Genomic DNA, 113,252 nt, shown 5'->3' on the forward strand with positions numbered 1-113,252 from the left:
ACGATCCTCGGCCGTTCGTATGGACCAAGACGGCCGAGGAGATCTTCGAGACCATCGCCGCATATCTTCATCGAATTAACGACTCAGAACACTAGGGCGTGTTCCGTGGATGCTTTCGGTTGGTTCGGCGCTTGCGCCGATCGACGCGAGCGGCCTCCAGGCAATCTCTCGCAAGACGAGGAGCGAAGGTCAGCCCGGGTTTGGCTGTCCGAGCGAAGTCGGCGCGGCGAGAGGCAGCCTGGTGGTCGCGAGCCCGGAATGATCCGCGGAACACGCCCTAGACCAGGTACGACCTGAGTCGGGCGGCGTCGACCTCCCTGCCGACCTCGCGGTACAGGCGCTCGGCCTCCACCAGGTGGTCCCTCCAGTTCCGTTCCCCCGCCAGCTGGGTCACCCCCGCCAGCACCTCCCGGACACGCGCCACCTGCACGGTGTGGCCCCGCGACTCGAACCCGGCCAGGGAGAGCTCCAGCTCGCCCCGGGCCTCCTCGCCACGGCGCTTGCCGTTGAGCGCGCGCCCCCGCTCCAACCGGACCCGGGCCACGTTGACCTCGGCCTCCTCCCCGCCGCTCTCCGGCGCCGTGAACACCTCCAGCGCCGCGTCCAGCCGCTCGAGGGCGTGGTCGAAACGGCCCAGCGTCACCAGGGACCGGCCGCGCAGGAGGTCCAGCACGGCCGCGCCGTGAGGAAGGTCGTCCGTACCCCGCAACGGTTCCACCAGGTCGAACAGGTCCAGAGCCTCCTGGTCGCGCCGGTCCCGCTGGGCGACCACGCCCCGGCCCTCGAGGGAGGCGGCCCTGGCCCGGTCGTCGCCGTCGGCCTCCGCCAGCATGAGGGAGGCGACGAACTCCGCGTCCGCCCCCACCAGGTCGCCCGTGTCGAGCAGGGCCAGCCCCAGGAGGTGGTGCAGCCACGCCTCCAGGCCGGTGTCGCCGAGCGCCCGCGCCGCGCTCAGCCCCGCTTCGAGGAGTTCGCGGGAACCGTGCCCGGTGCCGGCGCCGGGGCCCGCGGCGACGCGCGGGATCGGCCCGACCCCGTACCCGGCGTCACGGGCACGGGACCACAGGGCGGGCATGTGGGTGCGCATCCACGCACTGGCGTCCTGCGGCCCCACGAAGCCGCGCAGGAGCGGACCGGCGTTGTCAGGAGTGTCCTTCATCTGGTCGGTGTCCACGGGTTGGCCCCCTTCATGGCGAACACGCGCACCGGTCGGGGCCCGCGCCGCGCCCTCGCGTACGTTCTCCGACCCGGTGGACGCTACGCCGCCGGTGCCCGCGCTGATCGAACCCGCCCAGTGCTCACGAGTGCCCATGATGGTCGAGACCGGAGGAATCCACCAGGAGTTTCACGGCTCCACGGGGCCCGCCCGACGCCGCCCTCCCCAGAGGAAAGCCCGCCTCACCTGCGGCGACGACGAAGGGGCCCGTCGCGGCCCGCGTCCGGACCTGGCCACGTCGACCGATCCGGTGATCGCGGGAGCGCCCGTCCCCGGCGACGACGAGGGGCCGGGGGCTTGCCGCGCCCGCGCCCCTGGGTCAGGGTTGCTGGGACGGAAGCCCGCACCGGACCACCGGGAGGCGGCACGACTGGCACGGAGGCCTCATGGGAGTGCGGTTCGGACTGTTCGGTACGGGGTTCTGGGCGGCCGAGACCCATGGTGCGGCGCTGGCCGCTCACCCCGGCGCCACCCTGGCCGGGGTGTGGGGGCGTGACACCGCCAAGGCCGAGGAGCTGGCCCGCGTCCTCGGCACCAGGCCTTACGCGGACGTGGACGCACTGCTCGCCGACGTCGACGCCGTCGCGATCGCCCTCCCGCCGGACGTCCAGGGCGACCTCGCCCTGCGCGCGGCCCGCGCGGGTAGGCACCTGCTACTGGACAAACCGCTCGCCCTGACCGTCGAGGCGGCCGACGCGATCGTCACCGAGACCCGTGACCGAGGCCTGGCCTCCGTCGTCTTCTTCACCAGCCGGTTCTCGGAGTCCGTGAACGACTTCCTCCGCCGGGCCGCCGACGACGGCGGCTGGGACGGGGTGCGCGCGACCCTGTTCGCGTCGATCTTCCAGCCGGGCAACCCCTACGGAGCCTCCCCCTGGCGTCGGGAACGGGGCGGGCTGTGGGACGTGGGCCCGCACGTGCTCTCGGTGGTCCTGCCCGTCCTGGGGCCGGTCGAAGAGGTCACGGCGGTCAGGGGCCCACGGGACAGCGTGCACGTGCTCACCCGGCACCGGGACGGCGCGGTCGGCTCCCTCTCGGTGACCCTGGACGCCGCTCCGGAGTCGGGGGCGTTCTCGGTGGACCTGTACGGCGAACACGGGTGGCGGTCGGTCCCGGGCGGCGACCGGAGCGCGGTCGAGGCCTACGGTTCGGCGGTCGACCGCCTGCTGGCGCAGATCGCGGACGGCCCCGGGGACCCCTGCGACGTGCGGTTCGGCCGGGAGGTGGTGGCCGTCCTCGCGGCGGCGGAGTCCTCGGCCGACTCCGGCCGTGCGGTGCGCACGGCCGAGGCCACCGGGACGGGCCCGGTGGCCTGGGAGTGAGGCGTCGGACGTCGGGTCAGGCCGTACTGGCGTTCTTGGAGTACATGCCGTCCGCGAGGTACACGATGACCGCGGCGACCAGTACCTGAACGATCAGCACGAACAACCAGAACCCGGTGAAGAGGCTCGCGATCCAGCCTCCGACGAAGGCGGCGACGATACCCAACAGGAGGGTCAACCAGATGGGCAGGTGCTGCTTACCGGGAACAACGAGACGTCCGAGCGCACCGATGATCAGACCAACAATGATCGCGGTGATGATTCCAGTGATCTCCACGAGGCCTCCCCATTTAGACGCGTTCTCCCTGTTCCCGGTGGGAGCTTGGTAACACGGACCCCGACAGAGGTTTTGCCACGATTTGCGTTCTTCGCACATTTCACGGCCGTCTTCACGCGCAGGAGCACGTACGGCCTGGACTGTCGGGAATACAACGATCGGCAGAGGGCAGGACTCCGTCTGTCGACGTCGAGAGAAGCCCTCGCATGCCCCCTCCTGACGATGAAGGCCCACGGATGGAACGGACCGCTCCCACGGTGTCGTCCGCCGACCGCGTGAGCGGCACGGTGGTACAGGTCGGCACCGTGCGGGGTTCGGTCACCCTGCCCGGCGAGCCGCGCACACCCGTGCCCCGGCAGCTTCCGGCCCCTCCCCGGCTGTTCACCGACCGCGAGGCCGAGTTCCGGAGCCTGGAGGAGCTCCTCGGGGAGGTCGCCGCAGGCAGCGGCGGTCGGACCGCCGTGCTCACCGGGACCGGCGGGGTGGGCAAGACCGCCCTCGCCACGCGCTTCCTCGACCAGACCAGCCCCGCCTTCCCCGACGGCGCGCTCTATGCCGACCTGCTCGGGTTCACCGAGGAGGGACCGGCCGACCCCTCCGACGTCCTGGACGCCTTCCTCCGGGCCCTGGGCGCCGACCCCGCCACGATCCCCCAGGAGTTCTCCGCACGCGCGGCCGCCTTCCGCAGCCACACCCACGGGCGGCGGATCGCGGTCCTGCTCGACAACGCGCTGTCGGAGGCACAGGTCCGCGCCCTCACTCCCGGACAGGGGGCGCACCTGGTCATCGTGACCACCCGGCTGCGGATGCCCGGCCTCGGACTGGACGGGGCGACCCTCCTGGACGTGCGGCCCCTGGGCCAGGACGCCGCCGTCGACCTGGTCTCCCGCATGCTCGGCGACGACCGCGCGCGTTCCGAGCCCGCGTCCGCCCGACAGCTGGTGTCCCTGTGCGGGCGCCTCCCGCTCGCGTTGCGCGCCGCCGTCAGCGGTCTGGCGCTCCGCCCCCACCAGCCCCTGAGCCGCCTGGTGACCCGCCTCAACGGCGAGAAGCGGCGCCTGGCCGAGCTCAGCCACGACAGGGAGCAGTCCGTGAACACGGTCCTCACCACCTCGTACGAACCGTTACCCGAACCCGCACGCCGCCTGTACCGTCTGCTCGGCCTGGCCCCTGGGCGGGACGTCACCGCCGAGGCCGCCGCCGCTCTGCTCGACCGCGACGCCGCCGAGGCCGAGGACCTGCTCGTCGAGCTGGTCACCGCCAACCTGCTGGAGGAGACCACGGGTGGGCGGTTCAGCCAGCACGACCTGGTCCGCCTGCACGCCCGCGCCCTGGCGGAGGCGGAAGAGGACGAGTCGCGCACCGCGTCCACCGCCGCCCTGGACCGGCTGCTGGAGTACTACCTGACCACCACCGCGGCGGCCGACCGCGCCCTGAACCCCGACCGCTGGCACCTGGCCCCCGTCTTCGACCGGGCGCCAGAACGCGCGTTCGCGTCCCGGGAGGCGGCCCTGGGGTGGCTGGAATCCGAACTGGAGGTGCTGCGGGCCACCGTGCGGTTCTGCGCGGCGACCGGCAGACACGCCATGTGCTGGCAACTGTGCGAGGCGCTGTTCAGCTTCTTCGTCCTCCGCAAACACCTGCTCGTGTGGCGGGAGGTCGCCCAGGCCGGGCTGGCCTCGGCCCGCTCCCTCGGCGACCCGCGGGCGCAGGCCAGAACGCTCTCCATACGGGCGATCCAGCACCTCCATGCGCAGGAACCGGACCAGGCCAAAGATCTCCAGCGCCAGGCCCTGGAACTGTGGCGGACGGTCGGCCACTCCCTCGGGGAGGCCGCGTCGTTGGAGGGCCTCGGTGTGTGCGAACTCGCCCGCGGGAGGCCCGCCGACGCCCGCGGCCACTTCGAGAGCGCCCTCGCCATCCACACCAGGCTCGGCAGGAACCGGGGCATCGCGCTGATGCTGCGCAGACTCGGCGAGGTCAGCCGGGACCTACGGGACCACAGCAGCGCGGTGGTCTACTTCGAGGGCGCGCTCGACTTCTTCACCGAGACCGAGGAACCCTACGTCAGGGCCGTGGTCCTGAACGGGCTGGCCGCCACCCACGCGGCGGCGGCCGAACCCGTGCGGACACGTCAGGTGTTGGAGGAGGTCCTGCGCCTCAGTGACCGGATCGGGGCGAGGGCGGAGAGCGCCGGGGCCCTGGTCGTGCTCGCCGACCTCGCCGAGACCGGAGGACGGCTCGACGAGGCCCGCGAACGGCTCAGCGAAGCGCTGACCATCTACACCGAGCTGTCGTCCCCCCTAGCCGCACGGACACGGTCGAGACTGGACCGGCCTCCGTACGCGTGAGCAAGTCGACCGTGCCCGCTCGGACGGCCGCGACGACGGCGTCGCGACCGCCCCACTCCTTCGGCCAGGAGCAGGCCAGCGCGGCGACCGCCTCCGCGGAGGGCCGGTCCGGGAGCCGAAGCGGTCCCGGGACGCCGCGCAGGTACACGGCCGATTCCTCCCCGAGGTCGACGGCGGCCCGTGAGCCGGGCAGCGAGGCCAGCGGGTCGAAGGCGTGCCCGGTCTCTCGGACGCCCGCGAGGGTTCCGCCTCCCCCGCCTCCGCCTCCGGCGACGATCACGACGACGTCGGCGGCGTGCAGCCAACGGGTGGGAACTCCCGGCACCAGCGGGACGGCCAGGTGCGCGCCGAGCCGCCGCTGACCGCCGCCCTCCCGCACCAGGCTCACACGACACCGGCGAACCCGGCCACGTCCGGTACTCACGCCGCCCTCCTCTCTTCGCTCCGACCCCATCGGGGACGGTCGGTCACGAACTCGGGGCACCGCAGCGGGTCGAGACGGGCGGGCCCCACGGGCTCCGGCAGGCGCATCATGCCGTACATGAGGCGCCGCAGAAGCTCGGCCGAGCGCCCGGGGACGGAGGTCAGCCGCGCGTGGACCCTCTCGGCGTCCTCCGGCCGCCACCGCTCGCCGGCCTCCTCGATCTGCCTCCAGACCGGCACGTCGTCCCGGTAGTGCGGGGCCAGCCGGTGGAGGAGTTCCGGGGTCGAGCCGGGAGCGATCACGGAGACGCCCCCGGCGAGGAGCGGCGAGGCGCCCAGCCCGGTCGCGTACGCGGTGACCGATCCGGGGTCGCCCACGACAGAGTCAGCGGCGACCAGGAGGCCGAGCCAGGGCGACCCGGGCGCGAGGACGCGCAGTCCCCGGCGCCGCGCCCCGGCGAGCCAGCCGAGCACCTGGCGGGGGCCGTGCCCCCACCAGATGCCGGGGTGCAGGATCAGGGCGGTGACGTACCCGCGCGGGGTCCCGGCCACCAACTCGTCCACGAGGTCGAGGTTCCTGCCCAGCACCCCCGAGGACCCCCAGGTGCTGGTGACCACCACCAGGCGCTGATCCGCCCCGACCCCCAGGGCACGCCGGAACGACTCCCGCTCGGGACGTGCGGACAGCGCCCGGTCGTAACAGGGGTCGCCGACCTCGTGGACGATCTCCGCTGTCTCGGGGAGGGCGGCGACCAACCTCGCTCTCTGGTCCCGGTGGGCGATGGCGATCGCGGACACGACCAGACGCCCGTACTTGGAGAGAGCACCGGCGACGGCTCCGCCCACGGGCCGAGCCACCTCGGGACCGTAGCCGTTTCCGCGCTCCGGGTGCCGGGAGAACCCGGTGCCGTGCGGCAGCACCAACACCGGAGCCCTGACCTGCTCCAACTGGCCATGGTTGGCTGCGACCGCGAGAGCGTAGTCGAAGGACGCGGCCTCCTCCCAGGGCAGGACGGCCGCGTCCAACCTCCGCATGAACGCTCGACCGCTCGACTCGAACTGCGAGCCGGGCGCGAGCGTCCAGACCACCTGTATCCGGCGGTCGGTTTCCACCAGGGGCCCCAGAAAGTCGAGGAGTCTGTCCCCGCTCGCCTGACTGTGTACCACGGCCAGGACCACTCGCGCGGGACGCACGGTCAGCGGGTAGACCGGCCCCGTGTCACCCCGCACCCAGGATCTGCTCATTTCGCTCCTTTAGACATTTTTTGTCTTGACGGAACCAACAATGAGCCAGATGCCTGGTCGAATGCTTGATGTCCGCTTTCTATATTCTTGCGAGACCTTGCGCCGTTCTTACGCACCCCTCAAGAGTCGTTCGCGCGACCAACGCGGTCAACTCCTGACTCCTGACGTCACCCCACTTGCTGTCCAGGGCGAAGGAGCGAACAACACGACCAACCAAGGCAACCGCTACGGACACGAACGAGAGTCCCATCTTCACGAAGGCAGCCAACAGGATTTTTGGCCGCAAAAAAGAGGCCGCAGAGTCTCTGCGACCGCATGACAACCGGAACAATACCGATCTGACGTGGAAGATGTGCGCAAATAACGGACTAATCTGAAATCATTGCATCAGACACCGGGCATGCCAAAGCTGGTGCTTGCTTCGAGTTTGAGAATAATAGGAGGTAGATGGCGTGTTCGCAGCGGCTCGAGCAGCTGGATCGCGTGTCTCCAGTAGGTCCTAGCCGTCTCCTCGTCACCCTCCAGACGGCGTAGGTCACCCAGACGGTTCCACGCCAGCCCCTCGTCCAGAGGCGACGCCGTGGCCCGCGCTTCCTCCCTCGCCGCCTGATAGCGCATCCGGGCTGACGACAGACGCCCCTGGGCAACGAGAGCATCGCCCAACACATTGAGTATCTGGGGAACGAGGCTGGCAATACCCAAGGTCCTCAGCCGGTGCAAGGCACTCTCCAGAATCCGCTCCGCCTCGCCTGCCCTCCCCAGCGCCACGAGAGACAGACACAGTGCGCTCTCGTTGTTGAGTTCGGCTGGGGTGGCTCCCATCGACCGAAAGCCCTCACGGGCCGCCAGACAGTACTCGAGGGCTTCCTCCTGACGATCCAGGTAGTAGGCGATCATCCCCAGGTTATGCAGAGCCTGCGTGGCACCAAAGAGGTCGCCCAAGCTCCGGAAAATGTCCAGTGCCTGTTCGCAGGACTCCCTCGCCTTGCGGTGGTAGCCGGGTTCGAAACTGGTCCGGGCGGCACCCATCAGCGCGGCGGCCTCCATCCTGCGGTCACCCAGGGTCCGGCAGAGTGGCAACGCCTGCGCGTAGGCCGCCCGCGCGGCATCGAAGTCCCCGGCCTCGTTGTGGAGGCTGCCGATGTGAGTGAGCACCCGTATCTGACCGGACGGATCACCCAGGCGCCGGAACTCCGAAAGAGAGAACAGGTAGTGCCCCATCGCCTCCACCGGACTACTCTCCTGAGCACGCAGCCTTCCGAGCCGTGCCCGCGCGTAGGCCACTCCCAGGTCGTTTCCAGCCCGGCCCCAGAAGGCGATGGCCGCTTCGAGGTCGTCGACCGCCTCCGCGTCGGTCAGGTTGTTGCGCACACAACCGAGTTCGTACAGGGCGTGCGCGAGACCGGCCACCGAATCCAGGTCGCGCCAGGCCCCCACCGCGTCCTCCAGGAACCGCTCCGCCCGGTCCCAGGGCCCCGCGTTGTCCAGCAGTCCGGCCATCGCCAGCGGCATGCGGGCGGCGTGCTCGACGAACCCGTTCCGCCGCGCGTGGTCCAGGACCGCCTCCACGGTGGGGAAGACGGAGGTGAACCAGTCGTTGGCCTGCTTCGGTTCCAGGAGCCGGGGCAGGGAGGTGCTGAACGGCGGCGGGCCCCACAGCCGGTAGCGCCCGGGTTGGACCACGCGGTCCGCGTGGTCCAGGGCCGCCAGGTAGTGGTCGAGGAAGCGACCCATGACGGCCCTGCGTTCGCCGTCCGACATCACCTCACGGGCCCGCAGGGCGGCGAAGTCCCGCAGTGAGTCGTGCACCCGGAACCGGCCGGGGCTGACCTCCTCCACCAGGTGGTGGTCCAGGAGTTCCTCGATGGAGGACTCCATCTCCTCCCAGTAGCCGACCGCGGCCGCGGCGGCGTAGTCGGTCACCACCGAGGTGGGGTGGAGCCCGAGGCACAGGAAGGTCCGCTGGGCCGGGGCGCTGAGCTCGTCGAAGGAGAGGGCGAACACGGTGGACACCCCCCGCATCAGGGTGCGGGCCGCGCCCCGCGCGCTGTCGTTCATCTGGTCCGCGAAGTACGCCGGGGTCCACGAGGTGTGGCTCTGGAGGTATCCGGCCCCCACCCGCAGGGCGATGGGCAGGTTCCACATCTGCTCCACGGCCCGGTCCATCCCCTCCGTCTCCGGGGCGAGACCGGTGAAGGCGGCGAACATCCGCACCGCCTCCTCCGGCTCCGGGGAGTCCAGCCTGATCCGCTGGGCCCCCTCCAGGTCCAGCAGGATCTGCCGACTCGTCACGATCACGACGCTGCCGGGCGTGCCGGGAACGAGGGGGCCCACCTGTCCGCGCTTCGCGTCGTCCATGACCAGCAGTGCGCGTCGGCCCATGAGACGGTCGTGCCAGAGGGCCAGCCGCGCCTCGGGTTCACGCGGGATGCGCTCCCCCGGGACGCCCATCATGAGCAGCAGGCTGAAGAGGGCCTGCTGAGGGGTGACCCCGCGCAGGTCGATGTGGAGCCGGACGTCGAACTCGTCCCGGAGCAGGTGGGCCACGTGTGTGGCGAGGGTGGTCTTCCCGACCCCGCCCATCCCCGAGACGACCTGGACGATCGTGGAGGCGTTTCCCGCCCTGGCCCGTTCCAGCAGCAGGGAGACCTCCTTCTCCCTGCCCACGAACAGCGGGGTGCCCGCGCGCAGGGTGTCGTGGGTCCGCGGGCGGCCGTCCCTCCAGAGCGGGTTCCCCTCGCCCTCGCGCGGAGGAGGTATGCGGATCGGCTCGTCCGCGCCCTCGACGAGTCGCTGGAAGAGCGCCCGGGTCTCCTGGTTGGGCTCGACCCCCTCCTCGTCCCTGCGGCGGTCGCGTAGCGCGTTGTACTCCGCGATCCCCTCGGCGGTGCGCCCCGTGGCTGCCAGGGCGCGCATACGCAGGTAGACGAACCTCTCCTCCCTGGAGCCCTCTTCCAGCCGGGACAGGACCTCGTCGTGGGCACCGAGCTCGAGCTGGGTCTGGGCCCACAGCACCAGCATGCGGGCGCGATCGGCCCGCATGCGGGACCGTGTCGCCTCGACCCAGGGCCCGTCGAGTTCGGTGAGGGGTTCTCCCCACCAGAGGCCCAGGGCCCGGTCGAGGAGCAGGACCGCCTCCGCCCGGGCGCCCTCGCGTGCGCACCGCCTGGCGCGTTCGGCCCAGGCTCTCGCCCGGTGCCAGTCGACGTCCTCCGGCGCGATGCGGAGCTGGTAGCCGTGGGCGCGGCTGGCGATCTCGGCGTCCGCGCCCGCCTCTCGCAGGCGGCGGCGCACCCTGCTGACGTGGGAGTGCAGGCTGCCGCGCACGGACGCGGGCGCGCGACGTCCCCACACCGTCTCGATCAGAGTCGACGCGGACACGATCCTTCCGGCGGACTCCGCCAGGATCGCGAGGATCAGGCTCTCCTTGGGGGTACCCGTTTCCACCGGCCGGTTCGCGACCAGCAGCTGTGGGCCCGGGGTCAGAATTCGTAGGTCCAACCTGTCACCACCCAGCTCCGAACCATCATGACATCCACAATTACGGACTGCCAAGACTATTGATTCGGACACCAGCAACAGACCCACTATGACCAGCGACTATGCGAATCAACTCATCAAAGTCGAGGACGATGTGTACAACACACATCAGACCCACTAGCATTCACGCCGAGCGTGCACGAGAATGGAACACGAGCGAATTCACATTCCTCTGCACAATCCCTCGCACGTGCATCGGGCGTCGCATCGGGACGAAGGTCCCATGCAGAAGCGGGGCCCAGGACGCCGTGGTGGCGTCCCGGGCCCCGCCCCGGAAACGACGGGTGCCGTGTCGAACCCCGCTCGACACGGCACCCCCGGCCCCGCCCCCTGAGGGGTGCGGCCGTTCCGACCTCAGGAGGTGTGGCGGCGCGGAGTCCGAATCCGCGCCCACAGGCTCCGGGAACCCTCACGCGTCAGGGCGAGCAGCCGCTCGTCCCGGGCGACACGCTCCATCTCGGCGCGGTGGAGGTCGGCGGTCCGCGCGATCAGGTCGGCGTGCATGGTGTTCTCCTTCGGGTGGGTCCCCGGGGCGTTCTCCCCGACTGACTCCAGACTCGCGCTGAGGCCCCCGCGCGCACATCGGCAGAGTTCGGTAGATCCGGACCGGCCGGGCGCCTTAGACGTCCTCGGGGGTACCTCAGACCCCGCCCCCGGTACCTCAGGGCCCGGTCGAACTGGGAACGCGCACGCCGGGTCGGGACCTCGTCGGACGTCTCGCCTCACGCCTCCTGGGCTGATTCGCCCGGGGTTCTGCCGTCCGCATAAGGCCACCGGACCCCCTCCCCCAGCCCCCTCCCGCGACGTAGGCTCGAAGGGTCGGGACACGGCGAACACGGGGAGGCACCGATGTCCGAAGCGGTCCTGCGCGAGCTGGACCGGGCCCGCGAGGGCGACCGGTCCCGTGCGCGCCAGGAGGAACCCCTGATGCGCGATCTCATCGGCGAGCTTCTGCGCCGCACCCGTGTGGAACAGGGACGCACCCTGCGCGAGGTGGCCGAGGACGCCCAGGTGTCCCTGCCCTACCTGTCGGAGGTCGAGCGCGGCCGCAAGGAGGCCTCCTCCGAGGTACTCGCCGCCATCTACCGATCCCTCGGGCTGAGCATCATCGACGTCCTCGGTGAACTCCACCGGCGCACCCTCATCGTCCGATACGGGGCCGTCACGCAGCGCCCGGCACCCGTGCCACCACCGGCCGTCACCAACTCCACCGTCGAGGTCTCCGGCAGAGTCCTCCTGGGTGGGGCCTCCTTCGGCACGCTCCGCGCGGCGCCCGCCCGGCACCTCCGCAACCCGGTGGTATCGCTCGCGGCCTGAACCACTCCCGGGTGAAAACCTGTCGGCGTTGACCAGCGCCAGCGAGGGCGGCCATCGACGTGCACGTTACGGGCTCCGTCCGCCTGGACCCTCAAGGCGACATCGTTTGGCAACCCTGAAGGAGAAGAGAGACATGAGCGATCTGACTCCGGAGGAGCGACGCTTCTACGCCGACTCCCCCACGACCGTCCTCTACGACATCTTCGCCGACACCGCCACCCGGCTCGGAGGGAAGCTCGTCGCTCTGGCCCGGGCGGCCCGGACCGAAACCGAGGGCCGCCAGTGGCGCCAGCGCATGTACGAGATCGAGGACCAGAAGCAAGCGGTCGACCCCGACGACCGCGACGCGCTCATCGCCCGCATCAAGGGGTGGCAGGCCGAACTCGAGCGCCTACTAGGACAGCGAACGTGAGTCATCACCGAGTGCCGGATGACGAGCTCCATGTGCCGGATCACGAGCTCCATGCCATCTTCGAGGAAGAGGTGGCACCGTTCGTCTTCCGCAACCATCAGCCCACCGAACATCCCGAGCTCGTCTTACTGGGCGCCCAACCCGCTGCTGGAAAGTCCCGGGCCCAGGCCAACATCGCCCGTGAGCACCCGCAGATCGTCCCGCTCACCGGGGACGCACTACGCCGGTTCCATCCCCACTACGACGACCTCATGGAGCACGACCCCCTCGCCATGCCCAACGCCACAGCACAGGCGTCGGGCGCCTGGGTGGGGATGAGCATCGACCACGCCCGCCAGCACGGATACAGCCTCCTCCTCGAAGGAACCTTCCGCGACCCCGACATGACCATGGGCACCGCCCGCGAGTTCGCCGAATCCGGCTACCGGGTCCACGTGGTCGCCCTGGGAGTCAACGAACGCGTCAGCCGACTGGACTCCGTCAACCGCTACCTCTCCCCCGGCTCGGGCGCCAACCGGTGGACCCCCGCCACCGCCCACGACCTGGGCTACCGGATGAGCCCCCACACCATCCAGGCGGCCGAGGAGAGCCCCCACGTCCACCGCGTCACCGTCACGGACCGCACCGGCCAGGTCCTGTTCACCAACACCCGCACCCCCGACGGCGACTGGGACGGCCCCACGGGAGCCCGGAACGCCCTCCTGGCCGCTCGCGATCGCCCCCTGCCCACGGACGAGGCCCGCAGGTGGTTGACCCGGCGCGAGGACCACACCGCGGCCCTCATCCGCCGTGGCGATCTGGGGCCCACCACCCAACCGACCATGGAGAGGCTGCACGCCGACGCCGACACCGTGATCCGACAGGCGTGGCCCGCTCCCGAGGACGTCTAGTTCCTCGGCCCGACCCGGTCCGCCGCTCCCGGACCTCCGGACAGGGACCCCGCCCCGTTCCGCCGCTCCCGGACCGCCGGACCGGACCTGCCACACGCACCCGCCGGACCCGCCTCAGGCAACGGAGGTGCCGACCTGCCGGGTGGTGACGACCCCGTCCACCAGCCCGTACTCCTGGGCTTGGTGGGCGGTGAAGATCTTGTCCCGGTCGGTGTCGGCCCGCAGTCGCTCCTGGGTCTGGCCGGTGTGCCGTGACAGGATCTCCTCCACCTGGGACCGGACCCGCAGGATCTCGGCGGCCTGGATCTCCAGGTCGGCCGCCTCGCCCCGCCCCTCCGTGGACGGCTGGTGCAGCAGGACCCGCGCGTGTTCCAGGGCCGACCGCTTGCCCGGGGCCCCGGCGGCCAACAGCACCGCGGCGGCGGAGGCCGCCTGCCCCATGCAGACCGTGGCCACGTCCGCCCGGACGAAGCGCATCGTGTCGTAGATGGCCGTCAAGGCCGTGTTGGACCCTCCCGGCGAGTTGATGTACAGCTGGATGTCGAGGTCGGGGCTCTCGTAGTCGAGGTGGAGCATCTGGGCCATGACCACGTTGGCCACGTCGTCGTCGATCGGTGTGCCCAGGAAGATGATCCGCTCGGACAGCAGCCTGCTGAACACGTCGGACGAGCGCTCACCGTTGGGGGTGCGCTGGACGACCATCGGCACCGTGTAGCGCCCGCTCATCTGGAACCTCCCGCCCGCGCCCCGAACCCGGTCTGGCCCCGGCCCAGGCGCATGACGCCCTCCATCTGGTCGACCGAGTCGACCACGTGGTCGACGAACCCGTAGTCGCGCGCCTCCTCGGCGGTGAACCAGGCGTCCCGGTGCTGGTCGGCGGCGATGGTGTCCTCGCTCTGACCGCTGTGCCGGGCGATGAGGCGGATCATCGTGCGCTTGGTGTGCGCCAGGTTCTCCGCCTGGATGGCGATGTCGGCCGCGGTGCCGCCGAGCCCGCCGGACGGCTGGTGCATCATGATCCGCGCGTGCGGCAGGCTGTACCGCTTGCCGGGCGCCCCCGTGCAGGCCAGGAACTGCCCCATGCTCGCGGCGAACCCCATCACCAGGGTGGACACGTCGTTGGGAACGAAGTTCATGGTGTCGTAGATGGCGAGCCCGGCGGAGACCACGCCCCCGGGGCTGTTGATGGCCAGGGTGATGTCGCGGTGCGGGTCCTCGTCCGCCAGGAGCAGGAGCTGGGCGCACACGCGGTTGGCGCTGTCCTCGTCGACCTGGGTGCCCAGCAGGACGATCCGGTTCCGCAGCAGCCGTGCCGCGAGTTGGTCGTCGAAGTTCCCGCTCGGCGGGTGGTCCGCGACGAGCGTCGAGTGTGTCGGCATGAGCCCTCCTCGGTCCGGCCGCTGAGGGGCGGAGCACGCGTCCGCTCCGGCCGGTCATCCCAGCCTGGGGCGGGGAGGGCATCGGTCTCCACCTTTTCGGCCCGGGGCAGATCTGCCACGGGCAGAGGGCCGCCGGAGGCGACTCCCCTCAGGTGTCGTCTATGGCCTCGCGCAGGTCGCGTAGGACGTCGAGGACGACCGGGCGCAGGGAGGGCCTTATGGCGTCGAAGACCTGCCGCTGTTTGCGCTCCATGTACTTGCGCCGTTCGGCCAGGACCCGCTCGCCCTCCTCCGTGATGGTGACCACGGTGCTGCGTTCGTCACGTTCCGAGCGGCGCCGGGCCATCATCCCCTTGCGTTCGAGCTGCTGGATCATGCGCGTGGCCGAGGGCGACGACACGCCGACGATGTGGGCAACCGCACCGACACTCGGGTTGTCCATGCCGCGTACCGCTTCCATCAGCAAGGACTGTGTCAAGGTGAGTTCCTCTGCACCGCGATGCCCGTGCCCGCCCCGGGAGCGGGCGTGCAGCGCCGCGTTGATCAGCTCGGTCCACACTCGCTGGAACTCCTCGAGTTCCGCGGCACGGGGTTCGGAGTGTTCCTGCTGATCAGAACAGGGCTCAGGGGTCTCGTCGGGCACGAAACGGTCCTCGCAGGGTGGGCAGGGGCACGGGTCCTCGACCCGCGCGGAGGTTTGACGTTTGTGTAGTCTAGCTATTAAATAGCTTGCGCACGCAAGTTCAAGTTAATCCATGCCCCCACATAGTGGTCGCGACACCCGCCCATCACACCGGTTGTGGCGGAGTTGTGTGCTGCGGGGGCGCGGACGTCCGCCCGAACCCTCGGGTGGGCCCGGACCGGTCCGGGAGGGGCGCATTGACAACAGTGCTGGTCGCGCATTTCATCACAGCTGCGGTCGCACCGTTACTGGTGCGCCTCTGGGGCCGTAACGGCTTCTACGCGCTCGCGATCGTTCCGGGTCTGGCCACCGTGTGGGCCCTCTTCCAGCTCCCGGCCGTCCTCGACGGTCAGAGCCTCTCCGAGTCCGTCGCGTGGGCACCGCAGTTCTCGCTCCGCCTCGGCCTCCACATGGACGCCCTCGGCCTGGTCATGACGCTCATCGCCGCGGGCGTGGGCACGCTGATCCTGATCTACTGCGCGCGTTACTTCAACGACTCCGAACCCGGTCTCGGGCGTTTCGCCGGCGTGTTCGTCGCCTTCGCCGGGGCCATGCTCGGCCTCGTGCTGGCCGACGACCTCATCCAGCTCTTCATCTACTGGGAGCTGACCACGGTCTTCTCCTACCTTCTCGTCGGCCACAACGCCGAGATGAAGGAGAGCCGCCGGGCGGCGATGACGGCCCTGACCGTCACCACCTTCGGCGGTCTGGCGATGCTCGTCGGCATGATCATGCTCGGCGAGACCGCCGGGACCTACGTGATCTCCGAGATCGTCGCCGACCCGCCCGCCGCGGGAGCGGTCGTCACCTCGGCCCTGGTGCTGATCATGATCGGCGCCATGTCCAAGTCGGCGCTGTTCCCGTTCAGCCTCTGGCTGCCCGCGGCCATGCAGGCTCCCACGCCGGTCTCCGGCTACCTGCACGCCGCGGCGATGGTCAAGGCCGGCGTCTACCTGGTCGCCCGCCTCACCCCGGCCTTCGGCGACGTCCTCGTCTGGCAGGGCATGGCCCTGTTCTTCGGCGTGCTCACCATGGTCCTCGCCGGGTGGAAGGCCCTGCGCCAGTACGACCTCAAGCTCGTCCTGGCCTACGGCACCATCAGCCAGCTCGGCTTCCTCATCGCCCTGCTGGGGACCGGCACCCGCGCCGCGGCGCTGGCCGGTCTGGCCATGCTGGTCGCGCACTCGCTGTTCAAGGCCCCCCTGTTCCTCGTCGTCGGCATCATCGACCACAGCACGAAGACACGGGACCTGCGCGAGCTGTCCGGCCTGCGCCAGTCCATGCCCACCACCTACTGGATCTCGATCGTGGCCCTGGCCTCCATGGCCGGGCTGCCGCCCACCGCGGGTTTCGCCGCCAAGGAACTGGCCTTCGGCGCCTACACGCACGGCGGCACGCTCGACACCGTGATCCTGACCGGCCTGGTCGTGGGGTCGACCCTCACGGTCGCCTACAGCCTCCGCTTCCTGTGGGGCGCCTTCTTCGACAAGGAGGGCGTCCAGCCCACCCCGGTCCACGCCCCCGGTGCGCTCTTCCTCGCCCCGGCCGTGGTCCTGGCCGCGCTGAGCCTGTTCGGCGGTCTCCTCTCCTACTGGGCCGACCCGCTCTTCGCGATCTACGCCGACACGGTCCCGATGGGCGAGCACGAGAGCTACCAGAGCTACCTGGCCCTGTGGCACGGCTGGGAGCTGCCGGTCCTGCTGTCCGCGATCTGCGTGGTCGGCGGACTCGTGCTCTTCACCTTCCGCAACCGGGTCGCGTGGCTGGGCACCCGTCTGGCCTTCGTCAACCCCGAGCGCAACTACCGGCGGATGCTCGCCGGGCTGGAGAACCTCGCCCTCCAGGTCACCGGCAGCACCCAGCGCGGTTCGCTCCCGGTCTACCTCGGCACGATCCTGATCGTCCTGGTCGTGGCGGCCGGAATCCCGATGATCACCGGGCGGATCTGGGCGGGGCCACAGCCCGAGCTGCGGCTCTGGGATACCCCGGTCCAGATCATCCCGGCCCTGATCATCGTCATCACCTGCCTGTTCATCCTGTTCGTGCGGCGCCGCCTGTTCGCGGTGATCCTCGTCGGCATGGGCGGGTACGGCGTGGCCGCGCTGTACTTCCTCCAGGGCGCCCCGGACATCGCGCTCACCCAGTTCCTCGTCGAGACCGTCAGCCTGGTGGTCTTCGTCCTGGTGCTGCGCCGCTTCCCGTCGCACTTCTCGGCCCCGGCGCTCAAGGGCCGCCGGATCTGGAACATGACGATCGGTGTGGCCACGGGTCTGATGGTGGCCACGATGACGTGGTTCGCCCTGGCGGGACGCCTGGAGCCCTCGATCTCCGAGGGGTACCCCGAGGCGGCCAAGGAGGCCGGCGGCTACAACATCATCTCGGTGCTGCTGGTCGACGTCCGCGCCTGGGACACCATGGGTGAGATCTCGGTGCTCGCCGCCGCGGCCGCCGGTGTCGCCAGCCTGATGTTCGTCCGGCGCAGGGCCCAGCCGCGCAAGGCCCCCGGCGGCGTGATGGCGCTCTCGGTCACCAAGCCCCCGGAGCCCGCCAACGGGCACGGGCGCGTCGACCTGGGCGACCTGCGCGTCGCACCGCCGAACATGCACGTGAAGCCGCAGTGGAACCGGACCTGGCTCCCGGGCGCCGACAGTCTGCCCACTGAGCGCCGGTCGCTGATCTTCGAGGTGGTCTCGCGCTTCCTCTTCCCGGTGATCATGGCGATCTCGCTGTACCTGATGCTCACCGGCCACACCGACATCGGCGGCGGTTTCGCCGGTGGCATCGTGGCGGGTCTGGCGTTCATCGTCCGCTACCTCGCCGGTGGCCGGTTCGAGCTGTACGCCACGGCGTGGGTGCAGCCCGGCGCCCTGATCGGCGCGGGTCTGGCGATCGCCACCGGTGTGGCGATCGGCGGAGCGATCTTCGGCGGCGACGTGCTCGCCGGAGCCGACTTCTACGTCAACCTCGGAATCCTGGGCAGCCCGCACATCACGGTGTCGCTGTTCTTCGACATCGGCGTGTACCTGCTGGTGATCGGTCTGATCCTGGACATCCTACGCAGCCTCGGCGCCCGCATCGACGAACAGATCGAACGGGACGCCGCGCACACGGAGGAGGGCTCCGACTCCGGAACCACCGCCCGCGCTGAGGAGGTCACCTCGTGAGCGAGTCACCCAGTCTGACCCTCGTCATCGTCATCGGCGTCCTCGTCGCGGTCGGTGTCGTGCTCCTGCTGGAGCGCAGCCTCACCCGGGTGCTGTTGGGCTTCATCGTCATGAGCAACGGCGTCAACCTGATGATCCTGGCCATGGCCGGGAAGGCCGGCGGCCCGCCGGTGCTGTGGTTCACGCCGACCAGCGACGAGATGACCGATCCGCTGCCGCAGGCGATGATCCTCACGGCGATCGTCATCACCCTCGGCATCACGGCCTTCCTGCTGGCCCTTGCCTATCGGAGCTGGCAGCTGGAGGGCAACGACGAGGTCCAGGACGACGCCGAGGACCTGCGGATCGTCCAGGGCGAGGGCCGCCGCGCCGTACGGCAGCGGTTCCTCCAGGAGCGGCGGCGGCTGCGGGCGGACATCCGCCGCCAGCGCGCCGAGCTCCAGGCGACCATCGCCGCGGCCGACGCCCAGGAGCTGGCCGAGCAGGCCCGCATCAAGGCGGAGATCGCGGCGGCCCAGGCCGAGCTGGCCCGGTTCGAGGTCGAGGCCGAGGACGGCCGGGGCGACGAGTACTCCGAGGAGACCGTGCGCCGCCTGACCGACCGTCAGCAGAGCATGGTCAACCAGGTCACGGAGTTGCGCGGCCGTATCCGGCTGGGCCGTAAGCGACTGCGCGAGCACCGGCGGGCCGACCGCGCCGCCGAACGCGAGCTGTGGCGCGAGCTGCGCCGCCGTATCCGTTCGCAGCGGCGCCAGGCGAGCCAGACCATGCGCGCCGAGCGGGAACGCCTGGCTCGCGCGGAGGACAGCGATCTGCAAGGGAACGACTGACCATGGGATGGGACTACTTCGCCGGAATCCTCCACTACCTCATTCCCCTGCCGGTGGTGTTGCCGCTCTTCGCGGCCGGGGTCAAGCTGGCCCTCGGCATCCGCTGGCCCCGCGTCCAGCAGTGGCTGAGCGTCATCACCCTGACGCTGGTGCTGGTGACCGGCGCCGCGCTGATGGTGGGCGCCGACATGTTCGGTCCCCAGGCCGTGCAGGTGGGCGGCTGGGAGACGCCGATCGGCATCACGCTGGTGGCCGACCGGTTGTCGGCGCTGATGGTGACGGTGTCGGCGGCCATCACGCTCGCGGTGCTGGTCTACTCGATCGGCCAGGGCATGGCGGGCAAGGCGGAGGTCGCGCCGCTGTCGGTGTACCAGCCGACCTACCTGATCCTGGTGGCCGGTGTCTCCAACGCCTTCCTCGCAGGTGACCTGTTCAACCTGTACGTCGGCTTCGAGATCCTGCTGACCGCCAGCTACGTGCTGCTGACCCTCGGCGGCACCCAGTCGCGGATGCGGGCGGGCGCCATCTACGTGGTGGTCTCGCTGGTGTCCTCGGTGCTGTTCCTGATCGCCATCGCGCTGATCTTCGGCGCGACCGGCACGGTGAACATGGCCCAGCTGGGCGAGCGCCTCCCCGAGATCTCCACGGAGCTGGCGCTGGTCCTGGAGGTCATCCTGGTGATGGCCTTCGGCATCAAGGCGGCGGTGTTCCCGCTGGCTGCCTGGCTGCCCGACTCGTACCCGACCGCTCCGGCACCGGTCACGGCCGTGTTCGCGGGCCTGTTGACCAAGGTCGGCGTGTACGCGATCATCCGGGCCGAGACGCTCATGTTCCCCGGCACGCAGCTCAACGAGATGCTCATGTGGGTGGCCCTGGCCACGATGATCATGGGCATCCTGGGCGCCGTGGCGCAGACGGACATCAAGCGTCTGCTGTCGTTCACCCTGATCAGCCATATCGGGTACATGGTGTTCGGTGTGGCGCTGGGCAGCACGCTCGGCATGGCGGGCGCGGTGTTCTACATCGCGCACCACATCACCGTGCAGACCACGCTGTTCCTGGTCACCGGTCTGATCGAACGCCGGGGCGGGTCGACCTCCCTCGACCACCTCGGCGGGCTGGCCAAGATCGCGCCGATGCTGGCGATCCTGTTCTTCATCCCCGCGATGAACCTGGGCGGCATCCCGCCGCTGTCGGGCTTCCTGGGCAAGATCGGCCTGATCCAGGCCGGTGTGGAGGCGGGCACCCCGCTGGCCTACACGCTGGTGGGCGCGTCGGTCCTGACCAGCCTGCTCACGCTGTACGTGATCGCCCGGGTGTGGAACTACGCGTTCTGGCGGACCCCGTCCGAGGGCATGGTGGCCGAGCCCGGCACCGTGCTGGACGACTCCGAGGCCGACGACACCTCGACGGCCGCGCTCGGCCCGTCGGGTGAGGCGGTCGGCCCGTCGTCGCGGCTCAGCGACACCACGACCGCGGCCGCCCCGGTGGTGACCTCGGTGATCCTGCCCAAGAGCATGGTCGGCGCCACGATCGCGCTCGTCGCCTTCGGGTTGGCCATGACCGTGTTCGCCGGTCCGCTCATCGCCTACTCCTCCGAGGCCGCGGTCGAGCTGATGGCGCAGACTCCCTACATCGAGGCGGTCCTCGGGGTCGGAGGTTCCCAGTGAACGACTTGCAGGCCAGGAAGAAGCAGGGCGTCCGGGCGTTCCGGCACCGGTTGGGGAAGGTGCAGATCCCGGTCGCGCTGGGCATGACCGTGGTCTGGATGCTGCTCTTCGACGGTTTCCAGCCGCGCACGGAGTCGTTGGGGGTCGCCCTCCTCGGCTTCACTGTGTCCGTGGCGATCATGATGGTCTTCCCGCTGCCGCCCATCGTGCCGGGCTTCCGGTTCTGGCCGGTACAGGGTGTGCGGATGTTCTTCTACGTTCTGGGGAAGATGGCCGTCGCCAGCTTCCAGGTGACCACCCAGGTGTTCCGGCCCGGCCCGCCGGTGAAGAGTTCGGTGGTGGCGGTGCGTCTGCGCACCGACTCCGACCTCATGCTGGTGTGCACCGCCATCACCGTCTCGGTGATCCCCGGCAGTGTGATCGTCGAGGTCGCCCAGCCCGAACACGTGCTGTACGTGCACGTGTTGGGCGCGGAGAGCGAGGACGAGGCGGAGCAGGCCAAGACGGACATCCTCAACCTGGAGGAGCGCATCGTGCGCGGACTCGGGACCCGTGAGAACATCGCCGATCTGGAGGCCGCCCTGGCCGCCGGGAAGGGGAACACGTGAGCGCGCTGTGGGTGATCGTCGCCGTCCTGCTCGGGGTGGCCGCGCTGCTGTGCACCGCCCGGCTCCTGCTGGGCCCGAGCATCCTGGACCGGGCGCTGTCCGTGGACGTCCTCCTGGCGTCTGCGCTGACCGGGCTGGGCGCCTACGCGGCGTTCTTCCGGGACCCCACGATCCTGCCGATCCTGCTGGTGCTGTCGCTGCTGGGCTTCGTCGGGTCGATCAGCATCTCCAAGTTCGTCGCCCGTCGTCCCGAGGAGCACGCCCGCCCGGAGGACACCATCCACCCGGGCACCACGGGGGAAGGGGAGAGCCGTGAGTGACCAGCTCGTCAACGTCCTGGACTGGATCGCGATCATGTGCCTCCTGGCGGGGGCGCTGCTGTCCCTGGTGGCGGCGGTCGGCCTGATCCGCTTCCCGGACCTGCTCTCGCGTATGCACGCCGCCGCCAAGCCGCAGGTGTTGGGCCTGCTGTTGGTGCTGGTGGGGATCGCGCTGCGGCTCGTCCCGCAGGAGGAGACCGGCACGTTCAGTATCGGCACGCTGATCCTGGTGGGCCTGTTCCAGGTGGTGACCGTTCCGGTGGCCGGGCACATCGCCGCCCGGGTGGGCTACCGGACCGGCCGTATCCGCGAGGACCTCGTGGTCACCGACGAACTGGCGGACCGTCTGGACACCAAGCGCCGCGCCGAGGCCGCCCAGAAGAGCGGTGGCAGCACCGCGTAGGGCGCGCGCCGACGCGTGACCGGGGCCGGGGGAGGTGTTCCCCCGGCCCCGGCGTCGTCGCGGGACTGGTCGCCGGTTTCGTCGCGGGGCTGGCTTCGGGGTTCGTTCCCGGGCTCGCCGGGGGTTTCGTCGCTGGGTGAGTGACGGGGTTGGTTACGGGGTGAGTCGCGGGATTCGTTCCCGGGTTGCCGGGTCCCGTGCGTCGTGTGCGGCGCCGTGTGACACCGGTGGCCGATAGGGGACAGTCCGAACGCGCAACTCGGCTCGTCCTCGCCGCGTCTCACCCGCCAGTGGCGGAGCGCGTTCGGAGCGCCCGCACCCCACAAAGGAAGGGCAGCTGCGATGCGCCAGCCCCCGCCGTACGGTCACCACGGACCCCCGCCCACCGGTGTTGACCCGCGCGAGCTGCGGCCCGGGCGGCGTTGGTACGTCGTGGGCGGCCTCGTCGTGTTCGCGGGTTTGGCCGCCGCCCTGGTGGGGTTCGTGGTGACCGTGTTCAGCACCGTCGGCCTCTCGGGGTTCGAGGCCCGGGCGGCGGCCGGTGAGAGCGTCGGGTTCACCGTGGAGGAGCCCGGGTTCCAGCTCGGCCTCTACACGAACTCCGGCCAGGAACGCAACCCCGACGCCTGCGTCCTGGTGCTGCCCGACGGTACGGAGTCCGGCTTCGCCCGTCCCGGCTACTCCCACGAGGCCACGACCGGTGGCGAGAGCTGGACCCTGGTGGGCACGGGTGAGATCACCGCCCCGGGCGAGTACGCGCTGGTCTGCGACGGCGCCCCCGTCGGCGCCGACTTCGCGGTGGCGGACAACGGCGAGGGCGGCGCGGCAGTCGTCAAGGGCGTGGCGGGTGCGCTCCTGTGGGCGTTCGTCCCGTCGCTGGCGGGCCTGGCGGCGGGGGTGACGATCATCTTCGTCACCGCCGTGCGCCGTCATCGCTCCCAGCAGCGTCTGCTGGCCGAGCGGCACTGGCAGGCCGCACACCGCCGGGGCCGGGCACCCCGGTAGCGGGCGGGGCCCGGGGGCATGGAGTCGCTGACCGGATGCCGGAGTGCGGGTGGCCGGGGCGGGAGGGCGAAGGCCCGGTATCGGCCTCCGGTCCGCGTTCCGGCCGTCTGCCGGTACGGCCGACCAGCCGGTGCGGTTGGTCACGATACGCCCACACGTGCTCCGTTTTCCCCTCTGTCACAGGATTCTGCGACACTGCGTGCATGACCCCTCCCCCTCAGCACGCGCACACGAACGCCGTCCCCTCTTCCCCGAAGACCGCCGGAGCTCGCGGCTACTGGTGGGCGGGAGCCCTCGCCCTGGTCTCCGCTCTGCTCTTGGGAGCGGCCCTCCTCCTCGCCCGGTTCGTCAGCTTCCCGGAACCGGACATCGTGGAACGGCTGGGCAACGGCGAGCGCACGACCTTCGAGGTCGAGGCGGACTCGGACGGCGAGTGGGCCGCCTACCATTCCCTCGGAGGACACGCCTCCATGCCGTGTACTCTGCACGGGCCCGGCGGCGAGGTGACCTGGCCCCGCACGAACTACGGTTCCCCGGCCCCCACCTTCGGGGGCTGGGGTGCCGTCGGGATTCTGGAGACCCCGCAGGCCGGGACCTACACTCTGGAGTGTTCCGGCACCTCCGAGGAGTACGCGATCGGCGACTCCGGCCCGATCCGGATGGTCGATCCCACCTACGACGTCCTCCAGGTCACGGCCCTCGGGGTCGTCCCGCTGCTCCTGGTCTCCGCGGTCACGGTCGCCGTGGTCACGACGGTGCGCCGGAGAGCGGCCGCCCCCACCCCGCAGCTCCCCCACCAGAACTGACCACGCGACCACGAGAGCGCACCCCCATGCCACCCCCTGAGACAGGGCCCGGAACCGGTCCGGTTCCAGCCCCGGGCCCCGATGACCGCGCACTTCCCACGAACACGGACGACGGGTCGTCCGCCTCGGCCCCGCACGTGACGGGTTCACCGTCAGCCGCGTATGGTGCGCACCCGCCCCAGGGCGCCTCCGCGCTTCCCCCGGCCCCGCCCCCGCCGCACGCGCACGGGGGCGACGCCACCGGACCGCACCACCCACCGCACCCGCCCCGGGCCGCACCCTCGGCACCGGCCGCGCCGCCGGAGGACGAGACCACTCCTCCGAGCGTGAGGCCGTCCCGGCACTGGTACTGGGCGGGCGCGCTCTTCCCGGTGAACCTGCTGGTCAGCATCGTCCTGCTGAGCGACAACCCGGACGCCTCCCCGGGGCTGATCGTCGGCGGCATCGTGACCCCGATCCTGTCCTTCCCCGTGTCCCTGTTCACCTGCCTAATCGTGTTCGTCATCCGGTCGCACCGGCTCACCCGACAACGCGCCCAGCGGCTGCACGGCACGGCGGCGGCCGTACCGCACCCCGGCTACTGGCCCGCCCCGCACCACCCCGGCTACGCGCCCCCTCCGCCCCCGGGCTACGGGCCTGCTCCCCATCACCCCGGCTACGCCCCTCCCCCGCCCCAGGTGAAGATCCCCAACAGGGACCTGCGCCCCCGGCGGCGCTGGTTGGTCGTCAGCGCCCTCGTCCTGCCCTTCGGCATGATCGTGGGCATCGCCTCCATGGCCGGGATCTGGAACAGTGCCACCAAGGAGCCCCCCGCGTTCGCCTCGCCGGTGATCGAGGGCAGCGGTTCGGTCACCCTCTGGATCAACCCGGAGCAGATGGACTCGCTGGGTCTGTACTCGACCGCCACGAGCGACGAGGAAGACCAGTTCCACTGTTCCCTGAGCGGAGGCGGAGGTCCGAGGTTCACTGAGAGACAGACCGGTTACACCTACGAGGGGTGGCGGCTGATCGCCCCCGCCTCGATCGGCCTGCACGGCCCGCACACGCTGAGCTGCGACGGTCCCCCCGGCATGGAGTTCGTGCTCGCCGACACCTCTGTCGTGACCGACTACGACGATCGGATGCTGCTCGGGGTCGCGACCATGATGCTGTCGGGCTTCCTCGGCTTCGTCACCTCGCTGGTCCTGCTCGTCACGCTCGGGGTCAGGCGGGGGTCGCACCGGGACAGGCTCGTGCGCGAGCACCGGGCCCGCGCCTACCAGGCCTGGTACGAGACCCAGGGCCCCGGAGCGACGCACCCCGGTTCCCCCGGCTCGGCGCACCCCGGACCAGCACCCGGGTCGGCACACCCCGGCTCAGCACCCGGGTCGGCGCACCCCGGGTCGGCGCACGTGTGACCCCCGGCAGGTCGGCCGGGACACCACCACCGTGCGAGAGGCCGCCGCCACCGTGCGGGGACCGGTCGCCGACCTGCTGTTGGTCCTGTACCGGAGGCTCCCCGTGGCGGAGGTCGAGGTCACCGGCGACGCCGCCCTGGTCGACCTCTGGTTGAGGTGGAACGCCTTCGGGTGAGCCCGGCTCTCAGGGCGTCGTCCGGTCGGCCACAGGATACGGCGAGACCGTGCTGGAGTTCTCGTTGACCAGCAGCGACCGGCCCGCCGGGGGGAACGCCCGCTGCGGGCAGGCCGGACGCTCGCACACCTTGCAGCCGAGGCCGATCGGCGTGGCCGCGCCCGGGTCGGTGAGGTCCAGACCGCCCGAGTACACCAGCCGGTCCGCGTGCCGTAGTTCGCAGCCCAGACCGATCGCGAAGGTCTTGCGGGCGGCCCCGTAGCCGCCGTATCCCCTGGTCACCGTGCGGGCCACCCAGAAGTAGGCGCGGCCGTCAGGCATCTGCGCGATCTGCCGTTGGATCACGCCCGGCGCGGAGAAGGCCGCGTAGACGTTCCACAGCGGGCAGGTGCCGCCCGAACGGGAGAAGTGGAACCCGGTGGCCGACTGCCGCTTGGACATGTTGCCCGCCCGGTCCACGCGCACGAACGAGAAGGGCACGCCGCGCCGCCGGGGCCGCTGAAGCGTGGACAGCCGGTGGCAGACGGTCTCGAAGCCGACGCCGAAGCGGTCCGCGAGCAGCTCGATGTCGTAGCGTTCGGCCTCCGCGGCCGCCTGGAACTCCCCGTAGGGGAGGACGAACGCGCCCGCGAAGTAGTTGGCCAGCCCGATGCGGGCGAGCCGCACCGCCTGGTCGGTGGTCAGCTCCTCGCCTCGGGCCAGCTCGTCCAGGAGGGGGCCGTGTTCGAGGAAGGCGAGCTGGGTGGCGAGCTGGAACGCGCGCTGGCCGGGGCGCAGGTGGGCGGCGAGGGTGAGGACGCGGCGGTCGGGGGAGAAGGCGCGGTTGCGGACGCCGTCCCCTCCGGGGGGCTCGGTCTCCACCCGCACGCCGTGGCGTTCCTCCAGCAGGCGGGTGAGGACCACGTGCGCCCGGCCCGGGGCGACGTCCTGTTGCCGGGACAGCTCCTCGGCGCGTTCGTCGAGTTCCCCCACGTAGTTCTGGCGTTCGTAGAAGAAGTCGCGGACCTGCTCATAGGCCATGGGCGCCACCGACGCCTCCCCGCCGTCCCGGCCCTCGGCGAGGGCGGCGGCCTGCCCGGAGACGTCGCGGTACCGCCGGTGCAGGTCCACCAGGGCCCGGGCGACGGAGGGCATGGCGGAGGCCAGTTCGTCGAGTTCGTCGGCGGTGACCTGCCCGCCCGCGGGGACGTCGGTGAGGGCCTCCCTCAGCTCGGCGATCAGCCGTGAGGTGTCGCTCGCCGCGAAGAAGCTCGGATCGACGCCGAACGCCTCGGTGATCCGCAGCAGGACGGGGACGCTCAGCGGGCGCTGGTTGTGCTCCATCTGGTTGAGGTAGCCAGCGGAGATGCCCAGCTCGCGGGCGAGTTCGGACTGCTTCAGCGCGTGCTCGTGCCGCAGCCTGCGCAGCCGCGGGCCCGCGAAGACCTTGCGCACGGTGGCGCCCCCTTCCGTCCCGGCCAGGCTAACCCGAAGGCGTCTGGCCGGGCGTTAGCAGGCTTAGCCGGGACGGGCGCCGGACTTAGCCGGGCTCAGCATCCCGGGGCGGGGGGACGGCGCGAGACGGGACGGCACGGGACGGGGGTGGAGCGGCGCGAGACGGGGCGGGACGGCACGGTACGGGGCGGGGCGGGGTGAGGCGGGGTGAGGGCGCGGTACCACCGGGGCGGCGCCGAACCCCCGCGCCCCCGGCCGAGGGCGCGGTGCGACCGGGAACGCGAGGCGGCGTGGGGGCGTGAGGGCGGCCGAGGAGGGCGCGGTGGAAACGCGGTCGGAACGCGGAGCTTCAGCGCGCGCCGCTCGGCTTCCACTCGTCGGCGAGCAGACCGAGCACGACCTCGTCCTGGAACTCGCCCAGGACCCAGGCCGAGGAGCGCAGCACGCCCTCGCGCACGAACCCGTTGCGCTCGGCCGCGTTGAGCATCGCGGCGTTGTCCGCGTGCGTCTCGATCTGCACCCGGTGGAGGCCGCGCAGGACGAAGGCGTAGTGGCAGAGCACCGCGACCACGTCGGTTCCGTAGCCCTTTCCGCGCAGGGACGGCCGCAGCCCCAGGCCGATGTGCGCGACCCGGCTGTGGAGGTCGATCCCCCACAGGGTCGCGGTACCGACCAGCTCGTCGCTCTCGACGTCCACGACGGAGAACGTGGCGTGCCCCTGGGCCCTGTCGTCCACCTCGACCAGGGAGTGCTTCGAGCCGGGCATCACGGGGCGCCACGGGGAGCCCTGGGCCACCGAGTGGGTGACCGGGTCGTCGAAGAGCTCGGCCTGAAGGACCGGGATGTCTTCCTCGTGCCGGGCCCTGAGCCCGACCTTTCTACCTCTGAGCATCCCAGCTTTGTACCGGGCGCGACCGCCCGGCGGCAAGCGGATTACTCAGAGGAGGCCGCGGCGTTCGTCGGGGACGGGCGACGTCAGCCCGGGCCGGGGGCGTCCTCGTGGTACAGCTCCAGCGCCTCGGCGAGCGCCTCCAGGGCTTCCCGCCCGGTCTCCCCTTGGGAGGCGACCTCGACGTCCACGGCGCGCGCCACGTAGCCGCCAGCCTCGGGGTCGGGTGTCACCACTGCGCGCGGGCGCGGTGTGCGATCCATGGCGTCAGCGTAGCCACGGTGGTGCGGGCCCGCGTACCCCGGCTTCGCGGGCTTAGCGGAATCACCTCCTCCGGTTAGCACGACTCAGCAGGTTTCGGGCCTTCCACCAGGCGTTCGCGCCGTGCGAGCCTCGACCGCACAGCAACCGCGTCGAGGGGATGAACATGGTGCAGCACCGCGTCCGGGTCCACCGGAGCTCCGAGGGGCCCGCCAAGGAGGACCAGCTGGCCCACCGGATCGCGTCGGTGGCCACCGACCCGGTCCGGGTCGAGCCCGCCGTGGTGGAGATGATCGGCAACCGCGTCATCGACAACGCCGCCGTCGCCGCCGCCTCGCTGCGCCGCCGACCCGTGCGCAGCGCCCGCGCGCAGGCCACCCGGCACCCCATGAGCCCGGGCGCGGCGGTCATGGGCACGCCGCTCTCCACGCGCGTCTCCCCCGAGTGGGCGGCGTGGGCCAACGGGGTGGCGGTGCGCGAACTCGACTTCCACGACACGTTCCTGGCCGCCGACTACTCGCACCCGGGTGACAACATCCCGCCGGTGCTGGCCGTCGCCCAGCACCTGGGCCGGGACGGCCGTGACCTGGTGCGGGGCATCGCCACCGGGTACGAGATCCAGGTGGCGCTGGTGAAGGGCGTCTGCCTGCACGAACACAAGATCGACCACATCGCCCACCTGGGCCCCTCGGCGGCGGCCGGGATCGGCACCCTGCTCGGCCTGGGCACCGAGACCGTCTACCAGGCGGTCCAGCAGGCCCTACACGTCACCACCACCACGCGGCAGTCCCGCAAGGGCGAGATCTCCAGCTGGAAGGCGTACGCCCCGGCCTTCGCCGGGAAGATGGCCGTGGAGTCGGTGGACCGCGCCATGCGCGGCGAGGGCGCCCCCTCCCCCGCCTACGAGGGCGAGGACGGGTTCATCGCCTACCTGCTCAGCGGCCCGGGCGCCGAGTACGTGGTGGAGCTGCCCGGCCCGGGCGAGCCCAAGCGCGGCATCCTCGACACCTACACCAAGGAGCACTCGGCCGAGTACCAGAGCCAGGCCCTGATCGACCTGGCGCGGCGTCTGGGCCCGAGGGTCGGCGACACCTCGCGGGTCCGCTCCGTCACCATCCACACCAGCCACCACACGCACTACGTGATCGGTACCGGGTCGGGCGACCCGCAGAAGATGGACCCCCGCGCCAGCCGCGAGACCCTCGACCACTCCATCCCCTACATCTTCGCGGTGGCCCTCCAGGACGGCGAGTGGCACCACGAGCGCTCGTACGCCCCCGAGCGCGCCCAGCGCCCGGACACCGTCGAGCTGTGGCACCGGATCAGCACGGTCGAGGACCCGGAGTGGACCCGCCGCTACCACGCCACCGACCCGAAGGAGAAGGCCTTCGGCGGCCGCGTGGTGGTGGAGTTGGCGGACGGTTCGGTGATCGAGGACGAGATCGCCATGGCCGACGCCCACCCGCTCGGCGCCCGCCCGTTCACCCGCCCGGACTACGTCGCCAAGTTCCGCTCGCTCGCCGAGGGGGTCGTCTCCAGCGAGGAGCAGGACCGGTTCCTCGGTCTGGTGGAGCGCCTGCCCGAGCTCACCGCCGACGAGGTGCGCCAGCTCTCCTTCGTGGAGGACACCGCCACCGCGCACGGCGACCTGCCGACCTCGAAGGGGATCTTCTGATGGCGCACTCCACCGTCTCGCCCCACGCCAAGCGGCGGCGGCTGCGTGAGGACCTGGCGTCGAACCGGCTCCTGCGCGTGCCCGGTGCCATGAACCCGCTCACCGCCGTCCTGGTGCAGGAGCTCGGCTTCGACGGCGTGTACGTCTCGGGTGCGGTGGTCGCCGCCGACCTCGCCCTCCCCGACATCGGGTTGACCACCCTCACCGAGGTGGCGGGGCGCGGCGGCCAGATCGCCCGGGTCAGCGACCTGCCGACGATCATCGACGCCGACACCGGTTTCGGCGAGCCCATGAACGCCGCCCGCACGGTGCGCGCCCTGGAGGAGGCCGGGCTGGCCGGGTGCCACCTGGAGGACCAGGTCAACCCCAAGCGGTGCGGTCACCTGGACGGCAAGTCCGTCACGGACACCGCCACGATGGTGCGCCGTATCCGCGCCGCCGTCGGCGCCCGCCGTGACGACGGCTTCGTGATCTGCGCGCGCACCGACGCGGCGGCCGTGGAGGGCCTGGACGCCGCGATCGAGCGGGCCAGGGCGTACGTGGACGCGGGGGCCGACATGGTCTTCCCCGAGGCGATGCGCGGCCCCGCCGACTTCGAGGCGTTCCGTGAGGCGGTCGACGTGCCGCTGCTGGCCAACATGACCGAGTTCGGCAAGAGCGAGCTGCTCACCGCCGAACAGCTGGAGTCCCTCGGGATGAACATGGTGATCTACCCGGTCACCAGCCTGCGCCTGGCCATGGGCGCCGTGGAGGACGGGCTGCGCACCCTCCGCGACGAGGGCACCCAGGCGGGGATCGTCGACCGGATGCAGACCCGCGGGCGGCTGTACGAACTCGTCGACTACGCCTCCTACAACGCCTTCGACAGCGACGTCTACAACTTCTCGATCTGAACGGATGTGGTGAGCATGACCGACACGGCGATCCGCAAGGGACTGGCCGGGGTGGTGGTCGACACCACCGAGATCTCCATGGTCGACGAGGCCTCCAACTCGCTGACCTACCGCGGCTACCCGGTGCAGGACCTGGCCGCCTCGTGCACGTTCGAGGAGGTCGCGTACCTGCTCTGGTACGGGGAGCTGCCCACGGCGGGGCAGCTGCGCGCGTTCACCGCGCGAGAGCGGGCCCACCGCGCCCTGGACCGGCACACCCTGGAGCTGCTGCGGCGCCTCCCCGAGACCGCGCACCCGATGGACGTGCTGCGCACCGCCATCAGCTACCTGGGTGCGGACGACCCCGCCGAGGACGACTCCTCGCTGGAGGCCAACCGGGCCAAGGCCGAGTCGATGCTGGCGAAGCTGCCCACCGTGGTGGCGGCCGACCACCGGCGCCGTCAGGGGCTGGACCCGATCCAGCCGGACCCGGGGCTGGACTACGCGGAGAACTTCTTTTACATGTGCTTCGGGGAGGTGCCCGCCGCCGAGGTGGTGCGCTGCTTCGAGGTGTCCATGATCCTGTACGCGGAACACAGCTTCAACGCCTCCACGTTCACCGCGCGGGTGGTGACCTCGACGCTGTCGGACATCTACAGCTCCGTGACGGCGGCGATCGGGGCGCTGAAGGGGTCACTGCACGGGGGCGCCAACGAGGCGGTCATGCACATGCTGAACGAGATCGGTTCGGCCGACCGTGCGGCCGCCTGGCTCGACGAGGCGTTGGCGGAGAAGCGCAAGATCATGGGGTTCGGGCACCGGGTGTACAAGCACGGGGACTCGCGGGTGCCGACCATGCGGGCGGCCCTGGAGCGGATGGCCGCGTTGAAGGGTGCCGACGGGCTCATGGAGCTGTACGGGGCGTTGGAGGGGGCGATGGCGGAGCGCAAGGGCATCCACCCGAACCTGGACTACCCGGCGGGGCCCGCCTACCACCTGATGGGGTTCGAGGTGCCGACGTTCACGCCGTTGTTCGTGATGGCCCGGATCACCGGGTGGACGGCGCACGTGCTGGAGCAGCAGGAGGCCAACGCGCTGATCCGTCCGCTGAGCAGTTACACGGGTCGGGAGCGCCGCCCGGTGCCGTTGCCCGCACAGCGCCTGGCGGGCTGAGGTCGGTCTCCTGGGTCTTGTCTCGTGCCGGGAGCGGCATGGGTCCGTGCCAAGCCGTAGAGCGTGCTGGACCCCCAGGAGTCGGATCTGAGTTTCCCGGTCCCACTCCTGGGGATCGGTTCGATGCCTGGGCCTCTGTGGCGTTGGGCTACCTGTGGCTCGCGGCCTGGAGTAGGGCGGCCCATTCCGGGCTCGGGAACATCAGGTGTCCCCGCCCACGATTCTGGGTGTCACGGACAGCCGAGGCGCCGGGGAGGTCGGCGACCTCGACACAGTTCTGAGGGGTGCTGTAGCTGGATGTGCGGAAGGTGAGTTCGGTGGTGTGGGGGTGCATGGGTGGGGGCCTCCGCTGGGGGTGGGGGACACGGGCTGACTCCTACACAGTCTTGCCCGCATCTACACCCGGTGTGCACATGAGAACGCCCTGAGTCTTTGTCCAGCTGCGGTCAGCCGTTCCCACTGTTCACCTGTAGGTCCACCGCGTGCGGTGATGCTGGTGAGCTGAGGAGAAGGCCCCGGCCGCTCGAACTCAAGCTCAAGCAGTGTGGTCGGGGCCCTCGTCCGTTGTGCGGCCTACCGTTGTGAGCGTGCGGTGCTCAGCATCGCGGTCCACTCCTGAGACGCGAAAGTCAGGTGCCCGGCGCTGCGATTCTTCGTGTCGCGGACGGCGGCACCGTTGGGGAGGTCAGCGACCTCCACGCAGTTCTCAGTGCGGCCCTGGCTGTAGGAGGACTTCCGGAAGGTGAGTTCGTTGGAGTGGGGATACATGAGTGGGACCTCCGCTGGGGGTAGGGGCACGGACTGACTCACACACTGTCCTGCCCACCTTCGGGCCACTGCTCAGAGAAGAACGTCCCGAACCCCCTGTCCAGCACCGGACAACCGAGCCCACTACTTACTCGTGGGTCCGCTGCATACCGTGATTCCGGCCGATGAGAAGGCCCCGGCCACGAGAACTGCTCAGGTGTGGCCGGGGCCCTTGTCCGTTACACGGCTACCGTTCTGTACGCGCGGTGCTCAGCATCGCGGCCCACTCCTGAGACGCGAAAGTCAGGTGCCCGGCGCTGCGATTCTTCGTGTCGCGGACGGCGGCACCGTTGGGGAGATCGGCGATCTCGACGCAGTCGTTCTGGGTTGCGCTGTAGCTGGACTTGCGGAAGGTCAGGTCGTTCTGGCTCTGGTACACGGTGGTCTTCCTACTCGTACTTCTTGATGATTTGATTCATGCGGTCAGCGCTGGCGTCCGGGTGAAGGGCCATCACCCGGATCTCATCCCAGGCATCGCGGTGTACCTGCACCTCATCGTCTTCCTCCAGGTAGAGACCATCGGTGCGAGTCTCGATGTAGGCGATGGACGGGTCGAGTGGGTTCGCGAAGTCCAGGATGGTGAAGCTCCCCGCGATCCCTGGGTGGAGGCCCACTTCCAGCGGGAGAAGCTGGATCTTGACGTGGTCCGCGGTCTCGATCAACTGGATCAGCTTCGCGATCTGGTCTCGCATGACCTGTTTGTCACCGGCAGGACGTAGGAGAACGCTCTCATCCAGCACACACCACACCTTGGGTGGGTCGTCTTGATCGAGGACCTCCTGCCTCACTACTCGGGCCTGAACGACTCGGTCGATAGTCTCAGGTGACCGGGAGCGCCCGATCCTGGTCGACGCAGCGGCGTATTCAGGTGTCTGAAGCAGCCCGTGGACCACCATCGTCTGGTAGGTCGACACGGCAGAGGCTTCCGCCTCGAATCCTACGTAGGCGTCGGTGAAGACATCGCCGTACCTGGTCCACCAGCCCTTGTCCCGGGACTGTTTCGCGAGCAGCACCAGACCTTCGGTGACCTCTGGCGTGGCTTTGTAGAGATTGGCTAGGGCCCGGATGATCACCGGGTCCGGCCTCTTCCACTTGTTCTGCTCCATGTTGGTGAGTCGCCCACGCGACCAGCCGAGATTGTCACCGACCTGCTCGGCGGTCATCTTCGACGCTTCACGCAAACGTCTCAATTCAGCCGAGAGACGGCGACGCCTCACCGTGGGGCTGTAGCGGTCCGTCACGGCTCGCGCTCCTCGTGTCTTCCTGCGGGTTTGCCTGGTAGCCCCGATGGTAGATCACCCCTTTCGCGAAACTTTTGAGGCCAGCATCCCACCGATCCAAACCTTTGTATTGATAATTTGGAGACGAGCGGTCACTATGGGTGGACTAGATCTCACTGCGACCTGACCAGTCGCACCACTCCGGGAGGTGCGCCTCATGGCGCGATACCTGAACATGTCCGAGCTGGCCTATGTGAGGTGGGCCGCGTCCGATGCGATGCGTCGCCCTCGTCCCCGGCAGGCGGCCCGTGTGCGAGCTTTTGCCGCAAACCCTCGCCGCCACCCGTCCCGCTCCTGGGTCCCTGTGGTCCCTTCTCCCCGGCGGCCGATCGACGCGGTGCCGGTGGAGGTCCTGCGGGCCGTCCTGGCTGGCCTGCGGCGTTTGGTGGTGGTCCCGTGAGGCCCGCTCCGCCGTTCTCGCCCGAGTTGGCTCGCCGTGAGGTGGTGGCTCCGGTGGCGAGTTTCATCAAGCCGTTCCACTCGCACTACTTCTCCCGCACCGTCGGCCCGCCTTACCGCAAGCGGCAGTACTCCTTCGCCGGACTCCCCGGACTCATGCCCTTGGTCCGCGCGTTTCTGGACACCAGCGCCGCCGAACGGTGTGAGGAGTACCAGTTCCTGTTCACCCTCCTCGGGTCAGAGTTGGCGAACAACGCGATCGCCCACTCACGGTCGAGCGAGCGGGGCAGTACGTACAGGCTCACCGTGGATCGGGGTGCGAAGGGGATGACGTTGATCTGCCGCGACCAGGGCAGCCGTCTGCCGCAGGAGAAGGGCAACTTCACCGCCGCCACGTTCGCCGACATCGAAGCCGGAACCGCCACTGGACGGGGGTTGGCGCTGATCGACGCGTTGGCGGACCGGTGGGGCGACAACGGCGACCCCAAGTTCCGGCAGGTGTGGTTCTTCCTGGCCTACGACCTCACGGACAACCCGTGGATGCAGATCGACACCGACGACACCGAAAACTTCCTCAAGAACGAGGTGGAGTGCTGATGTTGGACATCGACACCAGGGACCTGCTCGAAAGCGCCGAAAACGCCCTCACCGCACCCGCACACCTGACTCCCGCCCAGGTGGACGTGTGGCACAACCACACCCTGCGCAACCGCATCCCCATGATCCAAGAGGCGCTGCGGATCGCCCGCGAAGAAGGCGACGCCGAACGGGCCATGGCGCTCATCGACCAGGCCGTACACGACTACCCCGCCCCCACCCGGATTCCTGGTAACAGGCCGGTCCCGGGATCGGTCCCGAAGCAGACCACCCCCACCCAGACGTTCCCGGTTCTCGAACGCGAGTTGTCGGAGCTGCTGCACACCCACTGGGTGATGACCATCGAGGGAACTCCCCCCAACGAGGTGTTCGTAGGCCGACGCCCCCTCGGCTGGACCGGCCAGGGCGACCCCTTCGAGAGGATCACCGCCCCGACCCGCACCGAACTGTTCCGGCTGTTGGCCCAGCGCCACCGCGCCGATCACCAGGACGACCCGGAACCCCCGACCGCCGCCTGAAGCCTGACGAAGGCGTCCATGAAAAAAGCTCTGGCGGGTGAGTCAGCATCGCCAAGCCAGTGCTGGACCTCCCCTTCCACGAGGGGCTGGACACCGCATCGCAAGAGCAAGCAGCGCCCCGACGCGACGACGCAAAAACGAAAGAGAGCACACCATGTCGACGATGACCCCCCTCCGCCCAACCACAACCACAACCACACCGTCCCGTCCCGTCCGAGCGTGATCCCGCCCAGCTCGCCAACGGCCGCCGATTGCTCCATGTGCCATGGGCAGGGCGGCCGCTGGATGGACTCCGACGGTCAGACGCCGGGCAAGAACACGGGGGGCCGCTGGATTCCCTGCTCCGGCTGCAAGGGCACGGGGAAGGTCTGATGGGGAACAACACCACCATGGAGCACGCCCCTCTCGCTCAGGCCCTGGCCGACCAGCTCCCGGACGGCATCCCCGACCACATCCGAACCCTGTTCGCGACGGTCCCCCGGCACCGGTTCCTCCCCGACATCATGTGGGGACCCGACCGTGTCCGCTACGACCGCACCACCGACCCCGGCGCCTGGATGCGGGCCGCGTACTGGGACCAGCCGCTCACCACGCAGCGAGACGACGGCCGGGAGGGCGGCATGGGAATCGCCTCCTCATCGTCGTCGGCTCCGACCGTGATGGCACGCATGCTCACCGCGGCCGACCTCGCCCCCGCCCACTCGGTCATGGAGGTCGGCACCGGCACCGGATTCAACGCCGCCCTGCTGTGCGAACTGGTCGGAGGCGAGCGGGTGTGCACGATGGAGATCGACCAGGTCATCGCTGACACGGCCCGCTCCACCCTGCACAGGGCCGGATACGCACCGGAGATCTTCTGCCACGACGCGGAGACGATCACCACCGACGCACCTGAGGTGTTCCACCGGATCATCGCCACCTGCCAGGTGGCGCACATCCCGCCCGGGTGGCTCACCCAGCTCCGACCGAGCGGGCTCCTGATCACCCCGTGGTCGCCCTCCCCCGGGACTCCGGGCGGTGCGCTCGCCGTCCTGAAGAAGCGCCATGGCAAGGCGGAGGGACGTTTCGAAGGTTCGCTGGGGTTCATGTGGGCGCGCGGCCAGCGCTGGCACAGGGGCCGTGCCCCGGACGTGGGGGCGATCCCCGACCACACCGTCCGCGCCGAGGGAGACCCCCGCGACCTCCTCGACGGCGAGTCCGGTCTCCTCCTGTCCCTGCTGGTGCCCGGCTGGGCGTGCGGCATGCGCATGGAACCCGGTGCCAGCGAACCGTACCTGTGGCTGACCTCGACCTCCGCCGAACCCGGGTGGGCGCAGCTGCACCCGGACGGCCGTGTCGAGCAGGGCGGGGGGCGGCGTCTGGTGAAGGAGTTCGAGACGGCTCTCACCTGGTGGCGAGCACAGAGTGCTCCACCCGTCGACCAGTTCGGGCTGACGGTCGACGAGGACAGGCGCCACACCGTGTGGGTGCACGAGCCCCAGCACGCCCTGTGGACCATGCCCGAGGGGTGAGACCAGCCCCCACCCCGTCGGGTGATGGGGCACAGCGACGACGACCACGTGACCGGATCACACGAAAAAGCTCTGGCGGGTGCGGACACACCCCCAGAGCAGGCCGACAACCAACCACCTTCAAGAGAAGAGATTGCCGACATGGCTATTGTGCCGCACGCGCATGCCCTGAACCACACGAACAACCCTCCCCCGGCTGAGTCCCGGTGGGAGTGCCGGGTCTACCCCGGACAGCTCTCCCAGACGAGTCAGGTCCGCTCCGACCTGGACACTGACCTCAACCGCATGACTGGGATTCCGGGCGAGGTGCGGGAGGAGATGGTGTTGTGCGCCAGCGAGATGTTCGCCAACGCCTGCGAGCACTCCCGCTCCGGACAGGACCCCGAAGGCCGGGTGGTCCGCACCCTGGAGACACCGGTCCCGGGCCTGGTGAGGGTGTCGATCATCGACGACGGCACCCGCACCGACACCACCACCGACTCCCTCCCGAGGGTCCCGCGCAGGCGCACCCGCAAGGACTGGGAGCAGGCCGAACGCGGCCGAGGCCTGCTCATGGTCGGCCACCTCGCGTCCCGGTGGGGGTTCCGGCCCGTGCTGGACTTCCCCTTCTGCCAAGGGCTGGGCACCGTCATCTGGGCCGAGTTCACCCTCCCGGCCTCGGCCACCACTGGGGGAACCCGATGACGGCGCACGTCAGCGCCCAGGTGCGGTCGGTCCTGACCGCACCCCGAGGCCACCGCTTCACCCGACCGGCCGGGCGTCCGCTCCGGGCTCTCCCCGTTCCGCCGAAGGCACCCCAAGCGGAGGCAACCCGTTCGGAGATGCCCTGGGAGGAGACCCACGAGGAACGCCAGGAACGCCTGCTGCGCCAGATGCACGGCAACCCCCGAGTGGCCTACATGCTCCAACATGGCCCGGTGCCGCACTGGGTCAAGGTCGCCCGTCAACACCGCGAACAGAAGGCCCGCGAAGCCCGACAGGCCGCCGCCGACGCCCGAGCCGAGCTGCCGGAACCGGTCCGCACCCGGGGCCGTCACCGGGCGCCCCGCCGCTGGTGGGGGTGGCCCGCCACCGCCCTCGGAACCGTCCTCCTCCTCGGACAGACCACCCTGGAAGCCCTCGGAGCGAGCCTGGCCCCCGACATCGGCATCCCGATCTAACCCGACAACCACAAGCGGGGCCCGGCACACACCGGGCCCCGCACCACCCCTCCTGCGCGGGGAGGGAGTAGCCCCTTGGTCGTTCTGGGGTCCGGACGAGTGCGCCGACGCCTGTACGACTGGTACCGGGAGGCCTCCGCCTTTCACCGGGAGCCCGGTGTGGCCGAGGTCCGCGAGAGGCTGTCGAACACCGTGCTGGCCGAGAACACGACGTCGAAGGAGACCACATGACACGGATCGGGATCACCGGTCACTCGAAACCCTCCGCCGAGAGCGTGCCCCTGGTACGGGAGGCCCTTTCCGCGGTACTCGCCCCGTACGAGGACGATGACCTGGTCGGAGTGTCCTGCCTGGCCCGGGGTGCCGACCAGATCTTCGCTGAGGTCGTGCTGGAGGCCGGGGGCGGGCTCGAAGTCGTCCTGCCCTCCGTCGACTACCGCGAGGCGAAGGTCAAGCCCCACAACCTCGACCAGTTCGACGACCTCCTGATGCGATCGTCCCTGGTCCGCTACATGCCGCACAGGACCGCCGGGCGGGAGGCCTACGAGGACGCCAACGAGACGGTTCTCGGCGGCATCGACCGTCTCGTCGCCGTCTGGGACGGTCAACCGGCGGATGGCAGGGGAGGAACCGGCGACGCGGTCGAAGCGGCGCGAGAGCGCGGAGTGCCCGTCGACGTCGTCTGGCCGGAAGGCGCGCGCCGAGGGTAGGCCGGATCGCGAAGGCGTCGAGCGAGCGGCGGGGAAGCCCGCCGCCTACTCCTCGAACCAGTCCCGTGCGGACGCGCTCTCGGCGAGGAACAGGAGGGCGACGTTGACCAGGAGGGCGAGCCCGATGCCCGCCCCCAGGAGGCAGCCCACCACCTGGTTGAGGAGAGCCCCCCAGAGAACGAGCCTCAGGACGGTCCGGCACCCACGCGTCGCGAAGCTCAGTCCGGCGGCGACGAACAGCTGACCCATGAAGATCGCCACGGACGCCACCAGACCGAAGGCGATCCAGCCGCCCATGACGTCCGGACCGGGTGCCGCGAGCGCCCCCCTGTCGGTTTCGATGACGTCGAGCAGCTCGTCGGGGAACAGGAACGACAGGAGCCCGAGGAGGACGACGAGCAGGTCGAGGACGAAGACGAACTGCACGATCCTGAGCGACACGGGCATGCGCGGTGGGGGTGTGTACCGGGTCATCCGGGCCTCCGGGGGTGGTGGATCGGGGACGGGCTCCACCCTGGTGGGAGGGGGCGGCGGCACCGCCCGTTGGTGACCGGTTGCGGCCACGGGCACGGGAGGGCGGCTCCGGCCCGCCCGTGCCGGGAGGGCGGCGCAGAGCCCCCGCTCCCCTGTCCGGCCGTGTCGCCGCGTGTCGGGTCATTTCCCCCTTGGGGAGGCACCGCGCTGGGTAGTGTCCGTGAGAAGGACACGGCCCCCAGGACTGGAGCGTGCGCGGTGAGCGGAGAACGTGACGAACACGGTATCACCGAGGCCGAGCGGGAGGCGTCCGCGCGGCTGTGGGCGCTGGCCAGCCCGGTCACCCCGATGGCGATCCGGGCGGTGGCCACACTGCGGATCGCCGACCACCTGGCTGACGGGCCGCGCACCGCCGAGGAGCTGGGCGCGGCGGCCGGGGCGGACCCGGACGGCCTGGCGCGGGTGCTGCGGTACCTGGTCCGGGAGGGCCTGTTCACCCTGGACGGGGACCGGTTCGCGCTCACCGACGTCGGGGCGGCCCTGCGGACCGACCACCCGGCCTCCCGGCTCGGCTGGTTCGCCGGGGACGGCGCGCACGGCCGCGCCGACCTGTGCCTGTCCGAGCTGGCCGAGGCGCTGCGCACCGGCCGGAGCGCCTACTCGCTGCGATTCGGCGGCGCGGGCTTCTGGGAGGACCTGTCCGCCGACCCCGCACTCTCCCGCTCCTTCGACGAGCTGATGAGCGGCCGGATGGTCAACCACTCCGAGACCATCGCGCAGATGTACGAGTGGCAGGCGCTGGACCACGTCGTGGACGTGGGCGGCGGCAACGGGTCGCTGCTGGTCACCCTGCTGAAGCGCTTCTCCCGGCCGCGCGGGACCGTGGTCGACCTGCCCGGCCCGGCGGCAGCCGCACGCGCGAACTTCCAGGAGGCGGGGCTGGCCGACCGCGCGGACGCCGTGGCGGGCAGCTTCTTCGACCCGCTGCCGGTGTCCGGTGACGCCTTCGTGCTCGGCTGGGTTCTGCACGACTGGGACGACGACGCGGCCGTGGCGATCCTGCGTCGGTGCGCGGAGGCGGCCGGTCCGGCGGGGGCGGTGCTGGTGGCCGAGCACGCCGCCGAGGACGTGGTAAGCGAACTGGACCTGCGGATGCTGGCGTTCTTCCAGGGGCGGGAGCGCACTCCCGAGGACCTGGCGGCGTTGGCCGGGCGCGCGGGGCTGTGCGTCGCCGGGAGCCACGTGCACAAGGGGGTCGCCCTGGTGGAGCTGACCGTGGGCCACCCCATGTGATCTACCCCACACACACCTCCGTCACCTTGGGTGACGCGGGGGCCACGCGATCCGCACCGCTCACCCCGTTGACGCGGCGACCCCCGAGCTGGCTCCATGGTGCGCACCTCTTCACACCCGCTACTGAGGAGTTCACCCATGATCGACCGCAGGCTCTTCCTGGGCGGCGTCTCGCTCGCCGCCGGAGCCCCCCTGCTCGGCGCGACCGGTTGCGCCACCAGACCCCAGAACATCACCCCCGTCTCGAACACGACCAACCTGGGAGCGCTCCCGGTGAGCGTGACCAACAACAGCGGCCGCTTCGCGGACGACGAGGTCCTCGTGTACGTCGTCGGCACCGACCTCGTCGACGACGTCCACTGCCGGGTCGACGCCCAGGGCACACCCCACCCCGTCAGCCTGGACGACAACACCGACAACGGGTACACCGACTACTCGATCCCCCTGGGCGCCCTCGCCGACCTGACCCTGCCGTACATGTCCGGCCGCATCTACTTCGCCATGGGCGGCAAGCTCGGCATCCGGATCGTCGAGGACGGCAACGGCAACCCCGCGCTCCAGCTCCCGGCGGGCTGGGTCGAGGACGACCACGGCTTCGACGTCCTGCACGACTCGGTGGAGTTCACCCACAACGAGGACGGCATGTTCTGCAACACCTCGATGGTGGACCAGTTCAGCGTGCCCATCGGCATCCGGCTCACCGGGAACGAGGACCAGAGCACCGGCTTCCTCCTGCCCGGCGGGCGCGACGCGATCTTCGAGACCCTCGCCGCCGACCCCGACTTCTCCCCGCTGGTCTTCGACGGCCACCGGATCATCGCCCCCGGCCATGGGCTCGACTCCGGGATCTTCCCCACCGACTACTACGACCCCTACGTCGACCAGGTGTGGTCGCACTACTCGGGCACCGACCTGACCGTCACCACCAACGCCGGGACCTTCACCGGCCGGGTCCAGGGCGACGAGCTGCTGTTCGACGGCGGGGTGTCGCCCATCCCCCGGCCCAGCACCCGCGACGTGTTCTTCTGCGACGGCGCCCTGGCCGCGCCCAACGACGGGATCACCGGCCCGGTCGCGGCCATCGTGGGGGCCGCGCTCAACCGCGCCACCCTGCTGGACCACGCCGCCCAGCCCACGAACGACCCGAACGGGTTCTACCTGGCCGACATCGCCAACCGGTACGCCGGGACCTTCCACGACCACACCGAGGACGGCAAGGCGTACGGGTTCGCCTTCGACGACGTCGAGGACTTCGCCTCCTACATCCAGGACCACGGGCCCTCGCGGCTGGAGATCACCCTGACACCGTTCTAGCGGGCCGTTCCGGCGCGCCGCGCGAACGCCGCCACGTACACGCGCCCCGGGCGCACCGGCCACACGGGGTCGGTACGCCCGGGGCGCGCCCCCACACGGGTCCATGAACCGACCGACCCGGCCCCCGGCGTGCCGGGGGCCGGTGACGGTCAGCGGCCCTGGTAGCGGTGGGGGTGCTCGGTCTCCTCGTACCACTGGCTGGCGGCCGCGCCCTCGTTGAGGACGACGATGACGACGAGCAGCACGAGCGCGATCAGGAACGATCCGCCGGTCACGATGTTGACCAGCACGGAGACCGCGCCGATACCCGCCACCACCCGCACGAGTGTCCGGGTGCGGTACCCGCCCTGACCCATCGTGGCGGCCACGTAGACGTTGAAGCCGGTGGTCGCGACACCGATGAGCATGATGAACAGGAAGGTGCCGGTGCCGACACCGGCCACGCTCCTGAGCTCGGACTCGGTCATCGCGCCCATCCCGATGAAGGCCAACAACAGGCCGAGGGCGGCCAGTCCGGCCTGGACGAAGAGGATGACCTGGATGGCCGTGAGGGTGCCGGGTTTCGGGTTCATGGGGGACTCCGTACCGCTGGGGGACGCCCCGGGGCCGCTCGCCCCGAGGCCTGTCGCCCGGTGAGACGCCGCCACGACGTCCCCGGTTCCGCCAACACGGAGGCACCACCCACCGGACTCCGGACGGCGCGCGGCCCGGGCACCCCCTCGGGCCCCCGGGCCGCGCGGCGTCCTCCCACCGGACTCAGCCGGTGTCGGGCTCCGCGGACACCTCCGGGGGCCGCGAGCGCTCGCGCACCGACTCCACGATCGCGGAGAAGTCCCGGGGCACCCCGTCCAGGCTCTCGGCGAACGCGCGGTAGACCTCCGCCGCGCGGCCGCCGACGAGCGCCTCCACACCGGTCTGGCCCAGCGCGCTGGCCGCCAGGCCCAGGTCCTTGGCCATCAGCGCGGCCGCGAAGCCAGGACGGTAGTCGTGGTTGGCGGGGCTGGCGGGCACCGGGCCCGGCACCGGACAGTACGACGTGAGCGACCAGCACTGCCCCGAGGCCGTGGACATCACGTCGTACAGCGCCTGGTGGGTCAGGCCCAGCCGCTCCCCCAGCACGAACGCCTCGCTCACCGCGAGCATCGACGCGCCCAGCACCATGTTGTTGCATATCTTCGCCGCCTGGCCGCCGCCCGGGCCCCCGCAGTGCACGACCCGGCCGCCCATCACCTCCAGCAGCGGCCCCGCCGTGGCCAGGTCGGCCTCCTCCGCGCCGACCATGAAGGTGAGCGTTCCGCCCTCAGCCCCGGCCACGCCACCGGACACCGGGGCGTCCATCGCCCGGTGGCCCGCCTCGACGGCGGCGGCGTTGGCGGCGCGGGCGTCGGCCACGTCCACCGTGGAACAGTCCAGGAACAGCGTGCCGGGGCGGGCCGCGGCCAGCAGACCGCCCTCCCCGGGCCCCTCAATCCCGGGGGCGCCCCGGTAGGCGTCGAGCAGGTGGCGGCCGCTCGGCAGCATGGTGACGACGACGTCGGCCCCGGCCACCGCCTCGGCGGCGGACCCGGCCACCCGCACGCCCGCTCCGGCCGCCCGCTCCAGGGCCTCGGGCACCAGGTCGTACCCGGTGACGGCGTGCCCCGCGGCGACCAGGTTGGCGGCCATCGGGCCACCCATGTTGCCCAGCCCGACGAAGGCGACCGCGCTCATCGCGCACCCCCCGGGCCCTCGCACGCGGCGACCGGCGCGGCGAGACCGACCGGACCGTCCGGGGCGGGATCGAAGGCGCGTGCGACGTCGGCGTCCGAGACCCCGGCCAGCGTCGCCGGAGCCCACCGGGGCCGCCGGTCCTTGTCGACCACCTGGGCGCGGATGCCCTCGGCCAGGTCGGGCCAGGTCAGCGTGGCCGAGGAGACCCGGTACTCCTGTTCGAGGACCTCCTCCAGCGTGTCCAGGTCCCGCGCCCGGCGCAGCGCCGCCAGGGTGGTCTTCACCGAGGTCGGCGACTTGGCCGCGATGGTGTCGGCCGCCTTCGCGGCCTCCGGGTCGCCGTGGTCGCGCAGCCGCGCCACGATCTCCTCCGCGGTGTCAGCCGAGTAGCAGGCGTCGATCCAGCCCCGCCGCGCCTCCAGCGGGGCGGCGGGGGCGATCTTCGCGAAGCCGCCCACGGTCTCGATGACCTCGGCCTCCGTGCGGGCCCGGGTGAGCGCGGCGACCAGGTCGGGCAGGCGCTCGGAGGGCACGTAGTGGTCGGCCATCCCGGTGTACACCGCGTCCCCCGCGCCGATCGGCGTCCCGGTGAGCCCCAGGTGGGTGCCGGTCTCGCCGGGCGCCCGCGACAACAGGTAGGTGCCGCCCACGTCGGGCACGAACCCGATGGTGGTCTCCGGCATGCCCACCTTGGAGCGTTCGGTGACCACACGGACCCGGCCGTGCGCGGAGACCCCCACACCGCCGCCCATGACCACGCCGTCCATGAGGGCGACGTAGGGCTTGGGGTAGCGGGCGATCCTGGCGTTGAGGCGGTACTCGTCCCGCCAGAAGTCGGCGGCCCGCCGGTCGCCGTCCACCGCGCTGGCCCGGATCGCCCGGATGTCGCCGCCCGCGCACAGGCCGCGCTCCCCGGCGCCGTCGAGGAGCACGGCCGCGACGCCCTCGTCCTTCTCCCAGTCGGTCAGGGCGTCCGCGAGCACGCGCACCATCCCGTGGTCGAGGGCGTTGATGGCGCGCGGCCGGTTGAGGGTGGCGCGGGCGAGCGCGCCCTCCACCCTCAGCAGCACCGTCGCGTCGTCCGGGCTCGCGGCCGTGGGGTTGTCGTCGCCGGTCATCAGGCGGCCCCGGTGAGTCGTCGAGCGATGATGAGGCTCATGATCTCGTTGGTTCCTTCCAGGATTCGGTGCACCCGCAGGTCGCGCACGATCTTCTCAATGCCGTACTCGGTCAGGTAGCCGTACCCGCCGTGCAGCTGGAGCGCCTGGTCCGCGACGGTGTACCCGGCCTCGGTGGCGAACCGCTTGGCCATGGCGCACAGGTGCGCGGCCTCGGGGTCGCCCTCGTCCAGGGCGGTCGCGGCGCGCCACAGCAGGGAACGGGCCGCCTCCAGGTCGGTGGCCATCTCCGCGAGCCGGAACCGGAGCGCCTGGGCGTCGATCAGCGGGGCACCGAAGGCCTCGCGGCCGCCCAGGTAGGCGGTACTGCCCTCCAGCGCGGCCCGCGCGCCGCCGAGCGAGCACGCGGCGATGCCGAGGCGGCCGCCGTTGAGCCCGTTCATCGCGATGCGGAAGCCGTCCCCCTCCGCGCCGAGCAGGCGGTCGGGGCTCAGCCGGACCCCGTCCATGAGGACCTGGCGGGTGGGTTGCGCGTTCCAGCCCATCTTGGCCTCGTTGGCGCCGAAGGACACCCCCGGGTCGTCGCGGAGCACGACGAACGCGGAGATCCCGGCGGCCCCGTCGCCGCCGGTGCGCGCCATGACCACGTACACCTCCGAGGCGCCCGCCCCGGAGATGAACTGCTTGGCGCCGGTGAGGACGTAGTGGTCGCCGTCCCGGACCGCGCGGGTGCTGAGCGCGGCGGCGTCGGACCCGGCCCCGGGTTCGGTGAGGCAGTAGCTGCCCAGGGTCTCCATGGAGCACAGCCCCGGCAGCCAGCGGGATCGCTGGGCGGGGTCGCCGTACCGGTCGACCATCCAGGCGACCATGTTGTGGATGGACAGGTACCCGGCCAGGGACGGGCAGCCGGTGGCCAGGGCCTCGAAGACCAGGACGCCGTCGAGCCTGGTCAGGCCGGTCCCCCCAGCGTCCTCGGAGACGTAGAGGCCGCCCATGCCGAGTTCGGCGGCCCTGCGGAGCACGTCGACGGGGAAGTGCTTGGTCTGGTCCCAGTCGACGGCGAACGGTGCCAGGTGCTGGTCCGCGAACGCGCGCGCGGTCTCGGCGAGCGCGCGCTGTTCGGCGGTGGTCGCGGAGGTCACCGCACGACCGGGATGGTGAACTCGGCGCCCTCCTTGACCCCGGAGGGCCAGCGCGAGGTGACGGTCTTGGTGCGGGTGTAGAAGCGCACGGAGTCGGGGCCGTGCTGGTTGAGGTCGCCGAAGCCGGACCTCTTCCAGCCGCCGAACGTGTGGTAGGCGACCGGCACCGGGATGGGCACGTTCACGCCGACCATGCCGGTGTCGACGCGCTGGGAGAAGTCGCGGGCGGTGTCGCCATCGCGGGTGAACACGGAGACGCCGTTGCCGTACTCGTGCTCGCTGGGCAGGCGCAGGGCCTCCTCGTAGTCGGCGGCGCGCACCACGCACAGTACCGGGCCGAAGATCTCCTCCTTGTAGATCCGCATGTCGGTGGTGACGCGGTCGAACAGGGAGGCGCCGGTGAAGAAGCCCTCCTCGTGACCGGCGACCTTCAGGCCGCGGCCGTCGACCACCAGCTCGGCGCCCTCGTCCACGCCCAGACCGACGTAGGCGTCCACGCGGTCGAGGGCGTCGCGGGACACCAGCGGCCCGAAGTCGGCGTCGGGGTCGTCGGCGGCCCCCACGGTCAGCCCGGAGATGCGCTCGGTGAGCTTGGCGACGAGGGCGTCGGCGGTCTCGTCGCCGACCGGCACCGCCACGGAGATGGCCATGCAGCGTTCCCCGGCGGACCCGTACCCGGCCCCGATCAGGGCGTCGGCGACCTGGTCCAGATCGGCGTCGGGCATGACGACCATGTGGTTCTTGGCCCCGCCGAAGCACTGGGCGCGCTTGCCGTGCGCGGTGGCCGTGGAGTAGACGTACTCGGCGATCGGGGTGGAGCCCACGAAGCCGACGGCGGCCACCCGGGGGTCGGTGAGCAGGGTGTCGACCGCCTCCTTGCCGCCGTTGACGACGTTGAGCACGCCCGGGGGCAGCCCGGCCTCCAGGAACAGCTCGGCGAGGCGGAGCGGGACCGAGGGGTCGCGCTCGGAGGGCTTGAGGATGAACGCGTTGCCGCAGGCCAGGGCAGGTGCGGCCTTCCACAGCGGGATCATCGCGGGGAAGTTGAACGGGGTGATGCCCGCGACCACCCCGAGGGGCTGGCGCAGGGAGTGCACGTCGATGCCGGTGCCGGCGTTGTCGGTGAACTCGCCCTTGATCAGGTGCGGGATGCCCGCCGCGAACTCCACCACCTCCAGGCCGCGCTGGAGGTCGCCGTGCGCGTCGGCGACGGTCTTGCCGTGTTCGGCGGACAGCGCCCGGGCGATCGACTCGCGTTCGGGTTCGACCAGCTGGAGGAACCGGAGCAGGACCCTGGCCCTGCGCTGGGGGCTCCAGGAACCCCATTCGACCTGGGCCGTCTCGGCGTCGGCGACGACCGCCTCGGTCTCCTCGCGGTCGGCCAGGGGTACCCGGGCACGGACCCGGCCGGTGCTGGGGTCGTACACGTCGCCGAAGCGGCCGCTCCGCCCGGGGACGTTCCTGCCATGCACGAAATGCGTCAGCTCGCTGACCATGCGTGTTCGCTCCATCCTCGTGGACCACACGGATCTCCGGCCGCGAGCGGTGGCCTGACTTCCGGGTGTTCGGCCCGGTCACAGTGGCGGGACCGTGCTGGATTCGCACCAGCTTCCCCGCTCCACGGCCCCCTCACCATATAGTTGGACGTCCTACTAAATCCAGACCCCCGGCCCCCCGATCCCGTCACGTTCCGTCCCCGGACGCCGCCGGAACGCGCCCGAAGGGGCGGGGTTAGCGTGGAGGCGTGTGCCGGTGCCCCCGACGGGAACCGCCCGAGACACCGGCGTGCGGAAGGTCGGTGGTCCCCCCGTGTCCGACTCCACGACCCGGGCGTCGACGGCGCCGCTCGGCGGACGGTTCTGGGCCTTTTGGTCCGCGTCCCTGGCCTCGAACCTCAGCGACGGCGTGGCGATGATCGCCGTGCCGTGGCTGGCCTCCTCCCTGGCCCCGGACCACGCGGCCCTGGTCGCCGCCGTGGCCACGGCGGGCCGACTGCCCTGGCTCCTCCTCGCCCTGCCCGCCGGGGTGCTCGTGGACCGGGTCCCCCGGCTCACGCTGATGGTCTCCGCCAACACCCTGCGACTCCTGCTGTGGGCGCTGCTGGCCCTGGTGGTGTTCTCCGACTGGGCGTCGATCCCCCTGCTCGCGGCGTTCGCGTTCTGCTTCGGCGCCCTGGAGGTCTGTTACGACACCGCCGCCGAGACCACGGTGACGTCGCTGGTCCCCCCGGATCGGCTGGAACGGGCCAACGGGCACGTGCGCTCCGGGGCGATCGTGGCGGAGGAGTTCGCCGGGAGGCCGCTGGGCGGGTTCGTGCTGGCCCTCGGGCTGTTCGTCCCGTTCCTGTTCAACATCGCCGCGCTGTTGGTGTCGGTGGTGGCGCTCCTGCGCGTCCGCGCGACCGCTCCGACCGCTCCGAGCGCCGCCGACGCCCCCGCCCCCCGCGAACGGCGCGGCCTGGCCGGGGTGTGGGCGGACGTGGTCGAGGGCGTGCGCGCCGTGTGGCGTCAACCCCTGCTGCGGGCCGTGGCCGTGATCGCGGTGTTCGTCAACACCGCCTACGCGACCATGCTGTCCACCCAGGTGCTGTTCGTCCGCGACACGCTGGGGCTGGGTTCGGCCGGGTTCGGCCTGCTCATGGCCTTCGCCGCGATCGGCGGGATCGTCGGCGGCCAACTGGTCTCCTGGCTGCGTTCCGCGCTGCCGCACGGGACGCTGCCGACCCTGTGCCTGGCCGGGAGCGGCCTGCTGTACCTGCTGGTGGCCGCCTTCCCCCTCACACCGGTGGTGGCCGGGGTGTACTTCCTCAGCGGAGGGCTGGTGCTGGGCTACGCGGTGGCGATGACCTCGATCCGCCAGCGCATCACCCCGGACCACCTGCTCGGGCGGGTGAACGCCGCCATGCGCACGGTCAGCTGGGGCATGAGCGCCGTGGGCATGGCGGCGGGCGGTGTCCTGGTGGCGGCCCTGGCGCCCGCGCTCGGCCAGACCGACGCGCTCCGTGTCCCCTACCTGCTGGTGGGCGTCATCAGTCTGGCCGTGGTGGCGGTGTTCGGCCGAAGGCTCGTCGGTCTGGTGCGGGAACACGACCTCTGAGCCCCGCCACCGGCCCCCGGGCGGCCCGCACTGGTCGGGGTGTGCGGGCCGGGGACCGGTGGCGGGATCGACCGCGCCGGGTCCGTCGGATCGGGGCAGGAGGGTCGCGCCCCGAGCCGATCAGTCCCCCGGCGAACCGAGGGTACGGAGCATCCCGTGGGCCTCGTCCACGCGGACGGGGTAGGCCTCGGGGCTCTCCGCGAGCCGCATGGCGGTGAGGTCACAGGCCATCGCGGTGTGGGCGGCCAGAACGGCGACGCTCTCCGCCGTGCCCGCCTCCGTGAGGGCCCCCGCCAGGCGGAGCGCCCGTTGCTGCCGGGTGAGCAGGTAGCGGGATCTGAGGTCGACGCTCTCTCTGAGGAGCCGCACCAGGACCGTCGAGTGCGCGGGCGTCAGCGCGGTGCGGGGACACGCCGCCGCTGCCTCGCGGAGTAGGGCGAGCGCCGCCCCGAGGTCGGTTCCCGGCTTCCGGTCCGCGCGTTCGCGCACGTGGGCGCACATGCGGTCCACCTCGGCGCTGTCGTCGGCGAACAGCACCTGCTGCTTGTCACCGAAGTACCGGAAGAAGGTGGTGCGGCCGACCTCGGCACGCTCCGCGATGGCCGCGACCGTGACGTTGTCGAATCCGTGCTCGGCGAAGAGTTGGAAGGCTGCTGACACGATCGTGGCCCTCGCCTTACGGCGTTTGCGGGCGTGGAGTGTGTCCGGGGGGTGGTGCATGGGCGACCCTATCGAGTGGGAACTCGGTTCTCAATGGTACGCGGGACCGGCCATTGGGACGGTGGTCCCGAAACGGACCGAGAGACCGAAGGAGCGGGATGACTTCCGGGCTGGATGGCCGGATGTGACCGGCATACCGGGGCCGGGGGGAGCCCCGGAGCGAACACCGGTTGGCCCGGGAGTTTATTGCAAAGTGATCTGGTACCGACAACCGCCTTCCACTCGCCGCAGAACCCCTGCCCGGAAAGAGTTCCCTCCTCACGGAAGTTATCCCTCCGACAGGCGCCCCATTTCCCGTGGGCGCCAATTCGCCACCCACGGTAAATCGTTCGGGTTCCTAACTATTCACTGGCAGCAGTGACCGGAACCCTCCCGTGACCCCGGCTTGACCCCCACCCGACACTCCTCCCGGCGCCGTCCACGTGTTCCCGGCGTCGTCCGCACCCCTGTGCCAGAGTGGAGACCTGACTCACATCTTGGAGTTCGTCATGGCATATCTCCTGGTCATCGGCACGCGCAAGGGCCTGTTCACGGCCCGGAGCGAGGATCGGCGCGCATGGGAGGTGACCGGACCGCACCGGCTCGACGAGGCCAACGACGCCGGTATGAGCCCCGTCTACACGGTCGGGATCAACCCGCACACCCAACGCCTGCTCGCCGGAACGGAGAGCTGGCACTTCGGGCCGAGCGTCTGGCACAGCGACGACCTCGGCGCCACCTGGACCGAACCGCCGAGCCCGCCGATCGCCTTCCCGGAGGACACGGACGGGTCGCTGACCCGCGCCTGGCAGTTCGCCTTCGGCGCCGACCCCGACACCGTGTTCGCCGGAGTGGAGCCGCACGCCCTGTTCCGCTCCTCCGACGGAGGCGACAGCTTCGAACTGGTCCGGGCACTCTGGGACCACCCGCACCGGGCGAACTGGATGCCCGGTGCCGGTGGCGCCGCCATCCACACCGTCCTGCCCGGCAGGCTCGGCGTCGGACGCGAGACACCCGAGGCGATCACCGTGGCCATGTCCACGGGTGGTGTCTACCAGAGCGAGGACGACGGGGCCAGCTGGCACCCGACCAACAGGGGCATCTCCGCCGGGTTCCTGCCCGACGAGGAGCCCGAGTACGGCCAGTGCGTGCACAAGGTCGCCGCCGCACCCGACGGCTCCTTCTACGCGCAGAACCACCACGGGGTCTACCGCAGCGCCAACCCGTCCGACGGGTGGACGTCGATCGAGAAGGGCCTGCCGACCAACTTCGGCTTCGCGGTGGTCGCCCACCCGCACCACCCCGACACCGCGCTCAACTTCCCGGTGGTGAGCCAGGAGGTCCACCTCCCGCCGGACTACCGGCTCAGCGCCTACCGCACGGACGACGGCGGGGGTTCGTGGCAGGCGATCACCGAGGGCCTCCCGGAGGAGCCGTACTTCGGCATCACCCTGCGCGACGCCGCCTGCACGGACGGCGCCGAGGTCCCCGGCTTCTACTTCGGGACCCGCTCCGGGGACGTCTACGCGACCACGGACGACGACGACCGCTGGCACCTGGTCGCCGCCCACCTGCCCGACGTCCTGTGTGTACGGGCGACGGAGGTGTGAGATGCGGGTGACCGTGCACCTGACCAGCGTGCTGCGGGCCGACGCCGGGGGCGCCACCCACGTGCCGCTGGAGGTCGAGGACGGGACCCGGCTGCGCGGGGTGCTGGACGCGCTGGCCGAGCGCCACCCCGGCCTGGACCGTCGGATCAGGGACGAGCAGGGCGGGCTGCGCAGGTACGTGAACGTGTTCGTGGACCAGGACGAGTGCCGCTCCGTGGGCGGACTGGACGCCACCGTCCCGAACGGTTCGGACGTACGGCTGCTGCCCTCGGTCGCCGGGGGCTGAACGGACGGGCCCGGGGCCCGTGTCCCGGGCCCGTCCGCGTGTCAGTCGGCGGCGGTGCGACCCTCGTACCGGTCGCGCCGGGCGTCCATACCAGCGTCGCCCGAGGCGGGAGGCGCAGAGGCACGGTCCGTGCCCGCCGGAACGGTCGGAGCCGCCTGCGGCACCGCCGCACCGGGCCGCGAGGACCCGACCAGCCCCGGGGGCACGGCCCAGGAACCGTCGTGCGCGCCCCGCGAGCGGGCGGCGTCCGCACCGGCCCCCGAACCGTGGTCCGCGACCACGGGTGCGACGGCCTCCCCCGGGACCCGGCGCATCGGCACCGGGCGCAGGTAGGTGAGCAGACGCCACACCCACTCCAGCGGTCCCATCCGGAAGCGCCCCAGCCACCAGCGGGCGAACAGGGCCATCGCCACGAAGTAGACCGCGGCCACCCCGTACTGGGCCAGGACCGTGACCTCGCCCTCGAACGGCTTCATGGTCAGCAGGAACACGGCGGTGCTGCCGAGGTAGACGGTGAGCGTCATCCGGCCCAGCGGAGCCAGGGCGCCCAGGGCGCGGGCCGCGGTCCGGCCGCGCCCGACCAGCCACCACACCAACCCCAGGAAGAACAGCCCTCCGCCCAGCCCGGTCAGGCCGGCCCCGAAGGAGGTCAGCACGTCGGAACCGGGGTGGATCACCGGCATGCCGTCCGCGTTCATCACCGGGACGCCGTCCGCGTCGAACTCCATGGGGAAGAACAGGTCCGCGCCGACCATGAACAACAGTCCCAGCACCTGCCCCACCAGACCCGCCCACACCAGGCGCAGCGGGAACCGCGAGGGCTCGCCCGCGAACTCGGGGTCCAGTTCCGGTCTGCGCGCCAGCCACACGCCCGCGCAGAAGAACCCGAGGGTCTGCGGCACGAGGGTGACCAGCACGTCCGGGCCGCCGGGAAGCACCGAGCCCAGCCCGAACTCGACGAACGGCGCCGTCACGAACAGGGCCGCCGCGAACCACAGCGGCCGGTTCCCGGACCCGGCCAGCAGGAACGGCATCAGCGGGGCGAGCAACAGCGCGGCGATCGAGTAGTGGACGAGGATGTCACCGGAGAACACCAGCAGGTGCGGCACCCCGAACAGCAGCCCCAGGGACACGTAGCGGCGCGCCATGACCGCCATCGGGCGTCCGCCGCTCCGCGCGGCGGACCGCCAGGCCAGGACGGCGCCGACACCCAGCAGCACCATGAGCAGCGCCCGGGCCTTGCCGGACATCAACAGGCCCAGCGTTCCGTCGACGACCGAGGTGAGTGTGCTCTGCTCGATCTCCCCGGCGCGCTCGGCGGCGAAGACGACGACGGTCACGTTCATCGCCACCACGCCGATCATGGCGATCGCGCGGGCGACGTCCAGGAACGGCACCCGGCGCGCGGCGCCGCCGACGGGCGCACCCCCCGGCTGCGGTGCGGTGGCCGGTTCTGCGGCCTCGGTCGGTGCTGTGGTCACGGGACCCTCCCTCATCGGTACGTGACCAGCGTGGCGCTCGGCCCCACCGCCGCACATCGACCGAAGAGCCGAACCCGCGCGGCCGCGGATCAGCCATTCGGACCACCCGCCGTCCGTTCGGCGCCCGTGGGAGCCCCGCGCGTCGTACCATCGGCCGATGCGCGGGGGCGGGACCGCGCCCTAGCCTGGTCGTCATGCTCCAGTTCTCGGCTCTGACCAGGCCCTTCGCCACCGCCGACAGGAGGGCGCGGGCCTACCCCCGGCTGGTGGCCCTCGCGCTCACAGCGGGGGTGTTCGCCCTGTGGGTGGCCGACCTGCGCATGGCGCTGCGTATCCCCACGTACTCGGACTGGATGGGGCCGCCGACGTCCGCGATGGACCTCGCCGGGTGCGTCTCGGGGGCGATCTGCGTGCTGCTCGTCGCCCTGGCCGCCCGGCCCTCGGCCGGTCCGCGTCTCACGCTGACCGCCGGAGTGCTGGCACCGGTGGCCGTCACTGCGGTGTCGGCGCTGCTCTGGCCCCTGCCCAAGGGCATGTTCGGCTACCCGATCACCATGGCCGAGGCGGCCGGGATCATGGTGCTCCTGGCCCTGGTCGCGCTGCGGTGCCGCGCCTGGCAGGTCGTCCTGGCCGCAGCCCTGACCTTCGGCGCCGCCTACTCGGACTACCTGCGCGAGTCCTTCACCCCGGACGTGTCCGCCGCGCTGATGCCGGTGGTCGTCGCCCTGGCCCCCGGCCTGTACCTGCGCTGGCACCGGGCCGAGCGCGCCGCGCAGGTGGACCTGGTCCGCGCGGCGGAACGGCTGGCCATCGCCCGCGACCTGCACGACGTGGTGGCCCACGAGGTCACCGGGATCGTGGTGCAAGCGCAGGCGCTACGGCACGTCGCCGAACGCAACCCGGCGGCGGTGCGGGAGGCCCTGCCGGAGATCGAGGCGGCCGGGACCCGCGCCCTGGAGTCCATGCGGGGCATGGTCGCCCGGCTCCGGGAACCGGGCGACGCCCCGTTGGCCCCCGGGCCCGCCGAGGGCCTGACGGCGCTCGCCGCGCCCGCCGGTCCCGGCAGACCGGAGGTGGCGGTCCACGTCTCCGGGCCGGTCGCCGACCTGCCCCCGGAGGTGGGCACCGCCATGCTGCGCATCGCCCAGGAGTCGGTGACCAACGCACTGCGGTACGCCCGGGGTGCCACCCGGGTGAGCGTGGTGGTCACCGTCGACGGGGGCCAGGTGGATCTGCGCGTCCACGACGACGGCCGGGGCGCCGGGCTCCCGGTGGGCGGCGGGCACGGTCTGGTGGGCATGACCGAGCGCGCCCGGCTACTCGGCGGCGACCTGGACGCCGGACCGGTCGGCGTGGGGCAGGGTTGGACCGTGCGGGGAACCATCCCCGCCCGACGCGGAGGGGACGGCCAGGGGTGACGACGGGGACGGCGGGAGCCGCGGGAACGACGGGGTCGGCGCAGGCGCCGCCGATCCGGGTACTGCTCGCCGACGACCAGCAGATGGTCCGGACGGGCTTCCGGTACATGCTCGACGCGGAGGACGGGATCACCGTGGTCGGGGAGGCCGGTGACGGGCTCACGGCCGTCCGTCTCGCCGAGGAGCTGCGCCCGGACGTGGTCCTCATGGACATCCGGATGCCCGGGATCGACGGTTTGGAGGCCACCCGCCGACTGTCCGGTCCGGGCGTGGCCGACCCGCTGCGCGTGGTCGTGGTGACCACCTTCGACCTCGACGAGTACGTGCACGCGGCGCTGACCGGCGGCGCGGTGGGGTTCTTGCTCAAGGACGCCGGGCCCGCTCTGCTGATCGAGGCGGTGCGGGCCGCCGCCCGGGGCGACGCGATGGTGTCGCCGCAGATCACCGTGCGCCTGCTCCGGCACTTCGCCGAGGCCCCCGCTCCCCGGCGCGACCACACCGAGAGCGGACTGACCGCGCGCGAGCTGGACATCGTGCGCACGGTGGCGCGCGGTCTCACGAACACGGAGGTGGCGGCGGAGCTGCACGTCACCGTGAGCACGGTCAAGACGCACCTGGCGCGGGTCCAGGACAAGCTCGGGGCGCGCAACCGGGTGGAGGTCGCCGCCTGGGCGTACCGGGGCGGCCTCATGGACTGACCGGGCGGGGCCCTCGGGGTCACCGGGCGGGCCGACCGGTCGGGGCCGTGTCCGGCCAGAAGGGCCGTGCCCGACCGCAAGGGCCTTGCCCGACCGGAAGGACCGTGGGCCGAACCGGGCGTACCCGGCGCGCTTGACGAAAAAGTGAGCGGGTTCTGACCCGGGTCGCCCGTGTCGCCTCCCCGGGCACACCGACACCAACCGTGATGATCGGTGAGGAAATGGGCACCTGCGACTCGTCTGCGAGGAACGACCTATGGCCACCATGCGCGCGGTCCGGCTGAACACGACGGACCGAACCCTCACGGTCACCGACGTCCCCCGCCCCGCCCCCGGTCCCGGCCAGGTCCTCGTCCGAGTCCGGGCGGCGGGCGTGTGCCTGTCGGACGCCCACCTCGTCGACGGGACCCTGAGCCCCCTCCACCTCAAGGGCGACACCGTCACCCTGGGCCACGAGGTGGCCGGGGTGGTCGAGGAGCTCGGCCCCGAGGTGTTCGACGTCTCCGTGGGCGACCGGGTGGCACTCCAGGCCGGTGAGCACGACCGGCACGGCCAGGTGCTCACCCGGGGCGTGGACTACGACGGCGGGTGGGCCGAGTACGCGCTGGCCAGCGAGACCACGCTGGTGCCCATCCCGGACGAACTGCCCTTCGAGCAGGCCGCGATCATCCCGGACGCCGTCTCCACACCGTGGGCCGCCGTGACCGCCACCGGCGACGTGCGCCCCGCCGAGGCCGTGGCGGTGTGGGGCGTGGGAGGGCTGGGCGCGCACGCCGTCCAACTCCTGCGGCTGGTGGGTGCCGCCCCCATCATCGCCGCCGACCCCGACGAGCACGCCCGGGCCCGCGCCCTGGACTACGGGGCCGACGTGGCCCTGGACTCGACGACACCCGACTTCCTCGCCCGGATCGGCCAGCTCACGCACGGGCGCGGTCTGGACGCGGCCTTCGACTTCGCGGGGGTACCGGTCGTGCGCGAGCAGGCCCTCCAGGTCCTCGGTGAGCACGGTCGCCTGGTGCTGGTGGGGCTCACCGACAAACCGCTGGAGATCCGGGACGGCACCCGGTTCAGCTACCTGCGCCAACAGGTCCTCGGGCACTACGGATCGGAGCCGGAACACGTGGTGCAGCTGGTGGACCTGGTCCGGGCCGGGCGCCTGGAGTTCAGCCGCTCGGTCAGCGGAACGTTCCCGCTGGAGGAGGCGCCCCAGGCGGTCGAGCGGCTGGCGCGGCGGATCGGTTCGCCGGTCCGCCTGGTCCTCACGCCCTGACCGCCGCCCGGGGTCCGGAGTCCGGGAGCCCCGGGGAATCCCGGCCCGGGCACCCTGGGGCGCTCCGGGACCGGGGGAGCGGGAAATCCTGGCCCGGGGCCGGTGGGGGCCGGGGCCCGCCCCGGCCCCTCGGAGCGGCCGCTACCAGTCCGAGGGCCGGTAGTCCTTGAGGAAGCAGCCGTGCAGGTCCTCCCCCAGCTCACCGCGCACGATCGGGTCGTAGACGCGGGCGGCGCCGTCCTCCAGGTCCAGGGGCGCGTGGAACCCCTCGGCGGCGATCCGCACCCGGTCGGGATGCGGCCGCTCGTCGGTGATCCAACCGGTGTCCACACTGGTCATGAGGATGCCGTCGGTCTCCAGCATCTCCTTGGCGCTGGTCCGGGTGAGCATGTTCAGCGAGGCCTTGGCCATGTTGGTGTGCGGATGCCCGGGACCCTTGTACCCCCGACCGAACACACCCTCCATCGCGGACACGTTGACGATGTAGGTCCGCCGCGCGGACGAGGCCGCCATCGACGGACGCAGGCGGTCCACCAGCAGGAAGGGCGCGCTGACGTTGCACAGCTGCACCTCCAGCATCTCGACGGGGTCGATCCCGCCGATCCGCTGGGTCCAGCTGTTGACCGGCGCCAGGTCCGGCACCAGCCCGCCCGCGTCGATCGCCCCCTCCTCGTGCGCCCGGTCCGGGTGGGCGGCACCGGTGGTGAGGGCCAGCGACGTGAGCATCTCCGGGGTCAGCGTGTGCGGGGCGACCCCGGCCACCTCGGCCTCCGTGGCGCCCTCCAGCTCGCGGGGGCGCACACCGCCGAGCACGAGGGGCTCGGGAAGGCCCTCGCCGGTCAGCGGCCGGGCCTCGGCGGCGATCAGCGGCGCGTAGGAGCCGGGCGAGCGGCGCACGGTCTGCGCGGCGTTGTTGACGAGGATGTCCAGCGGGCCCCGCTCGGCCACCGAGTCCGCCAGCCGCACCACCTGCCCCGGGTCGCGCAGGTCGATACCGACCACCCGCAGCCGGTGCAGCCACTGGTCGCTGTCGGGCATCGCGGCGAACCGGCGCACGGCGTCGTTCGGGAACCGCGTGGTGACCGTGGTGTGGGCGCCGTCGCGCAGCAGCCGCAGCGCGATGTACATGCCGATCTTGGCGCGGCCACCGGTGAGCAGGGCCCGCCGGCCGGTGAGGTCGGTGCGGGCCTCACGGCGCTGCCTGTTGAAGACGGCGCACTCCGGGCAGAGCTGGTGGTAGAAGGCGTCGACCTCCTGGTACTTGCGCTTGCACACGTAACAGGGACGGGCCTTGCGCAGCACCCCGGCGAGCTGCCGCTCCCCGTTCCCGGAAGCCTCCTCACCGCCCGCCTCGAGGGTGCGGCTGGTGAGCGCGCGGCCGTTGGTCTCGTCGTCGATCCGGTCCGGGGCGGCCGTGGCGGTGGCCGAGAACACGGCCCTGTCGTGGGCGGCGCGGGCGGCGTTGCGTTCCCGGCGCCGCCGCTCCTTGAGCGCCTTGAACATGCGGGCGGTGGCCCGCTGGAGGGTCAGGGAGTCGTCGTGGTCGACGGGCAGCCCCTCCGCCTCGGCCAGCACCTCCAGGCACACCCGAAGCCTGTCCGGGTCGATCCCGTCGACCGTGGTCCGCGTCACCGTTTCCGTCACCACTGCATCCCGCCGCTGTTCCGATGGCCTCCTGCCGGGCCCTCAGGAACCCTATGCGCACTCCGGTACCGGACGGTCGGTGCCGACCGGTCCGCGGGACGGGTCACCATGGGGGGAGGAGCAGTACTGGGAATCGACGTGTGGGGCCGGTGGCGCCACGGACAGGGGGAGCCCCGTGAGCCAGCAGACGTCCGCCGAGGACGGTGCGGAGCGCGAGTTCGTGGTGCTGCTGGACGAGGCCCACCAGCCGGTCGGCGTGGCCGACAAGGCGGTCGTGCACACCGAGGACACCCCGCTCCACCTGGCCTTCTCCTGCTACGTGATGGGACCGGACGAGCGTGTACTGCTCACCCGGCGGTCCCTGGCCAAGACGACCTGGCCCGGGGTGTGGACCAACAGCTGTTGCGGCCACCCCGCCCCCGGCGAGTCCATGGAGGAGGCGGTGCGCCGCCGCGCCCGCCAGGAGCTGGGGATCGAGCTGACCGAGATCACCGAGGCGCTGCCGGAGTTCCGGTACCGGGCGGTGTCGTCCGAGGGGATCGTCGAGAACGAGTTCTGCCCGGTGTTCTGGGCGCGGACCGAGGACACCCCGACCCCCGACGCGGACGAGGTCGCCGAGTTCACCTGGGCCGCGTGGCCGGACCTGGCCGTTCTGGCCGAGAGGACACCCTGGGTGATCAGCCCGTGGGCGGCGGAGCAGATCCCGCAGCTCAACCGGGTGCGCTGACACCCGGCGCCCCGGCCCGCGACCGCCCCGCCGTCTCATGGGAATTCGCTGAACAGGGCATCTGCCGCAGGACGACGTAAACTGGGATCATGGCGAACGCATCCCCCGGCCCCGGATGGCACCCGGGCGACCACGACCCCCGACACGGCCACCACGGTCACGCAGAGCGACAGGCTCCGCCCCACCAAGGGCAGCCGGGTCCGGCACACCATCCGCACCACGGGCCGCACCACGGGCCGACCGGTCCCCAGGGTCACCCGCCCCATCACGGACAGCAGGCACCCCCGCCGCCCGCCCACCCCCAGTCCTCACCGAAGGCGGGGGGCGACATCCTGCCGGGCGGGACCGGCTTCCTGCTCACCAACCTGCTCTCCTGCGGTGCCCTGAGCGTGTTCGCCTTCGCCTACGTGGCGGTGCGGCACCGGTCCGGCGCGGCGGGCGTCCTCGCCCTGCTGATCCTGCCGCTGCTCGCCGTCTTCGGCGCGAGCGCCGAGGACAGCGTCCTGGAGAACGTCAGCGTCGGCGTCCTCATCGTCTACGCGTTCGTCGCCACCGCCTACCTGTTCCACGACGTCTACAACGTGAACTCCAAGCGGAACCGGCGCCTGCGCGGCGAACCCGCCGAGCGCCCCGAGGCCGGACCGGCACCCTCCTCGGCCGCGGGGGCCCGCACGGGACGGGACAACGCCGAGCTGCGCGCCATGGCGGCCGACCGCGCCCGCCGCAGGGAGGAGTCCCGGGCCCTGCTCAGGGACGACCCCGTGCTCGCGCGAGAGCTGGGCATCGGCCGCCCCGACCTCGACACCGGCTACGACGACGGCGGCCTGGTGGACCTCAACCGCGCCTCCGCCGAGGCGATCGCGTCGCTGCCCGGGCTGACCCCGGAGCACGCCCGGACACTGGTCGAGGCGCGCGCGGCCGCGCCGTTCGTCTCCCTGCCGGACGCGCTGATCCGCTCCGGGCTCCCGGCCCACCTGGAGGACGACGTCTCCGGGTACGTCGTCTTCTGACACCGGCGGCGGGGTAGGTAGGAAGCGCACCCCCACAGAGTTGGAGCGCACCGCATGCCCCCTCACGCACACGGCCCCGTACGCCCCGCCGCCCTCGTCCTCGACGCCCTCGACACCCTGTTCCCCCTCGGCCCGCTGGAGTGGCGGTTCCGCGAGGCGGGCATCCCCCGGGTCCTCATGACCCGCTGGTGCGACCACCTGCTGCGGGACGCGTTCGCGCTGTCCCTGCTGGGTGGTGAGCGCACCTTCGAGGACGTGGCGCGGGGGTCCCTGAGGGACATCACCGGGAACCAGATCGCCCCGGCCGCCGAAGACGTGATCATCGACGGCCTCGCACGGCTCGAACCCCGGCCCGAGGCCGCGCGGGCCCTGGACACCGCGCGCGCGGCGGGGCTGCGCACGGCCGTGCTGGGCCACGGCGGCGGCGAGCGGGTGCGCCTGCTGCTGGAGCGCTCCGGCCTGCCGGCCGAGGCCCTCACCGGGGGCGGGGGGCCCACGGAGTGGAAACCGGCCGAGGCAGCCTACCTCTCCGCCGCACACGACCTCGGAGTGCCTCCGCAGCGTCTGGGGCTGGTCACGGCACACGGGTGGGACGCCGCCGGAGGACGCCGGGCCGGACTGGTGACCGGCTGGTCGTCGCACCTGGAGGGACGGTTCCCCTCGGTGTTCCCGCGCCCCGACGCGCAGGGCCGGGACCTCGCCGAGACGGTGGAGCGCCTCCTCGCCCTGCCCGCGCCCGGCTAGGGCGTGCGGTGGGAGCGGGGAGGACGCGGAATAGGCGAGCGGCGGAAGCCAACCGTCACGCTTCTCGCCAGGCAACGAGGTTCTCCTGGGCGTCGAGCGTGCTGGGGTGGTCGGGACCCAGCACCCGGAGCAGGTCGGGAAGGGCCCCCTCCAGGGCCCCGACCGCACCGGCCGTGTCCCCGCCCCTGCCCCGCCAGAGGGCGAGGTTGACACGTGAGGTGAGCGTGTTCGGGTGGTCGGCACCGAAGACACGTGACAGGTCGGGGAGAAGCCCTTCGAGCGTACGCACGGCACCGGGGTGGTCCCCGGTCTCCCCCTGCCAGTGGGCGAGAACCCCCCGTGCGCTGAGGGTGTCGGGCCCGTCGGCCCCCAGAACACGTCGGCATTCGGGGAGGATCTCCTCGAAGGCGCGAACGGCACCGGCCGCGTCCCCCGCCCTCCCCCGCCAGTGGGCGAGGTTGATACGCGTGACAACAGTGCCGGGGTGATCGCAACCCGTCGCACGGAGACGGTCACGGAGAAGGTCCTCGAGAGTCCGTACGGCACCGGCCGCGTCCCCGACCCCGCCCTGCCAGAGGGCGAGGGTCCCGCGTGTGGTGAGGATGTCGGGGTGGTCGGGCCCGAGGACACGGAGACGGTCACGGAGAACCGCCTCCAGGGCCCGTACGGCACCGGCCGCGTCCCCGGCCGCACCCCGGTGGAACGCCAGCCGCTCACGCGCGGTCAGGGTGTCGGGGTGGTCGGCTCCCAGATGCCCCCTCGAAGTCGCGACCATCGACCGCCAGTACACGACGGCCCGGGAGGTGGCTCCGGACTCCCCCAGGCTCGTCCCCGCCCGGAACAGCACCTCGTGTCCCCCGCCGTCCCACAGCCAAGACCCGGCGTGCGCGGCGAGCGCGGCGGTGTTGGCGCGTAACCGCTCCCCGTACGGCGAGGCGTGCACCGCGTCCGGCCACTCCTCCAGCAGAGCGTCCGCGACGGCGAGTGCCGCATGGCACCCGGTGTGCGACCCACCGGCCTCACGTGTGGTGCGCTGGACCAGCCGGTGCGCCGTCACCAGGGTCGCGTCCCCCTGACCCGTGCGAGCGAGGAGGCTGAGCCGTTCCAGCGCGGAGAGGGCCTCGTCCGCGTCCTGTGCGGTAAGTGGTTCGTCGCCTTCCCGAAACCGGTGCAGATAGCCCCGCACCGGAGCGGAGGTCAGGACCCGAAGAGGGATGCCCGCCGGGTCGAGCAGGGCGACGAGCCCCATCATGGGCGACGCCAGTCCCCGAGGAGGCAGGGCGTCGGCGTGTTCGACGGATACCGTCCACGTCGCGGCCACGGTCCGGGGGTAGTCGTCGGGAAGGCTCCCTTCTTCCGGAAAGAGCCGCTCGACGTGACGGCGCCTGTCACGGAGCAGCTCGACGTAGTCGGCACAGGTGACACCGCCGCGCCGGTCCCGAATGTAGGCGGCGGCGTGGGCGAGCGCGAGGGGCAGGTGTCCGAGTTCCTCGGAGAGCCGATCGATCTGCCCGACGGCGGCGGGCGTGGGCAGGTCGGCCAAGGCCCGGGTGAGGTAGGCACGAGCCTCTCCGGGACTGTAGATACCGACCTCGACGAACCGACGACCGTGGCCGGTCAGGGCGGTGTCGGTGCGGCGGCTGGTGATCAGCACACGGCCGCGGGGTGGCGGCGGGCCCGAGCTCCGTTCCCGCTTCCCGCTCGGGAACAGGGACCGAAGACGTGACCCTCCACGCGCACCGCCCCCGACGGGCCCCGGAGGCGCGGTCGTGGTGGGTGGCCACAGGCCGCGTACGACGTGGGGGACGTCCACGTTGTCCAAAACGATCAACCAGCGGCGGTCGGTGGTGCGCAACCAGGAGAGGAACTGATCGGCCGCTCGCTCGGGCGCGTCGTCGACCCAGCCCGGGACGACCCTCCGGGCGGCGTCCGCGTAGGTGTGGACGATCGACATCCGTTCGGAAGCGGGGACCCACACGAGCAGGTCGACCTCACCCTCGCCCAGCGCCCGCCGGGCGTACTCCGCGGCGAGCTGTGTCTTGCCGACACCGCCCAACCCCGACAGCACCTGACCCACCACGACGGTCGGGTTCGTGTCGAAGGCACGCGAGAGCCGACCGGAGAGTTCTCGGACCTGGTGGTGCTCGGGCTCGTTGGGCACGACACCCACCACCACGGGCCAGGCCACGGTCCGCGGCCCGTGGTGGTGGACCGTGTAGGTCACGTTCCGGCCGACCGCCACTCCACGGCCCGAAGCGGAGATGGCAGTGGCGCCCGGTCCGTGAGCGGTCGCGTGCGCGGCCCCGGGGTCGGAGGCTACCTCTCGGTGTCCGGCCCCGGCCGGGTAGGGTTCACCTGGAACCCGCCCTCGTTGCGGACGACGGCGACCGCGCCGTCCCGGACGTTCATGTTGATGTCACCACCGGTGACCACGGCGTGGTCCCCCGTCGAGATCCCGTCTGCGGACGAGGCCGCGTCGACCTCGTCGCGCAACCGGGTGAGAAGACCGGCGAACTCGGCCCGTTCGGCCTCGTCCAGCTCCAGCAGGACGTCCTGGAGGCGGGTCGTCCAGGTGTTCTCGGCGTCCCGCCTGACGGCGTCGTCCTCGGACGCGGCCTCCAGGGCCTTGTCAGTGGCGTCGAGCTGTGCGCCGAGCACGTGTGCGCGTCGCTCGCCCAGACGGGCGAACCATTCCTCGATACGGGGGCGGATGCCGTTCCACAGGCCGCTTCCCGCCGCTCGGGCGATCACGCCCGCGCCTGCGGTCACCGCGGTCATGAGAGGTTCGGGGAGCATGGGTCGAGCCCTTCCGTTGGGGGCGAGGAGAACGGAGCTGCCGGGTACCCGGTGCCCTACCCGCTCCGGGAACCGTTCCAACGGTGGAGACCGACAAAGCCGGAACGGTCGGCGGACATGTCCCCCACCGCCCCCCGGCGACGCTCGGAGGGAACGAGCCCGGGCGCTAGCCCTCCCACTCCCGGTCGTACTCGGGGTGGCCCCGGTACACCCCGGCCAGGTGTTTCACCGCGAGCCGCCAGGCCAGGAGCTCGGACCAGGGGTCACCACCGACGCTCGGCGCCGGGGCGGAGGGGTCGATGGCACGCATACTCGCCTGGTGCGCCTCGGTGTAGCCGCGGACGATACCCCGCTTGGCCGCGACCTCGGCCAGCGCCCGCTCCCGGCCGCGTGAGCCCACGGGGACGGCCCTGGACGCGCGTTCGTCCTCGTCCAGGCGCGCGTTCAGGAACTCGACGATGGTCAACGGTCAACTCCTCTGTTCTGCCCCAGGGCCCCGTACGGGGTTCAGTATCCCGACAAACACCCCTTTCGGGCCACTCGGCGGCCCCTTCGCGTTCTCCTCGGACGGCCCCCGGCCCCTACCCGCAGCCCTCGAACTGCGGCACGGACATGACCAGGTCCAGGTCGGTCTCGCCAAACCAGCGCACCAGGCTCCTCTCGGCCTCACCGCTCTGGAACATCTTGTCGATCGCCCTGTTCACGGCCTCGCAGCCCGCGACGTCGCCGTGCGGCAGCCCCACCCCGTACCTCTCCTCGGTGAACGGGCTGTTGACGAACTGGAAGGCTTCGGGGTCCTCGTCGAGGAACCCGGCGAGGATGAGGTCGTCCGTGGTGACCGCGTCGATCTCGCCCTCCTTGAGGAGTTGGACGCAGTCGCTGTAGGTGTAGGAGTCCGGTACGTCGAGCACGTTCGCATCGATGCCGAGCTCCGTCACGACCCGGTCCGCGGAGTTGGAGCCGTCCCCCTGGCAGATCTCCAGCCCGGCCAGGTCCGCGACCCCCTTCACCCGCGGGTCGTCCTTGCGCACGAGGATGTCCTGCTTGGCCACGTAGTAGGGGCCCGCGAAGGTCACCAGGGTGCTGCGCGCGGGCGTGACGGAGTAGGTCGCCACGACCATGTCGACGGGGTCCTTCACCGGCGTGCCCGGGGGGAGGTCCGGGTCGCCGCCCAGCCGTGCCTCGCGCTCGTTCGACGTGATGGACACGAACTCCACGTTCGGCAGCTCCAGCTCCTCGACGATGTAGTTCGCCACGTCCACGTCGAACCCCTCGTAGACGCCGTCCCCGCCGATCCCCACACCGGGCTGGTCGGCCTTGACCCCGATCGTGACCGACGTCTTGTCGAGCAGGGACTCCACGGGCGCCTCCCCGCCCCCCTCCGCCGAGCAGGCGGGCAGCGCCAGCACCGCCACCGCGCCCAGGGCCGCCACGGTCCTGCCGCGGCCTCCTCGCGTCCACATCGACCCGTTCCTCTCTCGCGGGGCGACGTCGCGCCCGACCGGACCGGTCGCCGCCGGGCTCACCGGTACTCCGCCAACCGGGGGCGGACCCCCACCACGACCAGGGCGAACAGCGCCAGGGAGCCGACAGGCAGCCCCCAGACCCACGGCGACAGGGACCTTTGGCCCCGGTCGATGCTCGCCTCATACCGTTCCGTGTGCATCCGCGCCAGTTCGCCGAGGGCGTCCGTGTGCCGCCTGAAGAGTCCGCCACCGGTGTCGGCGGCCACCTCCATACGGATCTCGATGGCGGCCTCCGTGTCGCCGGCCGCCACGGCCTCCCTCATCCGCTCGTCCGCGTCCTGGACCTCGACATAGGTGGCGAGCACCCGTCCCAGGGCCTCCTCGGCCTGCGGGACGACCTCGCCGTCCCCGTCCCTGAGCAGCGCGTCCTGGGCGCTCTCCCCCAGGTAGCCGAGCGTGCCCGGGTCGTCCTTGTCGGGCACGTCGGCCCCCGGCAGGCGCGGGTAGGAGCCCGGGACCTCCCCGACCGCCGCGTAGTAGTCCGGCAGCGTACGGACGTCGCGGAACAGCACCTGCTGGGCCCGCTCCAAGTACACCTGCTGGTAGGTGTCGCGCCGTTCGTCGTCGATCAGGTACCGGCTCTGGTCGGCCTGCATGTCGGTGGCGATCGCCTCGGCCCGGAAGAGCGCCATGGCGGGGTCCATGCCCTCGTTCTTGGCGGCCACCTCGTGGGACTCGCCACTGCTCAGAGACAGCACGACCCCGGCGGTCAGCACCACCGCACCGGCCGTCGCGGCCAGCAGCGGCACGTTGAACCGGCGGCGGAAGCGCACCCGCAGGTAGAGCTGGAGGGCCAGGAGGGAGCCCACCGTCACCACACCCGCCGTGCCGACCCACAGCCGCCCGGCCGTGACCGCCTTCCGGCCGTCCTCGTGGCTCTCGCGCACGATCGCCGACGACTCCAGCCCCAGGTTGAAGGCCTTGGGCAGTAGCTCGGTGTGCATCAGCAGCGTGGCGGACCGGTACGCGTCGAGCGCACCGGCGTCCGTCTCGCCCGGCGGGGCCTGGGCCTCGTCGTTGGTGAGGAGCGCCCGGCCCACGGCCTGCTCGTAGGTGCCCATCCCGTTCAGGAGCGCCTGGACGTTCGCCTGGGCGGTGGGGTCCTCGCTGGTCAGTGACGCCACGTCGAGCAGGACCTCGTTGGCCTCCTCCCGGCTGGACTCGTAGCGCTCCAGGGCGGCCTCCCGCCCTGAGCCGAGGTCGTGGTCGGTCCCCATGACCAGGATGTCGGCGACGCTGGCGTCCATGGCGGCCAGGTTCAGGTAGAGGTCGGTGGTGTTCAGGGCCTGCTGTCCGGCCCCCTCTCCCAGGACCGCCAGGCCGTCACGCGCCTGGTTGAGGGTGGAGGCCGCGGACCCGAACAGGCTCGCGACGGCCAGCACGCACACGAGCGACAGGGCCCACACGCGGACGGGCGTGGTCCGCGCCGAGGCGCGGACGCGCGGCCACCAGGTCCGGAGGCGTCCGCCCCCGGGACCGTCGTGGCCGGGCCGCGCCGGGGCGGTGTCGGCCGCCTCCGCCACGGAGCCGCCGGGACCCGGGGGCCGGGTCCCCGGATCGGGGTTGGGGGACATCAACGGGGTTCACCCCTTCTGGAGGATGACGACGGTCCAGGCGCCGACGTAGATCCGGTCACTGTCATTCAGGGGAACCTCCACGTGGTGGGGGATGGGGTTGGCCGTCCCGTTGACGGTGGTCCCGTTGGTCGACCCGGGGTCGAGGAGGGACCAGGTGTCGCCGGGGCGGGCCAGCAGGATCGCGTGGATGTGGGAGATCGCCGGGTCTCCCCCCGGGCCGCCGAGGTCGATCTCGGGGGTGAACCCCCTCGACTGGCTCCGGCGACCGATGTGCACGCGGTCGCCCTGAAGGCTCACCCGGCGCGGTTTGCCCCCGGTGGGGAAGCTGATCCGGCGCGGGTCGAGCATGCCCTGGTCGACCATGTACTGGTAGTAGGCGGGGTCGGCGGCCACGACGGCACGCCAGCGCACGGCGGTGGGTCCGCTGCCGGGCCCGGAGTCGCGCCGCACGTGGCTGCCCGACTGGGAGGCGAAGTCGTAACCGCACTCCTCGCAGAAGCGTCCCGCCCTGGACGTACCGCACTCCGGGCAGGGGCCGCCCCGGGTCTCCGGTCGCGGGCGGGGCGGGCTCCGGTGCGGGACCGGTGGCGGGGTCCGGCGCGGAGCGGGCGGCGGCGCCGACGGTCGGGGGTGTACGGGGGGCGGCACGGACAGCGCCTGGAGGCGCAGCCCGCAGACGTCACAGAAGTCGTCGGCCGCGGAGTGGTGCCCTGAGGGGCAGCTCGGCATGGTCCCTCCTACCCGGGGCCGGGGGTACCGCCGGACCCCGGGCCACTCGGGCGGGGGCGGGTCCGTACGGTCCGGGTCGAGTTGGTGTCGAGGGTCATCTCGTCGACCTTGTCGACACTGGTCTTGAGCCGGACCGTTCCGGTGGCCGCGTCGACGACGTCGACGACACGGCCCAGGAGCCTCGCGGTCTCCTCGTTGCCCGACTCGTGGGCGAGGGCGACGGCCCGGCCCAGCCTGGTGGTGGCGGTCCGGTCGTCCCCCTCCCGACGGGCGTCGAGCCCGTCCTGGATGGCCCGGGCCAGTTCGGCCTGGCCCGTGTAGTGGGCCACCCGGGGGTTGATCTCGGTGGCCCGGTCCTCGTCCGACGTCCACTCGGCGAGGATGTTGCCGGAGGCCAGGACCTGGTCCTCGGCTCCGTCATCGCCCGGCAGCACCACCCGGACCCAGCCCGCGCGCAGCTGGCGGCCGGGGTCGCCCGGGGGCACCTCCACACAGACGTGGTAGTCGCGGCTCTCCGCCCCCCAGGAGCCGGTGGGATGGTCCACGGCCTGCGCGACCCGCCCCACCGCCCGGTGGGTGAGGTCCTGGACCGTGGGTGCCACCTGCTTGACGTAGCGCACCACGGCGTTCTGGGGGGTCCACAGGCGCAGGACCACGTCGGCCACCGCCTTGCCCATGGAGGCCCGCGTCATGGCGCGGAAGTCGGCCGCCATGTCGGCGGGGTCGGCGATGATGCCCGGACCCCCGCCGAGCAGCGCGGCGTCGATCCGGCGCAGCTCCTCCACCTTCCAGTCGGTGCCCACGCCCCGGCAGTCGCACACGAAACTGCCCTGGAGCCGGGTGAGCACGCGCTCGAAGACGTCGGACATCTCGTTGTTCTGGCCGTCGGTGAGCAGGATCGCGTGTTTGACGCCGTCGCCGGCGGTGGCGAAGAGTTCGGCCGCCCTCAGCAGCCAGGCGCCCATCCGGGTGCCGCCGTCCGCGCGGAGGCGGCCCACCGCCTCCAGCGCCGCCGCCCGGGTCGTGGCGTCCACCTCCACCAGGCGCGCGGAGTCCGGGTAGATCATCTCGGCCTCGCGGTGACCGGCGACCACGGCGAAGCGGACCCCGTCCCGCAGGGTCTCGATGGCGGCGCGCGCCGCCTGCTTGGCCGCGTTGATCTTCTCGCCGTACATGGAGCCGGAGGTGTCGATGATGATCACCTCGGCGGCCCGGACGGAGGCTCCCGCCACCACCGGGTTGTCGGAGGTCACGCTCACCACCGCGTGCACCTCCGTCCCGCCCAGGGGGAGGTAGGGGTTCTGGTCGATCTCGACCCGGAAGTCGGGCTCGGCCGAGTGGTCAGTCGCGTTCTTCACGGGAACCCCCTTGGTCGGTGGGGACGGGGATGACGACGACGGTGATGTTGTCCTTGCCACCCGCCCTCAGGGCCAGGCTGACGTAGGAGCGGGACGCCTCCCAGGGAGACGCCGACGCCTCGGGCACCGCCTCGGCCAGGTCCCGGGCCTCGGGGTAGTAGTTCCACAGGCCGTCGCTGCACAGCAGGACCGCGCCGGGTCCGGTCGGGGTGACGGTCGAGACGTGCGCCTCGATCTCACCGGAGTCCGCTCCCATCCAGGCGATGAGGGCGTGGGCGTTGGCGGAGCGCATCGCCTCCTCCCGGGACAGGGCGCCCATCTGCACCATCGCCTCACTCCAGGAGTCGTCCCTGGTGAGCAGGGCCGAGCCGCTGGAGGCGGGCCCGCCGGAGATCCAGTAGGCGCGGCTGTCGCCGACCCAGCCGACCGTGACCGAACCGGTGACCGGGTCCACCACCGCGGACACGAAGGTGCAGGCGGGAGCGGAGCTGGGCGAGTCGGCGATCCGGGCGACCGCCTCGGCCGCGCGGGTCATGGCGGCGCCGGTGGCCTCCCGGGGGTCGGCTCCCTGGCGCACGCGTTCGGCGAGCACGGCCGCGCCCGTCTCGGCGGTGACCCTGGACGCCTCGTCGGACCGGGGCGAACTGGAGACGCCGTCGCAGACGACGGCCACGACGGTTCCGGCGGCGTGCGGCGCGTCGTCCTCCACGACCCGGATCGCCATCGCGTCCTCGTTACGTCTGTGCCGCAGACCCCGGTCGCTGACCCCGTAGGCGCGACGGGTGCGCACCTCGACGTGGTCGCGGCCGGTGGGCTGGAGGAACCCGCACTTCTCGCAGTACCCGTCCACGACCCGGCCGGGGCACCACACGCACAGGCCGGGCTCGGTCGCGCCGGACGGGTCGCCCGGCGCGGTCGGCGGCCAGTCGGGGACCGCGCTCGGCGGTTCGTCGGGGGCGGCCACGGGGTCGCGGCGGACCGGTTGGGTGGTGAGCGCGTCGGCGTCGTCCCAGTCCGACCCGGACGGCTCGTCCGCGGTGCGCGCCGTCGGCGGCGCCGCCGTGGCGGCGGACCGGGCGGCGGGCCCGCGATGACCAGGCGGGTCGGGGTGTCCGGGCGGGTCGGCGACGAGGCCCTGCAAGCTCACCTGGGGCGCGGTCGGGGCTCCCTCGGCCGGGACGAGCCCGGGACGCTCGACCGTCACCGTCTCGTCCTCGGCGGCCGTCCTGCGGAAGGTGCCCGACAGGCTCGCCTGGGGTTCGGTGGGGACGCCGTCGGACGCGCCGCCCTCCCCCTCACCGGGCCGCGCGCCCGCCCGAAGGGGACGACCACAGCCCTCGCAGTAGACGTCGCCCTCTGACACCATGTCGGCGCAGGTAGGGCAGGTCCGTACCTTGGTCATCGCCGTTCCTTCACTTCTCACAGCAGTGTCACGGGACGGAGCGAGTTCGCCCTGTCGATCAGCTCGTGGCGTTCCCAGGTGCGGCTCGTGCGCTGGGCCAGGGCCCGGTACCGCCGCTCCAGGTTGGCGCGGACGCCCTCCTCGTCGAGGTCGCCGCCGAGGAGCCGCCCACCGTCCGGGGCCGCGGCGCCCGTGCGGAGCCAGCCCAGCGCCGACTCCAGGACGCGGACGGCCAACCGGTCGGCGGAGTCGCTGTCCAGCGCGATCCGGTCGAGTCGCTCCCCGGCCCGTACGAGGTCGGCACCGTCGGTGGCGCCGGTGGCGAGCACGGCGATCAGCGCGGTCTGGGCGTGCACGTACAGGCTGGACAACTCGGGCACGGTGTCCAGCACCCTGATGGCGGCGGCCCGGTCCCCCTGGGCCAGCCGGACCCTGGCCAGCCCGAAGGCGGCGCTCACGTACGAGTGGTCGGTGGACCACACCGTGGAGTACTGGCGGGCGGCGGTGTCGAGGTCGCCGGTGCGCTCGCAGGCCAGCGCCAGGCCGAGCTTGGGCGCCACCTCCCCGGGGAGGTGGTCGTACAGTTCGTCGAAGTGGCCCCGGGCGTTGTGGAAGCTGCCGGTGCTGAGTTCGGCGACGGCGAGGTACCACATGGTCCGCCAGTCGCCGGGGACCGCGGCGCCGAACTGCTGGAGCGCGTCCAGGGCCTCGTTGTGCTGGCCGACCGTGATGAGGGACCGCGCCAGCATCAGCAGGGTCTCGGGGGACGGTGCCTGGGCGGCGCGCAGCGTCGGGACGAGCTCGGCCGGGGGCATACCGACGAAGCTCCGCAGGAGCTGGGCGGCGGGGTCGGAGGAGTCCACGAGCGGGGCGGGCAGGAGCCCGGCGGCCTCGGTGGGCGCGGGCGGGCTCAGCAGGCGGTCGGCGTTGTGCGTGCCGACACCCGAGGCGAAGGTGAAGCTCTCACCACCGAACAGCACCGACGCGGCCGGGTACGGGGTGCCCTCCAGGTCGGCCATCACCTCGCGGAGCACACCCGTGAGCTGGTCGGCCATGTCGCCGGAGTCGTGGAAGCGCGACTCCGGCTCCCAGTGGGTGGCCCGGCGCAGGAAGCGGTCGTAGGACTCGTGGCGTTGGAGGAGCGGCACCTCGTCGCGGGGCGGGATGCTGTGCGGGTGCTGGCGCATGAAGCTGAAGTGGAAGCTGAGCACCGCGAGGGCCCGGCCCACCGAGTACAGGTCGGCGCTGACGGTCGGGCCCGGACCGCGCAGCTCGTCCTCGGGCACCCGGTAGCCGGGGGTCGTGTAGACGGGGCTGAGCGTGTCGTCCATGCGCCGGACGCCGCCGAGGTCGATGAGCTTGATGAGCTCCTCGCTCTGGATGACGTTGTCCGGCTTGAAGTCGCAGTAGAGCAGGCCCCGGGAGTGCAGGTAGCCGAGGGCGCGCAGGCACTCCAGGCCGTAGGCGATCACCTGGTCGAGGGGGAGGACCTCCTCCCCGGTACCGTTCTCCCGGCGTTCGACGAGCAGCTCCCGCAGCGACTTCCCGCCCACGTACTCCATGACGATGTGGCCGGCGGGGATGCCCGTGCGGGGGTCCGGGTGCCGGGAGAAGTTGATGATCTTGACGATGTTGGGGTGTTCGACCTCGGAGAGGAACGCGCGCTCCGCCGCCGCGGCCTTGTGCGCCTCGGCGTCTCCGGCGTTGAGCAGGCCCTTGAGCACCACCCATCGGTTGTTGACGTTGAGGTCGCGGGCCAGGTAGATCCAGCCGAGACCGCCGTGGGCCAGGCAGCCGATCACCTCGTACTGGTCGCCCACCACCTCGCCCGCGGCCAGCCTCGGGGTGAAGGAGAACTGGGTCCCGCACTGGCGGCAGAACCCCTCGGTGCGACCCGGCTGCTCACCGCGCGACCGGCCGACCTTCTCGGAGCAGTTGCCGCAGAACCGGTTCTTCTCCGACACGACCGGGTTGGTCATGATCGCGTCGGAGGGGTCGTGGGCGGGCACCAGGGGCACCTGCACCATGCCGAGGCCGAGCATGCCCCTCCGGTGGGAGCGTCCCGAACCGCCGGAACCGGTGGGTGAGCTCCCGACCATCCCGGAGATGCTGCCCGGACCGGAGCGGCCGGACAGGCGGATGTCGCCGGAGCTGATCGGATGGGAGTGGACGGCCATGTCGTGACCGCCGGAGTCCCCGGACGGCGCGGCGCCCAGCCACTGGTCGAGGCCGGGGCCGCCGGCGCGGAGACCGGCGGTGGGCCCGGACGTCGGACCGCCGGAGAAGCCCGCCCCGGAGGGTCCGCGCGCGCTGGCACCGGAGCCCGGTCCCGGCGGCGGGACGGACGCCGGGGGGCCCCCGCCTCCCGGAGGCACGCGAGGACCGGAACCGGGGGATCGCGCCGGGTCGGCCGCCGAGGACGCGACCGTCCGCGTCGAGGCCGGTGACGCGTCGACGGGAGCCAGGCCGCACACCACGCAGAAGCCGTCCTCGATGTGGCCCTGGCAGCCGGGGGAAGCGCACATGGTCATCTAGGTCACACCACCATCAGTCGTGCCGTCCGACGCTCCCCCGCCCGGCGGGGTCCCGTCCGCGGGGGGTTCGTCACCGGAGAGCTCCCGGAGTGCCCGCTGGTAGGCGGCGAGCGCCACGGTGGCCGCCCGGAGGTCGCACGGCGCCTTCCACAGCTCCCAGTGCGCCTGCCCGTGGAGCCCCGCGAGGTGCTCGTGCTCGGCCAGACCCAGGCGGACGGCCCGGGCCCGGTAGCCGTCCAGTCGGCCGCGCAGCTCGGCCCGGCGCTGGAGGAGTTCCGCCAGGTTCCGCTCGCACGCGTGGGCCGTGTCACCGGCCTCGTGCACGTCGTGCTGGACCCGGCCCAGGCGGGTGCCCAGCCCCCTCCAGTCGCCACGGGCGCGCAGGTCGTCCATCTCGTCCAGGACCGAGCGCAGCCGGGGCACCGGGTCGGGGACCGTCACGGCCACGGGCGAGTAGATCTTCGCGACCACCCGCTCCCGCAGTTCGCGGGCGCGCTGGAGCACCTCCTCGACGTCGTCGATGGTCGAGACCAGGTGGGCCACGCTCTCCGCGTAGGAGTCGCGCATCCGCAGGGCGTCGCGGAGTTCTCCCCGGGTCCGGACCAGGAGCCCCCTCACGTGCTCGAGGGACGAGGTGTCCACCCTGGAACCGGCGACGAGGGCCAGCGGGTCCCGGCGGACCGTCTCGCCCACCCGGAAGAGCTGTTCGCGCAGCCCCTCGTGCTCGTCCTCGTGCAGCTCCACCTGGTCGGAGAGGGTGCAGACCTCCTGCCACATGGTCTCCAGCTCGGCGAGGCGGGGGTGCAGGACGTCCCAGGCGGTCTCCACCACCGCGATGACCTCGGTGGCCTCCTCGTAGTGGGCAGACATCCGCGCGACGGCCGCGGCCGGGGTGATCCGTTCGGTGTCGGGGTCGAGCAGGCCGCGTCCGCCCAGGCCTTCGCCCTCCAGCGGCAGGACGACGGACGCGCCCCGGAGCAGGTACGCGAGTTCGTCCTGCGGGTCGTCCCCGCCGCGTTCACGGACCAGCAGCGCGCGGTCCACCACCAGCGCGAACGCGCTGTGGACCGTCCACAGCCCGTGCAGGTGCCGTGCGGCGCGCTCCCACCGTTCGCGGGTGCCGCCCACGAGGTCGGCGTCCCTGAGCAGCCGGTGCCCCACGTGCTGGTCGAGGTCGGCGAGACGGAGCTTGATGCGGTCCGCCTCGCCCCGTACGAGGTTCAGGGCGTGGTCGAGCACCTCCCAGCTCATCGGTGCCGCACCTGGCTCCGCGTCCCTGCCCACCCGACGAATCACCTCCAGCGGACCTGACCGCTCCCGATTTCTCCCTTTGTCTAGGACAAGAGTGTGGCCCGGACCACCCGGAACCACAAGGGAGTCCGGATGATCCGGCCACGAGCGGCCACAAACGCAACACACATGTCATCTCACGCGTCCCAAGCTCTGGGTACGACAACGGCATGGACAGAACAGAGGAAGAGTTCCCCGGTATCGGTGCCCCGGCCCGCAGGGCCCTGACCCGAGCCGGGTACACGCGTCTGGAGCAGCTCGACGGTGTGAGCGAGACCGACCTGCTGCGACTGCACGGGATGGGTCCGACCGGGACCGACATCCTGAGCGACCTCCTGAACGCCCGGGGCATGTCCCTGGAACCCTAGGGAGCCCTACGGTCGGCCCAGGTGCTCGAGGAGGAGGCGGGCGCGGTCGGCGACGGGCACACGGGGCAGGACGACCAGGTCGTACCCGCAGTCCGGGTAGGCCCGGCACATCGCCTCGAAGGTGCGTTCGGCCTCCTCCGGCGACTGGTGGCGTTCGGTGTCACCGGAGTAGATCTCCGGCCAGGGAGGAGCGACGAACACCGTGCGCCGGTACCGGAAGCGGCGGGTCGCCTCCCACACGTGTTCGGGGACCGGGAGTCCGCGCAGCCGGAGGTAGCCGACCAGGTCGGGTACGCCCCGGTCGCACAGGACCAGGCCGCCGTGCCCGGCGGCCTCGCGGTGGGAGCGCATCTCCCAGGCGAGCATGAGCTCGACGAAGAGGGCGTCGTCGCGCCAGGCGAGGCCGGGTCCGCCGATCTCCCGCTGGTCGCGGATGATCGCCCGGCCCGCCTCGACCGTGCGCCGGTGGCCCAGCCCGACCAGGTGGTCGATGAGGGTGGTCTTCCCCGAGCCGGGGCCGCCGGTGACGACGACGAGGTGATCCATGGTTCCTCCAGGTGGGGAGCGGACGTGACACGGAAAGGGATGGGTGGCGCGGTGCGCCGCACCCGGTGCGGGTGCGGCGCGGGCGTCGCGGAGGGTGCGGTGGGAGCCGCGAGGAGGACGGCGTACCGGTGGCGGACGGGTCGGGGCCGGGCAGGGGCCCCGGGCGGATCAGGCGGAGGGGAGAACCCCGGACCCGTCGGCGGCGGGGTCGGCTTCCAGCGCCCCGGCCAGCTCCGCCTCGATGAGGTCGGCCGCGTACGCGGCGCCGCCTCCCTGGAGCCGGGCACTGATCTCGGCCAGGGACGCGGCCACCCGCGGGTCGCGGGTCAGTTCCAGCAGGGTGGAACGCAACACCTCGGCGGTGGCGTCCGCCATGTCGATCCGGCGTCCCGCCCCGGCGGCCTGGATGCGGTCGGCGTTGTCGAATCCGTCGGTGGCCTGCGGCACCGCGATCATCGGAGTGGCCGTGTACAGGCCCTCGCTGGAGCCGCCCATGCCCGCGTGGGTGACGAAGGCGTCGGCCTGTCGGAGGACGTCCAGCTGCGGAACCCACGGGTGCGTCTCGATGTTGCCGGGGAGGTCGCCGAGCTCGGAGGGGTCCACGAAACGGCCGATCTGGAGCACCACGTGCCACCCGGGCAGGTCGCCGAAGGCGCGGACGCACTCACGGTAGAACTCCGGCAGCCGGGTCATCGCCGACCCCATGGACACCAGCAGCACCCGTTCGGCGTCCGCGGGCCGCCGCCAGACGCCCTGGTCCTCGCGGGCTCCCAAGCACGGCCCCACGAAGGTGACCGCGTCCGAGACGGTGTCCGCGAAGGGCTGCATCTCTCGGGGAATCATGGCCAGGGCCCGTTCCGGTTCCCCCGGGAAGGACGCGTGGTCCAACCCCGTGACGCCGTTCTCGGCCAGCCAGGCGTCGAACCTGGCGAAGTACTCGGCGGCGCCGGGCCGCGACCGCAGCCACTCCATGACGGTGTCCGCGTGGTCCGCCCAGGCCACGTGGGTCGGGGACAGCTGGACGGCGGGGATGCCCCAGTTGACCCCGAGGACCCGCGCGGCGTACCCGCCGATGTCGTACAGGAAGAGGTCGGGGCGGTCGTGCTCATAGGAGTCCCGCAGGACGGGCAGGACGTTGGTCGCGTCGTCCAGGAAGGTGTCCATGCCCTCGACGGGGTCCTCGGGCCACCCCTCGTCGCCGGTCGGCAGCGTGGTGGTGAAGCGCACGAGTTCGGCGCCGGTCGAGGCGATCAGTTCGCCGACCCCGTCGACGGGGTCGTTGGCGTAGGTGACGCGGTGGCCGCGGTCGACCAGCTCGCGGATGATCTCCAGGCTGGGCAGGACGTGGCTCACGGCGGGGACTCCGACCATGGCGATGTGCGCGCGTCGGGTGCGGTGCATGTGTACTTCTCCAGAAACGTTCCACGGATAGGACTCGGGAGCGCCTGCCCCCTGCGGGGCGGCGCGGGGCGTCCGGGGACGCCGGCGTCCTAGCCGTAGATCTGGTGCTGGAAGTACATGCCGCCCAAGCTACGGCAGCGGGGTCGCGTGGTACAACCCTTTTCCGGCACCGCCACGACCCCAGCCCCAGGAGCCGCCCCGTGTCCTCCGGCAGCCCCCTCGCCCTGGTCATCTCGATCCGCACCCTCCCGGGGCGCCGCGAGGCGTTCCTCGCCGGGATCTCCCGCAACGCGGCGCACGCGCTGCGGGACGAACCGGGGTGCCTGCGCTTCGACGTGGTCGGCGACCCCGAGGACCCGGACTCCTTCTGGGTGTACGAGGTGTTCGCGAACGAGGCGGCCCTGGACGCGCACCGCCGGAGCCCGCACTTCCTGGCGTGGCAGCGCGAGAAGGCCGCGCTGGTCGTCCCCGGAAGCCAGGTCGACCGGCGCGGCCCCCTCGTCGTCAGCGGCGGCTGAGAGCCCCACGGGACCGGCGGCGCCGGTCCCGGGCGGAGCGGCTCTACGGGGTGTCGGAGCCGTTCGGGCCCTCCTTGGGCGCCCGGTGGCGGCCGCCCCGGTGCGTGGCCGCCTCGTCGTCGGCGCCGCCCGGCGTCTGCCCGCCGTCCGTGCCCGCGCCGCGGAACCCGTCGGAGTAGCCGCCCGCGTACCCCTCGTCGAACGCGCTCACCGGACGGCCCCCGTCGTCGGCCTCTCCGGTCGGGGCGCCGCCGGGCTCCCCTGCGACCTCCTCGTCGTCGTCCGCTCCCAGGTCGGCGTCGGCGACGGTGTCCTGCTCCGTCGTGGACAGCGCGCCGCGGGTGGCCCCGCGCAGCTGGAAGCCCGCGACCGCCATCACGACACCGAACACGATGGCGTACACACCGACGACCAGCATGATCGCCGCCGCGCTCACCAGCGGCCAGAACCACACCATGAGACCGAAGATCACCGAGAGGGCGCCGACGAAGATGAGCAGCCACTCGGAGCTCACCTGGGCGCGCAGGCGCACGGCGGTGACGATCTCGGCCACGCCGGTGACGATCGCCCAGGCGCCGATCAGGAAGACGATGGCCAGGACCGCCGCCAGCGGCCAGGTGAGGGCCAGCAGACCCAGGACGATGCTCACGCCCGCCTGCACGCCCAGCGGCATCCGTGTCCCCGGAGCCGCCCGGTAGGCGGTGAAGGCGAGCGCCACACCGTCCACCAGGGCGAAGAGACCGAAGATGATCGCCAGTGCCAGGAGGCTCTCGCCCGGCCAGGCGAGGGCCAGCAGACCGAAGATCACCGCGACCGCGCCGCGCACGACCAGGACCCACCAGTGCCGACTCAGATCGCCGAGTATGTCGCCTGTCAACGCGTACCGAACCATGACCAGGCTCCCTTCCTCGCGTGGTCCCGCTCGTGTGCGGGTCACCCTGTGCAACTTCCCTCAACGTCGCATACCGATGACAGAAAGTACGCAAAATACGGGAAAAGGGAGATTCAGCACCGGACTCGGGATCGGGTTCCGAAGCCCCGGCCGCGCCCCCGGGCACGCGAACGCCCGCCCCGTCGGTGACGCGGGCGGGCGTTAGCGGCACTCCGGCGGGATCAGCCCTGGCCGGGGTAGCGGCGCTCGGCGGAACCGATGTAGTGCTGGCGCGGGCGGGCGATCCGGAAGGCCGGGTCGTGCAGCTGCTCGCGGTAGTGGGCGACCCAGCCGGGCAGACGGCCGATCGCGAACAACACGGTGAACATGTTGGTCGGGAAGCCCATGGTGCGGTAGATGACGCCGGTGTAGAAGTCGACGTTCGGGTAGAGCTTGCGGTCCGTGAAGTACGAGTCCTGGAGAGCGGCGGCCTCGAGCTTGAGGGCCAGCGCGAAGAGCTCGTCCGGGTTCTCGTCGCTGTCGAGGATCTGGCTGGCCAGAACCTTGATCTCCTTGCTGCGCGGGTCGAAGTTCTTGTAGACCCGGTGCCCGAAGCCCATGAGACGCATCTCGCGGGCCTTGACCTTCTCCAGGAAGTCCTCGATGGAGATCCCGGAGTCGCGGATCTCCTCCAGCATCTCCAGGACGGCCTGGTTGGCGCCGCCGTGGGACGGGCCGGACAGGGCGTTGATGCCCGAGGCTACGCTGGCGTAGATGTCGGCCTTGGAGGAACCGACCACGCGCACGGTGGCGGTGGAGCAGTTCAGCTCGTGGTCGACGTGCAGCACCAGCAGCATGCCGACGGCCTTGTTGAACAGCTCCTCCAGCTCGCCGGTGGGAGCCTTGTCGCCGAAGGTCATGCGGATGAAGTTGTCGACGTAGTCGCGCGAGGTGTCCGGCTCGATCGGCGCCTCACCGATGGAGTTGCGGTAGATGCGGGCCGCGATCGTCGGCAGCTTGGCCATCAGCCGGATCGTGGCGAGCTCGACCTGGGCCTCGTCGTCCGGGTCCACGCTGTCGTCGTAGTACGCGGCGAGGGTGTTCACGGCGCTGGCGATCAGCGACATGGGGTGGCCGTTGCGGGGCATCGCGTCGATAAACGCGGCCATCTCGGCCGGGATGTCGTAGTTGTCGCGCAGCTTGTCGGAGAACTCCTTGAGCTCGCCGGGCTCCGGCAGCTCGCCGTAGATCACGAGGTAGGCGGACTCAAGGAAGGTGCTGTGTACGGCGAGGTCCTCGATCGGGTACCCGCGATAGCGCAGGATGCCCGCGGCCCCGTCGATGTAGGTGATCTTCGAGCTACACGAAGCGGTGTTGCCGAACCCCGGGTCCAGGGTCGTCATACCGGTCGACCCCAGCAGGGTCTTCAGCTCGATGGTGCTCTCACCCTCGGTACCGGTGAAAACCGGCAGCTTCAGCACGCCGCCCTCGTAGTGGAGCTCCACCGTGCGCTCTTTGTCATCGCTCATGCCCGAGGTCAACCTTTCCAGGCGGGGGATACGTGAGGTGCGTCGGACGCGAGGCGATCCGCCGCCGCGATCCTCTTCACTCGTTATTGTTCTGTTTTGTTAAACGAAGGTTAAGCAAAATCATATAAGTTTCACCGATTCACGAACAGGTGACATGCAACACATACCCAGACGTGATCAGAATTACCGTGAGGTGAAGATTTACAGACTTTGCCGAACATCGATAACGCCGTGATCGCCCTGAGACATCACGGCCACCGGCGGGGTTCTCCCGCCGTCGGCCCTGGCCTCCCGAACCGGTCCCCTGAACGCGGCGAACACCCCGTGGGACGCCCGCGCGCCGCCCCTCGGCCCGCGTTTCACAGATGCGGACAGACTCGGGCGGAACCCGTGCGGCCAGGTGCCCGAACACGCCCTAGCGGCCTACTGTCAGAGTACCTTCGCCCTGATCACCGGGGCTGAGGCGGGGCCTCCCCCACTCGGTGATCTTGGCCTCTGCCACCCCTGGGAGGCGCCAGCGGAGACCGCGCCCAGCGCCCTCCCCGACGCTCCAGGGACCTGAGTATGTGCCCCGAGCACGGGAGTTCACACGTTTCACGGACGTGTCATTGGTCCCTCTTGTTCACCCGCCGTACGGCCCCGCTCCCAGGGCACACCGAAAGGCCCCGCAGAACGGGACCGAAGTCGACAACGGGTGACCGGCATTCACCGCCGGTAAACAATACGTGCGCGCATTGCCGGGAAATCCGACCCCCGAGGGGGCCGTGGTCTACGCCCCCTCGTCGACCCCACCGGCGAGCAGGGCCTCCATGAACAGGGACGGGTGGTCCCGCTCGATCACCCGCAGCCGCCACTTGTTGTGCACCAGCACCAGCAGCTCGCCGTCCGAGCGCCGGCGCAACACCTCGGCGCCGGACAGCCCGTGCAGGGTCGGCGCGGACTCCTCGTCGGTACGGCGGGCCACCGAGTACTCCAGCGGAGAGGCCTCGATCGGGCTGCGGAACTCCTGCTCCATGCGGTGCTTGACCACGTCGAACTGGAGCGGGCCCACCGCCGCCAGCACCGGAGCCTGCTCACCGCGCACGTCGGAGGTGAGGACCTGCACCACGCCCTCGGCGTCGAGCTGGGCGATACCCCGCTGGAACTGCTTGTACTTGCCCGCGTCCACCGCGCGCGCCACCACGAAGTGCTCCGGCGCGAAGCTCGGGATCGGCGGGAAGGACACCTTCGGGCCGTCGAACAGGGTGTCGCCCACCGCCAGCGCCTGCGCGTTGACCAGCGCGATCACGTCGCCCGGAAAGGCCGTGTCGATGGTGGAGCGGTCCGACCCGAACACCGCCTGGGTGTACTTGGTGGCGAAGGGGCGCCCCGTGGGCGCGTGCGTGAGCACCATGCCCCGGTCGAACCGGCCCGAACTGACCCGCACGAACGCCATCCGGTCCCGGTGGTTCTTGTCCATGTTGGCCTGCATCTTGAAGACCTGGCCGGAGAACGGCTGCTCCACCCGACGCGGCCTGTCCCTGTCGTCGACCTTGGCCGAGGGCGCGGGCGCCAGGCCCACGACGGTGTCCAGCAGCTGGCCCACCCCGAAGTTGGACAACGCGGCACCGAACAGCACCGGCGACGACTCCCCCGCCATGAACGACTCGTGGTCGAAGTCGGCGCCCAGCGCCTCCAGGAGCTCGATCTCCTCCTGCGCCTGCTCCCAGGCGTCCAGCTCGACCTCGGCGGCGCGGTCGGCGTCGAGGACCTCCTCGATCGCCTTCTGGGCGCCGCCCGGCGTACGGGTCATCTTGGTGTAGGTGCCGCTCGTGCGGTCGACCAGGCCGCGGAAGTCGCCCGCGATACCGACCGGCCAGTTGAGCGGGGTCGGGCGCAGGCCGATGCGCTGCTCGATCTCGTCGAGGAGCTCCAGCGGCTCACGCCCGGGACGGTCCCACTTGTTGACGAACGTGATGACGGGCATCTTCCGGGCCCGGCACACGTCGAAGAGCTTGAGGGTCTGCGGCTCCAGGCCCTTGGCCGAGTCCAGCAGCATGATCGCGCAGTCGACCGCCGAGAGCACCCGGTAGGTGTCCTCGGAGAAGTCGGCGTGGCCCGGGGTGTCCAGCAGGTTCAGGACGCGGTCGTCGTAGTCGATGCGCAGCGCCGCCGAGGTGATGGAGATCCCCCGGTCCTGCTCCATCTCCATCCAGTCCGACGTGACGCCCTTGCGGTCGCCCTTGCCGTGCACCGCACCCGCGGAGGAGATGGCGGCCGCGTGCAGCGCCAGCGCCTCGGTCAGCGTCGACTTACCGGCGTCGGGGTGGGAGATGACCGCGAAGGTCCGCCGCCGCTCCGCCTCCTGGGCGACCTCGGACTCCTGCTTGGTCGCTCCCGCCGTGTCCACGCTCATCTGCGCTGTCCGCCCCGCCTCGTCTACTGCCCTGCTTTCGGCCCCGTCCAGCCTACGCGCGCGCGGACGCACCCGGGACCCGATCGGGTCACCGGTCACCCTCGACCGCCTCGGAGACGCGTCTCAGCAGGTCGGAGGGGTCGGAGTCACTCGGGTAGACCGCCACCAGCACCCTCTCCCGGCCCGCCTCGCGCCGCGCCCCGCCGCCCAGCAGCGGCTCGGCGAGATCGGCGACCCGGGACATCGCCCGGTCGAAGCGGTCCCAGACCCGGGTGTCGCCCGGCTCGCGCAGCCACCCGCGCAGCACGTGGTTGTGAGCGGCGATGACGGCGGCCGCGACCACCTCCACCTCCAACGAGGGGCGGTCGGCGCCGGTGCTCTGGGCCAGGAAGCGGCTGAACGCGGCCTGGTACCGGGCGGTCATCGCCACCTCGCGGTCGCGCAGGCGCGGATGGGCGCGGACCAGCCGGTAGCGGGGCACCGTGATCTCCGGGTCGCGCACGTACCCCTGGAAGACCAGGCGGGCGGCGGCGACCACCGTGGCGGTCGGAGGCTCGGGAGAGGCCTCCATGTAGCGCACGACCGTCTCGAAGAGTTCGTCGTGCTCGGCGAAGAGGAGGTCCTCCTTGGAACCGAACCGGCGGAAGAGACTGCGTCGGCTCACCCCCGTGGCGGCGGCGATGCCGTCCATCGTGGTGCCGTCGAAGCCCTCGGCGGCGAACAGTCGCACCGCCGCCAGCACGGCCTCGCGGGTCGACACACGCGTCGTCGCCACGTCCACCTCCCCCGCTCTTTCCCGGCGGCTCGTCCGGCGCCAAGGTATACGACCCCGTCTGTGTACTTCGCACCGATGATCTCCTACCCTGGCACCGAATGCCATATCCAGGCACGCGGTGCCAGAGCGAGGAGAGCGTGATGGGCGACTTCGACCTGTTCAAGACCAACGAGGAGCACGAGGAGCTGCGGGCGGCGGTCCGCTCCGTGGCCGAGGACAAGATCGCCCCGCACGCCGCCGAGGTCGACGAGACCTCCTCCTTCCCCCAGGACGCGCTCGACGCCCTGGTCGCCACCGACTTCCACGCCGCGCACATCTCCGAGGACTACGAGGGCGTCGGCGCCGACGCCCTCGCGACCTGCGTCATCATCGAGGAGGTCGCCCGCGTGTGCGCCTCCTCCTCCCTCATCCCCGCGGTCAACAAGCTCGGCACCATGCCGCTGATCCTCGGCGCCTCCGAGGAGGTCAAGCAGCGCTACCTGCCGCCGGTCGCGCGCGGCGAGGCGATGTTCTCCTACGGGCTGTCCGAGCGCGAGGCCGGTTCCGACACCGCCGCCATGCGCACCCTCGCCACCCCCAAGGGCGACGACTGGGTCCTCAGCGGCCAGAAGTCCTGGATCACCAACGCCGGTGTGAGCGAGTACTACACCGTGCTGGCGGTCACCGACCCCGAGGGCAGGAGGGGCCGCAACATCTCCGCGTTCGTCGTCCACGCCGACGACGCCGGATTCACCCTGGGCGAGCCCGAGCGCAAGCTCGGCATCAAGGGCTCCCCCACCCGGGAGCTGTTCTTCGACGACGTCGCCATCCCCGGCGACCGCATGGTCGGCGCGCCGGGCGAGGGCCTGAAGATCGCCCTGCGCACCCTGGACCACACCCGCGTCACCATCGGCGCGCAGGCCGTCGGCATCGCCCAGGGCGCCCTGGACCACGCCGTGGCCTACGTGAAGGAACGCAAGCAGTTCGGCAAGGCGATCGCCGACTTCCAGGGCATCCAGTTCATGCTCGCCGACATGGCCATGAAGCTGGAGACCGCACGGCAGATGGTCTACGTGGCCGCCGCCAAGTCCGAGCGCGGCGACGACGACCTGGCCTTCTACGGAGCCGCCGCCAAGTGCTACGCCTCCGACGCCGCCATGGAGATCACCACCGACGCCGTCCAGCTGCTGGGCGGCGCCGGGTACGTGAAGGACTTCCCGCTGGAGCGCATGATGCGCGACGCCAAGATCACCCAGATCTACGAGGGCACCAACCAGATCCAGCGCATGGTGATGGCCCGCCAGCTCCTGAAGTAGGCGGTACGGCCCTGCCCCACGAGGGCAGGGCCCCGAACGCGGTGAGCGCGACGCCGAGGTGGGCCGGGAACCGGCACCCCGCCGCGCGCACCGCCGCCGTCAGTGCACGGACTCGCGGACGAACTTCGCCATGGGCACCGGGTCCCGCCCCAGCGCCCGGCGCACGTCGTCGGTCACCACGGCCGCCTGCCCGTTGGCGACCGCCCGGAACCGCTCGTTGAGCGTGTCCACGTACCGGTCCGACCAGCCCATGTTGGTCGCCCGGAAGTAGAACCCCGCCTCGTCGACCCTCTTGTACCGCCACACCGGGCTCTCGGTGCCCTTCGTCATCCGCACGACGTCGCGGAAGCTCACCGGCGCCGGGCCGGTCAGCGTGTACTCCCGGCCGTGCAGCGACTCGTCCGTCAACGCCGCGACGACGGTGTGGGCGACGTCGCGGGCGTCCACGAAGCTCACCGTCGCGTGCTTGCGCAACGGCAGTTCCAGGCGCCCGTTCCGGGAGCGCGCCAACCGGGCGAACAACCCCTCGGTGAAGTCCTGGTCCAGCCAGTTCGGACGCACCACCGTCCACCGGTCGAACAGTTCCCGCACCCGGCGCTCCAGCACGCGCTGCTCGGAGTCGGGCGGCCCGTTCTCGGACCCCATCGCGGTGGTCAGCACCGCCGTCCGCACCCCGGACCCGGCCGCCTTCTCCAGGAAGGCCCCCGCCCGGTCGGCCAGACCACTGGCCATCGGCACGGTGACGAAGAGGCCCTCCACCCCCTCCAGCGCCGGTTCCCAGCTGGTGGTGTCGGTCCAGTCCAACCGCACCTCACCGTCCCTGGAGGCACCGGCGGCGGGCAGGCCGCGTCTGCGCAGTTCGGTCAGGACACGTCGGCCCACCTGTCCGGTGGCGCCGGTGACCAGTGTGCTCATCGGGTGATCCCCCAGGTTCACGCGCGGGTGCTCCGCCTGCTGACGGTACCCACTCCCGGGGGTCGAACGAGCGCGAAACGGCGTACCCGCTCCTCAGCGGCCTCGCCGCGCGGACGTCAACGACTCCACGGCGATCACGAGGACCACCCCGCACACGGCCAACCCGAGGTTGGCGAGGAGGGCGTTCTCCCGGAGCACGTCGACGTGACCCACCACGAGGCGGTTGAAGGCGTTCAGCACGATCCCGAAGACCGGCTGCGCCCACAGGTGGTCGACGGCCCCGCTGACCCCCATGAGGACGAGGAGGGCTCCCAGGCCCTGGAGTGCTCTGCTCATGGGGGGAGCCTAGGGACCCGCCCCCGGCCCCGGATCGGCCGTGCGGCCTCCCCCTACGAACCGAGGTCTCCCCCTCCGACCTCGGAAAGCGACCAAAGTAGCGTCCCCGCGGCCTTCGGTATCGACTCTCCCCTCCACCGGCTCCCCACGGCCGCCCACTGCCTAGACTCCGAGACGATGAACGACACGACCACCTCCCGGCAGCGGTACCGGCGCGGCGCGCGGGACTGGGTCGTGGACACCATGATGTTCCTGGTCGCGGTGGGTTTCGGGCTCATGGGCGCGGTGACCCTGCCCGGCGAACCCCCTCCCCCGGAGCCGCCCGACCCGTGGCGGGTCACCGAACAGCTGATCGCCCTGGCCTGCTGCGGCGCCCTGTGGTGGCGCCGCCGCTGGCCGGTGGGGATCGCCGTGGCCCTGATCGCGATCTCCGGCTTCGTCTCATTGGCCGGCGGGGCGATGCTCGCCGCCCTCTTCTCCCTGTGCGTCCACCGCCCGCCGAGGGTGGGCCTGACGGTGTTGGGCCTGAGCTTCCTGGCCTCCTACGTGGGAGCGCTCGTCCACCCCGACCCGTACGACACACCGGTGCTGATGACGTTCATGCTGAGCGCCGTCTTCCTGACCGCGGCCGCCGGGTGGGGCCTGTCGGTGCAGCACCGGCGCCAGCTCCTGGACTCGCTGCGGGAGCGGGCCGCGCACGCCGAGGCCGAGGCGCAGCTGCGCGCCGAACAGGCCCAGCACCGGGTCCGCGAGTCGATCGCCCGCGAGATCCACGACGTGCTCGGCCACCGGCTGTCGCTGCTGAGCGTGCACGCGGGAGCGCTGGAGTACCGCCCGGACGCCCCCGCCGACGAGATCGCCCGGTCGGCCGGGGTGATCAGGGAGAGCGCCCACCAGGCGCTCCAGGACCTGCGCGAGGTGATCGGCGTGCTGCGGGCCCCGGTGGGCGAACTGCCCCAGCCCACCATGGCCGACCTGGCACAGCTGGTGGAGGAGGCCGGTGACACCGGGTCGGAGGTGGAGCTCGTGGAGGAGCACTCCGGTCAGATCCCCGAACGCACCGGTCGCACCGCCTACCGGATCGTCCAGGAAGGGCTCACCAACGCCCGCAAGCACGCCCCCGGGGCCCGGACGACGGTGCGGATCTCGGGAACCCCGGGCCGGGGCCTGAACGTGGAGGTGGGCAACGGCCCGCCCGCGCGTGCGCCGGAGACCGCCCCCGAGGCGCCGGGCGGAGGGCAGGGCCTGGTGGGTCTCACCGAGCGCGTCTCGTTGGCCTCGGGGCGTCTGGAGTACGGCCCGGGCGCCGACGGTGGCTGGCTGCTGTCCGCGTGGCTACCGTGGCCCTCATGAGCGAAACGGAGCCGGACGTGGACCGTCGGATCGGTGTGGTGATCGTCGACGACGACGCCCTGGTGCGGGTGGGCCTGGTGATGATGATGGGCGGCGCCCCGGACGTGCGGGTGCTCGCCGAGGCCGAGGACGGCGGCGCCGTCCAGGAGCTGGTCGAGCGGCACTCCCCCGACGTGGTGCTGATGGACATCCGCATGCCCACGGTGGACGGCCTCACCGCCACCGAGCGCCTGCGCGCCCTGCCCGACCCGCCGGAGGTGCTGGTGCTCACCACCTTCGACGCCGACGAGCACGTGCTGCGCGCCCTGCGCGCGGGGGCGGCCGGGTTCCTGCTCAAGGACACCCCGCCGGAGGAGATCGTGGAGTCGGTGCGGCGGGTGGCGCGCGGGTTCCCCGTCCTGTCCCCGAACGTGACGCGGCGGTTGATGGCCCGGGTGGTGCAGAACGACCCGGGCGACCGCGCGGCCCGCGCCCGGGCCCGGCTGTCGGCGCTGAACGCGCGCGAGACCGAGGTGGCGGTGGCGGTCGGCGAGGGGCGGTCGAACGCGGACATCGCCGCGCGCCTGTTCCTGAGCGTGCCGACGGTCAAGACCCACGTGTCCAGCGTCCTCACCAAGCTCGACCTGAACAACCGCGTGCAGATCGCCCTGATGGTGCACGACGCCCGACTCCTGGACGAGGACCAGGGGTGAGGCCGCGCCGGGTGCCGTGCGGGTCCTCCACGCCGCGCACCCCCTCGGATCGCATACTGGTGGTGATCAGGTCATCACAGCGGGTTCGGGGGCGCGGATGGGCAGGAACGAGGGCGGCGACAACGACCGCGACGTCTACGCCGAACGGCTGATGCGGCACGGCGCGCCCAAGGAGGGGTTCCCGCGCCTGGGGACCGAGGCGCGCGTGGCCTACCAGCTGGTCCACGACGAGCTCATACTGGACGGCGTCTCGCGGATGAACCTCGCCACCTTCTGCACCACGTGGGTGGAGCCCGAGGTGCACCGGCTCATGGACGAGTCGCTCGACAAGAACATGATCGACAAGGACGAGTACCCGCAGACGGCCGAGCTGGAGCGGCGCTGCGTGCGCATGCTCGCCGACCTGTGGCACTCCCCCGACCCGGCGGGGACCCCGGGCACCTCCACGACCGGTTCCAGCGAGGCCGCCATGCTCGGCGGGCTGGCGGCGAAGTTCGCCTGGCGCGAGCGGCGCGCGGCCGCGGGGAAGGCCGCGGACCGGCCCAACCTGGTCTGCGGTCCGGTCCAGGTGTGCTGGGAGAAGTTCGCCCGCTACTTCGACGTCGAACTGCGGCAGGTCCCGCTGAGCGGCGACCGGTACCTGATGGAGCCGGACGACGTCGCCCGCCACTGCGACGAGAACACCATCATGGTGGTCTGCAACTTCGGCCAGACGTTCACCGGCCTGTACGAGGACGTGCGGGGCATCGCCGAGGCCCTCGACGCGTTCGAGGAGCGCACCGGCCACGACATCCGCATCCACGTGGACGGCGCCAACGGCGCTTTCGTCGCCCCGTTCTCCACCCCCGACCTGGTGTGGGACTTCCGGCTGCCCCGGGTCCGTTCGATCAACGCCTCCGGGCACAAGACCGGCCTGGCCCCGCTCGGCGCCGGGTGGGCGGTCTGGCGCACCCCCGAGGACCTGCCGGAGGAGCTCGTGTTCCAGGTCAGCTACCTGGGCGGGCACGAGGCCACCTTCAGCCTGAACTTCTCGCGCCCCGGCGGGCAGGTGATCTCGCAGTACTACGACTTCGTCCGCCTGGGTCGCGAGGGCTACCGACGCGTGCACGGCGCCCAGTTGGAGACCGCCCGGCACCTGGCGGCGCGGGTGGCCGCGATGGGTCCGTTCGAGATCATCCACGGCGGCGACCCGGACCGGGGCATCAGCGCCGTGGCGTGGCGGTTGGTCGGTGACGAACCCTTCACCCTGTACGACCTGGCCGACCGCCTGCGCACCCGGGGTTGGCTGGTCCCGGCCTATCCGCTGCCCGCCGACCGCCAGGACGAGGTCATCCAGCGCGTGCTGGTCCGGCACGGGTTCAGCCACGACATGGCCGACCTGTTCCTGGACGACCTGGAGCGCGCGATCGAGCACCTGCGCGGCCACCCGCCCACGCCCTCGCTCACGCGGGACGAGGCGGGCGGTTTCAACCACGGCGCCGGATCGACCGTCCTGCCCCCGGACTCCTAGGTGATGGAGTCTTCAGTGGTCGTAGGCGATCAGAACCGCTTGACCGGTGCGTTGGGCTCCCAGGTGCGCCGGGGCGCCGCCGCCACGGCAAGCAGGCACTGAGCCGTGCGGAGAACTCTCCGGCCGGGGCCGTGGTCCGCCGTGCCGTTCGAGGCTGAGCTGGCCTTTGATGGCGTCGACGACACCTCCAGCTCCGGGCCTCACTTGGACATGGCCCTTTCGGGCCAGGCCCCGGAGGCCAGGCTCGCGCCGAGACGGGCGATGAGCTCGGTGCGATCCCGGAACTCGAGCTTGCGCAGGATGTTGGAGATGTGGAACTTGACGGTACTGACCTCGATCGTCAGCGTCGCCGCGATCTCGGCATTGTCCGCGCCCCGTGCGGCGAGCTCCACGACCTCACCCTCCCTGGCACTGAGCCGCTCGAGGTCGGTGTAGTCCATGGTGGCGAGGGCGTTGCGGGAGGCGACCATGGAGATGATGTGCGCCGCGAATTCCTGGGATACGTGGCTGCGTCCGCCCAGGGCCGAGCGCAGTGCCGCCGTGTACTCGGATTCCCGGTCGTCCCGGTCGACCAAGCCGGAGAGCTCTCCGATTTCGGGGGCGTTCCACATGCGGTCGTCGGTGCCGTACATGATGCCGATGACGGGTATCCCACGTTCGGTGTAGCGGATGGCCTCACCGAACTGATCGGACTCGATGACGGCGGCGGCGGTCCCGGAGAGCTCGTCGTCGGTCACGGCGGGGACCGCGGTCCAGCCCGCTGCCTCGGCCGCGTAGTGAATCCTGCGGTTCAGTGCGGAGCAACTGGTGGAGACCACGACCTTGAACGACATCGCTCTTCCTCACCTTCACATCATCGGGTGGTCAAGCGGTCCGGCGGGACGGGAACGGACCGACGGGTCCTGCCCGGAGTCGTCGGCACGGCCCCGTGACAACCTTCTTTATGCGTCTTTGACGCTACAGAAGCAGCGATGCGCAGGACAAACCTCGCGCGACGCACGGCCGGAACCGGCCACGAGCACAGACGTGACCAGGGACAACACGAACCGCCCGCGCCGGTGGCGCGGGCGGTGAGTAAGGGCGGTGAGCGGTTCAGACCCCGTCTCGCCGCAGAACCACGAAGAGTGTTGTGCCGAGGACACCCGTCGCGGCCATGACGACGGTCATACTCACCAGCGTCGCACCGCCCGTGGCGGTGAGACCGGCCAGGGCGGAGAGTCCCCCGCCCAGTGCGAACTGCATCGTGCCCATGAGAGCCGAACCGGTTCCGGCGACGGAGGCCGGCTGCTCCGACAGCGCCAAGGTCGTCGCGTTGGGGAAGACGAACCCCATCGAGAACATCAACAGAAGGAGGATTCCTGACACCGAAACCAGCGTCGGTTCCCCGAACATCTGAAGAGCGGTCAAAGCGGCTACCGCCGTCGGCCCCAGGACCAAACCGATCCGCAGGCGCGCGGCGGTGTTCATGCGGCCGATGAGCACGGAGTTGATCTGGTTGGCCAGGATCAACATGGCCGCGTTGAGGGGGAAGATCAGCCCGAACTGCGTCGGAGTGGCCCCCAACTCGTTCTGCGACACGAACGAGAAACTGGAGATGTAGGTGAACATCGCCGCGTAACTCAGGCCGAGCGCGAACATCGGTGCGAGGAAGCGCGGATCGCTCGACAGGCGACCGATGTTCGAGAGGAGCGGGCCCAGCCGCAGAGGGGTCCGCCGGTCGCGCGGCAGGGTCTCGGGAATCCCGAACCAGACCATCACGAAGTTGGCCGCCCCGAGCAGCCCGAGCACGACGAAACAGAGCTGCCACGACCCCACGGTCAGGATCTGCGCACCCAGCGGCGGCCCGATCACGGGAGCCAGGCTCGTGATCATCATGAGCCGCGTGAAGAGGCGGGCCGCGTCGTCCCCGGTGTACAGGTCGCGCACCACGGCGCGGGACAGCACGGCTCCCGCGGCCCCGGCCGTTCCTTGTAGGAAACGGAGCACCACGAGTACTTCGGCGGAGGTCGCCAGGGTGCACAGGAAGGACACCACGGCGAACAGGCCGACGCCCGACAGCAGGAGTCGGCGTCTACCGAGGGCGTCGCTACAGGGTCCCAGCAGCAACTGGCCCAAGGCCATCCCGATCATCATCGCGGTCAGGGTGAGTTGGACCCGGGCTTCGGATGCGCCCAGGTCCTGCGACATCTGTGGGAAGGCGGGGAGATAGAGGTCCGTGGCCAACGGACCGGTAAGCGCGACACCGCTCAGGGCGGCGACGATCCCGAGCGGGACACGGCGATGGTACTCGCCTCGGCGGACGTCGCCGGAACGCTGGGTGGGCACGGCTTCCTCTTCTCTACGTACGGGCTCAGCCGTTCAGTGCCTGGCGGCGCCGCCTTCGGCGGGCTGGGCGGTGTCGAGGCGTCCAGTGCCGTCCGCCCTCGCTCCGAAGGGGGCTACCACCACGTCGAGCTCTCTGAGCACCTCATCGGCCACGCGGTGCACCTGCGCCGGGTGCAGCCGGGGTTCGTAGGGGGCCCGTACCGACAACAGACCGCACAGGTCGAAGCCCTCAGGCGCGCTCCTGACCTCCTGGCCCGGCTCGGCGAGCGGGTAGTAGGCGGCGAACGCGGAGGAGGCTTCGGCACGGCCGACGCCGTTGCTCACGACGATCCCGTCTCGGTAGACGAACTTGATGCAGGTCGCACAGGCACCCGGGTGTCGGTCACGGCCGCGCTCGGCGATCCCTCCCTCCCCGAAGGCGGCCCGTACGAAGAGCTCGACGAGGTCGATCTCGTGCACGTCGCGGATGTTGCGGTACACATGTCCGCCGCTGATGCGGGTACTGAACTCCACCACCCGGAACCGCCCCTGGGAATCTCGCCGGAGCTCGACGTTGAACAGGGACACCTCCAGGCCCAGAGCCGACACCATGGCCTGTACCATCGCGGTGATCTCGTCCTCGACCCCGGGGTCGCCGTGAGGAAGGGTGTACAGGTCCTCCTCGAACCAGGGGCTGTCGGGCAGGACCTTGGTGTGCACACCGCCAAGGTGGAAGCGACCGTCGATGACCACACCGTCGCAGGTGACCTCTTCCCCGGACAGGTACTCCTCGACCAGGGCCCATTCGTCCGGCAGGACGTCGTAGAAGTGGTGTGCCCCGGATCGGGCCAGTCGCTCGACGGCGTCGAGGGCCGCCCCGGCCTCCTCGGGGGTGCGAACCAGCTCGACGTGGGAGCTGCTGGCGCCCCGCGTCGGTTTGACGACACAGGGCAGGCCCACGTGGTTCAGGACTTCGGGATCGGCGCCACGGGCGCCCACCGCGCGGTACCGGGGTGCGGGAAGACCGTTGGCGGTCAGGTAGGCGCGCTGGCGCGACTTGTCCCGGGCTACGGCGTCCGCGTCCGGTCGGCTCCAGTGAACGCCGTGACGCGAGTTGGCGCGCCCCACGGCAACGATGTCGGTCTCCTGGAACGTGAGGGCGAAGGGGGAGCCGGTGCTCACCAGTGCCTCGGTGATCCGTTCCTCCAGCTCACGGTCTGTGGTGGCCTCGGGGAGCAGGTGCACGGTGGTGTAGCGGGCGTCGTCACGGGCCTGCTCCTCCTCGGTCAACAGGTGGATCGCCAGATCGAGACGCCGAAGCGTGTCGACGTGGTCGTCCCTGATGCGCAAGCCGTCCCGCATGGCGAGCACGACCGGGGTCCCAGGTGTAGCCATGGTTCCTCTCCTGATAGTCATCCGAGTCGGCCCCGGTTGAGGGGCCTCACAGGAAGGTGGTCTCGGCGGTCCGGCCATCCTCGGGGGCGATCACGTACACGCAGCCTTCGGGGCCTGCGGTGGAACCGTGCTCGGTGTGGGCGGGCAGGGAGACACGCGCCCCGGGGCCACACTCGCTGCGGTGGGTGACTCCGCCGTCGCGCCAGAACAGTTCGACGGAGCCGCTGAGGATCGCGAGGGTCTCGTGAAGGCTGTGCCGGTGCCAGTCGTGGGTCTTGCCGGCCTGATCGTGCTGGATCTCGAAACTCCCCTGTTCGGGGAGCAGGTCCTCGTAGATCTCGGCGAGGGGGCGTACCGGTCCGGTGGTGATGGTGGGCGTGGGCATGTGCTGCTCCTGAACGCGTGTCAGAGGGAGACGGTGGCGGCCGAACGGTGCAGCGGGCACCGGTCGGTGGGGAGGGGAACCTCGTTCTCCTCGTCGAGGAAGTACTGGTGCCATTCCTTGTTTCCGTGCTCACCGAAACTACCGAGCAAGGGGGTCTGCGCCACCGAGTCGTATTCGGAGAGGCGTCTCCGAATGATCTTCCTCGCGTTGTCCCCGGTCCTCGTCCCAGCGGCGAGACCGTCGAAGACGAACCTGGGCTGGAACGTCACCGCGAAGTACTCGAAGAAACGGCTCCTGCGCTTGTAGTGGAAGGGGGTGTTCGCCACCACGAACATCGGGGTCGAGTTGAAGGCGAACTCCCAGTCGGCAGCCTCGGTGTCGGAGGAGATTCCCTCGGGCCATGGGCACTCGTCCTGCTCCCTCAGCCCGCGCAGGAGGTCCCAGAAGTGCTCCTCACACGCGTCCAGCGTCGAGATACGGGGGTCGTGTTCGAAGAAGCAGACCAGGGATGTCCGGTTCCCCAAGGATTCGGCGATCCCCGTATAGACGCGGAGCGCGTCAGCCAGTGCCTCGACACGCCCCTCGCCCACCGGGACGAAGGCGTAGCGCAGGGTGCCGCTGCGGACGGCGTCAGATCCGAAGACACAGGGGAACGGGCTGTCAGTTCTCAACATCCGTTCCTCGAAAAATTGCACAGCCAGGGATTCCCATGACCCACCGGGTCTTTTTCCTGGTTCTAAAAGCGTCTGCAATACAGTCACATCCCGGGGTCGATAGATTTCTCGACAAAGAAAATTGGCGCAAGTCGGATGCACCACAGCCGCCGGACCAATGGCGATCGTGGAGAATCCATGCCGCCACTGCTTTTTCAGCAGAAATCAGATCGATCCGGGCCAAGTGCTTCGGAGAAGAATTTACCGAAGCACTCCCGGAAAAACACCCTCCCGGAGAACGGTTCCGACCTCGACCCGAGACGGGGCAGGGCTGCTACGAAGTCGCCAGAGGGGTGTGTGCTCCCCGGTCAGGGAATCCTGAGGAGATCAGGGGTTTCGCCTGTACCTGGCCACCAGACCGAGGCATGCCCGTCACGTGGTGACTGGCCCACCCCAGGATCGGCGAGCGCGACCACTGAGGACATCGGACCCCCTCACCTAGGAGGCGGGTTCGAAGGACTCGGAGATGCGGTCGAGGAGTTCGTGATTGTAGTCCCGCTCGTCCGCGCTCACGAGGAACAGGGCGTAACCGACGTCCTCGGTGTGGAAGCCCCGGTTGACGGCGTGCATCTCGCCGTTGCGCCCACGGAAGGTGAACTCCCAGTCGGCGGCGCTGACGTAGTCGTCGGCCCAGTCGGCGTCGACGTCCTCGATCCCGATCAGCGAGTAGCCGCCGAAGTTCTGGCGGCCGGTCGGCTCGAAGTCGCGCCAGTCGTCACCGGCGTCGGCGTTGGGGTTGTCGGTCTGGTCCACCAGCAGGTAGCCGCCGTCCGGGTTGCGGAAGTAGACCATGTGCCCCTGGCGGTCGACCTCCCAGTGCTCGGGGACGTCCACGGAGAAGCCGCTGGAGTCGTCGTGCCGGACCAGGAAGTCCCACTGGTCGTCCTCCTCCGGCTCCTCCTCTTCCGCCGCTCCCTCGTCCGGACCGTCCTCGCCGCCGCCCGCCGAGGCCTCGGAGTCGTCGCCCGCCCCCTCCGGCGCGCCGCCGTCGGAGGTCTCCTCGCTGGAGCCCGCCAGCCCGGCGTCGGCGTCGTCCGACCGGTTCATGCTCACGAACAGGGTGGTCGCGCCGACCACGAGCAGCAGGGCGAGCGCGGCCGCCGCCGCGAGCAGCGCGCGCCGGCGCGATCCGGCCGCGTGCTCACGGGGACGCCGGGGAGCCGGGGGCCGCGGTGCCGGGGCGGGCGGCGGAGCCGGGGCGGGCGCCGGGGCGGCCTCGGCGGCGCTGACCGCGCGGTGCACGGTGCCCTGGTCGGTGACCCGGTTCCAGTCGGAGGGGGCCTCCGGGGCCGGTTCCAGGGAGGGAGCCAGCATGGTGGTGCTCGTCGAACCGGAGTCCCGGATCTCCCGCAGGAGGGCACGCACCTCGAGGACCGACGGCCGGTCCTCGGGACGCTTCTCCGTGAGGGCCTCCAGGACCGGTCGGAGCGCGCCCGCGTTGGGGGTCTCCGGCAGGTCCTGGGTGACGATGGCGGTCAGGGTCGCCATCGGGGTGGGGCGGTCGAACGGCAGCGAGCCCTCCACCGCCTGGTAGAGGGTGATGCCGAGCGCCCACATGTCGGAGGCGGGCGTGGCCGCGCGCCCGTGCGCGATCTCCGGGGCGAGGTAGCTCGGTGAGCCGATCAGCAGTCCGGTGCTGGTCAGGTGGGTGGAACCGTCCAGGTGGGCGATGCCGAAGTCGGTGAGGACGGCGCGGTCGTTCCCGGCTATGAGCACGTTGCCGGGCTTGATGTCGCGGTGCACGATGCCGCGGTCGTGCGCCTCGGCCAGCCCGGCGGCCATCTGCTCACCGACGTTGGCCGCGCGGGGGACCTCCAGCGCGCCCTCGTCCTTGATGAGGTCCCCGAGGGACGGCCCCCGGACGAGCTCCATCACGATCCACGGGCGGCCGTCCTCCTCGGCCACGTCGAACACCGTGATGATGGAGGGGTGGCTGAGCTGGGCGGCGCTGCGGGCCTCGCGGATCATGCGGGTGCGCAGGACGTCGACCTCGTGCGGGGGCAGGTTCGGCGGCGTGGTCAGCTCCTTGACCGCGACCGGGCGGTCGAGCAGGGTGTCCGTGCCGCGCCAGACCCGGCCCATGCCGCCCGCGCCGATGACCTCGTCCAGGCGGTACCGGTTGGCCAGGACACGGCCGGGGTCGGATTCCGAACTGTTCATGTGCGCGCGATCCTCTTCGGGGGAGGTGCCCTTCCGTGGGAGGAGGGCGGGACAGGGCAGGGGTCGAGAGGGCCGGGGGACCGTGCCGAGTCTAGGATGCCGCCCCGCTCCTTGGTGCTCTCCCGAAGGTGCCAACCCCGTTCCCACGGGTCACGAACCGCCCGCAACCCTCCCTGAGGTGCACGAATCCCGCCGGAGGCCGTCGGTGTGACCTCCGACGGGACGGGGAGCGTCCGGTCAGCGCAGCCGAACCGGGAGGGCGTCGACCCCGGAGGCGATGATCGACGGGGCCGGAACCAGGTCGGCGTCGTCCACCGCCACGTCGAGGTCGGGGAAGCGCGCGAACAGGCGCGGGAGCACCTCGTTCATCTCCATGCGGGCCAGGCTGGCGCCCAGGCAGTAGTGCCGCCCGTGGGAGAAGGACAGGTGCGAGCTGTCCTCGCGGGTGATGTCGAACTCCTCGGAGGTGGGCCCGTGCCGGGCGTCGTCCCGGCTGGCCGAGCCGTAGCCGAGCAGCAGGGGTTCCCCCTTGGGGATCGGCACACCGGCGAGCTCGATGTCCTCGGTGGTGTACCGCATCGGCACGTACTGGCCGGGCGGGTCCCAGCGCAGCACCTCCTCCACCGCCTTGGACCACTCCACCTTTCCGGCCACGACCAGGTCGAGCTGGTCGCGGTGGCGGGTGAGCGCGCGCACGGCGTTGGAGATCAGGTTCATGGTCGTCTCGTAACCGGCGCTGACGAAGAGCACCAGGTTCCAGATCAGCTCGTCCTCGGTGAGCCGGTCCTCGTCGTCCCGCGCGGCGATGAGGGCGGTGGTGAGGTCGTCCCCGGGCCGGGCGCGCTTGGTCTCCACCAGTTCGGTGAGCACGCCCCACAGCTCGAAGAAGGTCGCCATCGCCTCTTCGGGGGTGACGCTCTGGTCGAAGAAGACGCCGACGGGCCGGTGCAGCCGGGGCCGGGTCTCCTCGTCCACGCCGAACAGTTCGCTGATCACGGTGAGCGGCAGCGGCTGGGAGACGACGGCGCGCAGGTCCACCACCCCGTCCGGGCTCTCCTCCGCGGCACGTTCCAGGTCGTCCAGGAGCGACTCGACGACGGCGACGACGCGCTCGCGCAGGAGTTCGACCCGGCCCGGGGTGAACGCCCTGGAGACGAGCCGGCGCAGCCGGGTGTGGTCGTCACCGTCCTTGGCCAGCATGTTCTCGTTGATGATCCACGAGATGAGCGGCCAGTCCGCCGGGATCTCCCCGGCGTTGAAGGCCGTCCAGTACTTCTTGTCCTTCCGCACACGCGGGTCGGCCAGGGCCGCGCTGACGGCCTCGTGGGTGGTCACGACCCACGCGTCAACCTCACCAGGAAGTTCGACAGGGACGACAGGGGCGATCTTCCTGAGGTGGGTGCTCTGTGCGCGGAGGTTTCCGGGTGCGAGTCTGACGCGGTCCAAGGGGGGTTTCCTTCCACCGGTGTGGGGGGCGGGGGGTTCTGGGGGGTGAACCGCACGGGGAGGGCGACGGGTATCCAGGACAGCGCCGACAGCTGCCAGCGCAGGTCCTGCGGGGGAACCTCGATCGTGAGCCCGGGCAGCCGGTCGAGGAGGGTGCGCAGCGCGACCATGGTGATCGTGGTGGCCTCCTCGCGCGCCGGGCAGCGGTGCGGCCCGGCGCCCCAGGCCACGTGGGCCCGGTTGCGGGACTCCTCCATACGTTCCGCGTTCTCCTCCATGTAGAAGCGGTTGGACGCGGCGAAGCCCAGCAGGATGGGGGAACCCGCCTCGATGGTGCGGCCGCCGCCGAGCGGCACGTCCACGCGGGGGTAGATGACGGGGTAGTTGGTGATGGGCGGGTCGTGCCACAGCACCCGGTCGACGATGTCGGCGAGCATGGTGGGCGAGGGCGCCCGGTCGGTGGGCAGGTGGGGGTCGGCCAGCACCTCGCGTACGCCCGCGTTGATGAGGTTGGCGGTCGGCTCGTTGGCGGCGGCGACCACCAACAGGAGCTGCATGATCACCTCCTCGTCGGTGAGCGCGGCGCGGTGGCTGATCAGCCGTGTGGTGACGTCGTCGCCGGGGTCGCGGTGCTTGGCGGTGACCACCTCGGACAGCGCCCGCTCGGCCTGGGCGTTGGAACGTTCCGTGTCGACGCCCAGCCACAGGTTGCGCATGGCCTCCACGAACCGCACGCCCTGGTCGCGGTCGAACCCGAACAGTTCGTTGATGACCAGCAGGGGCAGCATGCGCGCGTACTCGTTGAGGACGTCGGCCCGGCCGCGCTCGCAGAACTGGTCGATGAGCCCGTGGGCGTAGCGTTCGGTGACCCCGGCCCACCGTTCGGCGCTGATCGCGCCGAGGCTGTCGGTGATCGCGCGGCGGTAGCGCTGGTGTTCGGTGCCGTCGACGAAGAGGGCGTTGGGGCGGGGGGCCATCATGGGCAGGACGGCGGCGTCGGCGCTGATCCGGCCCTCGTGGAAGTCCTTCCACAGGCGGGCGTCGTGCCCGAACGTGGTGGTGTCCCGCGACCACGAGATGAGGGTGGTGTAGTCGGTGACGAGCCACCCGTGCACACCGGGTTCGAGCTCCACCGGGACGACGGGGCCGTGGTCGGCGCGCATACGCGCGTACACGGCGTAGGGGTCCGGTCGCGGTTCGTGGTGGTACAGCTTCGCGCGGGGGCATCCAGGTGTCACGGGGTACCTCGGCTGTGCGGGGAGGGGCGGCTGCGGAGCGGACGTCCTCTCTCGTGTGCGCGGCGCGGGGCACCGGTCCGGCGGCTTCCACGGCACACGGGCGGGCCGCCCGGATCGACGCGGAGCCCCACGGCTGTGGGGCTCCGCGCAACCCTAGCGGCCCTTCGGCCCCTTGAGCGAGACCTGCGTCACATTGTCGCTACTGGGTGTTGATATGACCGGTTCCGGTCAGCGCCCGGAACCTCCGCAGCCGCTGGCTGTTGGTCACCACGAACACACTCGACAGGGCCATCGCCGCACCGGCGAGCATCGGGTTCAGCAGGCCCATCGCGGCCAGGGGCAGCGCCGCCGTGTTGTAGGCGAAGGCCCAGAACAGGTTGCCCTTGATGGTGCCGAGCGTGCGCCGGGAGAGCCGGACCGCGTCGGCGGCGGCCCTCAGGTCACCCCGCACCAGGGTGAGGTCACTGGCCTCGATGGCCACGTCCGTGCCGGTGCCCATGGACAGCCCCAGGTCGGCCTGGGCGAGCGCGGCGGCGTCGTTGACCCCGTCTCCGACCATCGCGACGGTGCGGCCCTCGGACTGGAGCCGGGTGACCACGTCCACCTTGTCCTTGGGCAGGACCTCGGCGATGACCTCGTCGATGCCCACCTCGGCGGCGACCGAGCGGGCCACGGCCTCGTTGTCACCGGTCAGGAGGATCGGGGTGAGCCCGAGGTCCCGGAACTGGCGGACCGCCTCGGCGCTGGTGGGCTTGACCGTGTCGGACACGACCAGGACCCCGCGGGCCCGGCCGTCCCAGCCGACCGCCACGGCGGTGCGGCCCTCGGCCTCGGCGGCCGCCATGGCCCGCGCGACGTCGTCGGTCAGCGGCTGGGACCACTCCTCCAGGAGCGCGACCCGGCCCACCAGGACGGCGCGGCCCTCCACGACCCCCTGGACGCCCAGGCCCTCGACGTTGGCGAAGTCCTCCGGGACGGGCAGGTCACCGACCCGCGCCGCGGCCCCCGTGGCGACGGCGCGGGCGATGGGGTGCTCGGAGGCGTTCTCCAGGGCTCCCGCCAGGCGCAGGACCTCGTCCTCGTGCTCGCCTTCGGCGACGGTGACCCCGGCCAGGGCCATCTTGCCGGTGGTGACGGTGCCGGTCTTGTCCAGCACGACGGTGTCGACCCGCCGGGTGCTCTCCAGGACTTCGGGGCCCTTGATCAGGATGCCGAGCTGCGCGCCGCGCCCGGTGCCCACCATGAGGGCCATCGGGGTGGCCAGGCCGAGGGCGCAGGGGCAGGCGATGATGAGCACGGCCACGGCGGCGGTGAAGGCCGCTCCGGCGGGGTCGCCGGTGCCGAGCCAAAAGCCCAGGGCGGCCACGGCGATCATGATGGCGACCGGGACGAACACCCCGGACACCCGGTCGGCGAGCCGCTGCACGGCGGCCTTGCCGTTCTGGGCGTCCTCGACCAGGCGCGCCATCTGCGCGAGCTGGGTGTCGGAGCCCACCCGCGAGGCCCGCACGACCAGGCGCCCGCCCGCGTTGACGGTGGCGCCGACCACGGCGGAGCCGGGTGCCACCTCGACCGGCACGGACTCGCCGGTGAGCATGCTCATGTCGACGGCGGAGGTGCCCTCCTCGACGGTGCCGTCGGTGGCGATCTTCTCTCCGGGACGGACCACGAAGCGGTCGCCGACCGCCAGCCGGTCCACGGGGACGAGCTCCTCGCGGGCGGCGGGGCCCTCGCCCCGGAGCACGGCGACCTCCTTCGCCCCCATCTCCAGGAGCGCGCGCAGGGCGGCGCCCGCGCGGCGCTTGGAGCGGGCCTCGAAGAACTTGCCGAGGAGGATGAAGGAGGTGACGCCCGCCGCGACCTCCAGGTAGATGTTGGCCGAACCGTCGGTGCGGGCGATGGTGAACTCGAAGGGGTGGGTCATGCCCGGGGTGCCCGCCGTGCCCAGGAACAGGGCGTAGAGGGACCACAGGAAGGCCGAGGTGACGCCGAGGGACACGAGGGTGTCCATGGTGGCGGTGCCCAGCCTGAGGTTCTTCCACGCGGCGACGTGGAAGGGCAGCGCGCCCCAGACGACGACGGGCGCGGCCAGGGCGAGGGACGCCCACTGCCAGTAGGTGAACTGGAGCGCGGGGACCATCGCCATCGCGATGACGGGGACGGACAGCACCATGGAGACCAGGGCGCGGTTCCACAGCGCCCGGGTCGGGTCGTCCGGCGCGGCCCCCTCGGCCGCGGCCTCGGGGTCGGCACGGGGGACGGTGGCGGTGTACCCCGCCTTCTCGACCTGGGCGACCAGGTCCTCGACGGGGAGGGTCTCACCCTCGAAGGCGACCCGGGCCCTCTCCGTCGCGAAGTTGACGGTGGCGGTGACGCCCTCCAGCTTGTTGAGGCGCTTCTCCACCCGGTTGGCACAGGCCGCGCAGGTCATTCCGCCGATGGCCAGTTCCACCGGCTCCACCGCGGCGGACGCCGTCTTGCTGCTACTCATTGCCGCTCCAGGAGGGCTAGTGGTCGGCGCCGTCGCCGACGCGGTCCCGTTCGGTGCTGTCGTGCTCCTGCTCGCCGTGGGCCGGTGGCTCCGCGCTCTCCGCGTGCGTCCCGGGCTGGTCCGGCAGGACGGGGCCGACCAGTGTGCCGACCCCGAACGCCGTGGCGAACACGACCACGAGACCCACCGCGTACAACGCGAGTTTCGTGGTCACTCCCATGTCAGCTCGCCACCTCGTACCCGGCCTCGTCGATGGCGGCGCGCACGGCGGCGTCGTCGATCTGTCCTTCACCGGTGACGGTGACCCTCTTGGCCTCCAGGTCGACCTTGACGTCGGTGACGCCGGAGACCCCGCCGACCTCCTGGGTGACGGAGTTGACGCAGTGTCCGCAGCTCATGCCCTCGACGGTGTAGACGGCGGTGCTGGCCATTCCTGCCTCCTGGTGGTTCTGCCGCGCCGGTGCGCGGTCCGTGTTCCAACGAGCTTCAATATACCCCCCTGGGGTATGCCGGTGTCAAACCCCCACGGCGTTTCACTCGGGAACGCGCAGCCCACATTACCCCAGGGGGGTACCAACGGCAGACAAAGCCCCCACCAGAACAGGACAGACACGCCCCCACCGGACACGCGTGAGCCGCACCACGGGAGCGGGGCCCCCGCGACACGCACGGGGACCCCTTGGATCATCGGACACCCGGGGGCCGCCGTGGCGGCGACACACCCGTGAGCGCCGGGAGGAGGCGGGCTCCGGATACCCTCCCCCCGTTCCCGGGCTCCACCTCGGGCGGCCGGAGAACAGTGACGGGACGGAAGGGGTGGGGGATGGGGAGGAGGAGAAGGGGAGCGACGAGGGCGGCGGGGCTACCCCGGCTTCAGCTCCAGCCGGGCCACGACCCGCTCACTCAGGTGGTGGCCCTCCAGCGCGAACCCGGCCCGGCGGTACATCTCGACCGTCCCGGTGTACACCTCGGCACTGGGGGCGCGACCGCCCGCCGTGTCCACGGGGTAGGCCTCCAGGACCCGCGCCCCGCCCGCACGCGCGTACTCGATCGCGCCGTCCAGCAGACGGCTGCCCAGGCCGCGCTTGCGCCTGCGCGGCGGCAGCCAGAAACACACCAGCGACCACACCCCCGGCTCCTCCGGGTCGGCCGGGCGCAGCGTCCGCGAGCGGGACAGGCGGATGAAGTCCTCCCTGGGCGCCACGGAGACCCACCCGCACGGCCCCTCACCGTCGTAGGCGATCAGCCCCGGCACGCGCCCTTCCAGGGTCAAGCGGCGCAACTCCTCCTTGTTGTCCAGACCACGGGTGGACCGGTCGCAGGAGACGCTCGCCGTGTGGTCCTTGGCGCGTCTTCGGAAGAACGTGCACCAACAGTGCCCGTACGCTCCGGTCGGTCCGAACAGGTTCTCCAGGTCATCCCACCGCTCGGCGGTGGCGGGCTCGATTGAGACGATGGACATCGGACTCCCTCGCGAGACACAACTCTGACCGCCACGACTGTGATGCAGCACACTAGCGATGATCCGCGGTGACCGAAAGAACACGGATGCCTGAAAGCTCCTACCGTTAGCGATTTGTGCGCTTTCCCGTGTGAACCGCGCGCCTCCTGAACCGTCGTCACCCCCGTGACGAACGCGCGGGGGGCGCGTCCGCGCGCGGACACGCCCCCCGTCGACCCCGTACAGGGGCCCGCCCCGGTCAGGAGGGGAGCCGGTCCCTCTCGGCCGCCTGCGCCTCGTCGTGGGGCTCCCAGCACTCCACCCCGCGCACGCCCGGCAGCCGGTCCCGGGTGAAGACCGGGTCCAGACCCTGCCTGCGCTGGTCCGTGTAGTCCTTGAGCAGACGACAGGCGATCACCGTGAGCGGGGTGATGGCGATCAGGTTGACCAGCGCCATCATGCCCATCGTGGTGTCGGCCAGGGTCCAGATCAGGTCGATCGAACCCAGCGAGCCGAGGAAGGTGGCGACCAGGAAGACCACCTTGTAGCCGAACAGCACGTTGCCGCTGGAGGTCAGGTACTCGACGTTGGACTCGCCGTAGTAGTAGTTGCCCAGCACCGAGGTGAACGCCACCAGGAAGATGATGAGCGTCATCAGGTGCAGCGCCCACGGCCCCAGCATCGACATCAGGGCGAGCTGGGTGAGGTCGCCCTCCATCGTGCCGTCGAGCGTGCCCTGGTAGCCGAGCAGGACGATGAAGGCGGTCACCGAACAGACCACCAGGGTGTCCAGGTACACGCCCAGGGTCTGCACCAGACCCTGCTTGACCGGGTGCGTGACCGAGGCGCTGGCCGCCGCGTTGGGCGCCGAACCCAGACCCGCCTCGTTGGAGAACATGCCCCGGCGGACGCCCTGGATGATCACCACGCCCAGCGCGGCGGCGGCGAACTCGCCCAGCCCGAACGCGTTCTGGACGATCGAGGCGAACATGCCCGGCACCAGCTGCCAGTTCAGCGCCATGACGATGAGGCCGAGGACGACGTACAGGCCCGCGAAGAACGGGATCAGCGCCTGCGCGGTGTGCGCGATGCGGCGCACGCCGCCGAAGATCACCAGGCCGGTGAGGACCACCAGCAGAGCGCCGATGACCGCCGAGAACATCAGGTTGGTCTCGGCACCGAGCTCACCGGCGGAGTTGGCGATCGTGTTGGTGATGGTGTTGCTCTGCACCGCGTTGAACACCATCGGGAAGGTGATGATGAGGATGATCGCGAAGACCACCGCGAGCCAGCGCTGGCCGAGGCCGCGCTCGATGTAGTACGCGGGCCCGCCCCGGTACCCGGCGGGGTGGCGGACCTTGTACAGCTGCGCGAGCGTGGACTCCACGAAGCTGGCGGCACACACCACCAGCGCCATCACCCACATCCAGAACACCGCTCCCGGGCCGCCCAGGGAGATCGCGATGGACACGCCGATGATGTTGCCGGTACCGATCCGGGCGGCGGCCGAGATGAAGAACGCCTGGAGCGAGGAGACGGCCTTCTTGCCGTCGGGGGCGATCTCGGGCTTGCTCCTGAGCACCCGGAACATCTCCGGGAACAGGCGGAACTGCACGAGCCCGCTGCGGACGGTGATGTAGAGGCTCACCACCACCAGGAGGGGGATGAGCACCCAGGCCCAGAAGAAGTCGTCGTTGAAGGTGCCGATCGCGTCCGTGACGCGGGCGTCGAGGGTGGGTGGTGCGTCTGCCAGTATCACGGGGGTGGGGCTCCTTCGCTCCATACGTGGACAACCGCCACCCCATGCCCCCGGAACGGACACGAAACACCATCCGGCACTCACTGTGCTCGGATGGTGATGCTTCCGTTATTGGATCGTCCGGGCGATTCCTCCCCCGCTCACCCCTGGTGCACGAGGTCCGCGTAGTCCGGGTTCCGCTTGAGGAAGGCCTGGGCGAACGGGCAGACGGGCACGATCCGCAGCCCCCGCTCGCGGATCTCGTCGAGGGACCGGCGCATGAGCTCGCTGGCCACGCCCCGCCCCTCGAAGGCCGGCTCCACCTCCACGTGCGGCAGGGCCAGTACCCCCTCGGAGATGAGGTGGTAGGCGGAGAAACCGACCACCCGGCCGTCCGCGCTCACCTCGTAGCGTGATCGTTCGGGCACGTCGACGACGGACAACCTTATGGCCACTTCCCCTGCCTGGTGCGTGTCACGCGCGCCCGGTGCGCGCGGTGGGCCCCACAGGATGTCATGTTCCCGCTCCCGCTCCGCGCGCACTCTCGGGCGGGACTCAGCGGCCGGCCAGGTACGGGTCGGTGATCCCGCCGGGGCAGCCCAGGGCGTCGACGTCCCAGCCCAGGCGCTCGGCCCCGGCCCGGTAGGCGCTCTCCATGAAGTCGAGCACCGCCGCGCGGGGATCGGGCTGTTCTCGCGCGTCGGCGTAGCGCAACAGGGCCAGGTGCCCCTGACCACTGGGCGCCCACTCCGCCTCCTTGGGACGGAGCGGCCGCTCGGTGAGCCCCTCCGGTTCGGGTGCCGCGTAGGCGTAGAAGCAGGGTTCGGGAACGGAGTCGTCGCCGAACCAGAACCCGAAGCTGACCACCTCGCGCGAGTAGGCCTCGCGCACCAGACCGCCCGCCCGCTCCGGCTGCCGCACCGTGTGGGGTGAGAACCGGGTGACCGCGATGTCGAAGGTGTGCCAGAAGTGGTGCACCGGGCTGGTCTTGCCCGAGAACGAGGACGCGAACTCCTCCAGCACCAGGTTCACCTGGCTCAGGACACGCCAGTACCGGTTGGCGTGCTCGGGCACGTAGGTGGCGTGCTGGACGTCCTCCGCGAAGGGGCGCCCCGTGTCCGGCAGGTCGAAGGGGGTCGCCAGCGGGATGCTGCCGTCCACCCCCAGGCTGTCCAGGGCGGACTGGAACTGGAGGTAGAACGACGCCACGCTGTGCCCCTGGAGCGGGAAGGCCGCCGTGTGCCCCTCCAGGTTCGACGCGACCAGCTCGTGGCGGACGAAGTCGAAGTCCACCGTGAAGACCGGGTTGCCGTCCCACAACCCCATCGGGCGGGACGTGATACCGGAACCGGTGAGGTGGAAGGGCACGTTCCACCAGTGGTTGCGCCGGGGGCTGTGGGCCAGCCGCACCTTGCCGACGATCTGCTCGAAGCGGTGCAGGGTCTGTTTCGTGTCGTACCACTCGTCGAGCGGGAACGCGGGGAACAGCTCCATGGTGACGTTCTCCTGGTCGGGTCACGCGGTGACGGTTCTCGGAGGCCGGTTCGGGTGGCGCGGCCGGGCCGCGTTCACCAGCCCCGGCGGGCGGTCCGTACCGCCTGTCCGGAAGCGGGCGAGCCCGGGTCGCGCGTGCGGTAGAGGACGTAGGGACGGAACAGGTAGCCGACCGGCGCGCTGAACGCGTGCACGAGCCGGGTGAACGGCAGCAGGGCGAACAGGGCCAACCCCATCAGCGCGTGCAGCTTGTAGGGAGCCTCGGCGGCGGCCATCGCGGTGATGTCCGGGCGCAGGTACCAGATGGACCGGAACCACGGCGAGACCGTCTCCCGGTAGTCGCCCGAGTGCCCGCCCGCGAGGGCCACGCCCGCGAAGTAGACGGTCATGCCCAGGCCGGTCACGATCGCCAGCACCAGCACCACGTACATCAGCTTGTCGTTGCGGGTGGTGGCGCTGAACACCGGTCCGGTCGTGCGCCTGCGCCAGATGAGCAGGGTGACGCCGGCGAGCGTGCAGACTCCCGCCACGATCCCCAGCGACAGCGCGGTCACGTGGTAGGCGGTGTCGGAGACCCCCAGCGCCCGGGTCCACGCCTCAGGCACGAGCAGGCCCACCACGTGGCCGACGATCACCACGAGCAGGCCGAAGTGGAAGAGCGGGCTGCCGACGCGCAGCAACCGCGACTCGTAGAGCTCCGAGGACCGGGTGGTCCAGCCGAACCGGTCGTAGCGGTACCGCCACACCAGCCCGCCCACCACGAGCACCAGCACCACGTAGGGCAACACGCCCCACAGGATCAGGTCCGCCGGACCGTAACCGCCCGCCCCCGCCGCCGGTTCGGCGGCCGCGTGAGACGCGCCACCGCCCGCCCCGCCGCTCACGGCCCCGACGCGGTTCACCGCGGCCTCCTCGTGACGTCGGTCAACGGCAGCGGCATCCTCGGACGCGCGCCGTAGGGCTCCATGCCCACGTCCTCGGCGGGCGGCCCCTCCCGCGCCAGGCGGCGCACGCGCTCCTCGTCCGCACGCCGGGGCGAAGGCAGCGTGGACCGGACCGCGTCGACCACCCGCGCGTACGGCGTACCGTGCTCTCCCAGGGACCGCGACAACAGGTCCAGCCCCGCCCGGAAGTCCACCAGCAGCTCCTGCCCGGCGTCGGCGTCCCCCCGGGCCGCGAACTCCAGCATCACCGCCAGGTGGTCGGGCAGCTCGCGCGCGTGCACCCGCCACCCCGACTCGGCGTACACCCGTTTGATCTCGGCCAGCGCGTGGCCCCGGCGCCGGGTGTCGCCGTCCGTGTAGTACGTCATGTGCAGCGCGCGGCGGCGTCGCAGGTCGAACACCTCCACGTAGTGCTCGGCCAGTTCCAGCTCGGGTGTGCTGGAGGCGTGTTCGCAGAACTCCAGCAGCAGGGTGCGCGACTGGCTCCGGGGCAGCTCCGCGGCGGCCCGCGCGGCCAGCGGGAGCCGCTCGAAGAACAGGGCGTCCGGGTAGCCCAACAGGACCGACGCCGCCTGGTGGGTCACCGCCAGCGCGTGCGCCCTGCGCTCGGCCCGGCCCGCGCCGAGCCAGCCGGCCCGCCCCGGACCGTCCGGGTCTCGGCCGTCCTGGCTCGGAACCACCACGCGCGGATCGGTCGCCTCCCGCGCGCCCCCGGAGGTGGCCCCCGGAAAGCCCGCGCCCTCGCCGGACGCCGCGCCCGTGCCGTTCGTGTCGGTGCTCATGGTCGATCCCCCTCACGCGGTCCGGGGCCCGCGCCCCGGTCGCCGCCGTCGGTACCGCCACCCCGCCGGGGTGGGAAGAGCCCACTCGGACGGCCGTTGCCGTCCCAGTTCAGAAGGTTCACGCGGCCGTCCGTGGCGGACCGCCCGGAGGCGCCGCCCTCACCGGTCTGCCGGTCGCGCAGGGCGTGGAAGGTCTCCACGGTGGCCGCGTCCGGGCGCCCCGAGGCCTCCCCGAAGGGCACCTGACCCATCCCGCCCATGCCGGGGCCGCCCTCGAAGTCGAGGTCGCACCCGACCTCCTCGATGACCCCCCGGTCGCTCTCGTCCACGCCGAACGCCGTGGGCACCACGTAGCGTTCGTCGTACTTGGCCAGGGCCAGCAGCCGGTACATGTCCTCGATCTCGGCGCCGGTCATCCCCACCGCCTCGGCGACGGACTCGTCGCGCTCCTGGCCCAGGTTGATCCGGCGCATGTACGAGCGCATGGCCGCGAGCCTGCGCAGCACCAGGTCGACGGGCCCGGTGTCCCCCGCCGTGAACAGCTCCGCGAGGTACTCGACCGGGATGCGCAGGGTGTCGATCGCCCCGAACAGGTGGTCGGCCTCCTCGCCGTCGTGCCCGGTCGTGGTGAGCGCGTCCACCACCGGCGACAGCGGCGGCACGTACCAGACCATCGGCATCGTGCGGAACTCCGGGTGCAGCGGCAGCGCCACCCGGAAGCGCTTGGCCAGGGCCAGGATCGGCGACCGGTCGGCCGACTCCACCCAGCGGTCGGGGATGCCGTCGCGGCGGGCGGCCGCGCGCACGGCCGGGTCCGCCGGGTCGAGGAACACGTCGAGCTGCGCCTCGTACAGGTCCCTCTCGTCCTCCACGGAGGCCGCCTCGCCCACCCGGTCGGCGTCGTAGAGCACGACCCCGAGGTACCGCAGGCGCCCCACACACGTCTCCGAGCAGATGGTGGGCATGCCCACCTCCACACGCGGATAGCAGAACGTGCACTTCTCGGCCTTGCCGGTCTTGTGGTTGAAGTAGATCTTCTTGTACGGGCAGGCCGTCACACACATGCGCCAGCCCCGGCAGCGGTCCTGGTCCACCAGCACGATGCCGTCCTCGACCCGCTTGTAGAGGGCTCCGCTCGGGCACGCCGCCACACACGTGGGGTTGAGGCAGTGCTCGCAGATGCGCGGCAGGTAGAACATGAAGGTCTCCTCGAAGGAGAGCTTCACCCGGTCCCCGAGTCTGCGCACGATCGGGTCCTGGGAGGCCAGTTCGGGGCCGCCGCCCAGGTCGTCGTCCCAGTTCGCGCTCCAGCTCACCCGCATCGGCTTGCCGGTGAGCGCCGAACGCGGGCTGGCCACGGGGAAGTCGTCGCCCAGCGGCGCGTTCGTGAGGGTCTCGTAGTCGTAGGTCCAGGGCTCGTAGTAGTCCTGGATCGAGGGCATGACCGGGTTGGCGAAGATGGTCGCCAACCGTTTGATCCGACCGCCCGCGCGCGGCACGAGCCTGCCGTCCGGACGCCGGACCCAGCCGCCCCTCCACCGCTCCTGGTCCTGGTAGGTGCGCGGGTACCCCTGGCCGGGGCGCGTCTCGACGTTGTTGAACCACGCGTACTCGACACCGCCGCGGTTGGTCCACGCCTGCTTGCAGGTGACCGAGCAGGTGTGGCACCCGATGCACTTGTCGAGGTTCATGACCATGGCGACCTGCGCCATGACCCGTCCGATCGGCCGTTCCCCCGACGCCCTGGTCGCGCCGCCCGCCCGGTCCGGGCTCCGCTCCGTCATCAGTAACGCACCTCCGTGGTCCGCTTGCGCACGACCGTGACCTCGTCGCGCTGGTCCCCCGTCGGGCCGAGGTAGTTGAAGGCGTAGGTGAGCTGCGCGTAACCGCCGATCAGGTGGGTCGGCTTGACCATCAGGCGGGTGAGTGAGTTGTGGATGCCGCCGCGCCGCCCGGTGGTCTCGGTCCTGGGCACGTCGATGGTGCGCTCCTGGGCGTGGTGCATGTACACGGTCCCGGTCGGCATACGGTGCGAGACCACCAGGCGGGCGGCGACCACCCCGTTGCGGTTGACCGCCTCGACCCAGTCGTTGTCGACGGCCCCGATCGCCTCGGCGTCGGCCACGCTCATCCAGATCGTGGGCCCTCCCCGGGACAGGGTCTGCATGAGGAGGTTGTCCTGGTACTCGGAGTGGATCGACCACTTGGAGTGCGGGGTCAGGTAGCGCACCACCACCTCGCGCTGCCCGGTCGGACCGATCCTGGGTTCCCCGAAGAGGCGGCCCATGTCCAGCGGCGGCCGGTAGACCGGCAGGGCCTCCCCGAACTCGTGCATCCAGTCGTGGTCCAGGTAGAAGTGCTGGCGGCCGGTGAGGGTGTGCCAGGGCTTGTCGTGCTCGACGTTGATGGTGAAGGGCGAGTACCGGCGGTCGGCGGCCTCCTTGCCCGACCACTCCGGGCTGGAACCCACCGGTGTCGGCCCGCGCCGGGCGTCGTCGAAGACCACCCTGCGCTCGGCCGCGTGGTGGATCAGCTCGTCCATGTCGGTGCCGGTGCGCGCGGCCAGCCGCTCGAACCCCTGCGCGGCCAGGCGCCCGTTACTGGTGCCGGACAGCGCGAGGATCGTCTCGCAGGCCTTGACGTCGGTGTCCAGGGACGGACGGCCGTCCGCGACCCCGCCGCGCACGGCGCCGTTGCGCTGGCGCAGCCACTCGACCTCCTCGTCGGGGGTGAAGGAGACCCCCTTCACCGGAAGCCCCTTCCCCTCGGCCAGCGGTCCCAGCGCCGCGAGCTTCTGGGCCACCGCCGAGTAGTTGCGGCGCACCGGGACGATGCCCGGCATGGTCTTGCCCGGGACCGGCCGCTCCCCCTCCGCCTTCCAGTCGAAGGGCACCCCGCGCGGCTGGGCCAGCTCGCCCTCGGTGTCGTGCTGGTGGGGCACCGCCACCAGGTCGGTGACCTCCCCGAGGTGGTCGGCGGCCAGCGCGCTGAACACCTTCGCCAGCGCGTGGAAGGTGTCGAAGTCGGTGCGGGTCTCCCACGGCGGGTCGATCGCCGGGTTGAAGGCGTGCACGTAGGGGTGCATGTCCGTGGTCGACAGGTCGTGCTTCTCGTACCAGGTGGCCGCGGGCAGCACGATGTCGGAGAGCAGCGTGGAGCTGGTCATCCGGAAGTCCAGGGTGAGCAGCAGGTCGAGTTTGCCCTCGGGGGCCTCGTCCCGCCAGGTGACGTCCTCGGGGCGGTCGTCGGGCCCCGCCGGCTCCGACTGGAGGTTGGAGTGCGTGCCCAGCAGGTGCTTGAGGAAGTACTCGTTGCCCTTGGCGGAGGAGCCGAACAGGTTGGACCGCCACAGCGTGAGGGTGCGCGGCCAGTTCTTCGGGTCGTCCGGGTCCTCGGCGGCGAACCGCAGGGTGCCGTCCTGGAGCTGGTCGGCCACGTACTCGGCGGGGTCCCGGTCGCGCTCGGCCGCCTCCTTACCGAGCTGGATCGGGTTGCGGTTGAAGGTCGGGTAGGACGGCATCCACCCCATGCGGGCGGAGGCCGCCACCAGGTCGGCGGTGTGCTGCCCACGGACCCGGCCGGGGCCGAGCGGCGACATCAGGGCGTCGGCACGGTAGGTGTCGTAGCGCCACTGGTCGGTGTGGGAGTACCAGTAGGCCGTCCCGGCCATGAAGCGCGGCGGCCGCGACCAGTCCATCCCCGAGGCGTAGGCGGCCCACCCGGTGGCGGTGCGGCACTTCTCCTGGCCCACGTAGTGCGCCCAGCCGCCGCCGTTGACCCCCTGGCAGCCGGTGAGCAGCAGCAGCGACAGGAAGGCCCGGTAGGCGTTCTCCCCGTGGAACCACTGGTTGGTCCCCGCGCCCAGGACGATCATGGCCCGGCCCCCGCTGGCCTCGGCCGTGTCGGCGAACTCGCGGGCGATCCGTACCGCCCGGTCGGCGGGCACGGAGGTCAGCGTCTCCTGCCAGGCCGGGGTGCAGGCCGCGTCCGGGTCGTCGTACCCCGAGGGCCACACCCCGGGCAGACCCGGGCGCGACACCCCGTACTGGGCCAGGACCAGGTCGAACACGGTGGTGACCAGACGGTCACCGACCCTGCGCACCGGGACGCCCCGGACGTCGACCTCGGCCGAGCCGTCGGGGGTGTCGAACCTGGGGAGGGCGACCTCGGCGGCCTCGGCGCCCTCGGCGTAGAAGGTGAGTTCGGGAACCCTGCCCTCCAGGTCGAGGTTCCACTTCCCCTCGCCGTCCTCGCCCCAGCGGTGGCCGACCGTGCCGTTGGGGGCGACCGGCCCGTCCTCCCCTTCCGGCCAGAACACGGGCTTCCACTCCGGCTTGGCCTCCTCTGTGCCGCCGGGGAGGTCGGCGGCGGTGAGGAACTTGCCGGGCACGAACCGGCCGTCCCGCCGGTCCAGGGACACCAGGAAGGGCAGGTCGGTGTAGGAGCGCGCGTACTCGGTGAAACGCGGGGTGGGCCGTTCGACGAAGCGCTCCCGCAGGATCACGTGACCCATGGCCATGGCCAGCGCGCCGTCCGTACCCGGGTGCGGCGCCAGCCACTCGTCGGCGAACTTGGCCGCGTCGTTGAAGTCGGGGGCGACCACCACGACCTTCTGCCCCCGGTAGCGGGCCTCGGCCATCCAGTGGGCGTCCGGCGTCCGGGTCACCGGAACGTTGGAGCCCCACAGCACGAGGTAGGCGGCGTCCCACCAGTCGCCGGACTCGGGTACGTCCGTCTGGTCGCCGAACACCTGCGGAGAGGCCACCGGGAGGTCGGCGTACCAGTCGTAGAACGACAGCATGGAACCGCCGATCAGGTTGACGAAGCGGGCCCCCACGCCGTGGGACACCATCGACATGGCCGGGATGGGCGAGAAACCAGCGATCCGGTCCGGGCCGTACTCGCGGATCGTGAGGACGTGCGCGGCGGCCGCGATCTCCAGCGCCTCCTCCCAGGTCGTGCGGACCAGGCCGCCCTTGCCCCGGGCGCGCTGGTAGCGGCGCCGCCTCTCGGGGTCGGTGGTGATCTCCTCCCACGCCAGGACCGGGTCACCCAGACGCTCACGCGCCTCCCGGTACATCTCGACCAGCACGCCGCGCGCGTACGGGTAGCGCACCCGGGTGGGCGAATACGTGTACCAGGAAAAGGCGGCACCGCGAGGACAACCCCGGGGTTCGTACTCGGGACGGTCCGGACCGACCGACGGATAATCCGTCGCCTGGGTTTCCCAGGTGATGATTCCGTCTTTGACATAAACATCCCAGGAACAGGAGCCGGTGCAGTTCACGCCGTGCGTGGAACGCACCACGCGGTCGTGGCTCCAGCGGTCGCGGTAGAAGACGTCACCCTCACGTCCACCATGTCTGACCTGGGCACGGTTCCCGTCCAGCGGCTCCGAACGGGTCAGGTAGTTTCCCAGCCGGAGAAGACCGTCCCCGGCCCCCGTACTTTTGCTCCGTGCCGCCATAAGGAATACACCTCGTTTGCCCGCCCGTTGCCCGAAGGGCAGGAAAAAAGCCCGACCCCGACCACATTCCGTTAATGAATATGCCTGCTCCGGCACGGATGTCACGTTTCCCACACCGCTGGGGGTGACAATCGGCGCAGACCGACCGACGAAGGAGCCCTCATGCGTGCGGAAGTTGGGGAGCGGACGACCCGCTCCGGGACCGCGGGCGGCAACCTCGCCCTGGCCACGGCGGCGTTCGCGCTGACCTTCTGGGCCTGGAACCTCATCGGACCGCTGTCACGGAGCTACAGCGAGGACCTGGGACTCACCCCCACCCAGACCTCGATCCTGGTGGCCTTCCCCGTGCTGGTGGGTTCGCTGGGGCGCATTCCGGTGGGAACGCTGACCGACCGCTACGGCGGGCGGGTGATGTTCACGGCCGTGAGCCTGCTGAGCATCGTGCCGACCCTGCTGGTCGGGCTGTCCGCGAACTCCTACCCGATGCTGCTGCTCTGGGGGTTCTTCCTGGGGATCCTCGTTCGCGATCGGCATCCCGTTCGTCAACGCCTGGTACCAGGCGAACCGGCGCGGGTTCGCCACCGGCGTGTTCGGCGCGGGCATGGGCGGCACCGCGCTGTCCGCCTTCCTCACCCCCCGCCTGGTCGAGGCGACGGGCGTGCTCACCACCCACCTGCTCATGTGCGCGGCCCTCGCGGTGATGGCGGCCGTCATGTGGCTCCTCGCCCGCGACGCGCCGGGGTGGACGCCCCGGACCGAGCCCGCCCTGCCGCGGATGCGCGAGGCGCTCGCCCTGAAGGCGACCTGGCAGGCCTCGGCGCTGTACGCGCTGGTCTTCGGCGGCTTCGTGGCCTTCTCGACCTACCTGCCGACCCTGCTGACCACCGCCTACGACTACGCCCAGACCGACGCGGGCATGCGCACCGCCGGGTTCGCGGTGGCGGCCGTGATCGCCCGCCCGGTCGGCGGCATCCTGTCGGACCGGATCGGTCCGGTGCGGGTCTGCCTCATCTCGTTCTTCGGCACCTGCGTCTTCGCCGTGGTCCTCGCCCTGCACCCGCCGGCGGAGTTCCCGGCCGGGCTGTC

Annotated in this window: 103 protein-coding genes, 2 pseudogenes and 1 riboswitch (1 of these 106 running past the window's edge); of the genes and pseudogenes, 43 read left to right on the forward strand and 62 right to left on the reverse strand. The window is 71.4% G+C overall.

Translation table 11 applies throughout. The features are described from left to right. Positions 1 to 277 precede the first annotated feature (277 nt). Positions 278 to 1,174, reverse strand: coding sequence for a hypothetical protein (locus ABZ635_RS06620; protein ID WP_357759955.1), 897 nt, complete (start codon positions 1,172 to 1,174; stop codon positions 278 to 280). Between the two features lie 428 nt (positions 1,175 to 1,602). Between ABZ635_RS06620 and ABZ635_RS06625 the strand changes: the two genes are divergently transcribed. Further along, complete coding sequence (locus tag ABZ635_RS06625) at positions 1,603 to 2,538, forward strand: Gfo/Idh/MocA family oxidoreductase (protein WP_357759957.1); 936 nt, start codon at positions 1,603 to 1,605, stop codon at positions 2,536 to 2,538. A gap of 16 nt (positions 2,539 to 2,554) precedes the next feature. Here ABZ635_RS06625 and ABZ635_RS06630 read toward each other — a convergent pair whose 3' ends face one another. After that, the gene (locus ABZ635_RS06630; RefSeq protein ID WP_357759960.1) at positions 2,555 to 2,815 is read right to left on the reverse strand and encodes a GlsB/YeaQ/YmgE family stress response membrane protein; all 261 of its coding nucleotides are present in this window, start codon (positions 2,813 to 2,815) and stop codon (positions 2,555 to 2,557) included. A 236-nt stretch (positions 2,816 to 3,051) separates the two neighbouring features. Between ABZ635_RS06630 and ABZ635_RS06635 the strand changes: the two genes are divergently transcribed. Beyond that, positions 3,052 to 5,166 carry a tetratricopeptide repeat protein gene (locus tag ABZ635_RS06635; RefSeq protein ID WP_357759963.1) on the forward strand — a complete coding sequence of 705 codons (2,115 nt, stop codon included), beginning with the start codon at positions 3,052 to 3,054 and terminating at the stop codon, positions 5,164 to 5,166. On the opposite strand, the gene ABZ635_RS06640 is transcribed toward ABZ635_RS06635, so the two are convergent. From ABZ635_RS06640 to ABZ635_RS06655, 4 genes are all read right to left on the reverse strand, one after another. After that, positions 5,078 to 5,590: a hypothetical protein gene (locus ABZ635_RS06640; protein WP_357759967.1), complete on the reverse strand. Its 513-nt coding sequence runs from the start codon at positions 5,588 to 5,590 to the stop codon at positions 5,078 to 5,080. The two genes, ABZ635_RS06635 and ABZ635_RS06640, sit on opposite strands and share 89 nt — an antisense overlap. Then, positions 5,587 to 6,834 (reverse strand): hypothetical protein, encoded by a 1,248-nt coding sequence (locus ABZ635_RS06645; RefSeq protein ID WP_357759970.1) that lies wholly within the window; start codon positions 6,832 to 6,834, stop codon positions 5,587 to 5,589. Before ABZ635_RS06645 ends, ABZ635_RS06640 begins: the two co-directional genes overlap by 4 nt. Before the next feature lie 387 nt (positions 6,835 to 7,221). Next, positions 7,222 to 10,335, reverse strand: coding sequence for a BTAD domain-containing putative transcriptional regulator (locus ABZ635_RS06650; protein WP_357759973.1), 3,114 nt, complete (start codon positions 10,333 to 10,335; stop codon positions 7,222 to 7,224). Between the two features lie 393 nt (positions 10,336 to 10,728). After that, positions 10,729 to 10,878, reverse strand: a complete 150-nt coding sequence (locus tag ABZ635_RS06655) for a hypothetical protein (RefSeq protein ID WP_357759976.1) — start codon at positions 10,876 to 10,878, stop codon at positions 10,729 to 10,731. A gap of 345 nt (positions 10,879 to 11,223) precedes the next feature. Between ABZ635_RS06655 and ABZ635_RS06660 the strand changes: the two genes are divergently transcribed. From ABZ635_RS06660 to ABZ635_RS06670, 3 genes are all read left to right on the forward strand, one after another. After that, the gene (locus ABZ635_RS06660; RefSeq protein ID WP_357759979.1) at positions 11,224 to 11,691 is read left to right on the forward strand and encodes a helix-turn-helix transcriptional regulator; all 468 of its coding nucleotides are present in this window, start codon (positions 11,224 to 11,226) and stop codon (positions 11,689 to 11,691) included. Between the two features lie 133 nt (positions 11,692 to 11,824). Next, positions 11,825 to 12,103, forward strand: a complete 279-nt coding sequence (locus tag ABZ635_RS06665; RefSeq protein WP_357759981.1) for a hypothetical protein — start codon at positions 11,825 to 11,827, stop codon at positions 12,101 to 12,103. Then, positions 12,100 to 12,993: a zeta toxin family protein gene (locus tag ABZ635_RS06670; RefSeq protein WP_357759984.1), complete on the forward strand. Its 894-nt coding sequence runs from the start codon at positions 12,100 to 12,102 to the stop codon at positions 12,991 to 12,993. Before ABZ635_RS06665 ends, ABZ635_RS06670 begins: the two co-directional genes overlap by 4 nt. 114 nt (positions 12,994 to 13,107) lie before the next feature. Here the strand turns inward: ABZ635_RS06670 and ABZ635_RS06675 are convergent, their stop codons facing one another. The 3 genes from ABZ635_RS06675 to ABZ635_RS06685 all read right to left on the reverse strand — a co-directional run bounded on the left by ABZ635_RS06675 (position 13,108) and on the right by ABZ635_RS06685 (position 15,015). Continuing rightward, on the reverse strand, positions 13,108 to 13,719 hold the full coding sequence (locus ABZ635_RS06675) for an ATP-dependent Clp protease proteolytic subunit (protein ID WP_357759987.1): 612 nt from the start codon (positions 13,717 to 13,719) through the stop codon (positions 13,108 to 13,110). Then, the gene (locus ABZ635_RS06680; protein WP_357759990.1) at positions 13,716 to 14,372 is read right to left on the reverse strand and encodes an ATP-dependent Clp protease proteolytic subunit; all 657 of its coding nucleotides are present in this window, start codon (positions 14,370 to 14,372) and stop codon (positions 13,716 to 13,718) included. The genes ABZ635_RS06675 and ABZ635_RS06680 overlap by 4 nt, the downstream gene beginning before the upstream one ends. Before the next feature lie 148 nt (positions 14,373 to 14,520). Continuing rightward, positions 14,521 to 15,015, reverse strand: a complete 495-nt coding sequence (locus tag ABZ635_RS06685) for a MarR family winged helix-turn-helix transcriptional regulator (protein ID WP_357759992.1) — start codon at positions 15,013 to 15,015, stop codon at positions 14,521 to 14,523. Positions 15,016 to 15,260: 245 nt separating this feature from the next. Between ABZ635_RS06685 and ABZ635_RS06690 the strand changes: the two genes are divergently transcribed. The 10 genes and pseudogenes from ABZ635_RS06690 to ABZ635_RS06735 all read left to right on the forward strand — a co-directional run. Further along, a complete protein-coding gene (locus tag ABZ635_RS06690) occupies positions 15,261 to 18,218 on the forward strand; it encodes a Na+/H+ antiporter subunit A (RefSeq protein ID WP_357760405.1) in 2,958 nt (985 codons plus the stop codon). After that, on the forward strand, positions 18,215 to 19,048 hold the full coding sequence (locus ABZ635_RS06695; RefSeq protein ID WP_357759995.1) for a Na(+)/H(+) antiporter subunit C: 834 nt from the start codon (positions 18,215 to 18,217) through the stop codon (positions 19,046 to 19,048). The genes ABZ635_RS06690 and ABZ635_RS06695 overlap by 4 nt, the downstream gene beginning before the upstream one ends. A 2-nt stretch (positions 19,049 to 19,050) precedes the next feature. Next, the gene (locus ABZ635_RS06700) at positions 19,051 to 20,718 is read left to right on the forward strand and encodes a Na+/H+ antiporter subunit D (protein ID WP_357759998.1); all 1,668 of its coding nucleotides are present in this window, start codon (positions 19,051 to 19,053) and stop codon (positions 20,716 to 20,718) included. Further along, entirely contained in the window at positions 20,715 to 21,326 is a 612-nt protein-coding gene (locus ABZ635_RS06705; protein ID WP_357760001.1) for a Na+/H+ antiporter subunit E, read from the forward strand. Before ABZ635_RS06700 ends, ABZ635_RS06705 begins: the two co-directional genes overlap by 4 nt. After that, a complete protein-coding gene (locus ABZ635_RS06710) occupies positions 21,323 to 21,646 on the forward strand; it encodes a monovalent cation/H+ antiporter complex subunit F (RefSeq protein ID WP_357760004.1) in 324 nt (107 codons plus the stop codon). Before ABZ635_RS06705 ends, ABZ635_RS06710 begins: the two co-directional genes overlap by 4 nt. After that, positions 21,639 to 22,049, forward strand: coding sequence for a monovalent cation/H(+) antiporter subunit G (gene mnhG, locus ABZ635_RS06715; protein ID WP_357760007.1), 411 nt, complete (start codon positions 21,639 to 21,641; stop codon positions 22,047 to 22,049). The genes ABZ635_RS06710 and mnhG overlap by 8 nt, the downstream gene beginning before the upstream one ends. Before the next feature lie 342 nt (positions 22,050 to 22,391). Beyond that, positions 22,392 to 23,054, forward strand: a complete 663-nt coding sequence (locus ABZ635_RS06720) for a hypothetical protein (RefSeq protein ID WP_357760010.1) — start codon at positions 22,392 to 22,394, stop codon at positions 23,052 to 23,054. 203 nt (positions 23,055 to 23,257) lie between these two features. Further along, entirely contained in the window at positions 23,258 to 23,860 is a 603-nt protein-coding gene (locus ABZ635_RS06725; protein ID WP_357760012.1) for a hypothetical protein, read from the forward strand. 326 nt (positions 23,861 to 24,186) lie between these two features. After that, positions 24,187 to 25,257, forward strand: coding sequence for a hypothetical protein (locus ABZ635_RS06730; RefSeq protein ID WP_357760015.1), 1,071 nt, complete (start codon positions 24,187 to 24,189; stop codon positions 25,255 to 25,257). Continuing rightward, positions 25,238 to 25,432, forward strand: a pseudogene (locus tag ABZ635_RS06735) (hypothetical protein); the annotation flags it as partial. The gene ABZ635_RS06730 and the pseudogene ABZ635_RS06735, both read left to right, overlap by 20 nt. 9 nt (positions 25,433 to 25,441) lie before the next feature. Here the strand turns inward: ABZ635_RS06735 and ABZ635_RS06740 are convergent. The 3 genes from ABZ635_RS06740 to ABZ635_RS06750 form a co-directional block, all read right to left on the reverse strand. After that, complete coding sequence (locus ABZ635_RS06740) at positions 25,442 to 26,866, reverse strand: short-chain fatty acyl-CoA regulator family protein (RefSeq protein WP_357760018.1); 1,425 nt, start codon at positions 26,864 to 26,866, stop codon at positions 25,442 to 25,444. A gap of 349 nt (positions 26,867 to 27,215) precedes the next feature. Beyond that, on the reverse strand, positions 27,216 to 27,758 hold the full coding sequence (locus ABZ635_RS06745) for a GNAT family protein (protein ID WP_357760020.1): 543 nt from the start codon (positions 27,756 to 27,758) through the stop codon (positions 27,216 to 27,218). 83 nt (positions 27,759 to 27,841) lie between these two features. After that, positions 27,842 to 28,018, reverse strand: coding sequence for a type II toxin-antitoxin system HicB family antitoxin (locus ABZ635_RS06750; protein ID WP_357760023.1), 177 nt, complete (start codon positions 28,016 to 28,018; stop codon positions 27,842 to 27,844). Between the two features lie 164 nt (positions 28,019 to 28,182). Between ABZ635_RS06750 and ABZ635_RS06755 the strand changes: the two genes are divergently transcribed. Genes ABZ635_RS06755 through ABZ635_RS06765 form a run of 3 tightly spaced genes read left to right on the forward strand, consistent with a single transcriptional unit; the run spans position 28,183 to position 31,736 of the window. After that, complete coding sequence (locus tag ABZ635_RS06755; RefSeq protein WP_357760025.1) at positions 28,183 to 29,691, forward strand: MmgE/PrpD family protein; 1,509 nt, start codon at positions 28,183 to 28,185, stop codon at positions 29,689 to 29,691. Beyond that, positions 29,691 to 30,584 carry a methylisocitrate lyase gene (gene prpB, locus ABZ635_RS06760; protein WP_357760028.1) on the forward strand — a complete coding sequence of 298 codons (894 nt, stop codon included), beginning with the start codon at positions 29,691 to 29,693 and terminating at the stop codon, positions 30,582 to 30,584. Before ABZ635_RS06755 ends, prpB begins: the two co-directional genes overlap by 1 nt. Before the next feature lie 15 nt (positions 30,585 to 30,599). Then, the gene (locus ABZ635_RS06765; RefSeq protein ID WP_357760030.1) at positions 30,600 to 31,736 is read left to right on the forward strand and encodes a bifunctional 2-methylcitrate synthase/citrate synthase; all 1,137 of its coding nucleotides are present in this window, start codon (positions 30,600 to 30,602) and stop codon (positions 31,734 to 31,736) included. 148 nt (positions 31,737 to 31,884) lie between these two features. On the opposite strand, the gene ABZ635_RS06770 is transcribed toward ABZ635_RS06765, so the two are convergent. The 4 genes from ABZ635_RS06770 to ABZ635_RS06785 form a co-directional block, all read right to left on the reverse strand. Continuing rightward, the gene (locus tag ABZ635_RS06770; protein ID WP_357760033.1) at positions 31,885 to 32,070 is read right to left on the reverse strand and encodes a DUF397 domain-containing protein; all 186 of its coding nucleotides are present in this window, start codon (positions 32,068 to 32,070) and stop codon (positions 31,885 to 31,887) included. Positions 32,071 to 32,309: 239 nt separating this feature from the next. Further along, complete coding sequence (locus ABZ635_RS06775; RefSeq protein WP_357760036.1) at positions 32,310 to 32,504, reverse strand: DUF397 domain-containing protein; 195 nt, start codon at positions 32,502 to 32,504, stop codon at positions 32,310 to 32,312. 226 nt (positions 32,505 to 32,730) lie between these two features. Next, positions 32,731 to 32,922, reverse strand: a complete 192-nt coding sequence (locus ABZ635_RS06780) for a DUF397 domain-containing protein (RefSeq protein WP_357760039.1) — start codon at positions 32,920 to 32,922, stop codon at positions 32,731 to 32,733. A gap of 10 nt (positions 32,923 to 32,932) precedes the next feature. Further along, the gene (locus tag ABZ635_RS06785) at positions 32,933 to 33,784 is read right to left on the reverse strand and encodes a helix-turn-helix transcriptional regulator (RefSeq protein ID WP_357760042.1); all 852 of its coding nucleotides are present in this window, start codon (positions 33,782 to 33,784) and stop codon (positions 32,933 to 32,935) included. Between the two features lie 492 nt (positions 33,785 to 34,276). On the opposite strand from ABZ635_RS06785, the gene ABZ635_RS06790 reads away from it, so the two are divergent. The 7 genes from ABZ635_RS06790 (at position 34,277) to ABZ635_RS06820 (ending at position 38,718) form a co-directional block, all read left to right on the forward strand. Then, positions 34,277 to 34,819, forward strand: a complete 543-nt coding sequence (locus ABZ635_RS06790) for an ATP-binding protein (RefSeq protein ID WP_357760045.1) — start codon at positions 34,277 to 34,279, stop codon at positions 34,817 to 34,819. After that, positions 34,819 to 35,337: a hypothetical protein gene (locus ABZ635_RS06795; RefSeq protein ID WP_357760047.1), complete on the forward strand. Its 519-nt coding sequence runs from the start codon at positions 34,819 to 34,821 to the stop codon at positions 35,335 to 35,337. Before ABZ635_RS06790 ends, ABZ635_RS06795 begins: the two co-directional genes overlap by 1 nt. A gap of 371 nt (positions 35,338 to 35,708) precedes the next feature. Beyond that, positions 35,709 to 36,848: a methyltransferase domain-containing protein gene (locus ABZ635_RS06800; protein WP_357760050.1), complete on the forward strand. Its 1,140-nt coding sequence runs from the start codon at positions 35,709 to 35,711 to the stop codon at positions 36,846 to 36,848. Positions 36,849 to 36,989: 141 nt separating this feature from the next. Beyond that, a complete protein-coding gene (locus tag ABZ635_RS06805) occupies positions 36,990 to 37,532 on the forward strand; it encodes an ATP-binding protein (RefSeq protein WP_357760053.1) in 543 nt (180 codons plus the stop codon). Positions 37,533 to 37,669: 137 nt separating this feature from the next. Then, a complete protein-coding gene (locus tag ABZ635_RS06810; protein WP_357760056.1) occupies positions 37,670 to 38,008 on the forward strand; it encodes a hypothetical protein in 339 nt (112 codons plus the stop codon). 75 nt (positions 38,009 to 38,083) lie between these two features. Continuing rightward, complete coding sequence (locus tag ABZ635_RS06815) at positions 38,084 to 38,239, forward strand: hypothetical protein (protein WP_357760058.1); 156 nt, start codon at positions 38,084 to 38,086, stop codon at positions 38,237 to 38,239. Beyond that, on the forward strand, positions 38,236 to 38,718 hold the full coding sequence (locus ABZ635_RS06820; RefSeq protein WP_357760061.1) for a hypothetical protein: 483 nt from the start codon (positions 38,236 to 38,238) through the stop codon (positions 38,716 to 38,718). Before ABZ635_RS06815 ends, ABZ635_RS06820 begins: the two co-directional genes overlap by 4 nt. A 45-nt stretch (positions 38,719 to 38,763) precedes the next feature. Here the strand turns inward: ABZ635_RS06820 and ABZ635_RS06825 are convergent, their stop codons facing one another. Then, the gene (locus ABZ635_RS06825; protein ID WP_357760064.1) at positions 38,764 to 39,165 is read right to left on the reverse strand and encodes a hypothetical protein; all 402 of its coding nucleotides are present in this window, start codon (positions 39,163 to 39,165) and stop codon (positions 38,764 to 38,766) included. 285 nt (positions 39,166 to 39,450) lie between these two features. Between ABZ635_RS06825 and ABZ635_RS06830 the strand changes: the two genes are divergently transcribed. Beyond that, the gene (locus tag ABZ635_RS06830; protein WP_357760067.1) at positions 39,451 to 40,485 is read left to right on the forward strand and encodes a methyltransferase; all 1,035 of its coding nucleotides are present in this window, start codon (positions 39,451 to 39,453) and stop codon (positions 40,483 to 40,485) included. Positions 40,486 to 40,623: 138 nt separating this feature from the next. Next, positions 40,624 to 41,799, forward strand: a complete 1,176-nt coding sequence (locus ABZ635_RS06835) for a beta-1,3-glucanase family protein (RefSeq protein ID WP_357760070.1) — start codon at positions 40,624 to 40,626, stop codon at positions 41,797 to 41,799. Between the two features lie 149 nt (positions 41,800 to 41,948). On the opposite strand, the gene ABZ635_RS06840 is transcribed toward ABZ635_RS06835, so the two are convergent. The 5 genes from ABZ635_RS06840 to ABZ635_RS06860 all read right to left on the reverse strand — a co-directional run bounded on the left by ABZ635_RS06840 (position 41,949) and on the right by ABZ635_RS06860 (position 47,265). Next, positions 41,949 to 42,371, reverse strand: a complete 423-nt coding sequence (locus tag ABZ635_RS06840; RefSeq protein WP_357760073.1) for a hypothetical protein — start codon at positions 42,369 to 42,371, stop codon at positions 41,949 to 41,951. 184 nt (positions 42,372 to 42,555) lie between these two features. Then, positions 42,556 to 43,509: a 3-hydroxyisobutyrate dehydrogenase gene (mmsB, locus tag ABZ635_RS06845; protein ID WP_357760076.1), complete on the reverse strand. Its 954-nt coding sequence runs from the start codon at positions 43,507 to 43,509 to the stop codon at positions 42,556 to 42,558. Further along, complete coding sequence (locus tag ABZ635_RS06850) at positions 43,506 to 44,627, reverse strand: enoyl-CoA hydratase/isomerase family protein (RefSeq protein WP_357760079.1); 1,122 nt, start codon at positions 44,625 to 44,627, stop codon at positions 43,506 to 43,508. The genes mmsB and ABZ635_RS06850 overlap by 4 nt, the downstream gene beginning before the upstream one ends. Continuing rightward, positions 44,627 to 45,769, reverse strand: a complete 1,143-nt coding sequence (locus ABZ635_RS06855) for an acyl-CoA dehydrogenase family protein (protein ID WP_357760083.1) — start codon at positions 45,767 to 45,769, stop codon at positions 44,627 to 44,629. Before ABZ635_RS06855 ends, ABZ635_RS06850 begins: the two co-directional genes overlap by 1 nt. After that, a complete protein-coding gene (locus ABZ635_RS06860) occupies positions 45,766 to 47,265 on the reverse strand; it encodes a CoA-acylating methylmalonate-semialdehyde dehydrogenase (protein WP_357760086.1) in 1,500 nt (499 codons plus the stop codon). Before ABZ635_RS06860 ends, ABZ635_RS06855 begins: the two co-directional genes overlap by 4 nt. Before the next feature lie 27 nt (positions 47,266 to 47,292). After that, positions 47,293 to 47,413: riboswitch (cobalamin riboswitch) on the reverse strand. 165 nt (positions 47,414 to 47,578) lie between these two features. Between ABZ635_RS06860 and ABZ635_RS06865 the strand changes: the two genes are divergently transcribed. Further along, positions 47,579 to 48,865: an MFS transporter gene (locus tag ABZ635_RS06865; protein ID WP_357760089.1), complete on the forward strand. Its 1,287-nt coding sequence runs from the start codon at positions 47,579 to 47,581 to the stop codon at positions 48,863 to 48,865. A 120-nt stretch (positions 48,866 to 48,985) separates the two neighbouring features. Here the strand turns inward: ABZ635_RS06865 and ABZ635_RS06870 are convergent, their stop codons facing one another. Continuing rightward, a complete protein-coding gene (locus tag ABZ635_RS06870; protein WP_357760091.1) occupies positions 48,986 to 49,585 on the reverse strand; it encodes a TetR family transcriptional regulator in 600 nt (199 codons plus the stop codon). A gap of 488 nt (positions 49,586 to 50,073) precedes the next feature. On the opposite strand from ABZ635_RS06870, the gene ABZ635_RS06875 reads away from it, so the two are divergent. Together ABZ635_RS06875 and ABZ635_RS06880 are read left to right on the forward strand one after the other, a co-directional pair. Continuing rightward, positions 50,074 to 51,174 (forward strand): sialidase family protein, encoded by a 1,101-nt coding sequence (locus ABZ635_RS06875; RefSeq protein WP_357760095.1) that lies wholly within the window; start codon positions 50,074 to 50,076, stop codon positions 51,172 to 51,174. Between the two features lies 1 nt (position 51,175). Beyond that, positions 51,176 to 51,460, forward strand: coding sequence for a MoaD/ThiS family protein (locus ABZ635_RS06880; protein ID WP_357760098.1), 285 nt, complete (start codon positions 51,176 to 51,178; stop codon positions 51,458 to 51,460). 41 nt (positions 51,461 to 51,501) lie between these two features. On the opposite strand, the gene ABZ635_RS06885 is transcribed toward ABZ635_RS06880, so the two are convergent. Then, positions 51,502 to 52,941 (reverse strand): DUF418 domain-containing protein, encoded by a 1,440-nt coding sequence (locus ABZ635_RS06885; RefSeq protein WP_357760101.1) that lies wholly within the window; start codon positions 52,939 to 52,941, stop codon positions 51,502 to 51,504. Between the two features lie 194 nt (positions 52,942 to 53,135). On the opposite strand from ABZ635_RS06885, the gene ABZ635_RS06890 reads away from it, so the two are divergent. The 3 genes from ABZ635_RS06890 (at position 53,136) to ABZ635_RS06900 (ending at position 56,327) form a co-directional block, all read left to right on the forward strand. Beyond that, complete coding sequence (locus ABZ635_RS06890) at positions 53,136 to 54,359, forward strand: histidine kinase (RefSeq protein ID WP_357760104.1); 1,224 nt, start codon at positions 53,136 to 53,138, stop codon at positions 54,357 to 54,359. Between the two features lie 83 nt (positions 54,360 to 54,442). Continuing rightward, positions 54,443 to 55,057, forward strand: a complete 615-nt coding sequence (locus ABZ635_RS06895; protein ID WP_357760408.1) for a response regulator transcription factor — start codon at positions 54,443 to 54,445, stop codon at positions 55,055 to 55,057. A gap of 256 nt (positions 55,058 to 55,313) precedes the next feature. Continuing rightward, entirely contained in the window at positions 55,314 to 56,327 is a 1,014-nt protein-coding gene (locus tag ABZ635_RS06900; protein WP_357760107.1) for a zinc-binding dehydrogenase, read from the forward strand. Between the two features lie 141 nt (positions 56,328 to 56,468). Here the strand turns inward: ABZ635_RS06900 and ABZ635_RS06905 are convergent, their stop codons facing one another. After that, positions 56,469 to 57,974 (reverse strand): SDR family NAD(P)-dependent oxidoreductase, encoded by a 1,506-nt coding sequence (locus tag ABZ635_RS06905; RefSeq protein WP_357760109.1) that lies wholly within the window; start codon positions 57,972 to 57,974, stop codon positions 56,469 to 56,471. Between the two features lie 172 nt (positions 57,975 to 58,146). Here ABZ635_RS06905 and idi point away from each other — a divergent pair, with 172 nt between their 5' ends. The 3 genes from idi (at position 58,147) to ABZ635_RS06920 (ending at position 60,452) form a co-directional block, all read left to right on the forward strand. Then, entirely contained in the window at positions 58,147 to 58,698 is a 552-nt protein-coding gene (idi, locus tag ABZ635_RS06910) for an isopentenyl-diphosphate Delta-isomerase (protein ID WP_357760112.1), read from the forward strand. Positions 58,699 to 58,787: 89 nt separating this feature from the next. Next, positions 58,788 to 59,708: a type II secretion system protein GspK gene (locus tag ABZ635_RS06915; protein WP_357760115.1), complete on the forward strand. Its 921-nt coding sequence runs from the start codon at positions 58,788 to 58,790 to the stop codon at positions 59,706 to 59,708. Positions 59,709 to 59,762: 54 nt separating this feature from the next. Then, entirely contained in the window at positions 59,763 to 60,452 is a 690-nt protein-coding gene (locus ABZ635_RS06920; RefSeq protein ID WP_357760118.1) for an HAD family hydrolase, read from the forward strand. Between the two features lie 55 nt (positions 60,453 to 60,507). Here ABZ635_RS06920 and ABZ635_RS06925 read toward each other — a convergent pair whose 3' ends face one another. From ABZ635_RS06925 to ABZ635_RS06970, 10 genes are all read right to left on the reverse strand, one after another. Beyond that, entirely contained in the window at positions 60,508 to 62,676 is a 2,169-nt protein-coding gene (locus ABZ635_RS06925) for a tetratricopeptide repeat protein (protein ID WP_357760121.1), read from the reverse strand. 92 nt (positions 62,677 to 62,768) lie between these two features. Beyond that, entirely contained in the window at positions 62,769 to 63,248 is a 480-nt protein-coding gene (locus ABZ635_RS06930) for a hypothetical protein (protein WP_357760123.1), read from the reverse strand. Between the two features lie 166 nt (positions 63,249 to 63,414). Further along, positions 63,415 to 63,714: a DUF6221 family protein gene (locus ABZ635_RS06935; RefSeq protein ID WP_357760126.1), complete on the reverse strand. Its 300-nt coding sequence runs from the start codon at positions 63,712 to 63,714 to the stop codon at positions 63,415 to 63,417. A gap of 115 nt (positions 63,715 to 63,829) precedes the next feature. After that, positions 63,830 to 64,711 (reverse strand): transporter substrate-binding domain-containing protein, encoded by an 882-nt coding sequence (locus ABZ635_RS06940; protein WP_357760129.1) that lies wholly within the window; start codon positions 64,709 to 64,711, stop codon positions 63,830 to 63,832. 59 nt (positions 64,712 to 64,770) lie between these two features. Beyond that, positions 64,771 to 66,348, reverse strand: a complete 1,578-nt coding sequence (locus tag ABZ635_RS06945) for a hypothetical protein (protein ID WP_357760132.1) — start codon at positions 66,346 to 66,348, stop codon at positions 64,771 to 64,773. Positions 66,349 to 66,357: 9 nt separating this feature from the next. Then, the gene (locus tag ABZ635_RS06950) at positions 66,358 to 67,080 is read right to left on the reverse strand and encodes an FHA domain-containing protein (protein ID WP_357760134.1); all 723 of its coding nucleotides are present in this window, start codon (positions 67,078 to 67,080) and stop codon (positions 66,358 to 66,360) included. A gap of 8 nt (positions 67,081 to 67,088) precedes the next feature. Then, the gene (locus tag ABZ635_RS06955; RefSeq protein WP_357760137.1) at positions 67,089 to 68,438 is read right to left on the reverse strand and encodes a VWA domain-containing protein; all 1,350 of its coding nucleotides are present in this window, start codon (positions 68,436 to 68,438) and stop codon (positions 67,089 to 67,091) included. After that, entirely contained in the window at positions 68,422 to 69,840 is a 1,419-nt protein-coding gene (locus ABZ635_RS06960; protein WP_357760140.1) for a PP2C family serine/threonine-protein phosphatase, read from the reverse strand. Before ABZ635_RS06960 ends, ABZ635_RS06955 begins: the two co-directional genes overlap by 17 nt. A 17-nt stretch (positions 69,841 to 69,857) precedes the next feature. Further along, entirely contained in the window at positions 69,858 to 72,017 is a 2,160-nt protein-coding gene (locus tag ABZ635_RS06965; protein ID WP_357760411.1) for a tetratricopeptide repeat protein, read from the reverse strand. A 354-nt stretch (positions 72,018 to 72,371) separates the two neighbouring features. Beyond that, positions 72,372 to 73,625 carry a hypothetical protein gene (locus tag ABZ635_RS06970; protein ID WP_357760143.1) on the reverse strand — a complete coding sequence of 418 codons (1,254 nt, stop codon included), beginning with the start codon at positions 73,623 to 73,625 and terminating at the stop codon, positions 72,372 to 72,374. A 209-nt stretch (positions 73,626 to 73,834) separates the two neighbouring features. Here ABZ635_RS06970 and ABZ635_RS06975 point away from each other — a divergent pair, with 209 nt between their 5' ends. Beyond that, positions 73,835 to 74,032 (forward strand): hypothetical protein, encoded by a 198-nt coding sequence (locus ABZ635_RS06975; RefSeq protein WP_357760146.1) that lies wholly within the window; start codon positions 73,835 to 73,837, stop codon positions 74,030 to 74,032. 6 nt (positions 74,033 to 74,038) lie between these two features. Here the strand turns inward: ABZ635_RS06975 and ABZ635_RS06980 are convergent, their stop codons facing one another. Beyond that, positions 74,039 to 74,578, reverse strand: a complete 540-nt coding sequence (locus ABZ635_RS06980; RefSeq protein ID WP_357760149.1) for an AAA family ATPase — start codon at positions 74,576 to 74,578, stop codon at positions 74,039 to 74,041. A 168-nt stretch (positions 74,579 to 74,746) separates the two neighbouring features. Beyond that, positions 74,747 to 75,979: a macrolide family glycosyltransferase gene (locus ABZ635_RS06985; protein ID WP_357760152.1), complete on the reverse strand. Its 1,233-nt coding sequence runs from the start codon at positions 75,977 to 75,979 to the stop codon at positions 74,747 to 74,749. Between the two features lie 200 nt (positions 75,980 to 76,179). On the opposite strand from ABZ635_RS06985, the gene ABZ635_RS06990 reads away from it, so the two are divergent. Then, the gene (locus ABZ635_RS06990; RefSeq protein WP_357760155.1) at positions 76,180 to 76,497 is read left to right on the forward strand and encodes a putative quinol monooxygenase; all 318 of its coding nucleotides are present in this window, start codon (positions 76,180 to 76,182) and stop codon (positions 76,495 to 76,497) included. A 43-nt stretch (positions 76,498 to 76,540) separates the two neighbouring features. Here ABZ635_RS06990 and ABZ635_RS06995 read toward each other — a convergent pair whose 3' ends face one another. The 4 genes from ABZ635_RS06995 to ABZ635_RS07010 form a co-directional block, all read right to left on the reverse strand. Beyond that, on the reverse strand, positions 76,541 to 77,389 hold the full coding sequence (locus ABZ635_RS06995) for an HdeD family acid-resistance protein (RefSeq protein ID WP_357760158.1): 849 nt from the start codon (positions 77,387 to 77,389) through the stop codon (positions 76,541 to 76,543). Positions 77,390 to 77,610: 221 nt separating this feature from the next. Continuing rightward, entirely contained in the window at positions 77,611 to 78,897 is a 1,287-nt protein-coding gene (locus ABZ635_RS07000) for a citrate synthase (RefSeq protein WP_357760161.1), read from the reverse strand. A 769-nt stretch (positions 78,898 to 79,666) separates the two neighbouring features. Continuing rightward, positions 79,667 to 81,292, reverse strand: a complete 1,626-nt coding sequence (locus ABZ635_RS07005) for a peptide chain release factor 3 (protein ID WP_357760165.1) — start codon at positions 81,290 to 81,292, stop codon at positions 79,667 to 79,669. An 88-nt stretch (positions 81,293 to 81,380) separates the two neighbouring features. Then, a complete protein-coding gene (locus tag ABZ635_RS07010; RefSeq protein ID WP_357760168.1) occupies positions 81,381 to 82,073 on the reverse strand; it encodes a helix-turn-helix domain-containing protein in 693 nt (230 codons plus the stop codon). 134 nt (positions 82,074 to 82,207) lie between these two features. Between ABZ635_RS07010 and ABZ635_RS07015 the strand changes: the two genes are divergently transcribed. Then, a complete protein-coding gene (locus ABZ635_RS07015) occupies positions 82,208 to 83,362 on the forward strand; it encodes an acyl-CoA dehydrogenase family protein (protein WP_357760171.1) in 1,155 nt (384 codons plus the stop codon). A gap of 99 nt (positions 83,363 to 83,461) precedes the next feature. Here the strand turns inward: ABZ635_RS07015 and ABZ635_RS07020 are convergent, their stop codons facing one another. Together ABZ635_RS07020 and ABZ635_RS07025 are read right to left on the reverse strand one after the other, a co-directional pair. Beyond that, entirely contained in the window at positions 83,462 to 84,277 is an 816-nt protein-coding gene (locus tag ABZ635_RS07020; protein WP_357760173.1) for an NAD(P)H-binding protein, read from the reverse strand. A 93-nt stretch (positions 84,278 to 84,370) separates the two neighbouring features. Then, the gene (locus tag ABZ635_RS07025; RefSeq protein WP_357760176.1) at positions 84,371 to 84,613 is read right to left on the reverse strand and encodes a hypothetical protein; all 243 of its coding nucleotides are present in this window, start codon (positions 84,611 to 84,613) and stop codon (positions 84,371 to 84,373) included. 177 nt (positions 84,614 to 84,790) lie between these two features. Here ABZ635_RS07025 and ABZ635_RS07030 point away from each other — a divergent pair, with 177 nt between their 5' ends. From ABZ635_RS07030 to ABZ635_RS07040, 3 genes are all read left to right on the forward strand, one after another. After that, entirely contained in the window at positions 84,791 to 85,966 is a 1,176-nt protein-coding gene (locus ABZ635_RS07030) for a histidine kinase (protein ID WP_357760179.1), read from the forward strand. Further along, positions 85,963 to 86,658 carry a response regulator transcription factor gene (locus tag ABZ635_RS07035; protein WP_357760182.1) on the forward strand — a complete coding sequence of 232 codons (696 nt, stop codon included), beginning with the start codon at positions 85,963 to 85,965 and terminating at the stop codon, positions 86,656 to 86,658. The genes ABZ635_RS07030 and ABZ635_RS07035 overlap by 4 nt, the downstream gene beginning before the upstream one ends. A gap of 97 nt (positions 86,659 to 86,755) precedes the next feature. Then, on the forward strand, positions 86,756 to 88,168 hold the full coding sequence (locus ABZ635_RS07040; protein ID WP_357760185.1) for a glutamate decarboxylase: 1,413 nt from the start codon (positions 86,756 to 86,758) through the stop codon (positions 88,166 to 88,168). Positions 88,169 to 88,368: 200 nt separating this feature from the next. Here the strand turns inward: ABZ635_RS07040 and ABZ635_RS07045 are convergent, their stop codons facing one another. From ABZ635_RS07045 to ABZ635_RS07135, 19 genes are all read right to left on the reverse strand, one after another. After that, the gene (locus ABZ635_RS07045; protein ID WP_357760188.1) at positions 88,369 to 89,001 is read right to left on the reverse strand and encodes a LuxR C-terminal-related transcriptional regulator; all 633 of its coding nucleotides are present in this window, start codon (positions 88,999 to 89,001) and stop codon (positions 88,369 to 88,371) included. A 259-nt stretch (positions 89,002 to 89,260) separates the two neighbouring features. After that, positions 89,261 to 90,493 carry a multidrug effflux MFS transporter gene (locus ABZ635_RS07050; RefSeq protein WP_357760190.1) on the reverse strand — a complete coding sequence of 411 codons (1,233 nt, stop codon included), beginning with the start codon at positions 90,491 to 90,493 and terminating at the stop codon, positions 89,261 to 89,263. 33 nt (positions 90,494 to 90,526) lie between these two features. Further along, positions 90,527 to 91,867: an ATP-grasp domain-containing protein gene (locus tag ABZ635_RS07055; RefSeq protein WP_357760193.1), complete on the reverse strand. Its 1,341-nt coding sequence runs from the start codon at positions 91,865 to 91,867 to the stop codon at positions 90,527 to 90,529. 46 nt (positions 91,868 to 91,913) lie between these two features. Then, the gene (locus tag ABZ635_RS07060; RefSeq protein ID WP_357760196.1) at positions 91,914 to 92,252 is read right to left on the reverse strand and encodes a hypothetical protein; all 339 of its coding nucleotides are present in this window, start codon (positions 92,250 to 92,252) and stop codon (positions 91,914 to 91,916) included. A 20-nt stretch (positions 92,253 to 92,272) separates the two neighbouring features. Continuing rightward, positions 92,273 to 92,926, reverse strand: coding sequence for a YqcI/YcgG family protein (locus ABZ635_RS07065; protein WP_357760199.1), 654 nt, complete (start codon positions 92,924 to 92,926; stop codon positions 92,273 to 92,275). Positions 92,927 to 93,403: 477 nt separating this feature from the next. Continuing rightward, the gene (locus ABZ635_RS07070) at positions 93,404 to 95,125 is read right to left on the reverse strand and encodes a serine/threonine-protein kinase (RefSeq protein ID WP_357760202.1); all 1,722 of its coding nucleotides are present in this window, start codon (positions 95,123 to 95,125) and stop codon (positions 93,404 to 93,406) included. A 237-nt stretch (positions 95,126 to 95,362) separates the two neighbouring features. Next, on the reverse strand, positions 95,363 to 96,460 hold the full coding sequence (locus ABZ635_RS07075; RefSeq protein WP_357760205.1) for a cytochrome P450: 1,098 nt from the start codon (positions 96,458 to 96,460) through the stop codon (positions 95,363 to 95,365). Next, positions 96,457 to 97,746 (reverse strand): cytochrome P450, encoded by a 1,290-nt coding sequence (locus ABZ635_RS07080; RefSeq protein WP_357760415.1) that lies wholly within the window; start codon positions 97,744 to 97,746, stop codon positions 96,457 to 96,459. The genes ABZ635_RS07075 and ABZ635_RS07080 overlap by 4 nt, the downstream gene beginning before the upstream one ends. A 262-nt stretch (positions 97,747 to 98,008) precedes the next feature. Continuing rightward, positions 98,009 to 100,300, reverse strand: a complete 2,292-nt coding sequence (locus tag ABZ635_RS07085; RefSeq protein ID WP_357760207.1) for a heavy metal translocating P-type ATPase — start codon at positions 100,298 to 100,300, stop codon at positions 98,009 to 98,011. Between the two features lie 16 nt (positions 100,301 to 100,316). After that, entirely contained in the window at positions 100,317 to 100,520 is a 204-nt protein-coding gene (locus ABZ635_RS07090; protein ID WP_357760210.1) for a hypothetical protein, read from the reverse strand. A 1-nt stretch (position 100,521) separates the two neighbouring features. Continuing rightward, entirely contained in the window at positions 100,522 to 100,731 is a 210-nt protein-coding gene (locus ABZ635_RS07095; protein ID WP_357760213.1) for a cation transporter, read from the reverse strand. A gap of 431 nt (positions 100,732 to 101,162) precedes the next feature. Next, entirely contained in the window at positions 101,163 to 101,762 is a 600-nt protein-coding gene (locus ABZ635_RS07100) for a GNAT family N-acetyltransferase (RefSeq protein WP_357760215.1), read from the reverse strand. Positions 101,763 to 102,000: 238 nt separating this feature from the next. After that, on the reverse strand, positions 102,001 to 103,500 hold the full coding sequence (locus ABZ635_RS07105; protein WP_357760218.1) for an alanine/glycine:cation symporter family protein: 1,500 nt from the start codon (positions 103,498 to 103,500) through the stop codon (positions 102,001 to 102,003). Between the two features lie 140 nt (positions 103,501 to 103,640). Next, a complete protein-coding gene (locus tag ABZ635_RS07110) occupies positions 103,641 to 103,928 on the reverse strand; it encodes a GNAT family N-acetyltransferase (protein WP_357760418.1) in 288 nt (95 codons plus the stop codon). A 106-nt stretch (positions 103,929 to 104,034) separates the two neighbouring features. Next, positions 104,035 to 104,973 (reverse strand): DUF5996 family protein, encoded by a 939-nt coding sequence (locus ABZ635_RS07115; RefSeq protein ID WP_357760221.1) that lies wholly within the window; start codon positions 104,971 to 104,973, stop codon positions 104,035 to 104,037. Between the two features lie 74 nt (positions 104,974 to 105,047). Continuing rightward, entirely contained in the window at positions 105,048 to 105,776 is a 729-nt protein-coding gene (gene narI, locus ABZ635_RS07120) for a respiratory nitrate reductase subunit gamma (protein WP_357760421.1), read from the reverse strand. Between the two features lie 95 nt (positions 105,777 to 105,871). Beyond that, on the reverse strand, positions 105,872 to 106,699 hold the full coding sequence (narJ, locus tag ABZ635_RS07125; RefSeq protein WP_357760224.1) for a nitrate reductase molybdenum cofactor assembly chaperone: 828 nt from the start codon (positions 106,697 to 106,699) through the stop codon (positions 105,872 to 105,874). Continuing rightward, positions 106,696 to 108,483, reverse strand: a complete 1,788-nt coding sequence (gene narH, locus ABZ635_RS07130) for a nitrate reductase subunit beta (RefSeq protein WP_357760227.1) — start codon at positions 108,481 to 108,483, stop codon at positions 106,696 to 106,698. Before narH ends, narJ begins: the two co-directional genes overlap by 4 nt. Further along, positions 108,483 to 112,166, reverse strand: a complete 3,684-nt coding sequence (locus tag ABZ635_RS07135) for a nitrate reductase subunit alpha (protein WP_357760230.1) — start codon at positions 112,164 to 112,166, stop codon at positions 108,483 to 108,485. Before ABZ635_RS07135 ends, narH begins: the two co-directional genes overlap by 1 nt. 162 nt (positions 112,167 to 112,328) lie before the next feature. On the opposite strand from ABZ635_RS07135, the pseudogene ABZ635_RS07140 reads away from it, so the two are divergent. Further along, a pseudogene (locus ABZ635_RS07140) lies at positions 112,329 to 113,252 on the forward strand (MFS transporter) (it continues 262 nt past the right edge of the window).

Source organism: Nocardiopsis sp. NPDC007018 (genome assembly GCF_040635075.1).
Lineage (GTDB): Bacteria > Actinomycetota > Actinomycetes > Streptosporangiales > Streptosporangiaceae > Nocardiopsis.

Excerpts from the sequence above, each read along its gene's own strand:
- ABZ635_RS07025 (WP_357760176.1), bottom strand. The coding sequence starts at position 84,613 with ATGAGCAGAGCACTCCAGGGCCTGGGAGCCCTCCTCGTCCTCATGGGG.
- ABZ635_RS07005 (WP_357760165.1), bottom strand. The coding sequence starts at position 81,292 with ATGAGCGTGGACACGGCGGGAGCGACCAAGCAGGAGTCCGAGGTCGCC.
- ABZ635_RS06765 (WP_357760030.1), top strand. The coding sequence starts at position 30,600 with ATGACCGACACGGCGATCCGCAAGGGACTGGCCGGGGTGGTGGTCGAC.
- ABZ635_RS06835 (WP_357760070.1), top strand. The coding sequence starts at position 40,624 with ATGATCGACCGCAGGCTCTTCCTGGGCGGCGTCTCGCTCGCCGCCGGA.
- ABZ635_RS06795 (WP_357760047.1), top strand. The coding sequence starts at position 34,819 with ATGTTGGACATCGACACCAGGGACCTGCTCGAAAGCGCCGAAAACGCC.
- ABZ635_RS06895 (WP_357760408.1), top strand. The coding sequence starts at position 54,443 with ATGGTCCGGACGGGCTTCCGGTACATGCTCGACGCGGAGGACGGGATC.
- ABZ635_RS06655 (WP_357759976.1), bottom strand. The coding sequence starts at position 10,878 with ATGCACGCCGACCTGATCGCGCGGACCGCCGACCTCCACCGCGCCGAG.
- ABZ635_RS06975 (WP_357760146.1), top strand. The coding sequence starts at position 73,835 with ATGGACAGAACAGAGGAAGAGTTCCCCGGTATCGGTGCCCCGGCCCGC.
- ABZ635_RS06700 (WP_357759998.1), top strand. The coding sequence starts at position 19,051 with ATGGGATGGGACTACTTCGCCGGAATCCTCCACTACCTCATTCCCCTG.
- ABZ635_RS07135 (WP_357760230.1), bottom strand. The coding sequence starts at position 112,166 with ATGGCGGCACGGAGCAAAAGTACGGGGGCCGGGGACGGTCTTCTCCGG.
- ABZ635_RS06635 (WP_357759963.1), top strand. The coding sequence starts at position 3,052 with ATGGAACGGACCGCTCCCACGGTGTCGTCCGCCGACCGCGTGAGCGGC.
- ABZ635_RS07090 (WP_357760210.1), bottom strand. The coding sequence starts at position 100,520 with ATGGGAGTGACCACGAAACTCGCGTTGTACGCGGTGGGTCTCGTGGTC.
- ABZ635_RS06920 (WP_357760118.1), top strand. The coding sequence starts at position 59,763 with ATGCCCCCTCACGCACACGGCCCCGTACGCCCCGCCGCCCTCGTCCTC.
- ABZ635_RS07020 (WP_357760173.1), bottom strand. The coding sequence starts at position 84,277 with ATGAGCACACTGGTCACCGGCGCCACCGGACAGGTGGGCCGACGTGTC.
- ABZ635_RS06770 (WP_357760033.1), bottom strand. The coding sequence starts at position 32,070 with ATGCACCCCCACACCACCGAACTCACCTTCCGCACATCCAGCTACAGC.
- ABZ635_RS06995 (WP_357760158.1), bottom strand. The coding sequence starts at position 77,389 with ATGGTTCGGTACGCGTTGACAGGCGACATACTCGGCGATCTGAGTCGG.
- ABZ635_RS06900 (WP_357760107.1), top strand. The coding sequence starts at position 55,314 with ATGGCCACCATGCGCGCGGTCCGGCTGAACACGACGGACCGAACCCTC.
- ABZ635_RS07015 (WP_357760171.1), top strand. The coding sequence starts at position 82,208 with ATGGGCGACTTCGACCTGTTCAAGACCAACGAGGAGCACGAGGAGCTG.
- ABZ635_RS06660 (WP_357759979.1), top strand. The coding sequence starts at position 11,224 with ATGTCCGAAGCGGTCCTGCGCGAGCTGGACCGGGCCCGCGAGGGCGAC.
- ABZ635_RS06950 (WP_357760134.1), bottom strand. The coding sequence starts at position 67,080 with ATGCCGAGCTGCCCCTCAGGGCACCACTCCGCGGCCGACGACTTCTGT.
- prpB (WP_357760028.1), top strand. The coding sequence starts at position 29,691 with ATGGCGCACTCCACCGTCTCGCCCCACGCCAAGCGGCGGCGGCTGCGT.
- ABZ635_RS06940 (WP_357760129.1), bottom strand. The coding sequence starts at position 64,711 with ATGTGGACGCGAGGAGGCCGCGGCAGGACCGTGGCGGCCCTGGGCGCG.
- mmsB (WP_357760076.1), bottom strand. The coding sequence starts at position 43,509 with ATGAGCGCGGTCGCCTTCGTCGGGCTGGGCAACATGGGTGGCCCGATG.
- ABZ635_RS06675 (WP_357759987.1), bottom strand. The coding sequence starts at position 13,719 with ATGAGCGGGCGCTACACGGTGCCGATGGTCGTCCAGCGCACCCCCAAC.
- ABZ635_RS06680 (WP_357759990.1), bottom strand. The coding sequence starts at position 14,372 with ATGCCGACACACTCGACGCTCGTCGCGGACCACCCGCCGAGCGGGAAC.
- ABZ635_RS06805 (WP_357760053.1), top strand. The coding sequence starts at position 36,990 with ATGGCTATTGTGCCGCACGCGCATGCCCTGAACCACACGAACAACCCT.
- ABZ635_RS06980 (WP_357760149.1), bottom strand. The coding sequence starts at position 74,578 with ATGGATCACCTCGTCGTCGTCACCGGCGGCCCCGGCTCGGGGAAGACC.
- ABZ635_RS06820 (WP_357760061.1), top strand. The coding sequence starts at position 38,236 with ATGACACGGATCGGGATCACCGGTCACTCGAAACCCTCCGCCGAGAGC.
- ABZ635_RS06825 (WP_357760064.1), bottom strand. The coding sequence starts at position 39,165 with ATGCCCGTGTCGCTCAGGATCGTGCAGTTCGTCTTCGTCCTCGACCTG.
- ABZ635_RS06725 (WP_357760012.1), top strand. The coding sequence starts at position 23,258 with ATGACCCCTCCCCCTCAGCACGCGCACACGAACGCCGTCCCCTCTTCC.
- ABZ635_RS06930 (WP_357760123.1), bottom strand. The coding sequence starts at position 63,248 with ATGCTCCCCGAACCTCTCATGACCGCGGTGACCGCAGGCGCGGGCGTG.
- ABZ635_RS07060 (WP_357760196.1), bottom strand. The coding sequence starts at position 92,252 with ATGCCCACGCCCACCATCACCACCGGACCGGTACGCCCCCTCGCCGAG.
- ABZ635_RS06970 (WP_357760143.1), bottom strand. The coding sequence starts at position 73,625 with ATGAGCTGGGAGGTGCTCGACCACGCCCTGAACCTCGTACGGGGCGAG.
- ABZ635_RS06850 (WP_357760079.1), bottom strand. The coding sequence starts at position 44,627 with ATGACCGGCGACGACAACCCCACGGCCGCGAGCCCGGACGACGCGACG.
- ABZ635_RS06960 (WP_357760140.1), bottom strand. The coding sequence starts at position 69,840 with ATGACCAAGGTACGGACCTGCCCTACCTGCGCCGACATGGTGTCAGAG.
- ABZ635_RS06810 (WP_357760056.1), top strand. The coding sequence starts at position 37,670 with ATGCCCTGGGAGGAGACCCACGAGGAACGCCAGGAACGCCTGCTGCGC.
- ABZ635_RS06945 (WP_357760132.1), bottom strand. The coding sequence starts at position 66,348 with ATGTCCCCCAACCCCGATCCGGGGACCCGGCCCCCGGGTCCCGGCGGC.
- ABZ635_RS06875 (WP_357760095.1), top strand. The coding sequence starts at position 50,074 with ATGGCATATCTCCTGGTCATCGGCACGCGCAAGGGCCTGTTCACGGCC.
- ABZ635_RS07030 (WP_357760179.1), top strand. The coding sequence starts at position 84,791 with ATGAACGACACGACCACCTCCCGGCAGCGGTACCGGCGCGGCGCGCGG.
- ABZ635_RS06965 (WP_357760411.1), bottom strand. The coding sequence starts at position 72,017 with ATGGCCGTCCACTCCCATCCGATCAGCTCCGGCGACATCCGCCTGTCC.
- ABZ635_RS06840 (WP_357760073.1), bottom strand. The coding sequence starts at position 42,371 with ATGAACCCGAAACCCGGCACCCTCACGGCCATCCAGGTCATCCTCTTC.
- ABZ635_RS07045 (WP_357760188.1), bottom strand. The coding sequence starts at position 89,001 with ATGTCGTTCAAGGTCGTGGTCTCCACCAGTTGCTCCGCACTGAACCGC.
- narJ (WP_357760224.1), bottom strand. The coding sequence starts at position 106,699 with ATGAGCACCGACACGAACGGCACGGGCGCGGCGTCCGGCGAGGGCGCG.
- ABZ635_RS06665 (WP_357759981.1), top strand. The coding sequence starts at position 11,825 with ATGAGCGATCTGACTCCGGAGGAGCGACGCTTCTACGCCGACTCCCCC.
- ABZ635_RS06985 (WP_357760152.1), bottom strand. The coding sequence starts at position 75,979 with ATGCACCGCACCCGACGCGCGCACATCGCCATGGTCGGAGTCCCCGCC.
- ABZ635_RS07095 (WP_357760213.1), bottom strand. The coding sequence starts at position 100,731 with ATGGCCAGCACCGCCGTCTACACCGTCGAGGGCATGAGCTGCGGACAC.
- ABZ635_RS06750 (WP_357760023.1), bottom strand. The coding sequence starts at position 28,018 with ATGGATCGCACACCGCGCCCGCGCGCAGTGGTGACACCCGACCCCGAG.
- ABZ635_RS06775 (WP_357760036.1), bottom strand. The coding sequence starts at position 32,504 with ATGTATCCCCACTCCAACGAACTCACCTTCCGGAAGTCCTCCTACAGC.
- ABZ635_RS07085 (WP_357760207.1), bottom strand. The coding sequence starts at position 100,300 with ATGAGTAGCAGCAAGACGGCGTCCGCCGCGGTGGAGCCGGTGGAACTG.
- ABZ635_RS07055 (WP_357760193.1), bottom strand. The coding sequence starts at position 91,867 with ATGGCTACACCTGGGACCCCGGTCGTGCTCGCCATGCGGGACGGCTTG.
- ABZ635_RS06880 (WP_357760098.1), top strand. The coding sequence starts at position 51,176 with ATGCGGGTGACCGTGCACCTGACCAGCGTGCTGCGGGCCGACGCCGGG.
- ABZ635_RS06645 (WP_357759970.1), bottom strand. The coding sequence starts at position 6,834 with ATGAGCAGATCCTGGGTGCGGGGTGACACGGGGCCGGTCTACCCGCTG.
- ABZ635_RS07035 (WP_357760182.1), top strand. The coding sequence starts at position 85,963 with ATGAGCGAAACGGAGCCGGACGTGGACCGTCGGATCGGTGTGGTGATC.
- ABZ635_RS06625 (WP_357759957.1), top strand. The coding sequence starts at position 1,603 with ATGGGAGTGCGGTTCGGACTGTTCGGTACGGGGTTCTGGGCGGCCGAG.
- ABZ635_RS07070 (WP_357760202.1), bottom strand. The coding sequence starts at position 95,125 with ATGAACAGTTCGGAATCCGACCCCGGCCGTGTCCTGGCCAACCGGTAC.
- ABZ635_RS06745 (WP_357760020.1), bottom strand. The coding sequence starts at position 27,758 with ATGCTCAGAGGTAGAAAGGTCGGGCTCAGGGCCCGGCACGAGGAAGAC.
- ABZ635_RS06890 (WP_357760104.1), top strand. The coding sequence starts at position 53,136 with ATGCTCCAGTTCTCGGCTCTGACCAGGCCCTTCGCCACCGCCGACAGG.
- ABZ635_RS07115 (WP_357760221.1), bottom strand. The coding sequence starts at position 104,973 with ATGGAGCTGTTCCCCGCGTTCCCGCTCGACGAGTGGTACGACACGAAA.
- ABZ635_RS06755 (WP_357760025.1), top strand. The coding sequence starts at position 28,183 with ATGGTGCAGCACCGCGTCCGGGTCCACCGGAGCTCCGAGGGGCCCGCC.
- ABZ635_RS06915 (WP_357760115.1), top strand. The coding sequence starts at position 58,788 with ATGGCGAACGCATCCCCCGGCCCCGGATGGCACCCGGGCGACCACGAC.
- ABZ635_RS06860 (WP_357760086.1), bottom strand. The coding sequence starts at position 47,265 with ATGGTCAGCGAGCTGACGCATTTCGTGCATGGCAGGAACGTCCCCGGG.
- ABZ635_RS07040 (WP_357760185.1), top strand. The coding sequence starts at position 86,756 with ATGGGCAGGAACGAGGGCGGCGACAACGACCGCGACGTCTACGCCGAA.
- ABZ635_RS06720 (WP_357760010.1), top strand. The coding sequence starts at position 22,392 with ATGCGCCAGCCCCCGCCGTACGGTCACCACGGACCCCCGCCCACCGGT.
- ABZ635_RS06870 (WP_357760091.1), bottom strand. The coding sequence starts at position 49,585 with ATGCACCACCCCCCGGACACACTCCACGCCCGCAAACGCCGTAAGGCG.
- ABZ635_RS07100 (WP_357760215.1), bottom strand. The coding sequence starts at position 101,762 with ATGTCCATCGTCTCAATCGAGCCCGCCACCGCCGAGCGGTGGGATGAC.
- ABZ635_RS07000 (WP_357760161.1), bottom strand. The coding sequence starts at position 78,897 with ATGAGCGATGACAAAGAGCGCACGGTGGAGCTCCACTACGAGGGCGGC.
- ABZ635_RS06800 (WP_357760050.1), top strand. The coding sequence starts at position 35,709 with ATGGGGAACAACACCACCATGGAGCACGCCCCTCTCGCTCAGGCCCTG.
- narH (WP_357760227.1), bottom strand. The coding sequence starts at position 108,483 with ATGACGGAGCGGAGCCCGGACCGGGCGGGCGGCGCGACCAGGGCGTCG.
- ABZ635_RS07065 (WP_357760199.1), bottom strand. The coding sequence starts at position 92,926 with ATGTTGAGAACTGACAGCCCGTTCCCCTGTGTCTTCGGATCTGACGCC.